This is a genomic window from Hymenobacter sp. DG25B (assembly GCF_000801315.1).
Classification (GTDB): Bacteria; Bacteroidota; Bacteroidia; order Cytophagales; family Hymenobacteraceae; genus Hymenobacter.
The window spans coordinates 1,895,890-2,011,232 of the sequence record NZ_CP010054.1 but is presented as its reverse complement, the minus strand read 5'-3'; the positions used below and the strand labels follow the sequence as shown (position 1 = coordinate 2,011,232).

At 56.3% G+C, this 115,343-nt stretch carries 102 protein-coding genes, 1 other RNA gene, 2 pseudogenes and 2 riboswitches (1 of these 107 running past the window's edge); of the genes and pseudogenes, 52 read left to right on the top strand and 53 right to left on the bottom strand.

All coding sequences use genetic code 11. The features are described from left to right. The first annotated feature begins 845 nt into the window (after positions 1-845). Positions 846-1,955 carry an exodeoxyribonuclease X C-terminal domain-containing protein gene (locus tag PK28_RS08560; RefSeq protein ID WP_044513375.1) on the top strand — a complete coding sequence of 370 codons (1,110 nt, stop codon included), beginning with the start codon at positions 846-848 and terminating at the stop codon, positions 1,953-1,955. 46 nt (positions 1,956-2,001) lie between these two features. On the opposite strand, the gene PK28_RS08555 is transcribed toward PK28_RS08560, so the two are convergent. Next, positions 2,002-3,336, bottom strand: a complete 1,335-nt coding sequence (locus PK28_RS08555) for a phage integrase SAM-like domain-containing protein (protein ID WP_156126312.1) — start codon at positions 3,334-3,336, stop codon at positions 2,002-2,004. Positions 3,337-3,466: 130 nt separating this feature from the next. Between PK28_RS08555 and PK28_RS08550 the strand changes: the two genes are divergently transcribed. Further along, positions 3,467-3,802, top strand: a complete 336-nt coding sequence (locus tag PK28_RS08550; RefSeq protein ID WP_044513373.1) for a YbaB/EbfC family nucleoid-associated protein — start codon at positions 3,467-3,469, stop codon at positions 3,800-3,802. Next, entirely contained in the window at positions 3,792-4,940 is a 1,149-nt protein-coding gene (locus tag PK28_RS08545; protein WP_065814135.1) for a glycosyltransferase family 2 protein, read from the top strand. Before PK28_RS08550 ends, PK28_RS08545 begins: the two co-directional genes overlap by 11 nt. Here PK28_RS08545 and PK28_RS21330 read toward each other — a convergent pair. Continuing rightward, positions 4,941-5,051, bottom strand: a pseudogene (locus tag PK28_RS21330) (PspC family transcriptional regulator); the annotation flags it as partial. Between the two features lie 244 nt (positions 5,052-5,295). Between PK28_RS21330 and PK28_RS08540 the strand changes: the two are divergent. From PK28_RS08540 to PK28_RS08530, 3 genes are all read left to right on the top strand, one after another. After that, entirely contained in the window at positions 5,296-7,023 is a 1,728-nt protein-coding gene (locus PK28_RS08540; RefSeq protein WP_044513372.1) for a tetratricopeptide repeat protein, read from the top strand. Positions 7,024-7,330: 307 nt separating this feature from the next. After that, a complete protein-coding gene (locus PK28_RS08535) occupies positions 7,331-8,314 on the top strand; it encodes a pyruvate dehydrogenase complex E1 component subunit beta (RefSeq protein ID WP_044513371.1) in 984 nt (327 codons plus the stop codon). Positions 8,315-8,489: 175 nt separating this feature from the next. Then, positions 8,490-9,041 (top strand): DinB family protein, encoded by a 552-nt coding sequence (locus PK28_RS08530; protein WP_044513370.1) that lies wholly within the window; start codon positions 8,490-8,492, stop codon positions 9,039-9,041. A 14-nt stretch (positions 9,042-9,055) separates the two neighbouring features. Here PK28_RS08530 and PK28_RS08525 read toward each other — a convergent pair whose 3' ends face one another. The 3 genes from PK28_RS08525 to PK28_RS20920 are packed head-to-tail and all read right to left on the bottom strand — an operon-like array spanning position 9,056 to position 10,255. Further along, positions 9,056-9,514, bottom strand: coding sequence for an acyl-CoA thioesterase (locus tag PK28_RS08525; protein ID WP_044513369.1), 459 nt, complete (start codon positions 9,512-9,514; stop codon positions 9,056-9,058). A gap of 19 nt (positions 9,515-9,533) precedes the next feature. Next, positions 9,534-10,025 (bottom strand): class I SAM-dependent methyltransferase, encoded by a 492-nt coding sequence (locus tag PK28_RS08520; RefSeq protein ID WP_231576118.1) that lies wholly within the window; start codon positions 10,023-10,025, stop codon positions 9,534-9,536. After that, positions 9,995-10,255 carry a hypothetical protein gene (locus PK28_RS20920; protein WP_231576117.1) on the bottom strand — a complete coding sequence of 87 codons (261 nt, stop codon included), beginning with the start codon at positions 10,253-10,255 and terminating at the stop codon, positions 9,995-9,997. Before PK28_RS20920 ends, PK28_RS08520 begins: the two co-directional genes overlap by 31 nt. Before the next feature lie 98 nt (positions 10,256-10,353). Here PK28_RS20920 and PK28_RS08515 point away from each other — a divergent pair, with 98 nt between their 5' ends. After that, the gene (locus tag PK28_RS08515; RefSeq protein WP_044513368.1) at positions 10,354-10,737 is read left to right on the top strand and encodes a hypothetical protein; all 384 of its coding nucleotides are present in this window, start codon (positions 10,354-10,356) and stop codon (positions 10,735-10,737) included. Positions 10,738-10,965: 228 nt separating this feature from the next. After that, on the top strand, positions 10,966-11,442 hold the full coding sequence (locus PK28_RS08510; protein ID WP_044516632.1) for a nucleoside deaminase: 477 nt from the start codon (positions 10,966-10,968) through the stop codon (positions 11,440-11,442). Between the two features lie 124 nt (positions 11,443-11,566). On the opposite strand, the gene ffh is transcribed toward PK28_RS08510, so the two are convergent. Continuing rightward, positions 11,567-12,916: a signal recognition particle protein gene (gene ffh / locus PK28_RS08505; protein ID WP_044513367.1), complete on the bottom strand. Its 1,350-nt coding sequence runs from the start codon at positions 12,914-12,916 to the stop codon at positions 11,567-11,569. Between the two features lie 147 nt (positions 12,917-13,063). Between ffh and PK28_RS08500 the strand changes: the two genes are divergently transcribed. Next, positions 13,064-14,380 carry a glycosyltransferase family 4 protein gene (locus PK28_RS08500; protein WP_231576116.1) on the top strand — a complete coding sequence of 439 codons (1,317 nt, stop codon included), beginning with the start codon at positions 13,064-13,066 and terminating at the stop codon, positions 14,378-14,380. A 182-nt stretch (positions 14,381-14,562) separates the two neighbouring features. Here PK28_RS08500 and PK28_RS18965 read toward each other — a convergent pair whose 3' ends face one another. Then, entirely contained in the window at positions 14,563-16,407 is a 1,845-nt protein-coding gene (locus PK28_RS18965) for a hypothetical protein (RefSeq protein WP_048825773.1), read from the bottom strand. 254 nt (positions 16,408-16,661) lie between these two features. Here PK28_RS18965 and pseB point away from each other — a divergent pair, with 254 nt between their 5' ends. The 13 genes from pseB (at position 16,662) to PK28_RS08430 (ending at position 32,838) form a co-directional block, all read left to right on the top strand. Further along, positions 16,662-17,687, top strand: a complete 1,026-nt coding sequence (pseB, locus tag PK28_RS08490) for a UDP-N-acetylglucosamine 4,6-dehydratase (inverting) (protein ID WP_044513366.1) — start codon at positions 16,662-16,664, stop codon at positions 17,685-17,687. 24 nt (positions 17,688-17,711) lie between these two features. Continuing rightward, a complete protein-coding gene (gene pseC / locus PK28_RS08485; RefSeq protein ID WP_044513365.1) occupies positions 17,712-18,902 on the top strand; it encodes a UDP-4-amino-4,6-dideoxy-N-acetyl-beta-L-altrosamine transaminase in 1,191 nt (396 codons plus the stop codon). Next, positions 18,903-19,559 (top strand): pseudaminic acid biosynthesis-associated methylase, encoded by a 657-nt coding sequence (locus PK28_RS08480; protein WP_044513364.1) that lies wholly within the window; start codon positions 18,903-18,905, stop codon positions 19,557-19,559. After that, on the top strand, positions 19,559-20,284 hold the full coding sequence (locus PK28_RS08475; protein ID WP_044513363.1) for a cytidylyltransferase domain-containing protein: 726 nt from the start codon (positions 19,559-19,561) through the stop codon (positions 20,282-20,284). The genes PK28_RS08480 and PK28_RS08475 overlap by 1 nt, the downstream gene beginning before the upstream one ends. Further along, complete coding sequence (gene pseG / locus PK28_RS08470; protein WP_044513362.1) at positions 20,284-21,771, top strand: UDP-2,4-diacetamido-2,4,6-trideoxy-beta-L-altropyranose hydrolase; 1,488 nt, start codon at positions 20,284-20,286, stop codon at positions 21,769-21,771. The genes PK28_RS08475 and pseG overlap by 1 nt, the downstream gene beginning before the upstream one ends. A gap of 69 nt (positions 21,772-21,840) precedes the next feature. Further along, positions 21,841-22,875 carry a pseudaminic acid synthase gene (pseI, locus tag PK28_RS08465; RefSeq protein ID WP_197070387.1) on the top strand — a complete coding sequence of 345 codons (1,035 nt, stop codon included), beginning with the start codon at positions 21,841-21,843 and terminating at the stop codon, positions 22,873-22,875. Then, positions 22,872-24,173, top strand: a complete 1,302-nt coding sequence (locus tag PK28_RS08460; RefSeq protein WP_231576115.1) for a glycosyltransferase family protein — start codon at positions 22,872-22,874, stop codon at positions 24,171-24,173. The genes pseI and PK28_RS08460 overlap by 4 nt, the downstream gene beginning before the upstream one ends. Positions 24,174-24,273: 100 nt before the next feature. Further along, positions 24,274-25,551: a DUF7033 domain-containing protein gene (locus tag PK28_RS08455; protein ID WP_044513359.1), complete on the top strand. Its 1,278-nt coding sequence runs from the start codon at positions 24,274-24,276 to the stop codon at positions 25,549-25,551. Positions 25,552-25,627: 76 nt separating this feature from the next. After that, positions 25,628-27,109, top strand: a complete 1,482-nt coding sequence (locus PK28_RS08450; protein ID WP_048825771.1) for a lipopolysaccharide biosynthesis protein — start codon at positions 25,628-25,630, stop codon at positions 27,107-27,109. Positions 27,110-27,426: 317 nt separating this feature from the next. Continuing rightward, a riboswitch (SAM riboswitch) is annotated at positions 27,427-27,518 on the top strand. 316 nt (positions 27,519-27,834) lie between these two features. Continuing rightward, a complete protein-coding gene (locus PK28_RS08445; RefSeq protein WP_044513356.1) occupies positions 27,835-28,614 on the top strand; it encodes a phosphoadenylyl-sulfate reductase in 780 nt (259 codons plus the stop codon). Positions 28,615-28,754: 140 nt separating this feature from the next. Beyond that, entirely contained in the window at positions 28,755-29,666 is a 912-nt protein-coding gene (gene cysD, locus PK28_RS08440; protein WP_044513354.1) for a sulfate adenylyltransferase subunit CysD, read from the top strand. Between the two features lie 180 nt (positions 29,667-29,846). Beyond that, positions 29,847-31,124, top strand: coding sequence for a sulfate adenylyltransferase subunit 1 (locus PK28_RS08435; RefSeq protein ID WP_044513350.1), 1,278 nt, complete (start codon positions 29,847-29,849; stop codon positions 31,122-31,124). A gap of 226 nt (positions 31,125-31,350) precedes the next feature. After that, the gene (locus PK28_RS08430; protein WP_044516618.1) at positions 31,351-32,838 is read left to right on the top strand and encodes a TSUP family transporter; all 1,488 of its coding nucleotides are present in this window, start codon (positions 31,351-31,353) and stop codon (positions 32,836-32,838) included. A gap of 80 nt (positions 32,839-32,918) precedes the next feature. Here the strand turns inward: PK28_RS08430 and PK28_RS08425 are convergent, their stop codons facing one another. The 5 genes from PK28_RS08425 to PK28_RS08400 form a co-directional block, all read right to left on the bottom strand. Further along, positions 32,919-34,376 (bottom strand): amino acid permease, encoded by a 1,458-nt coding sequence (locus PK28_RS08425; RefSeq protein WP_044516616.1) that lies wholly within the window; start codon positions 34,374-34,376, stop codon positions 32,919-32,921. Between the two features lie 333 nt (positions 34,377-34,709). Then, a riboswitch (SAM riboswitch) is annotated at positions 34,710-34,823 on the bottom strand. Between the two features lie 195 nt (positions 34,824-35,018). Beyond that, the gene (locus PK28_RS08420; protein WP_044513348.1) at positions 35,019-35,273 is read right to left on the bottom strand and encodes a hypothetical protein; all 255 of its coding nucleotides are present in this window, start codon (positions 35,271-35,273) and stop codon (positions 35,019-35,021) included. A 372-nt stretch (positions 35,274-35,645) separates the two neighbouring features. Continuing rightward, a complete protein-coding gene (locus tag PK28_RS08415) occupies positions 35,646-36,377 on the bottom strand; it encodes an EcsC family protein (protein ID WP_044513346.1) in 732 nt (243 codons plus the stop codon). Positions 36,378-36,989: 612 nt separating this feature from the next. Further along, positions 36,990-38,018 carry a Gfo/Idh/MocA family protein gene (locus PK28_RS08405; protein ID WP_044513341.1) on the bottom strand — a complete coding sequence of 343 codons (1,029 nt, stop codon included), beginning with the start codon at positions 38,016-38,018 and terminating at the stop codon, positions 36,990-36,992. Positions 38,019-38,091: 73 nt separating this feature from the next. Then, entirely contained in the window at positions 38,092-39,219 is a 1,128-nt protein-coding gene (locus tag PK28_RS08400; protein WP_231576114.1) for a DegT/DnrJ/EryC1/StrS family aminotransferase, read from the bottom strand. 175 nt (positions 39,220-39,394) lie between these two features. Here PK28_RS08400 and PK28_RS08395 point away from each other — a divergent pair, with 175 nt between their 5' ends. Then, the gene (locus tag PK28_RS08395; protein WP_044513336.1) at positions 39,395-40,243 is read left to right on the top strand and encodes a DUF6565 domain-containing protein; all 849 of its coding nucleotides are present in this window, start codon (positions 39,395-39,397) and stop codon (positions 40,241-40,243) included. Positions 40,244-40,303: 60 nt separating this feature from the next. Here PK28_RS08395 and PK28_RS08390 read toward each other — a convergent pair whose 3' ends face one another. The 6 genes from PK28_RS08390 to PK28_RS20730 form a co-directional block, all read right to left on the bottom strand. Continuing rightward, entirely contained in the window at positions 40,304-41,215 is a 912-nt protein-coding gene (locus PK28_RS08390) for a glycosyltransferase family 2 protein (protein WP_044513333.1), read from the bottom strand. A gap of 36 nt (positions 41,216-41,251) precedes the next feature. Next, positions 41,252-41,959: a cell division ATP-binding protein FtsE gene (locus PK28_RS08385; protein WP_044516613.1), complete on the bottom strand. Its 708-nt coding sequence runs from the start codon at positions 41,957-41,959 to the stop codon at positions 41,252-41,254. A gap of 86 nt (positions 41,960-42,045) precedes the next feature. Next, the gene (locus PK28_RS08380; protein ID WP_044513331.1) at positions 42,046-42,249 is read right to left on the bottom strand and encodes a hypothetical protein; all 204 of its coding nucleotides are present in this window, start codon (positions 42,247-42,249) and stop codon (positions 42,046-42,048) included. An 82-nt stretch (positions 42,250-42,331) separates the two neighbouring features. Then, positions 42,332-42,988 (bottom strand): fructose-6-phosphate aldolase, encoded by a 657-nt coding sequence (fsa, locus tag PK28_RS08375; RefSeq protein ID WP_044513328.1) that lies wholly within the window; start codon positions 42,986-42,988, stop codon positions 42,332-42,334. A gap of 83 nt (positions 42,989-43,071) precedes the next feature. Then, positions 43,072-43,168: signal recognition particle sRNA small type (gene ffs / locus PK28_RS19715), an RNA gene on the bottom strand. A gap of 237 nt (positions 43,169-43,405) precedes the next feature. Further along, complete coding sequence (locus tag PK28_RS20730) at positions 43,406-43,930, bottom strand: carboxypeptidase-like regulatory domain-containing protein (protein WP_044513326.1); 525 nt, start codon at positions 43,928-43,930, stop codon at positions 43,406-43,408. A 290-nt stretch (positions 43,931-44,220) separates the two neighbouring features. Here PK28_RS20730 and guaA point away from each other — a divergent pair, with 290 nt between their 5' ends. Next, positions 44,221-45,753, top strand: a complete 1,533-nt coding sequence (guaA, locus tag PK28_RS08365; RefSeq protein ID WP_044513324.1) for a glutamine-hydrolyzing GMP synthase — start codon at positions 44,221-44,223, stop codon at positions 45,751-45,753. A gap of 217 nt (positions 45,754-45,970) precedes the next feature. Further along, positions 45,971-46,684 carry a type 1 glutamine amidotransferase gene (locus tag PK28_RS08360; RefSeq protein ID WP_044513320.1) on the top strand — a complete coding sequence of 238 codons (714 nt, stop codon included), beginning with the start codon at positions 45,971-45,973 and terminating at the stop codon, positions 46,682-46,684. A gap of 8 nt (positions 46,685-46,692) precedes the next feature. On the opposite strand, the gene dgt is transcribed toward PK28_RS08360, so the two are convergent. Further along, entirely contained in the window at positions 46,693-48,099 is a 1,407-nt protein-coding gene (dgt, locus tag PK28_RS08355; protein ID WP_048825766.1) for a dGTP triphosphohydrolase, read from the bottom strand. A gap of 199 nt (positions 48,100-48,298) precedes the next feature. Here dgt and PK28_RS08350 point away from each other — a divergent pair, with 199 nt between their 5' ends. The 5 genes from PK28_RS08350 to PK28_RS19540 all read left to right on the top strand — a co-directional run bounded on the left by PK28_RS08350 (position 48,299) and on the right by PK28_RS19540 (position 53,783). Beyond that, positions 48,299-50,155 carry an ABC transporter substrate-binding protein gene (locus PK28_RS08350; RefSeq protein WP_048825764.1) on the top strand — a complete coding sequence of 619 codons (1,857 nt, stop codon included), beginning with the start codon at positions 48,299-48,301 and terminating at the stop codon, positions 50,153-50,155. Between the two features lie 50 nt (positions 50,156-50,205). After that, positions 50,206-51,531, top strand: a complete 1,326-nt coding sequence (hemL, locus tag PK28_RS08345; RefSeq protein WP_044513315.1) for a glutamate-1-semialdehyde 2,1-aminomutase — start codon at positions 50,206-50,208, stop codon at positions 51,529-51,531. Between the two features lie 120 nt (positions 51,532-51,651). Beyond that, entirely contained in the window at positions 51,652-52,506 is an 855-nt protein-coding gene (locus tag PK28_RS08340; protein WP_044513312.1) for a hypothetical protein, read from the top strand. A gap of 21 nt (positions 52,507-52,527) precedes the next feature. After that, complete coding sequence (dcd, locus tag PK28_RS08335; protein ID WP_044513310.1) at positions 52,528-53,064, top strand: dCTP deaminase; 537 nt, start codon at positions 52,528-52,530, stop codon at positions 53,062-53,064. Between the two features lie 179 nt (positions 53,065-53,243). Continuing rightward, on the top strand, positions 53,244-53,783 hold the full coding sequence (locus PK28_RS19540) for a DUF4890 domain-containing protein (protein WP_052430544.1): 540 nt from the start codon (positions 53,244-53,246) through the stop codon (positions 53,781-53,783). A 71-nt stretch (positions 53,784-53,854) separates the two neighbouring features. Here PK28_RS19540 and gldC read toward each other — a convergent pair whose 3' ends face one another. From gldC to PK28_RS08310, 4 genes are all read right to left on the bottom strand, one after another. After that, complete coding sequence (gene gldC, locus PK28_RS08325; RefSeq protein ID WP_044513307.1) at positions 53,855-54,193, bottom strand: gliding motility protein GldC; 339 nt, start codon at positions 54,191-54,193, stop codon at positions 53,855-53,857. 90 nt (positions 54,194-54,283) lie between these two features. After that, on the bottom strand, positions 54,284-55,408 hold the full coding sequence (dnaN, locus tag PK28_RS08320; protein ID WP_044513304.1) for a DNA polymerase III subunit beta: 1,125 nt from the start codon (positions 55,406-55,408) through the stop codon (positions 54,284-54,286). Positions 55,409-55,551: 143 nt separating this feature from the next. Further along, the gene (locus PK28_RS08315; protein WP_044513302.1) at positions 55,552-56,604 is read right to left on the bottom strand and encodes a response regulator; all 1,053 of its coding nucleotides are present in this window, start codon (positions 56,602-56,604) and stop codon (positions 55,552-55,554) included. Beyond that, positions 56,582-58,195: a sensor histidine kinase gene (locus tag PK28_RS08310; protein ID WP_044513299.1), complete on the bottom strand. Its 1,614-nt coding sequence runs from the start codon at positions 58,193-58,195 to the stop codon at positions 56,582-56,584. Before PK28_RS08310 ends, PK28_RS08315 begins: the two co-directional genes overlap by 23 nt. Positions 58,196-58,367: 172 nt before the next feature. Between PK28_RS08310 and PK28_RS08305 the strand changes: the two genes are divergently transcribed. Further along, positions 58,368-58,694, top strand: coding sequence for a thioredoxin domain-containing protein (locus PK28_RS08305; protein ID WP_065814134.1), 327 nt, complete (start codon positions 58,368-58,370; stop codon positions 58,692-58,694). Between the two features lie 45 nt (positions 58,695-58,739). Here PK28_RS08305 and PK28_RS08300 read toward each other — a convergent pair whose 3' ends face one another. The 5 genes from PK28_RS08300 to PK28_RS08280 form a co-directional block, all read right to left on the bottom strand. Then, positions 58,740-59,183: a hypothetical protein gene (locus PK28_RS08300; RefSeq protein ID WP_156126310.1), complete on the bottom strand. Its 444-nt coding sequence runs from the start codon at positions 59,181-59,183 to the stop codon at positions 58,740-58,742. Positions 59,184-59,230: 47 nt separating this feature from the next. Continuing rightward, positions 59,231-60,952 (bottom strand): gliding motility-associated ABC transporter substrate-binding protein GldG, encoded by a 1,722-nt coding sequence (gene gldG / locus PK28_RS08295; protein WP_044513294.1) that lies wholly within the window; start codon positions 60,950-60,952, stop codon positions 59,231-59,233. Positions 60,953-60,968: 16 nt separating this feature from the next. Further along, positions 60,969-61,694, bottom strand: a complete 726-nt coding sequence (gene gldF / locus PK28_RS08290; protein ID WP_044513292.1) for a gliding motility-associated ABC transporter permease subunit GldF — start codon at positions 61,692-61,694, stop codon at positions 60,969-60,971. A 168-nt stretch (positions 61,695-61,862) separates the two neighbouring features. Further along, positions 61,863-62,771: a gliding motility-associated ABC transporter ATP-binding subunit GldA gene (gene gldA, locus PK28_RS08285; protein ID WP_044513288.1), complete on the bottom strand. Its 909-nt coding sequence runs from the start codon at positions 62,769-62,771 to the stop codon at positions 61,863-61,865. A 102-nt stretch (positions 62,772-62,873) separates the two neighbouring features. Beyond that, positions 62,874-63,569, bottom strand: coding sequence for an SDR family oxidoreductase (locus tag PK28_RS08280; RefSeq protein ID WP_044513286.1), 696 nt, complete (start codon positions 63,567-63,569; stop codon positions 62,874-62,876). A gap of 123 nt (positions 63,570-63,692) precedes the next feature. On the opposite strand from PK28_RS08280, the gene PK28_RS08275 reads away from it, so the two are divergent. Continuing rightward, positions 63,693-64,361 (top strand): GIN domain-containing protein, encoded by a 669-nt coding sequence (locus PK28_RS08275; RefSeq protein ID WP_044513284.1) that lies wholly within the window; start codon positions 63,693-63,695, stop codon positions 64,359-64,361. 47 nt (positions 64,362-64,408) lie between these two features. Here PK28_RS08275 and PK28_RS08270 read toward each other — a convergent pair. Next, positions 64,409-65,121, bottom strand: a pseudogene (locus tag PK28_RS08270) (SDR family oxidoreductase). Positions 65,122-65,235: 114 nt separating this feature from the next. On the opposite strand from PK28_RS08270, the gene PK28_RS08265 reads away from it, so the two are divergent. Together PK28_RS08265 and PK28_RS08260 are read left to right on the top strand one after the other, a co-directional pair. After that, positions 65,236-65,967 (top strand): MlaE family ABC transporter permease, encoded by a 732-nt coding sequence (locus tag PK28_RS08265; RefSeq protein ID WP_044513281.1) that lies wholly within the window; start codon positions 65,236-65,238, stop codon positions 65,965-65,967. Positions 65,968-66,069: 102 nt separating this feature from the next. Then, positions 66,070-66,879, top strand: a complete 810-nt coding sequence (locus tag PK28_RS08260) for an ABC transporter ATP-binding protein (RefSeq protein ID WP_044513279.1) — start codon at positions 66,070-66,072, stop codon at positions 66,877-66,879. Positions 66,880-66,991: 112 nt separating this feature from the next. Here the strand turns inward: PK28_RS08260 and PK28_RS21325 are convergent, their stop codons facing one another. The 5 genes from PK28_RS21325 to PK28_RS08240 all read right to left on the bottom strand — a co-directional run bounded on the left by PK28_RS21325 (position 66,992) and on the right by PK28_RS08240 (position 71,131). Then, positions 66,992-67,135: a hypothetical protein gene (locus PK28_RS21325; protein WP_410471234.1), complete on the bottom strand. Its 144-nt coding sequence runs from the start codon at positions 67,133-67,135 to the stop codon at positions 66,992-66,994. Between the two features lie 697 nt (positions 67,136-67,832). Further along, a complete protein-coding gene (locus PK28_RS08255; RefSeq protein ID WP_044513277.1) occupies positions 67,833-68,372 on the bottom strand; it encodes a YfiT family bacillithiol transferase in 540 nt (179 codons plus the stop codon). A gap of 116 nt (positions 68,373-68,488) precedes the next feature. After that, positions 68,489-69,106 (bottom strand): bifunctional nuclease family protein, encoded by a 618-nt coding sequence (locus tag PK28_RS08250; RefSeq protein ID WP_044513275.1) that lies wholly within the window; start codon positions 69,104-69,106, stop codon positions 68,489-68,491. A gap of 183 nt (positions 69,107-69,289) precedes the next feature. Continuing rightward, a complete protein-coding gene (locus PK28_RS08245; protein ID WP_044513272.1) occupies positions 69,290-70,267 on the bottom strand; it encodes an electron transfer flavoprotein subunit alpha/FixB family protein in 978 nt (325 codons plus the stop codon). 123 nt (positions 70,268-70,390) lie between these two features. Then, a complete protein-coding gene (locus tag PK28_RS08240; RefSeq protein WP_044513269.1) occupies positions 70,391-71,131 on the bottom strand; it encodes an electron transfer flavoprotein subunit beta/FixA family protein in 741 nt (246 codons plus the stop codon). Between the two features lie 76 nt (positions 71,132-71,207). On the opposite strand from PK28_RS08240, the gene PK28_RS08235 reads away from it, so the two are divergent. Further along, entirely contained in the window at positions 71,208-71,546 is a 339-nt protein-coding gene (locus PK28_RS08235) for a tetratricopeptide repeat protein (RefSeq protein ID WP_044513267.1), read from the top strand. Here PK28_RS08235 and PK28_RS08230 read toward each other — a convergent pair. Then, positions 71,543-72,607 carry a cobalamin B12-binding domain-containing protein gene (locus PK28_RS08230; RefSeq protein ID WP_044513264.1) on the bottom strand — a complete coding sequence of 355 codons (1,065 nt, stop codon included), beginning with the start codon at positions 72,605-72,607 and terminating at the stop codon, positions 71,543-71,545. The genes PK28_RS08235 and PK28_RS08230 overlap by 4 nt on opposite strands. A 427-nt stretch (positions 72,608-73,034) precedes the next feature. Between PK28_RS08230 and PK28_RS08225 the strand changes: the two genes are divergently transcribed. From PK28_RS08225 to PK28_RS08215, 3 genes are all read left to right on the top strand, one after another. Continuing rightward, entirely contained in the window at positions 73,035-73,343 is a 309-nt protein-coding gene (locus tag PK28_RS08225; RefSeq protein WP_044513261.1) for a hypothetical protein, read from the top strand. Between the two features lie 219 nt (positions 73,344-73,562). Further along, complete coding sequence (locus tag PK28_RS08220) at positions 73,563-74,381, top strand: transporter (protein ID WP_044513259.1); 819 nt, start codon at positions 73,563-73,565, stop codon at positions 74,379-74,381. Positions 74,382-74,560: 179 nt separating this feature from the next. Next, a complete protein-coding gene (locus PK28_RS08215) occupies positions 74,561-74,863 on the top strand; it encodes a hypothetical protein (RefSeq protein WP_044513256.1) in 303 nt (100 codons plus the stop codon). A gap of 13 nt (positions 74,864-74,876) precedes the next feature. On the opposite strand, the gene PK28_RS08210 is transcribed toward PK28_RS08215, so the two are convergent. From PK28_RS08210 to PK28_RS08200, 3 genes are all read right to left on the bottom strand, one after another. Beyond that, positions 74,877-76,211 carry a M20/M25/M40 family metallo-hydrolase gene (locus PK28_RS08210; RefSeq protein WP_048825762.1) on the bottom strand — a complete coding sequence of 445 codons (1,335 nt, stop codon included), beginning with the start codon at positions 76,209-76,211 and terminating at the stop codon, positions 74,877-74,879. A 289-nt stretch (positions 76,212-76,500) separates the two neighbouring features. Then, positions 76,501-77,274, bottom strand: coding sequence for a hypothetical protein (locus PK28_RS08205; protein ID WP_156126308.1), 774 nt, complete (start codon positions 77,272-77,274; stop codon positions 76,501-76,503). Positions 77,275-77,416: 142 nt separating this feature from the next. Further along, positions 77,417-80,941, bottom strand: a complete 3,525-nt coding sequence (locus PK28_RS08200) for a pyruvate carboxylase (protein ID WP_044513252.1) — start codon at positions 80,939-80,941, stop codon at positions 77,417-77,419. 201 nt (positions 80,942-81,142) lie between these two features. On the opposite strand from PK28_RS08200, the gene PK28_RS08195 reads away from it, so the two are divergent. From PK28_RS08195 to PK28_RS08165, 7 genes are all read left to right on the top strand, one after another. Continuing rightward, on the top strand, positions 81,143-81,856 hold the full coding sequence (locus PK28_RS08195) for an SDR family NAD(P)-dependent oxidoreductase (RefSeq protein WP_044513249.1): 714 nt from the start codon (positions 81,143-81,145) through the stop codon (positions 81,854-81,856). A gap of 36 nt (positions 81,857-81,892) precedes the next feature. After that, entirely contained in the window at positions 81,893-83,215 is a 1,323-nt protein-coding gene (locus PK28_RS08190) for a cryptochrome/photolyase family protein (protein ID WP_044513246.1), read from the top strand. 47 nt (positions 83,216-83,262) lie between these two features. Further along, positions 83,263-83,892, top strand: coding sequence for a TetR/AcrR family transcriptional regulator (locus tag PK28_RS08185; RefSeq protein ID WP_044513244.1), 630 nt, complete (start codon positions 83,263-83,265; stop codon positions 83,890-83,892). Between the two features lie 32 nt (positions 83,893-83,924). Continuing rightward, complete coding sequence (locus tag PK28_RS08180) at positions 83,925-85,232, top strand: ABC1 kinase family protein (protein WP_044513241.1); 1,308 nt, start codon at positions 83,925-83,927, stop codon at positions 85,230-85,232. Between the two features lie 93 nt (positions 85,233-85,325). Continuing rightward, positions 85,326-86,213, top strand: a complete 888-nt coding sequence (locus tag PK28_RS08175; protein ID WP_044513239.1) for a dienelactone hydrolase family protein — start codon at positions 85,326-85,328, stop codon at positions 86,211-86,213. A gap of 123 nt (positions 86,214-86,336) precedes the next feature. Beyond that, entirely contained in the window at positions 86,337-86,810 is a 474-nt protein-coding gene (locus tag PK28_RS08170; protein WP_044513237.1) for an Mpo1 family 2-hydroxy fatty acid dioxygenase, read from the top strand. Between the two features lie 120 nt (positions 86,811-86,930). Next, a complete protein-coding gene (locus PK28_RS08165; protein WP_197070496.1) occupies positions 86,931-89,039 on the top strand; it encodes a tetratricopeptide repeat-containing sensor histidine kinase in 2,109 nt (702 codons plus the stop codon). Positions 89,040-89,047: 8 nt separating this feature from the next. Here PK28_RS08165 and PK28_RS08160 read toward each other — a convergent pair whose 3' ends face one another. After that, positions 89,048-89,839, bottom strand: a complete 792-nt coding sequence (locus PK28_RS08160; protein WP_048825758.1) for a LytR/AlgR family response regulator transcription factor — start codon at positions 89,837-89,839, stop codon at positions 89,048-89,050. Between the two features lie 188 nt (positions 89,840-90,027). Here PK28_RS08160 and PK28_RS08155 point away from each other — a divergent pair, with 188 nt between their 5' ends. After that, positions 90,028-90,576, top strand: coding sequence for a hypothetical protein (locus PK28_RS08155; protein ID WP_156126307.1), 549 nt, complete (start codon positions 90,028-90,030; stop codon positions 90,574-90,576). A gap of 82 nt (positions 90,577-90,658) precedes the next feature. Here PK28_RS08155 and PK28_RS08150 read toward each other — a convergent pair whose 3' ends face one another. The 12 genes from PK28_RS08150 to PK28_RS08095 all read right to left on the bottom strand — a co-directional run bounded on the left by PK28_RS08150 (position 90,659) and on the right by PK28_RS08095 (position 103,063). Further along, complete coding sequence (locus PK28_RS08150; protein WP_316931977.1) at positions 90,659-91,432, bottom strand: phenylalanine 4-monooxygenase; 774 nt, start codon at positions 91,430-91,432, stop codon at positions 90,659-90,661. 215 nt (positions 91,433-91,647) lie between these two features. After that, positions 91,648-92,391, bottom strand: a complete 744-nt coding sequence (locus tag PK28_RS08145; protein WP_044513228.1) for a phenylalanine 4-monooxygenase — start codon at positions 92,389-92,391, stop codon at positions 91,648-91,650. Between the two features lie 264 nt (positions 92,392-92,655). Next, positions 92,656-93,669, bottom strand: coding sequence for a 3-deoxy-7-phosphoheptulonate synthase (gene aroF, locus PK28_RS08140; protein ID WP_044513227.1), 1,014 nt, complete (start codon positions 93,667-93,669; stop codon positions 92,656-92,658). A 156-nt stretch (positions 93,670-93,825) separates the two neighbouring features. Next, positions 93,826-94,605, bottom strand: coding sequence for a tryptophan synthase subunit alpha (trpA, locus tag PK28_RS08135; protein ID WP_044513225.1), 780 nt, complete (start codon positions 94,603-94,605; stop codon positions 93,826-93,828). 122 nt (positions 94,606-94,727) lie between these two features. Further along, complete coding sequence (gene trpB, locus PK28_RS08130) at positions 94,728-95,924, bottom strand: tryptophan synthase subunit beta (RefSeq protein ID WP_044513222.1); 1,197 nt, start codon at positions 95,922-95,924, stop codon at positions 94,728-94,730. Between the two features lie 2 nt (positions 95,925-95,926). Beyond that, complete coding sequence (locus tag PK28_RS08125) at positions 95,927-96,622, bottom strand: phosphoribosylanthranilate isomerase (protein WP_044513220.1); 696 nt, start codon at positions 96,620-96,622, stop codon at positions 95,927-95,929. Further along, entirely contained in the window at positions 96,622-97,434 is an 813-nt protein-coding gene (gene trpC, locus PK28_RS08120) for an indole-3-glycerol phosphate synthase TrpC (protein WP_044513217.1), read from the bottom strand. The genes PK28_RS08125 and trpC overlap by 1 nt, the downstream gene beginning before the upstream one ends. 108 nt (positions 97,435-97,542) lie before the next feature. Next, positions 97,543-98,535, bottom strand: coding sequence for an anthranilate phosphoribosyltransferase (gene trpD, locus PK28_RS08115; protein ID WP_044513214.1), 993 nt, complete (start codon positions 98,533-98,535; stop codon positions 97,543-97,545). A gap of 151 nt (positions 98,536-98,686) precedes the next feature. Continuing rightward, positions 98,687-99,256, bottom strand: coding sequence for an anthranilate synthase component II (locus PK28_RS08110; RefSeq protein WP_044513211.1), 570 nt, complete (start codon positions 99,254-99,256; stop codon positions 98,687-98,689). Positions 99,257-99,304: 48 nt separating this feature from the next. Continuing rightward, entirely contained in the window at positions 99,305-100,720 is a 1,416-nt protein-coding gene (locus PK28_RS08105; protein WP_044513208.1) for an anthranilate synthase component I family protein, read from the bottom strand. Positions 100,721-101,007: 287 nt separating this feature from the next. Beyond that, positions 101,008-102,432 (bottom strand): alpha/beta hydrolase-fold protein, encoded by a 1,425-nt coding sequence (locus PK28_RS08100; RefSeq protein ID WP_082017021.1) that lies wholly within the window; start codon positions 102,430-102,432, stop codon positions 101,008-101,010. A gap of 40 nt (positions 102,433-102,472) precedes the next feature. Further along, positions 102,473-103,063 carry a hypothetical protein gene (locus tag PK28_RS08095; RefSeq protein ID WP_156126306.1) on the bottom strand — a complete coding sequence of 197 codons (591 nt, stop codon included), beginning with the start codon at positions 103,061-103,063 and terminating at the stop codon, positions 102,473-102,475. Between the two features lie 106 nt (positions 103,064-103,169). Here PK28_RS08095 and PK28_RS21135 point away from each other — a divergent pair, with 106 nt between their 5' ends. The 4 genes from PK28_RS21135 to PK28_RS08080 all read left to right on the top strand — a co-directional run bounded on the left by PK28_RS21135 (position 103,170) and on the right by PK28_RS08080 (position 109,583). Beyond that, positions 103,170-103,301 carry a hypothetical protein gene (locus PK28_RS21135; RefSeq protein WP_262489745.1) on the top strand — a complete coding sequence of 44 codons (132 nt, stop codon included), beginning with the start codon at positions 103,170-103,172 and terminating at the stop codon, positions 103,299-103,301. 500 nt (positions 103,302-103,801) lie between these two features. Beyond that, positions 103,802-106,813 (top strand): SusC/RagA family TonB-linked outer membrane protein, encoded by a 3,012-nt coding sequence (locus PK28_RS08090; protein ID WP_044513203.1) that lies wholly within the window; start codon positions 103,802-103,804, stop codon positions 106,811-106,813. Positions 106,814-106,824: 11 nt separating this feature from the next. Beyond that, positions 106,825-108,420 (top strand): RagB/SusD family nutrient uptake outer membrane protein, encoded by a 1,596-nt coding sequence (locus tag PK28_RS08085; RefSeq protein ID WP_044513201.1) that lies wholly within the window; start codon positions 106,825-106,827, stop codon positions 108,418-108,420. 110 nt (positions 108,421-108,530) lie between these two features. Continuing rightward, positions 108,531-109,583, top strand: coding sequence for a SusE domain-containing protein (locus tag PK28_RS08080; RefSeq protein ID WP_044513198.1), 1,053 nt, complete (start codon positions 108,531-108,533; stop codon positions 109,581-109,583). A 77-nt stretch (positions 109,584-109,660) separates the two neighbouring features. Here PK28_RS08080 and PK28_RS08075 read toward each other — a convergent pair whose 3' ends face one another. Continuing rightward, entirely contained in the window at positions 109,661-110,764 is a 1,104-nt protein-coding gene (locus tag PK28_RS08075; RefSeq protein WP_082017020.1) for a T9SS type A sorting domain-containing protein, read from the bottom strand. 371 nt (positions 110,765-111,135) lie between these two features. Here PK28_RS08075 and PK28_RS08070 point away from each other — a divergent pair, with 371 nt between their 5' ends. After that, a complete protein-coding gene (locus tag PK28_RS08070; protein WP_044513194.1) occupies positions 111,136-111,978 on the top strand; it encodes an N-acetylglucosamine kinase in 843 nt (280 codons plus the stop codon). A 133-nt stretch (positions 111,979-112,111) separates the two neighbouring features. On the opposite strand, the gene PK28_RS08065 is transcribed toward PK28_RS08070, so the two are convergent. After that, the gene (locus PK28_RS08065) at positions 112,112-114,991 is read right to left on the bottom strand and encodes an alpha-amylase family glycosyl hydrolase (RefSeq protein WP_044513192.1); all 2,880 of its coding nucleotides are present in this window, start codon (positions 114,989-114,991) and stop codon (positions 112,112-112,114) included. Between the two features lie 191 nt (positions 114,992-115,182). Here PK28_RS08065 and PK28_RS08060 point away from each other — a divergent pair, with 191 nt between their 5' ends. Continuing rightward, positions 115,183-115,343: the start of a DUF2279 domain-containing protein gene (locus PK28_RS08060; RefSeq protein WP_082017019.1), read on the top strand. 748 nt of this gene lie beyond the right edge of the window; the window shows 161 of its 909 coding nt (coding positions 1-161); the start codon lies at positions 115,183-115,185; its stop codon lies beyond the right edge, outside the window.

Here is a 115,343-nt window from a genome sequence, read left to right as displayed (position 1 = left end):
AGGAATTATGATGTCCCTTTTTCTACTCTAGGATATTTTGCCTTAAGAAAGTGGAGTTGTTCGAGATGCCAGTTAAATCGAAGAATCCCGGTCACATATAGTTGTTTTAAATAGTACGCTACCTATCAGCTCATCAGATGTGCACCCCAGCCCGCCAGATAGTCAAGATTGTTTTGAGCATTGCTTGCGCTATGGGTGCCTCCTTCCTTACGATACTCGCTTCCCCACTGGGTCGGGACATTGACCAAGTTATTACGGACCACTTTCGTCATATGAATGAGAGGCGCGTAGCACACCGGCTCACCAGAATGGACGTCTTGGAATGCAAGGTACTTTTTCATGCTATTGCCTTTGCCGGTCGGCTGGTCTCGCAAGAGGGCGGAACAGTCGTATGGCATTACCTGCATGGTGGAGGAAAAGATTTATGGTTGGACAGCACCTACCTCAGCCAGTCCCCAGTTATTCTCCAAAGTTTGAATTCATTGCGGGATGGGGAGAGCAAAAGGTTTGCGTTCCAACAAAATGCTGACTGGAGATTATCCTATGCGCTCAATCCGTTTTTTCTGCGGCGGGAACGAAACAGGGCAGTACTATGGCAGCGAATCGAATTCAAAGACGACCTGACCACCTTTACCACTTTGAATTACGGGCTAGGCAACGTGAGGCTAGCGGACGGGCTCATCCTCGCACTGCATCCGGTCCCGTTCACGGTACGAGCAGCATGGTCACATTGATTTTTTGGGAAAGTCTACTTCTTGAGACTAGTAAACAGTAATTAGGCTTTCAAGCTTTGTCTATATTTAACACACATCAAATTTGCACAATAATAAAATCCTTTAGAATCCATGAAAAGAAATGTGCTAACGCTATACCAAAATGATTCAGTGTTTGACTTTGGCAAATACAAGCACAAAACACTTTTAGAGGTGCACGATATTGACAAAAAATATATACAATGGTGTATTATTAATATAGACTATTTTATTATTGAGCCAAGCAGCTTTATTATATTAAATAAAGATTTAGCTAATCCGATATATAAATCCAACCCGCCAACTACAGCATATATAGTTATATGGAAATATCAAAATTTTCTTAATAAAATGTTGATTTCAGAATTTGGCAACATTAAAAATGAAGATGAAATAAAATCTCACAAAAATGACTATATAAAAGGAAGTATTCTCAATGTAAAAAACGACATAATCGATAAGCTAAACACTTTTAAAAAGGATAACTCAATCGAAAATATAAAAGAGGGAGTCAAAGTACAATTAATGTTTGATGATGATTTAACCTTCTACAATTGGGCATATTGGCTCCAAAATACTGACTTTGAATTAAATAGCAAGTTCGAGTCAGATATAGAAAGTTTTAAGACTACAGGGGAAGTAGAATTTTACGAGAATTACGGTTTTAAAGATTGCTTCTCATCCGAAGATGTATTGCATTCATTTTCAAATGTAATTTTAGACAACAAAAAACGTTCATGTTATTCAATTATAGACTATTCTAATACAATATATTCAATTAAATCCTCAATTTATAATGAGGCGGCTCAAATTAGATATAACGCCGGCACAAGATTTTTAAGGCCTGATTTCGGTTTCACAATGTTTATAACGATGCTCTATAGTGATTTATTTATAAAAGCATTATCAAACAAAAATATTAATGAGATTAAAAAGGAGGCATCGTATTTTTTTAATGCATTTAACATTTCTTTTAAAGGGGATAAAACCCTAATTATATCATTTTCGATATCTATATCAAGCTTTGATTCATATGTAAATAATTACTATGAAACTATTAACAAACAAATGATATTCACTAACAAAAAATTAAACCAAGTTAACTTTCAAAGTAATGAGTTGGCTAATTCTTTGAAAGCAAGAGAGTATAAATATGCTGATGAAAATACATTTGAATATCCTCCCAAACATGGCTTTGCATAGTATAATAGGAAAGCTTGCATAATAGAAGATGCGAATTCATTAGGGGTCACCAAATCGACGCAATAGCATCGCGTCCGGCTCGACTACTGCCGTAGGTGTTCATAATGAGGTGTGTTCCTTCGTGGCCAACGATATCGGCAATGGCGACTGGGTTCACCCCTTTCGCTAAGGCTAAATTGATGAAATTTTTTCGTCCTGTATGGCAGGAAATTAATTGGTCCTTCGTGATATACCGCTTCGTAATCTTACCCCCCCTATATGTCTTCACCAGTTCCTTCCTATCTGCTATCGAGGGGATACGGCTGCATATCGATTTGATATACTTGTTAAAATTTGACGCTGGCACATACTTAAAATTGTAATCATGGGCCTCCAAGATTTCCCTGACCTTGGGAGCCATAGGGATGAACACATCGGTGTCGGTCTTTTCTGTACTGACCCTAATCTGACCGTTTACGATGTTGTCTTTAGTCAACCGACTGTCAGAAAACCGGACCCCAGTTAAAGACATCACTACGAACTGGTCCCTGACTACCCGCTCCGTAGGCTTTTCAATAGGCAGCGCCATTAAATCAGCCAGTTCTTCCTTCGTCAGATAGACGACATTCCCCGTTTTCTTCTTTTTGAAGTCGAGTCTAAAGTCTTTGAGTTCGGAGATGTCCAGCCTTAACGTACGGGCGTAGTAGTAGACGACGCTTTTCGTCTTCGTGATAAGGTCAGCTACCGTTTGTGATTGCTTCCCTTGTGCTAAGAGGAAGTTCTGAAATTCACGCAAGGTTTTCACGTTTACCTCGTCAATACGCCACTGAGAGCGGAATTTCGTCACCCATTCTGCTACATTGGTGAACAAGCGCAGGGAGTTGGGTTTGAGCGTTGACTCCCGGGCTTTACGATAATCAAAAATAAATTTCGACAGTAACCTCCCTTCGTAGATACCCAACCGAAGCTCATAGCTCTCTACCTCCTTCTTCTTGGCTTCTACCAATAGCTCCAGTTCCCGCAGCTCTCGGTGAAGCTTTTCAAGTTCAGACTCGCTGGCGATACACTTACTTTCCTGTGAGGGCTGAGCCGCTGCTTGGTTAGCTAATAACTTGCCGTATTCATCGGCCATGTTCTCCTTAAGGGGTTCCAACCCTTTGCCCAGTAAGTTGCGGGCTGCTATTTCCATCATGGCCCGAACAGCTTCTATAGCGGCATTCAACTCGGGCGCTTGGGGGAGCTTGCTAATAACTCGCCCGGTTTCAGCGTTGAAGTAGTCAGGATGCACTACTGCGCCAGTTGACTTCACAAAAGGACTGCCCCTATGCGTATGCTTTACGTAAATTGCAGCCTCAGTTGATGACTTTCCGGTTAGCCGTAGGAGATAGCTGATTTTGGACATTCTATATGAATGTAGTCGTTGTGAAATTTTGACACAGAAGCGATATGGGCACTACTTTTCTGTATCAATCCTGTATCAATTGAAATTGAAAAGCCCTCTTTTTTAGCCACTACGTAAAGATTTTGAGCATATGTTTGACATGATGGGCATGATGGGGAAGGTAAAAGAGCTCCAGGATAAAATGAAGCAGGCGCAGGACGAGCTGCAGCACCTCACCGTCACGGCCGAATCGGGCGGTGGTCTGGTGAAGGCTACCGTGAACGGGCAGCGCCGCGTGCTGAAGCTCGATATTGACGAAAGCCTGCTCTCCGGCCCCGACCGTGACATGATGGCGGACTTGGTAGTGGCCGCCGTGAATAAGGCCCTGGAAGAAGTTGGCGAAAAAGCCAAGGAAGAACTCAAAAACAAAACTTCGGGCCTGCTGCCCAACATTCCCGGCCTCGATTTCGGTAACCTTGGTCTCTAGTCAGCCCACAGAAATTGGAGGGCCCTGTACAGATGTAGCCGTCGTTATTCTGAACTGGAATGGCCTGCACTGGCTGCAGCAGTTTTTGCCGGAGGTAGTGGCGCAAGCCGATGGGGCCACCATTGTAGTAGCGGATAATGCCTCCACCGATGCGTCAGTGGCTTGGCTGCGGGCGCAGTTTCCGGTCGTGCGGGTGCTCCTTCATGCTACTAATCTGGGCTTCTGCGAAGGCTATAACCAGGCGCTGCGCCAGCTGGATTTCCAGTACTATGTGCTGCTGAACTCGGATGTAGCCGTAACGCCAGGCTGGCTACGCCCTTTGCGCCAGCTGCTGGAAGAGCGCGCGACTGTAGCGGCCTGTCAGCCCAAAATTCTGAGCCAGCAGCAGCCCAAGCACTTCGAATATGCCGGCGCCGGCGGGGGCTACCTCGACCGGCTGGGCTACCCCTTCTGCCGGGGGCGCCTGTTTGACAGCCTGGAAGAAGACCACGGCCAGTATAACGATGCCCGACCCGTGGCCTGGGCTACCGGCGCCTGCATGATGGTGCGCGCCAGTGCCTGGCACGCGCTGGGCGGCCTGGAACCGGAGTTTTTTGCCCACATGGAGGAAATTGATCTGTGCTGGCGCCTGCAGAATGCGAGCCATGAAATCTGGTACCAGGGCGCTAGCACCGTCTACCACGTGGGCGGGGGCACGCTGCACAAAAGCAACCCGCGCAAAACCTACCTCAACTTTCGTAATGGGCTGGCGCTGGTATACAAAAACTCGGCCCCGGCGGAGCTAACCAGCACGCTGGCGCAGCGTCTGCTGCTAGACTGGGTAGCCGCGGCGCGGTTCCTCACCCAGGGGGCTTTTGGCGATTTTAGGGCGGTCCTGCGCGCCCACCGAGACGTACTGCGGAAGCGCTCCTACTGGAAGACCCAAAGGCGGGCGGCGCGGCCGCACCTTATCGTGGCCCAACGGGCTGGCACCTACTCGGGCAGCCTGGTTTGGGCATATTTTGTCCAGGGAAAGCGGACGTTTGCGGAGCTACAAATCCCAGACGGTGCTGCGCTGCCGGCGCAAAGCCCGGCGCACGTTCATCCAGAACGCCAGCGCGAAGTACAGCACCACCGGGGAGCCAAACGTGAAGAATGAGGCGTACACAAACGAGAGGCGCACGCTGCTGGTAGAAAATCCCAGCCGCTCGCCCAGCGCATTGCAAACGCCGAAGCTTTGCTTTTCAATAAAGTCGGTTAGTCGTCTCATAGCCCTTACTATCAACAGCTGCCTTTAGTGGCTAACCTGGTCTAAGGTAACACGATACGCCGAAAGGCACAACTTCTACCCGGCATTTTGCCCCAAGTTACGCCTCTTATCAGGAGTTTTTCGTTTGTTGTCTGAAATTAGCCTACCACGTTTTCAATACATGATCAGCCTATCTGTGCGCGTTGTACCACTTATTCTAGCAGCCACCCTTGGCGTCACCTTGTCGGGTTGTACGCTTACCCGGATGATGAAGGTTGCCGGTGAGGGCCAACAAATTACCGTTCAGCCCTCGGTGCTGGATACCAACGGCGAAAATGTGCTGTTTGAGGTGAAGGCGAAAGTTCCGGCGGCCCACCTGCGCAAAGGCAAAGCCTATAACCTGAACCTGAGCTACCACTACGATAATGGACTGCGGGAAGACACCGTGGGCCGCCTCAGCTTTGTATCCGGCGAGTACGTGTATGATGAGGACCGCAAAGACCAGCTAGTAGTAACCAGGCAATTTTCGTTTCCTTTCACGCCACGTAAAAACCCGGGCCAGCTGCTAGCCACGCCCGAAGCCCGCCAGCGGCGGGCGGGCGGCAAAGTACGCACCGGCAAGCCATTCCCCATAGCCCGCGGCATTGTAACCACCAGCCGCCTGGTAGTGCGCCAGGATACGCTGATTCCTTACCTGCCGGAAACGGCCAGTCTGGAAGGCGGCGGCACCCGCGTTTTGCCGTTCTTTTTTGACACCGGCGAAAGCAAAATTCGCAACTATCTGGGCACCAACGTAGCCGCCCTGGAAGAATTCATCGAAGCCAACCAGAAAACCGAGCTGGTGATGGTGGTGGCCGGCAACTCGCCCGAGCCAGCCGAAACCCGGAACCCGCACCTGGCCGACCAGCGCGTGCAGGCCCTGGTAAAGTACTACAAAAACCGTGTTGATGTCAGCTCTTACCTGAATTCGGTGAAGGAAATCCGCTTTGATACCCGGGCTTACCGCAACCGCTGGGACTTGTTCGTGAACAAGGTGCAGGAGTCAGCGCTGCAGCCCGCTCAGGTAGATTCGGTGCTGACTATTCTGAATGAGTCAGAAGGCACGTTTGCTGAGCGGGAGCTACAGCTGCACCAGCTTTCCTTCTTCGATTATCTGGAGCAATATATTTACCCGGTGATGCGCTTTGGCACGGTGGCCGTGAAATACAGCGCCCCTAAACGCTACGAATCGGAAATCTACCTGCTCTCCAAAAAGATTGTGGAAAAGCAGATGGAGGCCGATGCCCTAACGCCCGAAGAGTTGCGGTACTCCGCCACGCTCACACCGCTGCTAGCCGAAAAGCAGCGCATCTATGAAACCGCCATTGCTACCACTGGCCGCTGGGAAGCCTATCATAACTTAGGTGTAGTGCTGGCAGCCCGCGCCGAGAAAGAAGTAAACCTGCGGGTGAAAAAAGCCTATCAGCGCCGGGCCGCTACCAACTTTACCCTGGCCGCGCACCGCAACCCTACAGCCCTCACCTTCTACCGCACCGCCACCGCCTACCACCGCGCCGGCGACAAGCTGGAGGCTCTGCAGAACTACGACTACGCCATTAAGCTGGGCGGCCCCCGCCCCATTCTGAACAAGGTATTTGCCGATAAAGCCGCGCTGGAAATTGAAGTAGGCCAGCCTGATGATGCCCTGCGCAGCCTCAGCTTCAGCGACAAATCCTATCAGAACACCATGAACCGCGCCCTGATTTACCTGCTAAAGGAAAACTACGAAGGCGCGGCCCAGATTTATCAGGAAGCCCTCACCCTGAAGCCCAACGATGCCATGGCGTACTACTGCCTGGCCCTGGTGGCGGCCCGCCAAAAAGACGAAGCCCAAATGGGCCAGTACCTGCGCCGGGCCGTGCAGCTGGACCGCCAGTTTGCCCAGCGGGCGGTAGAGGACCTGGAGTTCCGGGATTTTGCGGCCAGCAAAACGTTTATGGAAGCCTTGAAGTAGGAAGGTGTTATAGCCAGCCCGTGTCCTTGCGAGGACGATGGACGAAGCAATCCATCCTTTTACCAGAAAGCCCTTTCCCGTCAGCAACGGAAAAGGGCTTTTCACATCTCATGGTTTTCTACGTCTGAGAGGACGGATTGCTTCGTCGTGCCTCCTCGCAAGGACAGGCCCCCACATCATCTTCTCTCCTCACCACTTCATTACAAAATCCTCATTTGCCCGTCCCGTCTGAGCGTCGTAGCTTTACGGGCCGGAAATCCTCCGGCTTTTTCTTTCTGATTTTTCGACTTTCTGTCAACTGACGACTATGCGGACCATCCAATTCCGGGAAGCCCTGCGTGAAGCCATGTCTGAAGAAATGCGCCGCGACCCGCGCGTGTTTCTCATGGGCGAAGAAGTAGCTGAGTATAACGGCGCTTATAAAGTAAGCCAGGGCATGCTCGACGAATTCGGTCCGGAGCGCGTAATTGATACGCCTATTGCCGAGCTGGGCTTTGCCGGCATTGGCGTAGGCGCGGCCATCAACGGCCTGCTGCCCATCATCGAGTTCATGACCTTTAACTTTTCCCTGGTCGCTATTGATCAGGTGATTAACTCGGCGGCCAAAATCTATTCCATGTCGGGTGGTCAGTACTCCTGCCCTATCGTATTCCGCGGCCCAACCGGCAACGCCGGTATGCTTTCCTCGCAGCACTCGCAGAACTTCGAGAACTGGTACGCTAACTGCCCCGGTCTGAAAGTGGTGGTACCTTCCACTCCCTACGATGCCAAAGGCCTGTTGAAATCCGCCATCCGCGACGCTGACCCGGTGATTTTCATGGAGTCGGAGCTGATGTACGGCGACAAAGGCGAGGTGCCCGAAGAAGAGTACCTGATTCCGATTGGCAAAGCCAACGTAGTCCGTCAGGGCGACAGTGTAACGCTGGTGAGCTTCGGTAAAATGATGAAAGTGGCCCTGGCCGCCGCCGATGAGCTGGCTAAGGAAGGCATCAACGCCGAGGTTATTGACCTGCGCTCCGTGCGCCCCATCGACTACGATACCCTGATTGAATCGGTAAAGAAAACCAACCGCATGGTGGTGGTAGAAGAAGCCTGGCCCCTGGCCAGCATCAGCTCGGAGCTGGCCTACATGGTGCAGCGCCGCGCCTTCGACTACCTTGATGCCCCCGTAGTGCGCATTACCTGCCAGGACGTGCCCCTACCCTACGCACCTACCCTCATTGAGGCCTCGCTGCCCAATGTGGCCCGCACAGTAGCCGCGGTAAAGGAAGTAACCTATCAGAAAGCTTAGCTTTCGGCATTCACCTACTAAAAAGCCTCGCTGGTATTCTCCGGCGGGGCTTTTTATTTGATTTTGTGACGGAACGAGTTAGCTGCCGGATAGCAGCCTGCGTTATAGCTGCAGGCTGGCGTTTGGGCCCAAATTTGTAGTTTACGCCTCCCTACCTCCTTACGCCCGCCCTTTTATGAATCACCGCTTACACATACGCTTTGAGCAGTTGGAACATGCCACTAACCGTCTGCTGGCTTCGGCCGCCGTGCTGGGAGAGCAGGCGTACCAGGCGCCAGGCCCGGGCCAGTGGTCGGCGGCGCAGGTAGTCCAGCACCTGGTGGTAGCCGAAACGGGCATTGGGCTGTATGTGGAAAAAAAAGTGCTGCAGGCGGAGGGGTTGCAGGCAGGCGGCATAGGTTCTTTTCTGAAGTCGCGGCTGCTGCGGGTCCTTTTGCGGCTGCCTTTTACGCGTTTTAAAGCGCCGGCTTCGCTTACTAAGCTAACGCCGGAAGCGGTTCCGCCGCTGGCGGAGCTACGCGCTGAGTGGGAGGCCTCGCGCCGCCGCCTGGAGCGCACCTTAAACGAGTATCCAGGCAAACTGCTGAACCGCACCATTTTCAAGCATCCCCGCTCGGGCATGCTCACCATCACGCAAACCCTGGATTTTATGCTGGATCATATCCTGCATCATCAAAAGCAGCTGGAGCGCATTACTAAGCAAGTAGCCCAGCCGGCCGCAAGGTAGCACAGGCGTTTGGCTCAGGCCTTTTCCTCGCTTTTCCGCACGATGTCGGCGTAGGAGGCGTGGGGGGCGAGTTGCCGCATAATGGCAGTCATTTCTACCGGGGGCACCGTTAGCTTGCGGGCGCGCAAATCCAGCCAGGCACCGTCTACGGTCACGGTGGCGGCCAGCCGTTCATCGGCTTTATAGATGCTGTGCACAATGCGCCAGCGGGAGCCATCTTCATTGATGCCCGCCAGCTCGGCCGTTACGCGAATGACCTCGCTCAGGCCCACTTCCTTGAAAAAGCGAGTGTCTTCCCGAAACAGAATGGGACCAATGGCCAGCTTGGCAAGGTGCGCCATAGTGAAGCCATTTTCGGCCAGATATTCCAGGCGTACCTGCGCGGCGTAGTCGGTGTAGGCCGAGTGGCGCATGTGGATGTTAGGGTCGAGGTCGGCCCAACGCACGGTATATATTTTTTCGAACTCTGTCATAAACGGAAATAGAATACGGCTAGCGCACAGTTAGACGCACTAAGTACTGTTCTTGTTCGTCCTCGGCCACAAACTCTACTTCATAACCGGCGGCCTCCGCGTAGTCCTGCACAATACCGGCGCCGGCAAAAAGCCAATGAAAAGGGGCGCCGGTTTCGCCGTTATACGTCATGCGGTATTCCACCTCGCCGTGGTACGGGCCATTCAGGTTAAACACCAGGGCGCCGTCCTCATCCTCAAACAGATAAGCTATATCGGAGGAAGTTGCCAGAATCTGGCCGCCGGGAAGTAGCAGGGTACGGGCATATTCCAGAAACTGCTCCAGCCCTTCCAGCGTGCCTACCAGGCCCAGGCCGTTCATCAGCATCAAAATGGTATCGTAGTGCGCAGCGGGCACCGAAAACAAGTCGTGACAGGCTACTTCACGCACGCCGCGCTCCTCCATTACCTGTACAGCACCCGGCGAAACATCCACGGCTTTTACCTGAAAACCGCGGTTTTGCAACTCCAAAGCATGACAGCCCGCCCCGCGCCTATATCCAGAACACGGCCGCGGCACTCTTCCAGCGCGGTACGCTCCAGTTCCGGCATTTCCCAGAGGCTGCGGAAGAAGTATTGCGCCGGTAGCTCTTCATCATCGGCTACGTTGGAGTGCACCACCAGCGACGCCTTGGGGTCGGTGTTGTGGAGGCAGGCAAGCAGGGCGTGGCCCAGGGGGTCGGGAGTAGCAGAGGCAGACATGGGGCGAAGATAGAAAGGATGCCGGCCAAAGTGGGCACCGTATCCTTTCGCGCCGGCTCTTCGTTGACATCAGCATTCCTCCCTTTTGCCTTTTCGCCATGTCCGTTAACCTTGATTACCTCGACCCTGCCCTGCTTCCGCTGGAAGAGAAAGTGGAAGCTTACCTCAGCGCCAAAGAAGACTTGCAGAAAGCCATTGTAGCCGCCCATTCCCGGGAAGGCCAGCCCGTACCGGAGGATTTTGAACAGCGCTCCGCCACCGGCTCTTTTGATCAGCAGGCCGATGAAGTGGGAAATGCGGTAGAAAATCTGCAGGCTGATCTGGCCATCCTGCGCCGGGAAATTATGGAAATGCTGCCCGTGCGCGATGAATGGGTGAAAGTAAACCTGGGCTACGGCCCCAGCCGCGTGGGGGCTTTCCGCAACGAGAAAAATCCGCTGCCCGAGGGCGAGGACGAATACATCCTGCGGGTAGTGCAATAACCTGTTTTTCAGGCAAATAAAAAAGGAGCAGCTAGTAGCTACTCCCTTTTCCACAACCAAAACACCTAAAAAACTATTCTTTCGAGGAACACATCTGCAATTGCTATGCCATGTTATTGGCATTTACCTGAATTCTCGGAATAATCTTTGGCTTCTTTCCTGAACATGCCAGTCGCAGTTCATCCTTAAACCTGCCGTGGCTACCTTGCACCCTTAATTACAGACATGATGCAAGACCCCAATCCTGAGTTTATGCGGGAGGCCATTCGCCTCTCAGTTGAGAAGATGCAAGCCGGTTTTGGTGGCCCGTTTGGAGCCGTTATTGTGAAAGACGGTCAGATTATCGCCCGTGGCTTCAACCAGGTAACCAGCACTAACGACCCTACCTGCCACGCCGAGGTCGACGCCATCCGGAAAGCCTGCACCACGCTGGGCACCTTCCAGCTCGACGACTGCGACCTGTATACTTCCTGTGAACCCTGCCCCATGTGCCTGGGCGCCATTTACTGGGCCCGCCCGCGCCGTGTGTTCTACGGCAACACCAAGCAGGATGCCGCCGCCATTGGCTTCGATGACCAGTTCATCTACGACGAAATAGAGAAGCCTCTCTCCTCCCGCCAAATTCCCATGCAGCAGCTGCTGCATGAAGAGGCTCTGGCCGGCTTTCAGGCCTGGCAGCAACACGAAAGCAAGACGGAATACTAATTCTGTCATTCCGACCGCAGGGAGGAATCTGCTTTTAAGGTAATGCGCAACAATAAAAAAGCCCCGAACGACTATGGTTCGGGGCTTTTTTATTCAGATTCCTCCCTGCGGTCGGAATATCATTTTACCGCATTCCGCCACGCATACCCATCATGCGGGCCATTTGCAGCATACCGCCCTTGCTCTGACTCATCTTGTTCATGGTGCGCATCACTTTGCGCATGTCCTCAAACTGCTTCATCAGGTTGTTTACCTGCTGAATATCGGTGCCTGAGCCTTTAGCCAGGCGACGGCGGCGCGAGCCGTTCAGCAGATCGGGGTTAGCCCGCTCCTGCGCAGTCATGCTTTTAATAATGGCCTCAATGGGCTTGAAGGCATCATCATCAATATCCACTTCCTTGATGGCCTTGCTCATACCGGGAATCATGCCCACCAGATCCTTCAGGTTGCCCATCTTCTTGATCTGCTCCAGCTGGGAGAGGAAGTCATCGAAGTTGAACTGGTTTTTGCGGATTTTCTGGTTGATGCGCTTGGCTTCTTCCTCGTCGAACTGCTGTTGGGCGCGCTCTACCAGCGAAATAACGTCGCCCATGCCCAGAATACGCTGGGCCATGCGGTCGGGGTAGAACATGTCCAGCGCTTCCATCTTTTCACCGGTGGAGATGAACTTGATGGGTTTCTCCACTACCGCCCGGATAGACAGCGCCGCACCACCACGCGAGTCACCGTCGAGCTTGGTGAGGACGACGCCGTCGAAGTTCAGCCGGTCATTAAAGGTCTTGGCCGTGTTCACGGCGTCCTGACCCGTCATGGAGTCTACTACAAACAGCGTTTCCGAGGGGTTGATGGCGCGCTTCACGGCCTCAATCTCGCGCATCATCTGCTCGTCTACGGCCAGGCGGCCGGCGGTGTCAATGATGACTACCTTCTTGTTATTCTTTTTCGCAAACTCAATGGCGTTCTGCGAGATAGAAACCGGATTTTTATTTTCCGGCTCCGAGTACACTTCCACGCCAATCTGCTCGCCCAGCACTTTCAGCTGGTCAATAGCGGCGGGGCGGTACACGTCGCAGGCCACCAGCAGCACGGTGCGGTTCTGCTTTTTGATGAAGCTGGCCAGCTTACCGGCGAAGGTGGTTTTACCTGAGCCCTGCAGACCCGACAGCAGCACTACGGCCGGGTCGCCTTTAATAACGATATCCTGTTTTTCGCCGCCCATCAGCTGGGTCAGCTCATCGTACACGATTTTGGTGAGCAGCTGGCCCGGCGACACGCTGATGAGCACGTCGCGGCCCATGGCCTCGTCCTTAATCTTGTCGGTGACGTCTTTGGCCACCTTGTAGTTCACGTCGGCATCCACCAGCGCCCGGCGGATTTCCTTTACCGTGGCGGCTACGTTGATTTCGGTGATGCTGCCCTGGCCTTTCAGCGTTTTGAAGGCCTTATCTAACTTGGTACTGAGGTTATCGAACATTGATTCGCAGATTTGCGCTGATTTCCGGAGGTGGTTGCGGGCGGTAAAACGAGTCGCAACGAACAAATTTTCCCCAAAAATAACCAGAAAACCCCGAAAGCCGACTACTGCTTACCTTCGCGGCTTCACCTTTGCTTTCCTTTGCCCGTGTCTAAGCTGCGCCTGCTTGTGATTACCTATTACTGGCCGCCCTCCGGCGGGGCCGGCGTGCAGCGCAGCCTGAAGTTTGTGAAGCACCTGCCCAGCTTCGAGGTGGAGCCCACAGTCATTACTGTAGACCCCGAAAAAGGCGCGTATCCGGTACTTGATTTGTCGTTGGCGGCGGATGTTCCGGCTTCGGTACGGGTACTGCGTACCGATACTTCGGAGCCATTTGGCAGCTATAAGAAGCTAACCGGACGCCAGCAGATTCCATATGGAGGCTTCGCCAACGAAAGCAAAACCAGCCTCGCGCAGCGGTTTTTCAAGTTTGTGCGGGGCAATGTTTTCATTCCCGATCCGCGCCGGGGCTGGAACCGCCACGTGCTGCGCGCCGTGGAGGAGCTGTATGCCAAAGGCGAGAAATTTGACGCCGTGTTCACCAGCAGCCCGCCACACTCCACCCAGCTCATCGGGTTGGAGCTAAAAAAACGCTACAAACTGCGTTGGCTAGCCGATTTGCGCGACCCGTGGACCGATATCTACTACCACCACGAGCTCAACCAAACGCCCCTGGCCCGCTGGCTGGATGCCCGCTACGAGCGCCAGGTGCTGGAGCAGGCCGATGCCGTGCTGGTCACCAGCCCCGACACCAAGCGGTTATTTTTGGGCAAGTCGCCACAACTTTCCAGCGAGAAATTTCACGTGCTGCCCAACGGCTACGATGAAAGTGACTTTCGGGAGCCCTCCACCCCACCCTCAGATGCTCTGCTCATCACGCACACCGGCACCATCACGGAAACCTACCACATTGAGCTGTTTCTGAGCGCCGTGGCCGAGTGCGCCCGCCAGAACCCCGATGTACCGCTGCGGCTGCGCTTCGTGGGAAAAGTATCGGACGGGGTGCGCCGGCAGTTAGCAGAAAATGACTTGCTGGAGCGTACGGAGTTGATTCCTTTCGTGCCCCACGATGAGTCGGTTAGCTACTTGCTGCGCAGTACGGTGCTACTGATGGCCATTCCGGATGTGCCGCATAACCTAGGCATTTTGCCGGGTAAGGTGTTTGAGTACCTGGCCGCCAACAAACCCATTATCTGCATCGGCCCTTGCGATTCTGATGCGGCCCACCTGCTGGATGAATGCGGGGCCGGCCGCGTGCTGCCCTATGATGCGTATGGTGCCATGCTGGAGCATCTGCATAACCTCTGCGAAATGTGGCGCGCCAACTCCAGTCTCGATTTGCCGAGGCTTACGCATGCCCGCTATTCCCGCCGGGCCCTTACGAAGCAGTTGGCGAAGCTGATTAAAGGACTACTGTCATCCTGAGCTTCGCGAAGGACCTTCCTCACCTTTGTGATGCCGTCAAATAAATGCACAAAGCCCTTTATCCGTTGCGTGGTAAAGGGCTTTGTATATTGAAAAGGCTGTTGTGGGTTAGGTGAGGCAGATCCTTCGCAAAGCTCAGGATGACAGATGGTTTTAGTTGAGCACCTAGACTATTTTTAGAACTACATGCCCAATACGGCGCGCAGCTTAGCGGGAAGCAGCCCGGCGGCCCGCGCTTTCAGATCTACCCAGACGGAGCGCTGCAGCTGGCGGCCCTGCCATTGGCCGATGGCAGTGGCCAGGCGCTGAGCCAGCGTGCGGTAGTGCTGGCGCTGGTAGTGGCGCAGGTTGTTGGTGACGTCGGCGGGCGTGCGCACAAAGTCGCGCACATCTACGATAAAGCAGTTTTCGGCTTCGCTTACAAAATCAAGCAATGCCTGGTTCATGCGGATATGGCGGTCTTTGGCACCGGTTTCGCCGGAGCCGGGTACTTCTATTTCAGCGCCATTGAGGAAGAATAGGGGCACCGACGCGGGTACCTGCGCCCGCAGCCAGCGCAGATTTTCGATGAAATCAGCCGGCCGAATCTGGCCTTCGTAGGCAAACTCCTGCTGAAAGCGCCGCATAAAGGCTTCATCAAGCCCCCGGAAACGGCGCTTGGCAAATCTAACGGCCTGGGCGGTGGCATCAACGGTTATCAGATTATTATAGCTGCTGAACGGAATCTGGTGGCCGGTGGCTTTTTCGCGGTACACCTCCTGGGTATAGTCCATCAGGGGGCTGTACACCAGCACATCATAGGATGGGTTCCAGAGCCTGGTCTGGAAGGCTTCTTCGCCCAGAAACGGCAGACTGGTGGCCAGGCGTTTTTTCTCCGGTTCTGGCCACTCCCGGCCGCCGCGTAGCAGGGCGGTATGCTCTACGTGCACCGGAATCTGGTGCTCGTTTACATAGTTGAACTCCTCCGTCACTACCAGATCAAAAGCCTGCAGAAAGGGCGTAAGCTGGCCTAAGTCGCAGCCGCCTTTGAGCAGCACGCGCAATTTGGGGGCACCAGCCACCGGAGCAACTTCCGGGGTTTGCAGGCCCGCCGCGCTGATGGTAATCCAGTCGGGTTGGTTGGTTTGGTTGAGTTCCGTGGCCACTTCGCCCTGCACCTCCAGGGCCGGAAACCCAAGGTGCGCGTAGGTGAACTGCTCTACGCCCAGGTGCAGAATGCGGCAGGAAAACACCAGCTGCTCCAGCTGGTTTTCGGCCAGATTCAGGCAATACACGCCCACCAGCCCATAATCCCCGAAACGGTCCTGCACGCGCACGGTACCCCAGCGGCGCGTAGCATCCTGAAAGCTGGCTTGCAGCTCCGCTTTTTGAACGCGCTGCTTGGTGAAGTTGAGCTGGTTGGAGCGGTTGATGAGTTCTTCTATCCGGTCGAGGTCGGGCAGCACGGCCGCGCCTTCCCGAAACTCAATCTGCACCTGCGAATCGCGCAGAAAGGCCAGGTTGTCCTGGTAAGTAGAGCGGGCCTGCTGCTGGCGCTCCAGCAGTTTGTACTGTTCCAGGCGCGAGAGACCGGGGTCGGGCTTGCCACTGGCACGCAGTAGCGGGCCCAGCGTGGGCAGGTCGGCGGGGTCGGCTACCTGCAGCTTGGGGTTGTAAAACAGGGCCTCGGCGCGGTTGATGGGGTTATCATCCAGAAACAACGCATTGGGGGCGCGCAACTGCATTTGCGCCAGCAGCTCCTTTATAATAGGACCTTTGGGCTGCCAGCTGATCTGCGGAAACACGAACAGGTCGCGGATACCCAGCTCCACCAGCTTTGCCTCGGCCGCAGCGAAGTCGTTTTTGGAAACGATGGTGTGCACGATGCCCCGGGCGGCGGTAGCGCGCACCAGCTCCAGGTTTTCTTCCAGGGCTTCAATGGCGCCTTCGGAAAGCGTACCGCGCCAGAACGTATCGTCCAGGTCCCAGATAACGACTTTGATGGGCGTATCCGTTGTCAGTTGTTGGTTGCCAGTTGCCAGTGCCATGCGTAGTCGGGGCCGCTTGCCAAACGGACACCACAATGCCCGCCACCACGGCGGCTGTTTCAGAAATAATTACTCCGGCAAAGTTACGCTGAACGAGCAACCTGCGCCCAACCAGCCGAATTTGATCAAAAACCGACAACTGGCAACTCACAACTGGCAACTGACTCTAGAATGCCTACTTTTGCCCTCCTCAGTCCCGGAGGTGGGGTGCAGGTCACGTTTCACCTCATCACCTCCCACTCCTCATCACCCCAATGGCTCTCGACCTCAATCATAAATCCATTCTGGTAACCGGCGGTACCGGTTCTTTCGGCAAGCAGTTCGTTCGCACGGTATTGGAGCAGTTTCCGCAGGTGAAGCGCCTGGTGATTTACTCGCGTGATGAGCTGAAGCAGTTTGAGATGTCGCAGACGTTCTCGCACGCCAAGTACCCCGCCATTCGCTATTTCATTGGTGATGTGCGCGACGCGGAGCGCATGAAGCGCGCCTGCGAGGGCATCGATATTATTGTGCACGCCGCCGCCCTCAAGCAGGTGCCCGCCGCCGAGTATAACCCGATGGAGTGCATTAAAACCAACATCTTCGGGGCCGAAAACGTCATCAATGCCGCGCTGGACTGCGGCGTGACGGAAGTAGTAGCTCTCAGTACCGATAAAGCCGCGGCTCCCATTAACCTGTACGGCGCTACCAAGCTGTGCTCGGATAAGCTATTTGTGGCGGCCAATAACATGAAAGGCGCGCGGGATTTACGCTTTTCGGTGGTGCGCTACGGCAACGTAATCGGCTCCCGGGGCTCCGTGGTGCCGTTTTTCCTGCAACGCCGCAAGGACGGGGTTTTGCCCATCACCCACCCCGACATGACGCGCTTTAACATCTCGCTGGAAGAAGGCGTGGACCTGGTGCTGTATGCGCTGGAGCATTCCTGGGGCGGCGAGATTTTCGTGCCTAAAATTCCGTCTTATAAAATCACTGACGTAGCGGAGGCCATTGGTCCGCAGTGCGAGCAGGAAATTGTGGGCATCCGCCCCGGCGAGAAGCTGCACGAGGAAATGATTACGGAAACCGATGCCCTGAGCACCGTGGAACTGGACCGCTACTACGTGATTCTGCCCGCTACGCCGCAATGGGATACCGATAAATTCATCCGACATTTCGGCGGCAAGCCCGTACCGCTGGGCTTTCACTACAACTCCGCCAACAACGACCACTGGCTGTCGGTGGAGGAAATCCGGGAGGAAATCCGCCTGCACGTGGACCCGGAGTTTACGCATGACTGCTAGGTTTCCCGCTTAGGCTTTTCCGCTATGTCGTTTCAACCAACCCGCCCCATTCCTTACGGCCGGCAGCACATTACCCCCGAGGATGTGCAGGCCGTAACTGAAACGCTGCTTTCCGACTTCCTGACGCAGGGGCCGAAAGTGGCCGAGTTTGAGGAGAAATTCGCGGCCTACATTAACGCGCGCTATGCGGTAGCGGTAAGCAACGGCACGGCGGCGCTGCACCTGTGCACCCTGGCGCTGGGCGTGCAACCGGGCCAGCGCGTTATTACCACGCCCATCACCTTTGCCGCTTCCGCCAACTGCGTGCTGTACTGTGGCGGCGAGGTATATTTTGCCGACATCGACCCCGCCACGGCCTTAATTGATTTGCAGGCCGTGCGCCGCCTGCTGGAAAGCCACCCTAAAGGCTATTTCCACGGCCTGATTCCGGTGGATTTTGCCGGTCTGCCCGTGAACCTGGAGGAAGCCCGCCAGCTCTGCAACGAGTATGGCCTTTGGATGATTGAGGACGCCTGCCACGCGCCGGGCGGCTTTTTCATCGATTCCAATGGCGAGCAGCAGCTTTGCGGCAACGGACAGTACGCCGACCTGGCCATTTTCAGCTTTCACCCGGTAAAGCACATTGCTACCGGCGAAGGCGGCATGATTACCACCAACCGCGAGGACTTATATCAGGAGCTCCTGAAGCTGCGCACCCACGGCATCACCAAAGACCCTGCTCAAATGAGCCGCAACGAAGGCGGCTGGTACATGGAGATGCAGGAACTGGGCTATAACTACCGCATGCCCGATATGCTCACGGCCCTGGGCATCTCGCAGCTGGAGCGGGCCGATGCCGGGTTAGCCCGCCGTCGCGCGCTGGCCGCCCGCTACGATGCCGCGTTTGCCGCCATGCCGGGCGTGCAGGTGCTGGCCCCCGGCCGGGAAGGCCACGCGTATCACCTGTATATTATTCAGGTAGCCGACCGCAAAGGCCTGTATGATTTCCTGCGTACCCGGCAGGTTTTTGCCCAGGTGCACTACATTCCGGTGCACACCATGCCCTACTACCAGAGCCTGGGCTGGCAACCCGGCAACTTCCCCCTGGCCGAGCACTACTACGCGCACTGCCTCAGCATTCCCATGTTCCCGAGTCTGACGGACGAGGAGCAGCAATATGTCATTGACTGCGTGCGGGAGTTCGTTACTACCCAATCAGAAGCAACAAGCAACTAAATGGCTGCTCATACTACCCAAGAGAATTTTTGGTCCGGCGAGTTCGGCCGCGAGTACACCGACCGCAACTCCCGTTCCCTGGCTGATTGGGACGAGTTTTACCGCACCACCTGGGGCCTCACCAAAACCGAGATGAATGCCAATTTCCTGGGCAGACTGGCGCCGGAAAGCCGCATTCTGGAAGTGGGCTGTAACACCGGCATGCAGCTGGCGGGCTTGCAGCACATGGGCTTTCAGCAGCTGTATGGCGTAGAGCTGCAGCCCTACGCCGTGGAGCGGGCCAAGGAATTCACCCGGCACGTAAACATTGTGCAGGGCAGCGGCTTCGATATTCCGTTTAAGGATGCGTTTTTTGATGTGGTGTGCACCAACGGCGTGCTCATCCACATTGCGCCCGATGACCTGCCTCGCATCATGGCCGAGATGGTGCGCTGCTCGCGGCGCTATATCTGGGGGTTTGAGTACTACAGCCCCGAGCTGACCACCATTCCCTACCGCGGCAACGAAGGCTTTTTGTGGAAGGCTGATTACGCCAAGCTCTTCCTGGAGCAGTTCCCGGAGCTGCGCCTGGTAAAGCAGGAGCTGTACCCTTATCAAACCCCTAATGAGCAGGGCAATGTGGATAGCATGTACCTGCTGGAAAAAGTAGCCCGCTAATGCAGAAGGTGGGTGTGATTTCGCAGGCGCGCATGACCAGCACCCGCCTGCCGGGCAAGGTGCTGCGCCCCGTGGGCGGGCACCCGCTGCTACACTACCACGTAGAGCGCCTGCGCCAAAGCGGCCTGCCCCTGTACCTGGCCACCACCACCAACGCCACTGACGAACTACTAGCGGCCTTTGCCGGGCAGTATGCCCTGCCCTGCACCCGCGGCGACGAAAACGACGTACTGGGCCGCTATTACCAGTGCGCCCAGGAACATGACCTCGACGTAATTGTGCGCGTCACCTCCGACTGCCCGCTATTGGACGGCGCGCTGGTAGCCCAGGGTGTGGCGGAATACCTGCGGCAAAACGACCCGCGCCTTTACCTCTCCAATGTGCTGGAGCGCACTTTTCCCCGAGGTTTTGATTTTGAAATATTCTCCCGCGAGCTGCTCACCGAAGCCTTCCAGCACGCCACCCTGCCCGGCGACCGGGAGCATGTAACGCCCTACATCAACCAGAACCGCTCGGGCCAAGTGCGCTTTGCGCATATTCGCCGCCCCGAAGTCCGGAAGGAATACCGACTTACGGTGGATACCGCGGAGGATTTCGAGCTGATTCGTATTTTGATTGAGGAGTATAACGCCGCTACTCTATCCGCTGATGCCTTGATTGCGCTGCTGGATGCCCACCCGGAGCTGGTAGCCCTCAACGCCCACGTAGAGCAAAAAAAGGTCTGATGTCCCCTGCCGCCCGCCCCCGCCTCATTCTTCGTGCCGATGGCAATCCGCGCATTGGGCTGGGCCACGTGATGCGGCTGCTGGCGTTGGGAGAAATACTTAGCGAACAGTTTACCTGTGTTTTTGCCATTCAGGAGCCGGCTGATGCCGTTTTAGAGCAGCTGCGAATGGTGTGTGAGGAAGTGGTGGAAGTGCCGCCCATGCCCTATGATGGCGAGCCGGCCTGGCTGACCCAACACCTGCTCCAGCCCACGGATGTACTGGTACTGGATGGCTATGGCTTCGGGCATAGCTTCCAGCAAGCGGTGCGCCCGGCGGTAGCGCGGTTGGTTTATATCGATGATTTGCTGGCTTTCCCGCAGCTGGCCGATGTAGTGCTCAATCCGGCCGGGGGCGTGCCGCCTGCTAATTACAAATTAGAGAACCCCGCTACCCGGCTGCTGCTGGGACCACACTACGCCCCGCTTCGCCAGGCTTTTCGGGAAGTAACGCTCCCGGAGCGCACCGCCGACACCGATACCGTACTGGTATGCCTGGGCGGCGCCGACCCTACCCACCAGACCCAGCGCGTGGCCGATGAGCTACTGGCCCTGAGCAGCGTGCAGCGGGTGCATGTGGTAGTAGGCAGTGCCTATGCGGGCTGGGAGGTGCTTACCCATTGGGCCCAAACCCATCCGCGCATCACGCTGCACCGCAACCTGCCCGCGGCCGAGCTGTGCCTGCTTATGCAGCAGTGCGGCGCGGCGGTGTGCTCCCCCAGCACTGTGAGCTATGAGTATTGCGCGGCGGGCGGAGGCGTGCTGTTTGTGCTGCCCGTAGCCGATAATCAGCAGAATATCGACCGGTTTCTGCGCAGTGAAGGCATGGCCCTGCCCTATCCCAGCATAAACAACGTCCTCACCTCCCCGGAAGCCGACCGGATTGCCGACCGCCTCCGCCAGCAGCAGGCGCATTGGTTTGATGGGCAGATTTCCCACCGCTTGCAGCAGGAATTCGCGGCCCTGCTCCTTCCCCAACCGGTTTTCCAGCTGCGGCCGGTAGTAACGGCCGATTCTGCCCGGCTGCTGGCCTGGACCAACGACCCCACCGTTCGGCAGTTCTCTTTCAACCCCAACCCGGTTGCTGCCCCCGAGCATGAACAGTGGCTAGCGGCCCGCCTGAATCACCCGCAGCATCTACTATTGCTTGCTGAGGAGCAGGAATCGAAACAACCCATCGGGCTTATCCGGTTTAGTATGGAAGGCGAAGAAGCCACGCTCAGCTACCTGCTGGATGCGGCCTACCGCGGCCAGGGCTTAGCCCCGCAGCTGTTGGTGCAGGGTACGCGGCGGGTGCTGCAGGAAAAGCCCGCGCTACGCCGGGTTGTGGGCCACGTGCAGCAGCGCAATGAGGCTTCCATCCGGGCATTCCGGCGGGCGGGCTTCCAGCCGCTTTCAGAAGCGAATAGTAGCCGGCCTGATTCAGTTACCTTTGTATGGGTGAATTAAGGACGGCTGATTATCGGCTGGCTTTCTTTTCGCTTTGCTTCCGCCCCACTCTCTTCGTAGTTCTTGATTATGCAGATTGGCTCCCGCCTGATTGGCCCCGACCAGCCGCCCTTTATCATTGCTGAGCTCAGCGGCAACCACAACCAAAGCCTGGAGCGCGGGCTCGCCATTGTGGATGCCGTAGCCGCCGCCGGAGCCCACGCCATTAAGCTGCAAACCTACACCGCCGATACCATGACGCTGCCCGGCGCGTATCGCATTGACGACCCCAATTCCCTGTGGTTCGGGCGCGAGCTGCACGAGTTGTACCAGGAAGCCTACACGCCCTGGGATTGGCACCAGCCCCTTTTTGAGCGGGCCAAACAACACGGCATGCTGGCCTTCAGCTCGCCGTTTGATGAATCAGCAGTTGATTTCTTGGAGACGCTGGGCGTACCGGCCTACAAAATTGCCTCCTTCGAGAATACCGACTGGCCCCTGCTGCGGAAAGTAGCCGCTACCGGCAAACCCGTGATTATGAGCACCGGCGCCAGCACCCTGGCCGAGGTAGCCGAAGGCGTGCAGGTGCTGCGCGACGCCGGCTGCCGGGAATTGATTTTGCTGAAGTGCACCAGCACCTACCCGGCCACGCCCCAGAACACCAACCTGCGCACTATCCCGCATTTGCAGCAACTATTCCCGGAGTGCCCCATCGGCCTCTCCGACCACACCATGGGCGTAGGCGCCGCCGTGGCCGCCGTGGCTCTGGGCGCCTGCGTAGTGGAAAAGCACGTAACCCTGCGCCGTGCCGATGGCGGCGTGGACTCGGCTTTTTCGCTGGAGCCGGAAGAAGTGGCCACCCTGGTGACGGAAACGGAGCGCGCCTGGCAGGCGCTGGGCCAGATTCAGTATGGCGTGCAGCGGGCCGAGGAAAAAAGTCGCCTTTACAAACGCTCCGTGTACGTGGCCCAGGACATCAAAGCGGGCGAGCTTTTCACCGCTGAAAATCTGCGGGTGGTGCGGCCCGGACTGGGCTTACCCCCGCGCTACTATGAGCACCTGCTGGGCAAGCCCGCCCGCCAGAGTCTGCCGGCCGGCACGCCCCTCACCTGGGATTTGCTATGAGCGTAAAGCCCGCCGCGCTTTCCCGCACGGAGCGGCTGCGCGACATTCTGCAGCTGCGGTTCACGCCGCTATTCGCGGGTATGTCGGAGGCGGCGCTGGCGGGTATTTCGCCGGCCAGTGTGGGGCGGCGGCTCCTGCGGGTGGCGGGCTATACGGTGCTGCGGCTCCTGGGGAATATAGTGCAGCCCATTCGCAACCCGGAGAAGCTGCGCGGGGCCGTGTGGCTGTATGTGGTCAGCGCCAACAACTATGATTCCTTGCGCTTTATCCGGGAGGCCCGGCCTGATAGTGTATTCGTGGCCGGGCAGCAGAAGCAGATTGGGCGCTACCAAAAGCAGGTAAACCGCCTTTCACTGCGCCGGAAGCTGTTGTACTACTGGCAATTTCCCGGCGTATTGCTGGGACTTTGGCGGCGCGAAGGCAAGCTGGCGTTGCGGTTTTTCGACCTGGTTTTTTATGCTGTAGGATATTACGAAGTGTATCGGCGGGCGCTACGCCACTACCGCCCGCGGGCCGTGGTTTTTGCCAACGACCACAACGACGATACCCGGGCCCTGCTGCTGGCCTGCCAAACCGAAGGAATACCCACGGCCTACGTGCAACACGCCAGCGTCAGCCCCTATTTCCCGCCGCTGGGCTTCGATTTAAGTTTGCTGGAAGGCCAGGATGCGCTGGACAAATACCGCCAGTGCGGCCCCGTAGCGGGCCAGGTAGAACTGGTAGGCATGCCCAAAGCCGATGGGTTTCTGCAGCAACGAAATACCAGCCCCCGCGTGCTACGCGTGGGCGTGGCCTGCAATATTCACGACCCGCTGGAGGCTATTGCCGGCCTTTTGCAGGCACTGCTGCCCACTTTCCCGGAACTCACCTTTACCCTGCGCGCCCACCCCAGCGACACGCGCAACTTTCAGGAACTGGGCCGGCAGCTGCCCGCGCTGCAATTTTCCAATTCCCGCGCCGAAGGCGTGTTTCATTTTTTGCAACGCCAGGATGCCCTGGTTGCCGCCGACACCTCCACCCATCTGGAAGCCGTGCTGCTGAACGTGGCCAGTATTTACTACCGCTTCGGTGACAAGCTTCCCGACGACTATTATGGCTACGTGGCGCACGGCCTCAGCGAGCGGACCGCCACCTCGCCGGAGCTGGAATCCTTGCTGCGCCGCCTGTATCAGCACAAACCCGCCGATTTGTACCTGCGGGCGAGCTACTACAACGCCACTTTGGGTACTTCCGATGAAGGCCATAGCCAGGCGCGGGCGCTGCGTTTGCTGGCGGGCTGGCTGGAAAATGTAGCTTAGCTGTATGTCGGTGGCCCTTCCTCCCCTAAAACCTGCGCGTATATCTGCTGAAACCCGGCTTGCGTATGTCCTGCACCATTTCCGGAAGGCTTACGAATCAATGGTTACAATTTCCATTGGGTACGAAGAAACCGACGCTATTCAACTGACGCGGGTCGACTCGAACTTCTTCGAAGGTCAAAACCCCTATCCCGCCCCGCCTTGCCAGCGGGAATGGCGGAATCAGCTGCTGCCTTTTTTCTTTGACAAACAGCCCGAGCAACCGCTGCTTATGCTAAAAGAAGGCAAAGCGCTTATTGGCGTAGACCTTGTTTCTGCCGCTTTTTATCTGCTCAGCGGCTGGCAGGAATACTTCTCGGAGGAGCGGGACCAGCACGGACGGTATCCCTATATAGCTAGCGTGCAGTACCGCTACGGGTTCGTAACGGTGCCCGTCGTCAATTACTATTTCGATATTCTGAAAACGGCCGTGGAGCACGTCACGGGCCAGCCTTTACGCCCGCTCCGCTGGGCCGGAGGCGCCGCCTGGGCCGCCTTCATCACCCATGATATAGATAATCTATACAGCGCCTGGAAAGCGCCGGCCAAAGCAGCATTACGCCAGGGAAAGCTGCTGCGCTTCGGGCGGCAGCTTTGGCAGCATTTCACGCACAAAGATGCCTGGAACAACCTGGCGCAGGTGCAGCAAACTGTAGCCGAATATGGCGCTAAAAGCACATTTTTCTTTTTGCCAAAAAATCGCCCCGATGCAAATGGCACGCCCAACTCGGACTACGCCTTGGCCTTAATACTCCCACAGATTAAGGCTCTGGCTGACGCGGGAGCCGAAATACAACTCCACGGCAGCATTGGCACTGCCACCGATACCGACCAACTGATGCGCGAGGCGGCAATGCGTATGCTGCCCTACCGAAACGAACAATCATCAATGCCGGGCATTCGGTTTCACTACCTGAGCTGGGAGCCGCGCGCCACGCCGGCATTGCTCGACGACTTGGCATTCGAGTATGATACCACTCTGGGCTTCCCTGAGCATTTCGGCTTCCGAAACTCATACTGCCTGCCCTTTTACCTGTTCGATTTCCAGCGGGGCCGGGCCCACGATTTCCTCGAAATCCCTCTAAACGTGATGGACGCCACGCTTTACCATCCCAACTACCTGCGCCTGAGGCCAGACGAAATCCTTCCAGCCCTGGTGCCTATGTTCAAGGAAATTGAGCGTTTTGGGGGGGTGTGTACCGTGCTCTGGCATAATGAGAACTTCGACCCGGCCAACGAACACAACGGCCCTCAACAGTTCCGAGCCATCATGGAGTACCTTCGTGCACATTCCGTCTACTTCGTCAATAGCTTGGATATTTGTGTTTCGGTGAGTTGATGGATTAGTAGGCTTACAAGTGGTGCCTTATGCACATTCATTACACTTTCACTTACCACATTTCTACTCATTAACCTTGGGCATCGTTCAGCGGCAGGGACTGCGCAATACCGTAATTTCCTACATTGGGCTGGCCCTGGGCTTCGTGAATACCACGTTGCTGCTGCCGCGTTTTCTAGCGCCCAGTCAGCTGGGACTCACGCAGGTTTTGGTGTCTATTGCCACCATTTTCGCGCAGCTTTCGGCGGTGGGGTTTGCCAGCATGGGCATTCGGTTCTTCCCGTATTTCCGCGACGCTGAAAACCGCCACCATGGCTTTTTACCGCTGCTGCTGGGCTTGCCGCTGGTGGGCTTTGCGGTGGTTACCGCCCTGTATGTGCTGGGCCAGCCGGTCTTTCTGAGTTTGTATTCGCACGATGCCGGCCTGCTGGGACCTTATTACCTCTGGGGCATTGTGCTGGCCTTGTTTACGCTGCTGTATTCCCTGCAGGATGCCTACCTGAAAGGGCTGTATCACACCGCGTTTTCTTCCTTTCTGCAGGAAATTCTCCTGCGGATACTCATTGCGGGCGCCGCCTTCTTATTCGGAACCGGCTACCTGACATTCCACCAGTTTGTGCTGGCTTATATTGGGGTCAACAGCCTGATTACGCTTTTGCTCACGGGCTATCTGGCATATATCGGGGAGCTGCATCTGCGGCCCACCAAGGCGGTATTTCGCGTGCGCCCTGTGCGCGAGCTGGTAAACTTTGGGGCTTTTGCGCTGCTTTCCAATATTTCGGGCACTGTGATAATGACGGTGGATTCACTGATGCTGGGCTCCAAAATAAACCTGGCCGCCGCCGGAGTCTATGCCATTGCCATCAACATCAGCACCGCCCTCACCATACCCTGGCGGGCGCTCAGCAAAATTGCCTTCCCCCTGCTGGCCGAGTATTGGAAGGAAAACGACCAGCCCCGCATGGCCGATTTTTACCGCAACACCACGCGCCTGCTCACTACTTTGGGCTGCTGGCTGGCGCTGGGCATCGGCCTCAATCTGGATTTCATCTACCACCTTATTCACCGCCCCGAGTACGCCATTGGCACCACGGCCGTGCTGCTGCTCCTCATGGGCCGGCTCTTCGACAGCATGACGGGCGTGAACGGGCTGATTGTGGTAACCTCCCCGCGCTACCGCTACGATTTGATTTTCAATATCTCCCTGGCGCTGGTTACGGTGGGCCTCAACCTGCTGCTGATTCCGGCGTGGGGCCTTACCGGAGCAGCGCTGGCAGCGCTGCTTTCTCTCACCAGTATTAATGTGGCCCGCACGTGGTTTGTGTGGTACAGCTACCGCATGCAGCCCTTCACCTGGCGCATTCCGCTCATTGTTGGTTTAGCGGCTGTTGCCGGAATTTGTGGCTGGCTGATGCCCACGCTCAACTCCCCTTTCCTGACCATGCTACTGCGCTCCGGCGTGCTGACGGTGGTGTATGTGGGTTTACTTTTAATGACGAATTCGGCGCCAGAAGCCCTTCCGTTTTTGCAAAAAATCAGTAGTCGCTTCAGACATTAATGATGTGAAGCATTTCCCGAATTTTTCTCTTCATAGGCTGATTTTTATTTACCGGATTACTGATTTAAAAAATAAAACATAGCACATGCTATTGCTTTTCAGTAGCTTATAAACTTGTTTTCAATTAATACAAGCTTTATATAATTGCTCTGATAATCTATTTTTAGAATAATTTATTTTTCACTTTAGCAGAATATTTAATTTCCGATTTTACAGCTGGGTGGCTCTACTTCAACGTCAGCAAGAAAAATAAATTTTGGAAGTGTAAAATTTCGGACCCTATCTTTGGGCACCAATTCTTTACCATCAAAGGATTGTTTTTATACAGAGGCGTGGAGAGACAGGCTCTACGAAGCGCCGGCAACCAGCGGACCATCCGAAACGGTGCCAAGTCCTGGGCATATAAAAACAACAGACTGTGAAACGCTTCCTCAACTCCGCTACCACATCCGCCACCTCCTCTGCTGTACAGCATGGGTGTTGTGCCATGATGGGTATGCCCTGTTGTTGCTAGCACCACACCCCTCCGCTGTTCTGGTTGTGTGCTTCTACTGATGGCCCGCTGATGCGCTTGTGCGCATAGCCGCTCCGTAGCTGCCCACCCCGCCTTCTGCCTCGCCGGGCACTACGCGTCGTTGTGCTGTAACGCCGCTGTCCGCTGCCGGGGCCATTGTTTGGCCGGAATCCGGGCTTACTGCTTGGTTCTCCTCTCCTACTTTCCTGTTATGTCTGCAGCAAATGCTGCGCTGGCCGTCCACGCCTTGCTGGACGACCTGCGCCCCCGGCTGATTCAGGCTTCGGCCCTGGAACGGCTGCGCCTCGTGGCCGAATACTTCCCCGAGCAGGCCGTGTTTTCCACCTCCTTTGGGCTGGAAGACCAGATTATCAGCCACCTGATTTTTGAGTTCGACCTGCCTATTCAGGTGTTTACGCTGGATACTGGCCGCAATTTTCAGGAAACCTACGCCACCTGGAACAAGACGCTGCTCAAGTATCAGAAGCCCATTGAGGTGTTCTTTCCGCAGCAGGCCGGGGTGCAAAACCTGCTCCTAGAGAAAGGCCCTAACTCCTTCTACGAGAGCGTGGACAACCGCAAGGAATGCTGCTTTATCCGCAAAGTAGAGCCCCTGAATCGAGCCTTGGCGGGCCGGCAGGCGTGGGTAACGGGCATTCGGGCCGAACAATCCCAGAACCGCCAGACCATGGAATCCATGGAGTGGGACGCCGCGCACAACCTGATGAAAGTCCACCCGCTGTTCGACTGGACCTGGGACGAGGCGGTGACCTTCACCCAGCAACACGGTATTCCGGTGAACACGCTGCACCAGCAGGGATTTGTCAGCATTGGCTGCGCGCCCTGCACCCGCGCCATTGGGCCCGGCGAGGATTTCCGCGCCGGCCGCTGGTGGTGGGAAGATCTATCGGCCAAAGAATGCGGCCTGCACACCACCGCTGCACACAACGGCCCCGACCCGGTGGTAGAACCGGTGCCGGCTACTACTTAAATTCTTTGTCATCCTGAGCTTGCGAAGGACCTTGTCACACCAGAACGAAACCGTTCGGTGGTAATTCAAACGGGAGAAGGTCCTTCGCAAAGCTCAGGATGACAGTTGAAAAAAATTGAACTGATAGCCCGACTACATACATGAGTACCCCCACTTTCGATTATCTCGACCGGCTGGAAGCCGAAGCCATCCATATTCTGCGGGAAGTGGCCGGCCAGTTTGAGCGGCCGGCCCTGCTGTTTTCCGGTGGCAAAGACTCCATTGTGCTCACGCGCCTGGCCGAAAAAGCCTTTCGGCCCGGTCGGTTTCCCTTCCCGCTGGTGCACGTGGATACCGGCCACAACTTTCCCGAGGTGCTGGCTTACCGCGATGCGCTGGCCGAGCAGTTGGGTGAGAAGCTGATTGTGCGCCGCGTGGAGGAAACCATTAAGCGGCAGCGCCTGCATGAGCCGGGCGGTAAGTATCCCAGCCGCAATCCGCTGCAGACTTACACCCTGCTGGAGACTATTGAGGAGTTTGCGTTTGATGCCTGCATTGGCGGCGCCCGCCGCGACGAAGAGAAGGCCCGCGCCAAGGAGCGCATCTTCTCTGTGCGCGACGAGTTTGGCCAGTGGGACCCCAAGCGCCAGCGCCCCGAGTTGTGGAACATCTACAACGGCCGCATTCAGAAGGGCGAAAACGTGCGCGTATTCCCCATTTCCAACTGGACGGAGCTGGATGTGTGGCGCTACATCCAGCGCGAAAACATTGCGCTGCCCGACATTTATTTCGGCCATGAGCGCACCTGTGTGGTGCTGCCCTCCGGCCAGCTACTGGGCCTCACGGAGCACATCCGGCTGGATCAGGACGATGAGATTGTGACCCGGCAGGTGCGCTTCCGCACCGTGGGCGACTCCACCTGCACCGCCGCGGTAGAAAGTGACGCCGCTACCGTGGAAGACATCATTGAAGAACTGCTGCTGGCCAAGGTTAGCGAGCGGGGGGCTACTCGTCTCGATGACAACATCTCTGAGGCCGGCATGGAAGACCGGAAACGCAACGGCTATTTCTAAGTGGTGAAATTCCATTCGAACAGCATGCTGAGCATTCTGCGCATCAAGCAGAGGATCGAAGCATCTCGCTAATGTGGTATACCGTGATTAGCACTGCAACATCAGCACGCGAGATGCTTCGACAGGCTCAGCATGACGGTTCGGAAAACTCACCATTTCACCAAATCACTAACTCACCCCATGGACCTTCTCCGATTTATCACCTGCGGCAGCGTCGACGACGGCAAAAGCACTTTGATTGGCCGCCTGCTCTACGATTCTGAATCTGTTTCCCTGGATGTACTGGCCGCGCTGGAAAAGCGTCAGGCTTCCAACGGCGTAGTGGATCTGGCCCTGCTGACGGACGGCCTGCGCGCCGAGCGGGAACAGGGTATCACCATTGATGTCGCCTACAAATACTTCACCACGCCCCGCCGCAAGTTCATCATTACCGATGCCCCCGGCCACGTGCAGTACACCCGCAATATGGTGACGGGCGCCAGCAACGCCGACCTGGCTATTGTGCTGGTGGATGCGCGCCAGGGCGTGATTGAGCAAACCCGCCGCCACACGCTTATTGCCGCGCTCCTAGGCATCCGGCACTTTGTGTTGGCCGTGAATAAGATGGATTTGGTGCAGTATGATGAGACAATTTTCAACCAGATTTCCGCCGACTACGCCGCCCTTACCGACCACTTCCAACTTCCCAAAGCCAGGGCCATTCCGCTGAGTGCTCTGCACGGCGACAATGTGGTAACCCGCTCCCGGCAGCTGCCGTGGTACACGGGCCCCAGCCTGCTGGAACACCTGGAAAGGGTGCCCGGCGCCGTAGAAGTGGCCGCCGCTCCCCGCTTCCAGGTGCAGTATGTTATTCGCCCGCAAACGCCCGAGCTGCCCGACTACCGCGGCTATACCGGTCAGGTGCTCAGCGGCCAGTACCGCCCCGGTGATAAAGTGCGCATTCTGCCCTCGGGCCAGGAATCAACGATTGAAGCCATTGAAGTCAGTCAGCAGGCAGTGGAAACGGCGGCAGCTCCGCAGTCCGTAGTCATTCGGCTGCGCGATGATGTGGACGTGAGCCGGGGCGACACCCTGGTGCCACTAAACGACGAGCCTACCCTCACGCGGGAGCTGGAAGCTACGCTGTGCTGGATGAGTGAGCAGCCCCTGCTGCCCGGCCGCAGGCTGCTGCTGCAGCACCACGCGGCGCTGGTGAAAGCCGCCATTCCGGCCATCCTGCACAAGGTAAACGTGCACACCTTCGCCCAAGCCCCCACCGACTCGGCCCAGCTAAACGACATCGTGCGGGTACGCCTGAAAACCGCCGTACCGCTGGCCGTGGACCACTACCGCCAGAACCGCGCCACCGGCTCATTTATTCTGGTAGATGAGCTGAGCGGTGATACGGTAGCCGCCGGGCTGATTGGCGCGGTGGAGGCCGTTTTTTCTCCCCTTGTGCCGGCCAGTGTAGTAGGCTGAAGCTCCGGAGCGCAGGAGTTACCCTAAAAATTAAATAATTTAGTTCAAGTAACTTCAAAACAACGCATTACCTCATTCTGCTTCTGAAGCCAGGAAGCTAACAGCTGGGGCGGTTGTGCGGAATATCTCCAGCAAAAAAACCGTGTCACACTTCAACAGATACGGCTGCATTTCTGCTTTCACTTCTCTGAATACAACCAAAATGCCGCTCTCCGCTAATAACCCTATGCCCCAGCCAGAACCGCCGCCGCTACCCGGTACCAACCGGCTGTTTCCGGTGTTTTTGAAGCTGGAGCAATTACATGTGCTGTTGGTGGGCGGGGGCGGGACTGGCTGCGAGAAGCTGTCGGCGATGCTGCTGAACAGTCCTGGCGCCGCGGTAACGGTAGTGGCTACCTGGTTTTCGCCGGAGCTGAAGCGGCTGGCGGCACAGCACCCTTCGGTACAACTGCGCGAGCAGCCCTACCAAGCCACCGATTTGGTGGGCCACGACCTGGTGATTGTGGCCACCCATGACCAGACGCTCAACCTGCGCATTAAGGCCGATGCTACGCTACAGCGCCTGCTCTGCAACGTGGCCAACATGCCCGAGGCCTGTGACTTTTACCTGGGTTCCATTGTGCAGAAGGGCGACCTGAAAATTGCCATCAGCACCAACGGAAAGTCGGCTACCATTGCCAAGCGCCTGCGCGAAATGCTAAGCCACACCCTGCCCCAGGAGCTGCACGACGTGCTCCAGCACATGACCGTGATTCGGGAGAAAGTGGGCGGCGACTTCGCCAAAAAAGTAAAGTCGCTGAATGAGGTAACGGCGGAGCTGGCCGGGGGGCCGGCCTATGAGTCGCCGGCGGCGGCGCGCTGGCGCCATATTGCTACCGGCTCGCTGCTGGCCTTCGCGGCCATGCTGGTGTTCAACATCCTCTCCTACTACTTCACATGGCAGCAGGTGTGGGAAGCAGCCACGTCTTCGGATACGTTCTTTCTTTTTGTGGCCATTGGGTTTGGTGCGCAGCTCATTGATGGCCTGCTGGGCATGGGCTACGGGGTGGTGACGGCCATCAGCCTGATGACGCTGAATATTTCGCCGGCGGCCGTGAGCTCCAGCATTCATACCGCCGAAATGTTTGCCAGCGGGGCCTCAGGCTATCATCATTACCGCTTCGGCAACGTGAACCGCAAGCTGTTTAAAGTGCTGTTGATTCCGGGGGTGCTGGGCGCCATTACCGGGGCTTATCTTTTGGCGAAGTTTGGGGAGGAATACGGGGCTTATGTGAAGCCTTTCCTTTCCCTGTACCTGCTGCTGCTGGGCCTGCGCATTATTTCCAAAGCCTTTTCTAAACCCGGTCCGCGCAAAAAGCACAAGAAGCTGGGAATACTGGCGGCGGCCGGCGGGTTCCTGGATTCCTTTGGCGGGGGCGGCTGGGGCCCCTTGGTGACCAGCACGCTCATTGCCGGCGGGCGCACGCCACAGTACGTTATCGGCTCGGTGAGTGTGACGGAGTTCTTCGTCACGTTTGCCAGCGCTGTTACCTTTTTCGCCACCATTGGCATTTCGCACTGGCAGATTATTCTGGGGCTGATTGTGGGCGGCGTGGCGGCGGCCCCGCTGGCAGCCCGCCTGGCCGGCCGCATTCCCGTGCGCTGGATGTTTGTGGGCGTGGGCCTGATGGTAATTGTGTGGAGTATGTGGTCGTTGCGCCGGCTGCTTATATAAGTCAGGAAGAGTATTGCACAAAAAAGCCCCACCGTAATATACGGCGGGGCTTTTTATTACATCCAGCAGGAAGCGGTTGCCTATACTATCTGTTTCTGTTGCGCTTTTTGCCCCAGCTTGCTGTGCTTCTTGCCATAGCCGAAGTAGATAGCCAAACCAATAGCCAGCCAAACGGCCAGGCGCAGCCACGTTTCCCAGGGCAACGACACCATCATAATCAGGCAGGTTACAATACCCAGAATAGGCACCAGCGGTACCCAGGGCGTGCGGAAACCACGGGGCGCATCGGGTTCTTTCTTGCGCATGATGAGAATGCCCAGGCACACCATCACAAAAGCCAGCAAAGTACCAATGGAAGTCATTTCGCCGACAACGGAAATGGGCACGAAGCCCGCAAACAGGGCTATAAACAACCCCAGCAGCAGATTGGATTGCAACGGTGTGCGGAACTGCTCGTGAATACGCGAGAAAACCGGCGGCAGCAGGCCGTCTTTCGCCATGGAGAAAAACACGCGGCTCTGCCCCAGCAAATCCACCAGAATAACGGACGTATACCCGATGATAATGGCCAGGATAACGGCCGATGAAAGCCAGGCATAGGGCGTTTTCTCAATGGCAATGGCTACCGGCGCGGCGCTGTTTTTAAACTCCGTGTAGTTGGCCAGTCCCGTCATCACGTGGCCAAACAGTACAAATAGCACCGTGCAGATCAGCAGGGAGCCGATGATGCCGATGGGCATATTCTTCTGCGGATTCTTGGTTTCCTGAGCCATGGTGGCCACAATATCAAACCCGATAAACACGAAGAAGACCACGCCGGCCCCGCGCAGAATCCCGCTCCAGCCAAACTCCCCAAACACGCCGGTATTCTGCGGAATGTAGGGTTGATAGTTAGCCGGATCAATGTACTGCCAGCCCAGGGCAATGAACACCAGTACTACGGCCACCTTCAGCGTAACTACCAGCGCATTAAACCACGCCGAGCCGGCCGTGCCCCGAATGATAATCATGGTAATAGCCAGCACGATGAGCATGGCCGGAATATTCACAAAGCCATGCACCGTGCTGCCATCCGCCAAAGCGGCCGTTTCAAACGGCGACATTACCAGCTGGGGTGGCAAATGAATACCGTACTTACCGAGAAACCTCAGGAGGTACTGCGACCAGCTAATGGCCACCGTAGCGGCGCCTACGGAATACTCCAGGACCAAATCCCAGCCAATAATCCAGGCAAAAAGCTCCCCCATGGTGGCATAGGCATAGGTATAGGCCGAGCCGGAAACCGGCACCATGGAGGCAAACTCAGCGTAGCATAAGGCAGAAAAAGCGCAGCCAACGGCCGCCACTACAAACGACAGAGTAACGGCCGGCCCGGCATTGTTGGCGGCCGCAATACCCGTCAGCGAGAACAGGCCGGCCCCAATAATTACCCCAATGCCAATGGTAATCAAATTAAAGCCATTCAGGCTTCGTTTTAAGGTATTAGCGCCGGTTTCGGCGGCTTCCTGCCGCAGCAGTTCCAGTGATTTTTTAAGCATATAGTGGGTAGTCGTGTCCGGCGAAGCAAAGCCGCCGGAGCACACGTTGGGTTAATTGATTCCTGGCGCCGGCTGTGACGAAAGCGGCTGCCGGAACCCAGGACACACAGGGGCGGCTACCTTACCTCTGAAACAGAGCAGGCCACAAATCCGAAAGAGAGAAAAACGAGAATTAGAGTTTCGGGCGCTTGCTCCCTGAAAGGGCGGCCCTGCTGCTGGTTAACAGCAACAACATCCGGCGCAACAACAGGCGGCACGCAAAGGGACGCGCTGGAAGGCGGGAGAACTAAAAAGCGGGGCAGTAAAGCGGGGGCAGAAGTCCACGGTGTGTTGTTTTTATATTGTCAGGAAGTAGCTTCTCTGACCTTCGGTTGGGCACCGTTCCGGCCATTAGCGGAGGTTGCCGACGCATCGTAGAGCCTTTCTCTCCGCGTCTCTGTATAAAAACAATCCTTTGGGCTAGAAAGAATTGATGCCCCAAAGGTAAAACCGGATTGATGGGTTTGCAAACAAACTTCGTGTAGGCAGCCACTCTAAGCCACTTTCTATTATTGGTAATGGATACCGGGCACACGTATACATAAAAAAGGGCGGCCCTAACCATTTGGTTAGGGCCGCCCTTTTTTAATTCAAGACCAGATATTAGCTGGCAGGCTGCGCGTTTTTAGGCTTGCGGCCACGCTTAGCGCCACCTACGCTGGCTACGCGGGGCTTACGCTCCTTGGCAGCAGGCTGGTAATCATCAGCCAGTACCGTTTCCATTTGAGAAACAGCTTCCTGGAGTGCATTAATAGCCGAAGAAACGCTGCGAACTGCTTTGCGCAGGTCTTTTTTCACGATTTCGCTATTCTTAGCGGCGTTGAGGGCGTTTTCGAGCTGACCGAAATCAAATGCCATGGGTAAAGAAAATAAGGTGGGGGATAAAAAACGAAGGAAAAATAATTTTTTCTCTTGTTATGTCTTACACAAACGTAGTATAAAAAAATCAACATTCCCTTCATTTATAATGATTTTTGATTAGATAAAAGTACCCTGTGCTCGAGTAGTTTGTAGTGATAACTCAATTCCCCCCTTAAAAAATAACGCAAACCCTATTTATCATCAAATAGCAAAATGACGCTAAGGCAGTTACATCTACTCAGAAACTGTATAAGCAGGCCCTCACATTGGTTTGCTGTAGAGCTTGGCTTTATCATCAGTAATTGTTCCTCTAATTTAGATTTCATTAACCATCCATTTGAATTTGGAGCAGGCACTACACGGCAATAGCTATTCAGGTTTATTGTGAGCAAACCAACGCATGCGGTAACAATGTATGGCCGTTTCGCCCAGCTGTACTAATAACCGATAATTAGCCACCGCGCCTACCGCCGCCCCGATAACGGGGATTAGCTGAGCCATTTTAGCCAGGTCAATGTAGTCGCGGTACTCCTGCTGGAAGGTGCGCCAGTCGAACTCATTTACATCCGTGGGCAGGGTAAGGCGGTAGGTTTCCCAATTGGCCACCCGCTGGTATACTTCATTACGCGTGTGCTGACTGCTGAAGGCCAGCTGAAAAATATGCAGCAGGTACAGTCGCTCGGTATAGTCGCGCACATCGTGGCCGTAGAGCGCGGCAATATCAAAGAGCAGCTTCAATTTCAGGCTGAGCAGCAACGGAAAATCAGCAAGGCCTAAAAGGAAACCACCCGCCCCCGTTACGGCACCTTCGGCGGCAGCCGTATTGCGGTAGTACCGGATGCGCGTACGAATCAGGGTTTCCCGCTCGCTCAAACTGCTTTCGACCAGCGGTTTTCTTGTGATTTGCATTGAGCCAAACAGTACTCCGCGCACCATTTGTTTAATAGCCGCAGTTAGCGCCAAGTGTACTTTTTCCGGTAATAAAGCATTCATTTTGGCCTGTACCCGCCGGGCAAAACGGTTGAGCAGCGAGGGTTTCTGCTGCATGCGCTTCTGCCAGGTTCTCAGCTCGGAATAAGCTTGCGCAGTATAAGTAGTCATGTAGATAAGCTCTTTTGAATCTTAGTTACTTAAATAGATTTACATAGCTCATTATCAGAATAAAGATACCGCCTATAACTAACACAAAATAGCTTTTGCTTTCCCTAAATGCACTAGGGCTATACAACCTGGCATTGATAGCTAGATGGCTCAATTTATTCCTGAAAGTCAGGTAATCACCCAGCCATATAGAGCGAACTACCACCTTGTGCTGCCTGGTAATGATTGTTAATTTCTCACCATGGTACAGCAGGTCAGAATCACGAAAGATTCGGGTGGAATATTCTAACTTCTCTTCCTTGGTTTCCAGACGAAGAATGGAGCTGTAAGGGATTCTTTGTTTTACAAACAGCCCCCCCTTTTTAGGACTAAACACCCATCCTTTAAAAGCAATTGGCGAAGAAGAAGTATTTCAGACGCCGACCACAGCGCAGTCAGAAGCCAGGCACCAAAAAACAAGGCAATAAATAAGTTGGCTGCAGAAATATTACTCTGCCCGATATCCAGTATTACGGCCTTAAAAAGAATTAGAATGTTCACGCAGAACAAGCAGCATTCTACCAGAAGTATCAGATAAAAAGTCTGAATTACGCTTCTATGATGAATGCGTGCTTATTTCAACTGATATATCTGCTCAATTATCTCAACTACTTTTAGCCCATCCAGCGCATTGGTGGTAGCCGCACAACCATTTTGCAAGGTATTCACCACATTCTCAATCACCTGCACATGGTTGGCAGCGCTACCCTGGTAGGGCCCGTAATCATTGGCGGGGTTAGTAGGTGGTAACTCAGGGCACTGATAATTCCGTAGGTGGCAGTACTCCAGCTTATCCATGTACTGGCCACCCAGGCGCAGGCTGCCATGCTCGGCTATTACCGTTAAGGAGCTTTCCAAGTTTTGGTCCCAAACGGCAGTGCTGTATTGCAGCGTGCCGCTGCCGCCGCGTACTAAATCAAAGGAAACCAGGCCGGAGTCTTCAAACTCGGTAAGCTGCTGGTGCGTGAAGTCACGGAAGCGGGCGGAGATATTGGTAACGTCGCCGAATACCCAGTAGAGCAAATCCACGAAGTGGCTGAACTGGGTGAAGAGTGTGCCGCCATCCTGTGCCTGGGTGCCGCGCCAGCCGCCCGGGCGGTAATAACGGGCGTCGCGGTTCCAGAAGCAGTTAAACTGCACCAGATATATCTGCCCCAGGCGGCCTTCTTCATAAACATTCTTGAGCCAGGCGGCGGGCGGCGAGTAGCGATTCTGCATCACCCCAAACACTAGGCGGCTAGAAGCCTGGGCCGCGCGCACAATGGCTTCGGCATCGTGGGTACGCAGCGCAATGGGTTTTTCCACCAGCACATGCAGGCCGGCGTGCAGCCCTTGCATAGCCTGGGGCGCGTGCAGATGATTGGGCGTAGCCACGGTCAGCACATCGGCAGCGGGCCCGGCCAGCAGGTACTGATCCAACGACGAAAAGAAGGGCACGCCGGGGAACTCGGCCGCCAACCCGGACCGCAGTTCCTCCCGCACATCAACCAGGGCCACCAGACGGGCGCCGGGCTGCCGGGCAACCAGTGCCGCGTGCCGCCGGCCAATATGGCCTATACCACAAATTACAAACCGGACGGCGGGAAGGGCAGAATCATTCACAATAGGCGAATGTAGCGGTAACGGCGTAAATCCGGACTATCAGCGCGGCTTTGCTTTCACTTAGCGGCAATTATCAGAAAAATGACTTCACCGCATCTGATACGCAGGCCACCTGCTCTGGCGCCAGGGTAGGATGAATGGGCAATGATAACACCGTATGGCACAGCCGTTCAGCCACCGGAAACTGCCCGGCCTGGTAACCTAAGTACTTATAAGCGGGCTGCTGATGCACCGGTACCGGGTAATATACCACGCTGGGCACCCTATTCGCCGCCAGGTGCTGTTGCAGTGCGTCGCGGCGGGCCGTGTCGGTTACCTGCACAGTGTACTGATGGTACACATGGGTGCTGCGCGGGTCGCGGGCGGGCGGCATCAGGCCTTCTACGCCAGCAAATGCGGCATCATACTGAGCCGCTATGCGCTGGCGGGCGGTGGTCCATTGCGCCAGATGGGGCAGCTTCACGCGCAGCAGGGCGGCCTGCAGGGTATCCAGCCGGGAATTGAGGCCGATGTGCTCGTGGTGGTATTTGCGCGTTTGGCCGTGGTTAGCCAGTTGGCGCAGCAGCTCGGCCCGGCTGCTATCCTGGGTGAATAGAGCGCCCCCATCCCCCATAGCGCCCAGGTTTTTACTGGGGAAAAACGAGGTAGTGCCCACCTCTCCTACTGTTCCGGCTACCCAGGTTGCCCCGGCGCTGGAAGTAAACGTGGCGCCCAGCGACTGGGCATTGTCTTCAATCAGCGCCAAGCCATGGTGGCTGGCAATGCGGCGCAGGCTTTCCAAATCGGCACACTGCCCAAATAAATGCACGGCCACTATGGCCGCGGTGCGCGGCGTAATGGCGGCCTCAACGGCCTGCGGATCCAGCCCAAAGGTGGTGGGCAGCACATCTACCGGTACCGGAGTAAGCCCCAGTACGGCGGCGGCTTCCAGGGTAGCTACGTACGTGAAAGCGGGCACCAGCACCTCACTGCCCTTGGGCAGGCGCAGGCTCATGAGAGCCAGCTGCAAGGCATCGGTACCATTGGCGCAGGGCACCACGTGGGGGCCGCCCAGATACTCACTTAGCTCCTGCGCCAGCTTTGCAACTGCCGGACCCTGAATAAAAGCGCTTTCATTCAGGCATTGCTGCAGCGCCGCGTCCAGCGCGGCGCGCAGGGGCGCGTGCTGGGCCGCCAGGTCCAGCATCAGTATAGGAGGCATAAAGGCAGGAATGGACAAGCAGGCCGAGTATCAGGAAGGCATCAAAGATAGAAGGAGCCGCGAAACCCGGGCCGCAAGCCCGGCGTAACCCGGGCCTGAATGCCTGCGTTAAGCAGGGAAAGGATACTCTCTCCCTAAGTACTCTTCTTTTCTCCCTTATCTTTTCCGAACTACCATGATAAAGAAAACCTTCACCATAAACGCCCTGGCGGCTATTCTATTGGCCGGTGGCGTGTCGTTCACGCAAAGCAGCTGCAGCCGCACGGATAGAACTGAGGTTTCGCAGGATGGCGAACAGGCCTACAACGATTTCAAAACGTTTGTGACCGATGCCGAAACCCGCTCTGAAAACGTAGCCAACGAATCGGAAGCCGACTACAACCAGGAAACCACCCAGCTGAAGTCTGACTTCGATACCAAAGTAGCCGCCGTAGATAAGTACGCGGATCAGTATGATGACGCGCGCCGGCAGGAAATTGAGCAGCTGCGCACCCGCTACACCACCGCTTACGACAAGCGCGACATGACCTGGAAAAACCGGGCCTCAGCTACCGGCACAACCACAACTATGAAAATGGGCAAGTACTACAAGCCCATGACCAGTGAGTATGCCGCAGTAACGCCTCAGAACGTGCGCGCCAAGTACGAGGCCTTCACCGCCATGGTGAAAGCCAACGAGAACCGCTACGATATTGACGACTGGCGCAACGTGAATGCCGACTGGAAAGCCCTGGACGACCGTTACGACGTGATTAAAGACCAGGTATCTACTGCCGACCGCGAGGAAATTGCCAAGGAAAAGGCCAAGTACGCGGCCTTCAAGTCCTTCGACAAAACCGAAGCCCGCGTGGCGGAAGGGGCTGATGCCGTTGGCGGGGCCGCGAAGGACGTAGCCGGCGGAGCCAAAGAAGTAGGCAAAGATGTAGGCCAGGGTGCCAAGAAAGTAGGCAGCAAAGTGGGCAACGCAGTGAAAGGCGCCTACAAAGAGGTCAAGAGCGAAGTTAAAAACACCGACAACGACTAACCCACCCCGGTTACAACACTATTGCAACAACAAGCGCCAGCCTTCCTCCAGGCTGGCGCTTTATTTTTTCCCGGTGCGGTAGTGTTGTAGATCCTGCAGCGCCCAGTACAGCTTAAGGCCATCCAGCTGCCGGAGGTTAGGAGTTCCAGAAAGCAGCGCCCGTTGCACGCTGTTGTATAGCAGCCTAAATCCCGCTTGGTATATCCCTGCCAGCCCCGCACGCCGTAGCCGCAGGGCAGTCCGCAACAGGCTGGTGTCGGTCCCCCACCCTTCAGTTTGGTACAGGTACACCAGATTGCGCACAGCCTGCTGCGTTTTTTCCAGAAAAACGGTGGCGGGTTCCAGGCCATCATGCAGCACGGGGTTATCAATATGCTGCACGGCAATGCCCGCTTTTTGCAGCTGCCAGCCCAGCTTGCTGTCCTCGTGGCCGTAGTGCGTTAGGGCTTCATCCAAACCAAACCGGCGAAATACGGCGGCTTCCATCAGCACATTTTTCAGGATAAACGAGGTGTGTGGCTGCAACTGCCGCACCCGGGCCGGGCGGGCTTCCCGCAGCCGGCCATAGTGCCAGCGCAGCCGCAGCTCCGGAGCGGCGGGGGCGGTTTCAGCGTACATCGTTCCACCTACTATTACCGGCGCCGAAGTTAAAGTGCCGGCATAGCGGGCGAGAAAGTTGGGCTCAGACAGGGAGATATTATTATCCAGCAGTAGCAACCAGGGGTGCAGGGCAGCCGCAGCCAGTTGATTACGAATAGCTGAGCGCCCCACATTGCGCGGTAGTTCCCGGTACACAACGCCCGGCCAGGCAGCCATAGAGCGGTTTAACCGGCGGGTATCCTCGTCGGAGGCATCATCAAAACACAGGATTTCTACCGGCCCGGGCCAGCTGGCGGCCTGTTGCACCAGTGCCAGCACCAGCCGCGTTACGTCCCGGCAGTAAATGGGCAGCAAAACTGACAGGCCGGGCATGGCTATGCGAAATGACGGAAAACGGAAAGCCGGAAACTAGTTGCCGCTCAGTTCCATGGGCAGGGCAGTGGAGTCCAGCAGCTGACCATCTTTGCACTGGAGCACGCGCTTGGGGTAGTTTTTGATGAGCTGGTAGTTGTGCGTGGCCATGAGCACGGCGGTGCCGGCGTTGTTGATTTCCATGAACAAACGCATGATACTGTCCGTCACGTCGGGGTCCAGGTTGCCGGTGGGCTCATCGGCCAGCAGCAGCAGGGGCTCATTCAGCAGGGCCCGGGCAATTACTACCCGCTGCTGCTCGCCGCCGGAAAGCTGGTGCGGCATTTTGCTGCCGGCATTGGACAAGCCTACACGCATCAGCACTTCCGAGATGCGCTGTTTTTTCAGGGACTTCCCTTTCCAGCCGGTAGCATTCAGCACAAACAGGAGGTTATCGGCCACGGTACGGTCGAAGAGCAGCTGGAAATCCTGAAAGATGATACCCAGCTTGCGGCGCAGCATGGGCACTTTACCACTGCTGAGGCGCGGCAAAGCAAAACCGGCTACGTTGCCGGCCCCGGCGCCCAAGGGTAAGTCGGCGTAAATGGTTTTCAGCAAAGAGCTTTTGCCCGAGCCGGTCCGGCCCACCAGGTACGCAAATTCGCCCTTGTCCAGGACAAAGGATACTTTCTGCAGCACGGTGTTCACGTCCTGCATAATGTAGGCATCGTGCAGCTCGATAACCGGGTTGGCAGCGGTGGGCATAAAAGCAAAATTGCGCGAAACAGGGCTCCGCTCGTTCAACAATTCAAATTAGGTTACCGGAATTTCCGGGCAGCCAGGGGCCGAAGCTATACGTCCAGCTTTTGCAATTTACCGAACTCCAGGCCCTCAATTACGCCGGCCAGCGCAGTTTCTTTGCCTTCCAGCCCGTAGCGATGCAAATCTTTCAGGGGGCGGTCGGCCCGGAAATAGGCAATGAGCACGAAGTTCTCATCGCGCAGCTGGATGTAGTCCGGAATCTTGGCCTTGCCTTTTACTTTGATGATGTACACGGCGAAAATGTTGACTGGTAAAAGGTTGCGTGTTGAATAAGCGGCATGCTTCAGCGGCTCATTCAACACGCAACATTCAACATTAAGAATTTACTTTTTTATGGTCGGCCAAGAAGGTGGCCAGGCCTTTGTCGGTAAGCGGGTGGTTCAGCAAACCGGTAATTACATTCAGCGGGCAGGTAGCCACATCGGCTCCCAGCTCAGCGCACTGAATGAGGTGCGGTACGTGGCGCACGGAGGCGGCCAGCACCTGCGTAGGATAGCCGTAGTTGGAGAAAATATCCACAATCTGCTGAATCAGCTGCATGCCATCGGCCCCGATGTCATCCAGACGACCCACGAAAGGCGACACGTAGGTGGCACCGGCTTTGGCGGCCAGCAGCGCCTGCCCGGCCGAGAAAATCAGAGTGCAGTTGGTTTTGATGCCTTTCTCCGAGAAATATTTGATGGCTTTCACACCATCCCGGATCATGGGCACCTTCACTACGATGTTGGGGTGCAGCTCGGCCAGGGCCTCGCCTTCCCGAATTATGCCTTCGTAGTCAGTGGCAATTACCTCGGCCGACACGTCGCCGTCTACCATTTCGCAGATCTGGCGGTAGTGCGACATCACGGCATCCGTGCCTTTAATGCCCTCTTTGGCCATCAGCGAGGGGTTGGTGGTTACACCGTCGAGCACACCTAGCTCCACGGCTTCCTGAATTTCCTTCAGGTTGGCGGTATCAATGAAGAATTTCATGCGGGTAGATTGGAAACAACAATGCCCCAAAGCTAACCGATTGCGGGCAAACGCACCGCGCGGTTTCGTTGGGGCATGGACAAAAAAAAGCGAACCAATATCGCACCGCTCAACCACCTACCCTTGCTACCTTCCGGTCCTGGGGGAGTTCAGCGGGAGCTGGTCGTACTGATTCGCCGTTGCAAATATACACAGGTTTTTGCGGGCCGCGCAATAATTCTGCATTCTTTGCCTGTGCAGGGGCTTGCTGACGCAGCAAACCGCCTAGCAATCAAGCGGCAACGCCCCGGAAAAAATCTACGGCTCACTCCTTTTACTTAGTCTACCAACAAAAAGAAGGAACGCCTGGGGCGTTCCTTCTTTTTGTTTTCATAGCGCAGAGAGAGAGGTCGGGGTGGAGCGGAGGGGTGGGTGGTGTTACTTTACTCTGGCTTTGCCACGGGCGGCCGCAGCTTCCAGATAAACATTCAGGGGAAGGTAATTACTGGCATTCAGCTCTTTATCAGCATAGCCGATGTAGCTAAACAATAAGGAGTTGATACCGGCCGGCACCTTAATAGTATACTCGCCATTGGCGTTGGTGCTGGCGGCTATGGCCGCGCCTTTCACATACACGGTGGCTCCTACCAGGGGTTGGCTTTCTTCATTTAAAACTTTACCTTTCAAAACCACCATTTCCGGCTGGCTGGCTGCAACCTCTGCCGTGGCGGCCGGGGTGGCTACTTCCTCGGCGGTGGCCGCCTGTGTGGCCGCTGTGGCCGGTGTGGTGAGGGGAGCCAGCTCTTCTGCCTGCACTTCGGTAGTTGGAGCAGGCTGGTGCGTCACCTGCACAGCTACTAAAGTGGTGGAAGGCGTTGCGGCGGCCTGAGGTTGTGCCTGAGCTAGCAGAACTGCTGGCGTTAACCAGGTTAGCAAGGCCAGCGAAGAGGAGAGGTAACGCATAGCAGCACGGGGTTTGAGTGAGCGGTACTGTGACAAAGGTGCAGGATAATCGAGAGCAGCAAAAGGCATATTGTGACGCAATTGTGACGTATATAGTGATTGTAATACGTTGTATTTTTCACCTTAATGTCAAGTATAATAACTATATACATGGTACTATTTTCATTTAAATGGCTGTTTTTTAAATCCATTTTGTGACATTACCCGTCCTTTCTTTTTCCTGCTCCGGTCCAGCATAGCTTTCTTAAAATGGGTTTTGTCGATGAGCCTGGGGGGGCTTACCTTTGCCCATGCCTCAACAGATTCTGATTCTCGATTTTGGGTCGCAGTACACGCAGCTCATTGCCCGGCGCATCCGGGAATTGAACGTTTACTGCGAAATTCATCCGTATAACCACGCCCCGGACCTCACTGAGGACATCCGGGGCGTTGTGCTTTCGGGCTCACCCTGCTCCGTGCGCGACCCGGAAGCCCCCAACCCCGACCTCAGCAAGTACCTGGGCCACGTGCCGGTGCTGGGCGTGTGCTACGGTGCGCAGTTGCTGGCGCAGCAAAACGGCGGCGAAGTGCTGCCGGCCACCATCCGGGAATATGGCCGCGCCCGCCTCAGCCACGTGCACCACGACTCGCCCCTGCTGCACGGCGTGCCCACTGAGTCGCAGGTCTGGATGTCGCACGGCGACACGATTAAGACGCTGCCGGCCGGTTTCGACATCATTGCCGGCACGCCGGAAGTAGCCGTGGCCGCCTTCCACATCCAGGGTCAGAACACGTATGGTATTCAGTTTCACCCCGAAGTAACGCACTCCACCGACGGCAAAACCCTGCTCCAGAACTTTGTAGTGAGCATTTGTGGGCTTGACCAGAGCTGGACGCCGGAGCATTTCGTGGATAGCATGGTGGAAACCCTGCAGCGCACCATTGGCGAGCAGGATCAGGTCATTCTGGGCCTGTCCGGCGGCGTAGACTCTTCCGTAGCAGCCTTATTACTGCATAAAGCCATTGGCAAGCGCCTGCACGGCATTTTCGTAAACAACGGCCTGCTGCGCAAAGACGAGTACGAACAGGTATTGCACTCCTACAAAGACCTGGGCCTGAACGTGCGCGGCGTAGATGCCTCCCCTGAGTTCTACGAGGCGCTGAAAGGCCTCACCGACCCCGAGCTGAAGCGCAAAGCCATTGGCCGCACCTTTATTGAGGTATTCGACCGCGAAGCGCAGAAAGTAGAAGGCGCCCGCTGGCTGGCCCAGGGCACTATTTACCCCGATGTCATTGAATCGGTATCGGTAAAAGGCCCGGCCGTGACCATCAAGAGCCACCACAATGTGGGCGGCCTGCCCGAGAAAATGAATCTGCGGATTGTGGAGCCGTTGCGGGCCTTGTTTAAGGACGAGGTGCGCGAAGTAGGCCACACCCTGGAGCTGCCCGTCAATATTCTGCACCGCCACCCCTTTCCCGGCCCCGGCCTGGGCATCCGCATCCTCGGGGATATTACCCCTGCCAAAGTAGACCTGCTGCAGCGCGCCGACGCCATCTTCATCAACGGCCTGAAAGAATACGGCCTCTATGATAAAGTATGGCAGGCCGGCGTGATGCTGCTGCCCATTCAGAGCGTAGGCGTAATGGGCGATGAGCGCACCTACGAGCAAGTAGTAGCCCTGCGCGCCGTAACCAGCGTAGATGGCATGACGGCCGACTGGGCCCACCTCCCCTACGAGTTCCTGGCCGACGTCAGCAACAAAATCATCAACCAGGTGCGCGGCATCAACCGCGTGGTGTACGACATCAGCTCCAAGCCACCCGCAACTATTGAGTGGGAATAAGCCTACGGGATTTCCTGATACAACAAGCCGTTTCAGCCAGCTGAAACGGCTTGTTGCATTACAAGGACCTGGTGCTGGCCGGTGGCGAGCCAACAGGTAGAGCAGCCTTTGTTCCACTTGGTTTTAAGCCGAAGTACTCCGGAAAAGCCGGCTGCTCCGGTCCCGTGCCACGATACCTTTGCGGTACTTTGCATCATTACAATTCGCCTTAGCTTCTATGCAGCTCCACATCTTTCAGCATGTATCCTTTGAAGGCCCGGGCTATATAGCCCAATGGGCCGCAGATAAAGGGCACCGGCTAACCTTCACGCATTTGCATGCTCCGGCTCCGGCTTTCCCTGATTTAACAGAGCTGGATGTGCTGGTAGTGCTGGGCGGTGAAATGAGCGTCCATGATGAGGCCTTGTTCCCTTGGCTTCGCGAGGAGAAGCAATTTATCCGGCGGGCAATAGACGGAGGCCTTCCCGTGCTGGGCATCTGCCTGGGGGCGCAGCTTGTTGCCGAAGCCTTAGGCGCCACAGTTTCCGATGGCCCGGCGCCGGAAATAGGCTTTTTCCCGATTCATTTTTCTCAGGAAGCCCACCGCTTTTTCTCGGGCGAGTTTCCTGCTTCTCTTACGCCGCTGCACTGGCACGGGGAAATATTCTCCCTGCCACCCGGCGCCCGGCTACTGGCCTCCTCCGCAGCCTGCACCAACCAGGCTTTTAGCTGGCAGCAGCGCGTGATTGGCCTGCAGTTTCACCCGGAAGTAACGGCTGAAATTCTGGCCGCCATGCTGGAGCATGAGGCGCACGACCTTGTGCCGGGCGAGTGGGTGCAATCAGCAAAAGAAATAGCTGCCGGGAGACATCTTTTAGCTGCCAGCCATCAATTTCTTGACAGCTTACTCACGGCGTGGGCCGCCTCACCGAGAAGCCCCCAGGCAAATTAAAGCAACGATTAGAAGCCCTTCGGCAAATCAATACCCTTAATAGTACGATACAATGCCAGTGCATTCTGGTCTGATAAGCCGCCAATAAAATCGGTCAGCAGAATAATCTGCTCGTAAGCCGGCAGCTCCGCCTGCGGACCCATGGCGCGGAATTGCATGGGCAGCAAATCCAGGAGCTTGCGGCTGCGGTGGCTGCGCTGGGCATCGAATGTGGCGTGCAGGAAAGCATCCAGCAGCCCACCGAGCACCTCGAAACCGGCGGCTTCAATCTCTAAAACCGGGCGGCTGCGGTAGAGCTTTTCTACGGATAGCATCTGTACTTCCTGCAGTTCGTGCCAGCACTCCAGCTCTTTCACCAGGGGCTGGTCGTACTGGCCCGTGAGCATAGCGGGCACATGCTCCGCAAAGCGCTGCGACACTTCATCCACCAGCTTGCCAATGAGGCGGGCGCGGATGTAGCCCAGCTCCTCGCGCCAGTCGTGCCACTGCACGCTGGCCTGGCGGGTGGGCGGGTCGTTGAGCATACGGCGCAGCAGCTTCAGGCCGTGGTGGTGGTCGATGAGGCCGAGCTTGAGGCCGTCTTCAAAATCGATGATGCGGTAGCAGAGGTCATCGGCGGCTTCTACCAGAAACGCCAGCGGGTGGCGGTGGTAAAAGCCGGCGCCCTCCTCCCCTTTCGGCAGCAGTCCCAGCTCCTCGGCCACGTGCCGGAAGCGACCTTTCTCGCACTGAAAGTAGCCGTACTTTTTCTCGCTGGTACCGCCCGTACGGGCTTTATCCTCTACCATAGAGGGACGCGGATACTTGGTAAAAGCACCCAGCACGGCATAGGTAAGTCCCAGCCCCGCCGTGCCGGTGCTGTGCGCCGGATAGGTATGCGTGAGCACCCGAAACCCGGCGGCGTTGCCCTCAAAATGCTGCAAATCGGCCTGCTGCGCCGCCGAAAGCCCGGTGATAAACCGCTCGGCTTCCCGGCTGGTGAAGTAGGCCGAAATAGCATCCTCACCCGAGTGGCCAAAGGGCGGGTTGCCGATATCGTGACTCAGGCAGGCAGCGGCTACAATGTCGCCGAAATCCTGGTCGAGAGTGGGCAGCGCGGCGGCCAGGTCGGCATCGGCTTCCATCAGTCTTCGCCCGCTAAGCCGGCCCAGGGAGCGGCCCACGCAGGCCGTTTCCAGGGAATGGGTGAGGCGGGTATGCACAAAATCGGTTTCCGGCAGGGGCATTACCTGGGTTTTGCGCTGCAGCCGCCGGAAGGCCGAACTGAACACGACCCGGTCGTAATCGGCCACAAAGGCGCCGCGCACCACGGGCATATCGGCCACCAGGTGCAGCTGAGGCTGGTCGGGGTAGCGGCGGCGCGCCAGCAGGCGCTGCCACGACATAGCAGGCAAAGTGGAGGAAGTAAGATGCATGTAGTGGGGAAGTTACCGCGCAAAATACAGGTATTCAGCTAAGGTGAAAAAATGGCGGACTCCGCCGGGTAGTTCGCAGCAACTCTCCACCCCCGCCATCTTCCTGCAGCATACTACGTACCTTTGTCCGGCACTTTTAATTGAATGGCTGTTTGCCTTCGATTCATCCTTTCATTCTGGTCCTCCCATGAGGCATTTTATGACGTTGCGGTTCGCGAGCTTTGGTATTGGATTAAGCCTAGCCTTCTCGGTGCAGGCTCAGCCATCTGCCATTCGAAAAGATACTCCGGTTTCTAAACCCAGCGCTTCTACTGCAACAACTAAGGCCCCTACTACGCCCGCTAAACCGGCGGCAACTAAAAAGGCAGCCTCGGCGCCAGCCAAACCGGCCATTGCCAAGGCGCAGCCACCCCTGCCAGGCAATCTGCGCTCCTCAGACCAAAATACCCGCTACCAAAACGGCAAGCTGCTCATTGAGCAGGGCCGCTACGAGCTGGCCATGCAGGAGCTGCAACCCCTTACCGTGCCCTCGGCTAAGTTTAAGCGTGCGCCGGAGGCGGCTTATCTGTATGCCGTAGCCGCCACGCGCGCCAAGAAATGGGCCGAGGCCGAGCAGATGCTGAACCTGCTGCGCAGTGAGTACCCCACCTGGCCGGCGCTGGCCGAGGCCTATTTTCTGCAGGGGCAGATTTCTTTTGAGCAGGGCGAAGTGGATAATGCCCTGCGCGTACTGGGGCAGATTCCGGCCGGCAAACTGGAAACCGAGCGCACCGCGCTGAAGGCCACCTATCTGCCGCGCATCAAAGACAAAGCCCTGTTTCAGAATATGGTGCGCCGCTACCCGCAGGATGCCACCCTGGCCACTGCCTACGCCGATAAGCTGGTGCTGGGCGGCTGGTACACCGAGGCCGATAAAGCCCAGCTGGAACAGCTGATTAACCAGTTTTCTCTGGACCGCACCCGGTATTCCCCGCGCGTGCGCCCGCAGAAAAAGAGCAGCTACAATGTGGCCGTGCTCCTCCCCTTCGAGCTGAACGACCCCAGCTGGGAAAAGCAGCGCAAGCTCCAGTTTGTAACCGATTTGTACGCCGGCATGCGCCTGGCCCAGGACTCTTTGCAGCGCGAAGGCCGCCCCCTGCAGCTCTTCGCCTACGATACTGGTGCTGATACCCTGCAGCTGAAGCGCCTGCTGGCTATGCCCGAGCTGGCCGCCATGGATATGATTGTGGGCCCGGTGTACAAGTCAGGCAGCAAACTGCTGGCCCGCTTTGCCCTCGAGCATCAGATTATCACCATAAATCCCTTGTCGCAGGATGCCGAGTTGGTGCTGGATAACCCTTGGCATTATCTCTACGAGCCCAGCTCGGTAACACAGGCCCGGCAGGCGGCCCAGTTTGCCTACAACAACTTCCCCGGTCGCACGGCGGTGGTTTTATACGAAGACAACAAGGACGAAAAGGCTTTTGGCGAAACGTACAAAACCACCTATGAAGCGCTGGGCGGCAAAGTGCAGGTACTGCGCCGCATCAATTCTGATGTAGATGAGTCCCTGGCCCAGGGCTTTGCGGGTATCGATCTGAAGACCGTTGGCCACCTGGTAATGGCCTCCGAAGGACGCAAAGCCGGCCCCTACACGCTGGGTTTGCTGCAAACGCAGGGCGCCCGCCTCCCACTGATTACGTTTGCTTCCTGGCTGGAAAATGCCAGGATTTCGATGGAGCAGCTGGATGCGCGCGACGTATACCTGGTGTATCCGCATTACCTGGACAAAACGGCGCCGGGCGTGCGGCGCTTCCGCCAGCTTTACCTGCAGCAGCAGCATTTGCCGCCCTCTGTGTTTTCCAGCATTGGGTTTGAGCTGTTATACTATTTTGGCTCCCGCCTGCACGAGTATGGCTCTACCTTCCAGAACCAGCTGGCCAATTCCGGTCCGGTTTCGGGCACGCTGTTTCAGGGTATCGGCTACCCCGCGGGTGGCCACGATAACCAGTATGTGCCCATCACCAAGCTGGAGCGCATGGAGGTAGAAGTTCTGAACCCGGTGGATGGCCGGTAACCCCAAAGGCCCCTGCCCGCTTTCTTTTGCAACCTGAATTCTCTTTCGATATGAATCCTTCTGTTTCTTCGGCTCCTGAGCTCACGCTTTCTACCAGCAACGCGTTATTCGAACGGGCTAAGCAGCATATTCCCGGCGGGGTAAACTCGCCGGTGCGGGCCTTCCGGGCCGTGGGCGGCCATCCGGTTTTCATGCAGTCGGCGAAGGGCGCCTGGCTGACGGATGTGGACGGTAACCAGTACCTGGACTTCATTAACTCTTGGGGACCCATGATTCTGGGCCACGCCCCGGAAATTGTGCTGGAGGCCGTGCAGCAGGCCATTCCCAATTCGCTTTCCTTCGGGGCGCCTACCCAGCGGGAAGTGGAAATGGCCGAGCTCATCAAGCAGATGGTGCCCAGCATTGAGAAGGTCCGGTTGGTGAACTCTGGCACCGAGGCTACCATGTCGGCCATTCGGGTGGCGCGGGGCTTTACCGGCCGCGACAAGATTCTCAAGTTTGAAGGCTGCTACCACGGCCACGGCGACTCCTTCCTGATTGCCGCCGGCTCCGGCGCCCTCACCCTGGGCGCGCCCGACTCCCCCGGCGTGACCGAAGGCGTAGCCAAAGACACGCTCACGGTGCCTTACAACGACCTGGAAGCCGTGGAGCGCGCCATTGCCGCCAACCCCAACCAGATTGCCGCCATTATTATTGAGCCCGTAGTGGGCAATATGGGCCTGGTAGAGCCCGCCGCGGGCTTTCTGCAAGGCCTGCGCGAGCTGTGCACCGAGCACGGCATTGTGTTCATTTTTGATGAGGTGATGACGGGCTTCCGCTTGGCCCCCGGTGGCGCGCAGGAGCTTTATGGCATCAAGCCGGACATGACCACGCTGGGCAAAATCATTGGCGGTGGTATGCCAGTGGGCGCGTACGGCGGCCGTCAGGATATTATGGATAATGTGGCCCCCGCGGGCAAAGTGTACCAGGCCGGTACGCTCTCCGGCAACCCCATTGCCACCGCCGCCGGCATTGCCCAGCTCACTTACCTGCAGCAGCACCCGGAGCTATATACGGAGCTCAACCGCATCAGCACCCGCATTGCGGACGGCACCCGTCAGATTGCCGCTGACCTGGGCCTGAACTACACCGTGAATCAGGTAGGCTCTATGTTCAGCCTGTTTTTCACGGCGCAGCCCGTAACGGACCTGGCCAGCGCCAAAACCTCCGACACCGAGGCCTTCGGCCGTTATTTCCGGGCCATGCTGCACCGCGGCATGTACCTGGCACCGGCGCAGTTTGAGGCCCTGTTTGTTTCTACCGCCATTACCGATGAGCTGGCCGACCGCTACCTCACGGCCTGCCGCGAGTCGCTGATAGAAGCCCACGGGCTGTAATTTTCCTGCGGCACTTCTGAAGCTGTCATCCTTGGCCACGCTGGGGATGACAGTTTTTTTGCTATGGCTCCCAACCACGACAGCAACCGGTTACCTTTGCGGGCAAATCTGCTTCGTCTTATGCCACGTTTCCGCTTTCTTTTTCCGGTTTTTTTGCTGATTCTGCTGCCTTCCCTGCTATGGGCGCAGCTGAACGGACCGGCCGCTGATAACAAGCGCCTCTTCGACCGCACCGTAGACGAGCTGAATTTTCGCACCATGGAAACTGTGTACGACAAGTCGTTTACGCGGCGAAAATTCCCGGTGAACCTGCGTACAGCCAAAGACCGGCGCGCTTTCGATGACTTCCCCGGCCGCGACGACCTGCACACGCTCTTTCAGAATTACAACGGCGTTGCCGAGCGCTACAAAGCCCGCTTTGGCAAAGGGCGCACGGATTTGGCCGAGTTTGAAAAGCAGCTGAACAGTATTCTGCTGGACCGAAACTTCGAGTTCTTTATTCACAACCTCCCCCGCGACGAGCGGGTGGCGCTGATTCGGGCCCTGCAACGGGAGATTAAGCAGGCCACGGCGCAGTTTAACGCCTCCGCAGACCCCGCCCCCGACGAAACCACCGCCGACGGCGCCGCCGTGCCGCCCGCCGATGTAGATGCCACTATTGCCGCTCCATTAGAGGATACTACGCCCCAGCCGGAGGAAACCACTACCACCACTACCGTAACCTCCCCGGCAGCCAGCACACCGGCAGCACCTTCCCAGTATGGCTGGCTCGACTACCTGACCCTGCTGCTGGCCGGCACCTCCCTTTTCCTGGTGGGGCGCCTTACCTTGGTAACCATTCCGGAGCTGCGCGGCCGCCTGGATACCTTGACGTCGTATGGAGAAGAGGAGCCGGAGGCAGAAGAAACCGTGGCGCCGCGCCGCAGCTCCGGCCTGCGCGAAGACCGCTACGAAGAGGAAGAAGAACAAGCGTAAGTATTACTTCAAAAGCCAGTCATGATTCTCACCGATCAGCAGATTCTCGCCGAAATGGAGCGGGGCAATATTGTTATCCAGCCGTATGATCGGGCCTGTCTCGGCACCAATTCCTACGACGTGCACCTGGGCCGCTATCTGGCTACCTACCGCGACGCCGTGCTGGACGCCCGCCAGCACAATGAGATTCAGACCTTTGAAATTCCGGCAGAAGGCTATGTGCTGGAGCCCGGCACCTTGTATCTGGGCGTAACAGAGGAGTATACCGAGAGCCACGCGCACGTGCCGTTCCTGGAAGGCAAAAGCAGCGTAGGCCGCCTGGGCATTGATATTCATGCTACCGCCGGCAAAGGCGACATTGGTTTCTGCAACACCTGGACGCTGGAAATCAGCGTTTCCATGCCGGTGCGCGTGTATGCCGGTATGCCCATTGGCCAGCTGATCTACTTTGTGGTGCAGGGTGATGTGGAAACCTTCTACAACCGCAAGGCCAACGCCAAGTACAACGACCGCACCGACAAGCCGGTGGAGTCTATGATGTGGAAGAACACCTGGTAGCAGCCAGGCCGGTTCGTCTACTTTCCGGTGGCGTTGGTAGAGGCCATAGCCGGGTCAAAGCTCATCTGGCCGAACTCCTTGGCACAGTTTTTCGTTAAGGGATAGTAATTTATCGGAAACTGTACCAGCCCAGGTGCAGCTTTCGGTAGGAAACCAACCACAGCTAACGAACCCTGACTATGCGTAATACACTTGCCATTGCCGCCTTGCTTCTGGCCACTAGCATTAGTGCTCAGGCCCAGCAGAAATCGTTTATCACCACTACGCAGGATAAAACCAGCTCTTCACCGCGCCTAAACATGGCAGCCGTAGAGCACCGGGCCGACCGCCTCTCCGACCAGATGGTGCGCCAGCTCCGCCTGAACGGTTACCAGGCTTCCCGCCTGCGTACTATAAACGAAGACAAAGTGGCTAAAATGGCTGCTATTGAGCAGAAGCACGCCGGCAACCAGAAGCTCATTGATGAGCAGTGCAAAGGCGTTTGCAAAGAGCGTGACAAGGAGCTGGCTTCGGTACTTTCTACCGATCAGTACACGAACTACTATGACTCCCGCTCGGTGTTCTACAAGTATGATAAAGACTATGCAGCTCGTTCCAGCAATATCATGCTCGTAAAATCGGTGCAGGAGCCGCTGCCCGCCAGCAGCAAAGGCGCTGTTATTGCGCCTGCCCGCCCAGAAGGGCGTAGCACCCCTGCCAGCAGCGTGCGTGGCCGGTAAGCTACCCTTGAATGCATAAAAAAAGCCCCGTCTGAAGATTCAGACGGGGCTTTTTTATGCATTTGCCAGTTCTACTTCTGCGTTTTCTGCTCCTGGTCGATGTGCTTGGAAAGCTCCGCGCACAGCTCGCGCATCTTGGTCGCCATTACGGTATCGTTGGTGGCCGTTAGAATGGTTTCGGCCATAGAGCCAATGGTATCCACTACGAAATACTTCATGGCATCTACGGGCATATCCTTGGTCCAGAGGTCAATTTTCATGGTGCCTTCTTGGTCCCGGTCCCAGATAGACACGTTAATGGCTTTGGCAAAGTGAATATCGGGGCCGGCGTCGGTGGCGGTCCAGCTGATGGCCTCGGGTACTTTCTGGTCGTCGAGGGCAATGCTGAAGCGGATTTCGGATTTTTTCATCGGAGGTAAGAGTAAAAAAGAACGTCATGCTGCGGCGGCGCTCAGCATGACGTTCCGACTTTATTTGTTGTTGAGCAGTTCAACCCGCTGCTACACGTAGTTGTTCAGCATTACCGGCATTACCAGCATCAGAATGCTTTCGTTGTCGTCGGCAATGGTGGGCATGAGCAGACCGGCGCGGTTGGGCGTGCTCAGCTCAAGAGTAATTTCCTCGGAGTCGATATTCGACAGCATTTCGATGAGGAACTTGGCGTTGAAGCCAATTTCCATATCCTCGCCGTCGTACTGGCAAGCCAGTTTTTCGTTGGCTTCGTTGCTGAAGTCCAGATCTTCGGCTGAAACCGTCAGCTCCGAGCCGGCCAGGCGCAGGCGCACCTGGTGGGTGGTTTTGTTGGAGTAGATGGCAATGCGCTTCACCGAGTTCAGCAGGGCGGCCCGGTCGATGATGAGCTTGTTGGGGTTGCTGACCGGAATGACGTTTTCGTAGTCGGGGTAGCGCTCATCAATCAGGCGACACACCAGGCGCATCTGGTTGAAGGAGAAGAAGGCGTTGGAGTGGTTAAACTCCACGCGCACCGGCGTAGCCTCGGAGGGCAGCGCGTTTTTGAGCAGGTTGAAGGCTTTGCGCGGAATGATGAGGTTAGCCGTTTGACCGGCCCCCACATCCTGGCGGCGGTAGCGCAGCAGGCGGTGGCCATCGGTGGCCACAAACGTTACCTGGTTATCGGCCAGCTGCACCAGAATGCCCGTCATAGCGGGGCGCAGTTCGTCGGTGCTCACCGCGAAGATGGTCTTGTTGATAGCGCGGGCCAGCGACGACGACGGAATTTCAATGGGCGCCGAGCCTTTTACCACCGGCACGCGGGGAAAATCGGTGGCATTTTCACCGGCCAGCTTATAGCGGCCGTTGGCCGAGCTGATTTCGATGGTGTAGGTTTCCTCGTCCAGCGTGAAGGTTACGGGCTGGTCGGGCAGGTTTTTGAGCGTATCCAGCAGAATGCGCGCGGGGGCGGCAATGCGGCCACTTTCGCGGGCTTCCACGGGCAGCTCGGTCATCATGCTGGTTTCCAGGTCGGAGGCCGTAATCGTCAGCTTGCCGTCCTCAATCTCAAAGAGAAAGTTCTCCAGAATGGGCACTACGGGGTTATTCGTGACCACGCCATTGATGCTCTGCAGTTGCTTGAGCAAGGCGGAAGACGAGACGATAAACTTCATAAAGAGGCGGGTTGTCGGGCGTTTTTGGAAGAGGACAAAGATAGGAAATGGCGGGGTATTTTCGGGACGAAATTCCAGGCATTTCCGCTACCTGATTTGCCGTGGTTTTAGGCCCCAGGCAGTGCCAGCAACGAGTTTAGCAGTTACCAGTTGGCCCGCCGCAGCTTCTCGGGCTGCAGCACCCGAATGCCTTTGCCGCTCATCTCAATCAGCCCATCGTGCTTAAACTCGCTTAGCGTCCGGATAAGGGACTCTGAGGCAGTGCCTACCACGGCGGCCATATCGTCGCGGGAGAGCTGAATGGGGGTTTCCTCCTCGCTGCCCAGCTGCTCGTGCATTTGCAGCAGCGTATCGGCCACGCGCCGCCGGATGGAGTTGTAGGCCATGCCCAAAAGCTGCTGTTCCCGCTCGCTCACGCGGCCGGCCAGCAGCCGGATAAAGTGCTTGCTAACCTCCGCATTGCGTAGCAGCAGCTGGGTAAAGTCTTCTTTGGGGATGTACACCAGCGCGGAGTCATCCACGGCTACCGCGGAGTCGGTGTGGCGGGTTTGTTCCAGCAGCGCCATGTAACCAAAAAAGTCGCCGGGGTTGTAGATGCCGGTTATCAGCTCCTTGCCGGCGGGCGTGGTCCGGATGGTTTTGATGCGGCCCGATTTTACGAAGTACAAGCGCGTGGGCTCGTCGCCTTCAGAATAAATATCCTGCTTTTTACGCACCTGGTACACTTTGCGGTCAGTAGTCAGGCTTTCCAGGTTGCCAACAGTGCGGGCATCCTGCAGGAACTCGTGCAGGCCCTCCCCTTGCAGGTCGTAGTCGGGTTTAAGGTGCTGGAAGCGTTTGAGGCGGCTGGTAATGGCGCTCAGCAGCTCGGTATCGTCAAAGGGCTTGGTGAGGTAGTCATCGGCGCCCAGCTCCATGCCGCGGCGCATGTCGGTGCGCTCGGTTTTGGCTGTGAGGAAGATGAACGGCACTCCGGAAAGCTGCGGGTTCTGGTTAAAAATCTGCAGCACGCCGTAGCCATCCAGCACGGGCATCATAATATCACAAATCACCAGATCGGGGCGGGCGGCCAGGGCCTGCTCCACGCCTACTTTTCCGTTTTCGGCGGTAACTACGGTGTAGCCGGCCAGCTCCAGAATCTCGGCGGTGTTTTCCCGGATGAAGTCGTTATCCTCAATCAGCAGAATGGTGGTCATAGGGAATGGTAATAGTGACGGTGGTACCTTCCTGCAGCTTACTTTCCAGGGAGATGGTACCCCGCATCAGCTCCAGATATTTCGCAATAATATACAATCCCAGGCCCGTACCGGGAATATTGGTGACGTTGCGGGCCCGGAAGAACCGCTCAAACAGGTGCTCCTTGTCCTCATCCGAAATGCCCACGCCCTGGTCCTGCACCGTGAGCGTGAGCTGACCCTGGCTGCACTGGGCGCGCACCGTTACCACGGAATTCTCGCCGGAATATTTAATGGCGTTGGACAGCAGGTTCACCAGAATCTTCCGCATCAGGGAGGGGTCCAGCCAGACATGCTCCTGGCAGCTTACCTGCTTATCAATGGACTGGCCGGCTTTCAGCATGCCCTGCACATCGGTAACGGTATCGGTGAGCAGCACGGCCATATCCAGCCGGGCCGGACGGGTTTCTATCTTGCCTTCCTCAATTTTGCCTACCGACAGGAACTCCTCCAGAATATCGTTCAGGTGGTTCACCGAGGACCGTATGCGCTGCAGATGTTTCAGGCGCTTGTCCTGCTGGTCGCCGCCGGGGTACTTTTCAATGAGCGTGGCCGAGGTGAGTACGGCCGTGAGCGGCGTGCGGAACTCGTGCGAGGCCATAGACACAAAGCGCGACTTCAGCTCGCCCAGCTCCTGCTCGGCGGCCAGCGCAATGGTCAGTTCTTCGGAGCGCTGCTCCAGCTGTTCCAGGGTGTTGAGCAGGGCGTGGGTACGGTCGGCTACTTTCTGCTCCAGCTCGGTATTGAGGCGCTCTACCCGTTGGCGCTCATTAATCAGGGCCTGCTCGGCATTTTTCTTGAAGGTGATATCCAGGATATAGGAAACCACATACAGGTCCTGCTCCTCATAAAAGTAGCTCAGACTAACTTCTACGGGGAAAACAGAACCGTCTTTGCGCTGGGCCTGCAGGTCGCCGCTGTGCTGGCCCATAGCCCGCACTGATGGTTGCGCATTGAAGGACTCCCGCAGCTTCTGGTGCTGGCGGCCAATGGCATTGGGTACCAGCACTTCTATCTTCTGGCCCAGCAACTCACTATCAGCATAGCCAAACAGCTGCTGGGAGTGGCGGTTGGCTGATATGATGCTGCCCTGCCGGTCGCAGACGATGATGCCGATGGTCGCATTGGAAAAAACGGCCTCAAAGCGCCGCTCGCTCTGGGCCAGATCCCGCTCGGCCTGGTGCAGTCGCTCCTGCTCGCTCAGGCGCACCAGAAAGCTGGCGCGGCCGTCAATCTCTAAAAAGCTAAGCTGCAGCTTGCCCCAGAACAATTCGCCGTTCTGCCGACTTACTTCGGTTTCTACCTCCTGCCGGCCGGCCCGGCGGGCTTCCGTACGCAAGGCTTCCCAATAGGTAGGTGGCAGGGCTGGCAACCGGGGGGTGGCGTCTAAATCAGCTAAAAAGGCTTCCTCTGATGGGTAACCCAACAGCTGTGCGCCCGCTTTATTGACCCGGGTAAAACGGCCGCTGGCATCATCATAAATGCCTATAAACTCTTCTGCCTGATTGATCAGAACGTCATTCAGGGCGATGTTGACAGGATTTGTGGGCATGTACTGGTAGCGGACGGTAGCGGGGAATGGAGGAAAATGACCGTGGGGGCTTTCCTCAAACTTCGGAATTAATCCGACGAATATGACAAATAGCGAGTAGCAAGCTGACAAATATCATGGTCATAGATACGCCAGAAAGGCAATTTTACGCCAACAATTTTTCTTACCGCTCATGACTGTCTCCCAATCCCAACCGCTGCCTTCGTCGCCTGATGCGCCAGTACTGCTGGTGCTGCTGCCGCCGGCATTGAACAGCGAAGGCAAGCAAACGGCGGCAACTATCACAACTTCCCTCGATCAGCTGCAGGGCCAGCTGGGCACGGCCATTCGGGTGCTTAAAATAGATGGGGCCAGTCATCCGGCGGTGGTCAGCAGTTTCCATGCCTCCCAGCTCCCCTCCTTTGTGCTGGTGCGCCGTGGCATTGAGCTGTGGCGGCAGCAGGGCCTGCCCGAAGGTGACACTATTGTGCCTATGTTGCTGAGTAAGTTAGAGGCTTAGAAATGCCGCCATTGTCGACTTCACATCCTTGAAGAGTTGAATCTATTACTTTTTCTTTTCAGGATATCGAATATTCATATTATTAATAACCATATCAAATTCAGCTCTTCTATCCTCAGAAACATTACTATATCCATAAATTACATTATTCTTTTTTATCTCTCTCCAATATTTATTTTTATATAGTCCATTTATATTAACAGTGTCCTCAGTTGCAACAAAGACATAAATACCGTCTCCGTATTTCAGGGACATAAAATCAGCTACATAACCATTTTTATCCGTAATAAATACACAGGAGGAGTCTGGATAGTTAAACTTAACAAGCTTTCTACCATGATAATCTGCAGACTCCAATCTTTTAAACCCACGTGGCAGTGGCAGAGAATAAACAATTTCATTCTTGCCACTAGAGTGAATCATTTTATTGTTGTAGCACCCGCTCAAAATAAACATTAAGAAAAAAGCAGTTATAACAATATTACTCATGTTTATAAAATATATTCTATTTAATAAAATACAATCACGTCAAAAATTTAAAACGAGGCATACTTCCGCTTGCGCAGCCATGCCCGCACCAGCCCAAACAAGGCTAACAACACCAGCGGGGCGCCGATATTCAGCAGCTGCCAGCGGCGTTTTTCTTCGTTGACTTTCACTTTATCCAGCGGGCGCAGCGTAATTTCTTTGCCGCGAACGGCAATCAGGCCGGTTTCATCCAGGAGGTAGTCGGTGGCGTTTTGCACCAGCTCGCGGTTGGCGAATTCGGTGGTGGCCATCCGGTCGTAGCCCAGACGCAGGGGGCGGCCGGTTTTGGTATCTACATCGTTGCGCACAAAGTCCCCGTCCGATATCAGCAGAATCTTTCCGGGGCGGGCATTGGCCGTTTGCGCGGGCTGAAACTCAGTGGTACCAGGCTTGGTACGATTGGCGAACAGGGAGCGAAACTGACCTTCCAGCAGGTAGCTTACGGGCTTGGGGCCGCTGGTGTATAGTTTGGGGTCGGGCGGCAGGCGGGCATCGTTCAGGTTTACGGGCACCGGCGCGGGCAGCACGCGGGTGTAGCGGGAGGTGAACATGAGCGGCGTTTTGCGAATGCCCGCGGCTTTGACCGTATCAATTGTGCCCACAAACTTGAAGTACACCGCATCCAGGTTGCGGGTGATGGGGTGCGGGCTGAAAGAGTTGACGATGGGGTAAAACTGCCACGGCATGGGCTCTACCTGCGGCTTATTGCCGGTAACGCCCGTTACCAAAGGGATTAGACCGGAGTTGATATCCAGGATCAGGTCGCCGTTGAAGCGGGCGCCGTACTTGAAAAGCAGGTCGGTGAGGTTCAGCTCGATGGGGAATGAGAGCATGCCGCCGCGGTTGGCGCTGTCCAGGTTCACGCGCATCATATCCACGAAAAACATGGCCCGGCCGCCCTGGGTGATGTACTCATCCAGCTTAAACTTCTCAGCCTCGGTATAGGGGCGCTGGGGCTTGGCGATGATAACGGCAGCCAGCGGCTTAAGGCTGGGCACCTTGCTCAGGTCTACGCGGTACACGTTGTAGTCGCGCTGCAGGGAGCCAATCATATCAGCCATTTGCAGGTTATCCAGCTCGCCGTGGCTTTCTACTATGCCAATAACTTTGCGGGTGCTGGGCTGCAGCCGCCGAATGGCGCTGGCCATTTCGTACTCTAAACCTTCAATGCTTTGGTTGAGGCGCACATCGGGCGCGGCGGCCTGGTTGCCGCGCAGCAGCAGCACGTTCTGCTCCTTACTGCCCACGGTAATGGTAGCCCAGGGGAAGATGATTTTCTCGACGCGCTTGCCGTTTTCATTGGCTCCCAGGTTGGTGGGGGTCAGCCCTTTCTGGATCAGGCGCTGGTATTCCTTGTTGCGGGCTTCCTCGGAAGAAGCGGCCGCAGGATCGACGAAAACATAGCGCAGCTTGGAGCCGGCGTGTATCTGCATTTCGTCCAGCGTTTCGCGGGTGGCCTGCTGCAGGCGGCGGAAGGCAGGCGGGAAGTCGCCGGCCAGGTATACCGTTACGGTTACGGGCTCGGGCATCTGCTCCAGCAGCTGCTTGGTGGCCGGGGCCATGCTGTAGCGCTTATCCTCGGTGAGGTCGAGGCGGAAGAAATAGAGCTGGGCAATGAAGTTGAGGACAAAAAGCGCCAGCACAAACAGACCGAACCGGAGCAGGTCCTGCTGTTTGCGGGATTTAACCGGGGCAACGGGCGCGGGCAGGGCGTTGGGAGTAGTTTCCATGCGTCAGAAAGTCCGGTTACCAGTTGCGGCTGCGCAGCACGAGGCGGGTAGAAACCAGCATCAGGGCCACGATGGAGAAGAAATAGAGCAGGTCGCGCGAGTCCACGAGGCCTTTGCTCATGTCGCGGTAGTGCGCGGCAATGCCGAACTGCCCGATGTAGTAGGCCAGTGCCCCATCAAACAGGGAAGCCAGCGAATCGAACCCGGAATACACCAGAAAGCAGCCCACCACCGCCACCAGAAAGGCAATAATCTGGTCGCGGGTAAGGGCGGAGGCCAACACGCCAATGGCCGCAAACACCGCCGCCAGCAGCGCCAGCCCGAGGAAAGAACCGGCAAACGCCGCCGAGTCAATGTTGCCAACGGGGTTGCCCAGCTGATACACGGAGAAGTAATACAGCAGCGTGGGCACCAGCGCCAGCAGCGCCAGCAGCAGGCAGGCCAGGTACTTCCCTCCTACCAGCTGCCCATCGGTGAGGGGGCGCGTGAGCAACAGCTCAATGGTGCCGGCCTTCTTCTCCTCCGCAAACGTGCGCATGGTAATGGCCGGAATCAGGAACAGAAAAATCCAGGGGGCCAGGTTGAAGAGCGTCTGCAGGTCGGCAAAGCCGTAGTCGAGTACGGAGCTTTCGGGGAATACCCACACGAACAGGCCGGTAGCCACCAGAAACACCCCAATGACCACATAGGCCACGGGCGAGTTGAGGAAGGCATTGAATTCTTTGCGAAGGATGGCGAGCATCTAAGGCTTTTGTAAACTGTTTTAGTACTAAGCTCCCCTCCTTTTTTCAAGGAGGGGCTGGGGGTGGTTAAGCTAGAGCTAAAAGACTTAAAGTCATTCAAGTAAACAACGATTTTACCACCCCGGCCTGTGGCCACCCCTCCTTAAAAAAGGAGGGGATTTTTCGTTCTATTTGGTCAATTCGCCAAACACCTGCTCCAGGGACTGTTCTTCCTGGCGCAGGCCCAGCAGAATCCAGCCTTGCTGGGCGGCGAGGCGGGAAATGGCACCGCGCTGGTCGGTGGTGCCGGCGGTGCGGATGCGCCAGGTGTTGCCGGGGCCGGGCTCTACTGCTTTTACTTCCGGCAGACGGCGCAGCACTTCCGCGTCAATCGGGCCTTCAAACTCGGCGCGGATAATGGTTTCGCCTTGGGCCAAAGCACCCAGGTCCCGCACCGGCGAGTCGGCTACCAGTTGGCCGCGGCTGATGATGACTACCCGGTCGCAGAGCGCCTGTACCTCGGGTAGAATGTGGGTGCTGAAGATGACGGTTTTGTCCTGGCCCAGCTCGCGGATAAGCTGGCGGATTTCGCCAATCTGGTTGGGGTCGAGGCCGGTGGTAGGTTCGTCCAGGATAAGTACTTGGGGGTCGTGCACCAGGGCTTGGGCCAGACCCACACGCTGGCGGTATCCCTTGCTTAAAGCCCCAATCAGCTTGTTCTGCTCGCGGCCCAGCCCTACCCGGTCCACCATTAGCTGCACACGGCGCCGGCGCTCCTGCCCTTTCAGTCCGTGCACCGAGCCTATGAAATCGAGGTACTCGTGCACGTACATATCCAGATAGAGCGGGTTGTGCTCGGGCAGGTAGCCCACGCGGCGGCGCACTTCCAGCGGGTGCTCCACCACGTCAAAATCAGCCACACGTACGGTGCCGCTGGTGGGCGGCAGGTAGCCGGTGGCAATTTTCATGGTGGTGCTTTTGCCGGCCCCGTTCGGCCCCAGAAAGCCCAGAATCTCGCCCTTGCCCACGCTGAACGAAATATCGTTGACGGCGGCCTGAGTCCCGAAAAGCTTGGTCAGGTGTTGAACTTCTACCATAGGGTGTAGCGCGAAGCTCCAGCTTCGCGCATCGTTGCTGAGGTTGGCCGGCTCGGGTGCGAATCGGCCAACGATACGCGAAGCTGGAGCTTCGCGCTACGGCTATTTCTTGGGTTGCAAAGGGCGCATTTCAATATCCACAATGTGGAAGTTGAAGGGCGTTTCAATGGCGTGCACAATGGTGGCGGCAATGTCCTCGGGCTGCATCATAGAGGCGTTGGCTTCGGTACCGGGTATCTCATCGAAGAAATTGGTCTGCACCGAGCCCGGATACAGGCACGTTACTTTAATGCCATCATTTCGCACCTCTTTAAACAAGGACTGCGAGAAGCCCTTTACCGCGAACTTGGTGGCACAGTAGCCGGCCATTTTCTCGATGCCCTGCTGGCCGGCAATGGAAGATATATTGATAATATGGCCCAGCTGCTGCTCGCGCATTTGCGGCAGCACGGCTTTGGTGCAGTAGAACATGCCGTGCACGTTGGTATCAAACATGAGGTGCCAGTCGTCGGAATCGAAGCCGTCTACGGGACCGGAAATGCCCAGGCCGGCGTTGTTTACCAGCACGTGTACTTCCTGGCCCAGCTTTTCGCGGGTTTCGGCGTAAGCTTTTATCACGGCCGCTTCCTTGCGCACATCACACTTAAAGAAGTGGAAACGCTCGTGCTTTAATTGTTTGGGTGCGGTGCGGCCCCAGCCTGCCACAATAGCACCATGCGCCAATAATGCCTCGGCCGTAGCCAGGCCAATTCCTTTGCTGACGCCCGTGAGAATAGCTACCTTGCCAATCAGGTCCATTGCGTGAAGATGTTTCGGGTTGCGTTTCGGCCGCAAGATAGAGCCTCTGCGGCGCTTTTCAGTAGTTGGCTAACGCTGACCTTTGCCTGGGTGTTGCTTGCCGGCTGCCAGCCAGACCATGAGTTGGACTGCTTTAAAAGCACGGGCAAGCTAACCACCATCCGCCGGGAGCTGGCGCCCCTCCACACGCTCACGGTTTTCGATAACGTGGATGTGACGCTGGTGCAGGATACGGCCACTTTTGCGGAGGTGCGCACCGGCCAGAACCTGCAGGAAGACCTGGAGCTGACCGAGCAGGACGGTGCCCTCACCATTCGGAATACCAGCCGCTGCAATTGGGTGCGCCGCTACGATGTGCCGCGCGAGGTAACCGTGCACACTCCTACTCTGCTCAACCTTTTTCAAAAAGGCCAGAATACCGTGCGCACCCAGGGCACTTTCCGCGCGGAAAAGCTTTTCTGTCACCTAGTAGGCGCCGGCGACTTCGACCTGCAAGTGGACAGTCGCTACCTCTGGCTGGATTTGTATGAGTTAGGCGATATTCGCGTAGCAGGCCGCACCGATTCCCTGCACCTGACGCTGGGTGGTCTGGGTTCCGTTTATGCCCAGGACCTCACCACGCGCCACAGCTTTGTACTAATAAACCGGGCCACCGCGGGCAATGCGCATCTGCTGGTAACGGGGGGATTATTCGGTTCCCATGCCGGTGCGGGCACGCTTTTTTACGCGGGCAACCCGCCGGGAGTAGCCGTATCCGTTACCGGCAAAGGCAAAGTGGTGAAGGCAGATTAGTGCCTGCATTGCTTAAACCCAGAAGTAAACCGGTCTAAGCTTCGGGCTTAAATATCCCCCAACTGCGGCCGGATCAGGATTTCTTCCACCACGGCGCGGGGCGACAAAGAGTAGGCGCTGAAAATAGCGTCGGCTACGTCCTCGGGGCACATAAAGCGCTCGGGGGGCAGGTCGGTGCCTTCCCAGCTGTTGGTGAGCGTGGCGCCGGGCAGCACAGCCGTTACCCGGATGTTGTGCTCCCTCAGCTCGGCGCGCAGCACTTTGGTCATGCCATACAGGGCAAACTTGGCAATGCAGTAGGAGCCGCCGTTGGTATAGGCGGTGATGCTGGCCGTGGAGCACATATTGAAGATATGGCCCGTGCGGCGCGCAATCATATCCGGCAGCAGGCCCTGCGTAATATCGTAGGCGCTGTACAGGTTCACGTCAATCATGCGGCGCAGCTGGGAGCCGTCGGTGGGCTCGTCCTGCAGGCGGCCGGGCTCAAAGCCGCCGGTGTTGTTTACCAGCACTTCCACCTCTCCTTTCAGGCTGCGCACAAAATCCAGAAAGCGGGCGGTGTCGCGGGGTGGCTCAGATCGGCGGCCAGCGTGTACACGCTCACGTCCGGATACTTCTGCGCCATGGTATCACTAAGCACGAGCAAATCGGCGGCCGAGCGGGCACAGGTAACCACGGCATGGCCTTCTTGCGCAAAGCGTTCCACAACGGCCCGCCCAATTCCTTTGGTGCCACCCGTTACTACGATTAATTTTTGCATTCCTTTACTTGTTGAATCGGTTTTACGTAAGGGGAGCGAACCGCTACGGGCCGCTGCTCAGCTGCTACCAGCTTCGGCGCAAGTTTCCGCTTTTCTGCTATAGTTTCACATTGTATGGTCAAAACCTTCGGCTCCTTTATTCTCTTCATGCAAAGTATGCTCACGCGCAAAGAGCGGCTGAGAGTACTTTGGTCCCGTACGCTGGATGAGGCCATTCTGATTGGGGTTGACTCCATCTTTATCGTAGCTATTGTCTCGGCCTTTATTGGGGCCGTAACCTGCGTGCAGATTGCCTACAACCTGACCAACCCGCTCATTCCGAAATCCACCATCGGGTTTATGGTGCGCGAAATGACCATTCTGGAGCTGGCCCCCACCATAACCAGCATTGTGCTGGCGGGCAAAGTAGGCTCCAGCATTGCGGGCGGCCTGGGCACCATGCGCATTACAGAGCAGGTAGATGCGCTGGAAGTAATGGGCATCAACTCTGCTTCTTATCTGGTTTTGCCGAAGGTAGTAGCCGCCATTTTGATGTTTCCGCTGCTGGTGATTATGGCCATGGGGCTTTCCATCTTTGGTGGTTATCTGGCCGGCACGCTGTCGGGCGCTATGTCGGCGCAGGAGTATATTGGTGGTATCCGCACCGATTTTATTCCTTACAACATCACCTTCGCCCTGATCAAGTCCGTGGTTTTTGCCTTCCTGGTATCCGCCATTTCCGCCTACAAAGGCTACTTCACCAAGGGTGGCGCACTGGAAGTAGGTGCCGCCAGTACCGGCGCCGTCACCAACTCCATCATTGCCATTCTCATTGCCGACTACGTTCTGGCGGCCTTGCTCCTATAACAGGCCGTTGGCTGATAGCTGATGGCTGTTAGCTTGTGTAGTCCCTCCTCTTGAAAGCCCAATAGCCATCAGCTATTAGCCACCAGCCATTAGCGTAACAAAATGATTGAAGTTCATAACGTCCAGAAATCCTTCGATGGCAACCAAGTGCTGAAGGGTATTACCTGCACGTTCGAAACGGGCAAATGCAATCTGGTACTGGGTGGCTCCGGCACCGGCAAAAGCGTGCTGCTGCAATGCATTGTAGGGCTCATGCAGCCCGATATTGGTAGCATTACCTTCGATGGCACCATCTTCACCAACAACAAGGTGCAGATCCGGCAGGAAATCCGCCGCAAGATTGGCATGTTGTTCCAGGGCGGCGCCCTCTTCGACTCCATGACCGTGTATGAAAACACGGAGTTTCCGCTGAAGATGCTCACCCCGGAAATGTCTAAAGAAGAGCGCCGGGACAGGGTGGAGTTTTGCCTGAAGCGCGTGGGTCTGGAAAACGCCGGCAACAAAATGCCCTCTGAAATTTCCGGGGGCATGAAAAAGCGCGTGGGCATTGCCCGCGCCATTGCTCCCAACTGTACTTACCTATTCTGCGACGAACCCAACTCCGGCCTCGACCCCGCCACCAGCATCAAGATTGATGAGCTGATTCATGAAATCACGCACGAGTATCAAATCACCACCGTCGTCATCACCCACGACATGAACTCCGTGGTTGAAATCGGTGACCATATTATCTTCTTACACAAAGGCTTAAAGCTCTGGGATGGTAATAAGGACGAAATCCTGAATGCTCAGGTACCCGAGCTCCGCGAATTCATTTTCAGCAGCAGCCTGGTGCGTGCCGCCAAGAAAGTAGAAGAGACCAGCGACGGTGGTATGGAAGCTTTGGCTAACGAACCCCTTTCGGAAGTATAGCTTAGCTAAATAGGCCGGTTTTCAGCCTGCTTCATCCAGATAAAAAGCCCTTGACACACCAGCTGGCGTCAGGGGCTTTTTTATGCGGCTACTTTATACGAATAGTTACTTTTTAGTCCCCATGGCTGATGCCTGTGACAACGCTGTCAGGGCCAATGGTGAGGCAGATATCATCCGAAGCGAAAGGGTGAGTCCGATAGGTATAACAGGTATACGTGGTGTCACCGCAAGTACTTTTATGGTCGGCAGGCCCCATAATAGCAAGGACTTGCCTATAAGTCATGCCGGGCTTTACCTGGTATGAATTCTGTTTGTTACGCCATCCAATCCAGGCGGGAGGACCCCAAGCGTAAAAGGCCAGCCACAACACTATTGCCCCTACACATACACCAATAAACAAAAGGAATACTCGCATAGACTATTTTTGGTGAGCTTAAACTGATATGTTCCTTACTACACTTCTATATCGCGCAGGCTTTCACAGAAGGTATTTGAGTCAATTCCGAAGTTGATTCACGGGCAATTAATAACCGGTTTTATCTCCTTATTAAACCATTCGATTAGGGCTTTTTGCCGCTTACTATCGAGGCCATGATTAAACTCAGTCCACTCACTGTTAGGGCTTGGTTCTTTAACGCCGATTAGTAGGATGGCTGAATCGTTATTAAAGCCGGACCTGACAACCGTGAATAAAATGCAGTTATACTGCCGGGAAAAGAAGTAAAAACGGTAATAAGAGGGATATGTCGCGGGACCATCCGGGAAGGAGTAGGGATGATTATACCGACCGGCGGCTTTCAGGCGGATGAGTCGATTAATAAGAGTATCACGTGGGCAAGTGGAGCTCACTTTTTCGGCATAGCCATAAGGCCCCGCGAAACCTCCACAGGCGCATACTAAGGCCAGCCCCAACAGGCAAAGCACATTAATTATTATTTTCACGGTGCTGGCTTTTACCACCACCCTTCCCTGTCGCGCAGGCTGGAAATATGGGCCAGGTGGTGCCGTCCGTGCCAGGCATACATAGCCAGGGCCTGATCCAGGGTGAATTCCTTTTGGGAGCCGGGATGGTAGAAGCGGCGGGCCCACTGCTCCTCGGTTAGCTGGCGCAGAAGCGTAGTCCAGCGCGAGTGCAGGGCATTCAGCAAAGACAGGGATACGCCTACCGAGGTGGCCGCTACATCCGGCAGCTCCGCCCAGGCGCCTTCATCATAAGGCTTAATGGTGGGTACATCTTCGGTGAGAGCCAGCCGGAAACGCATATAAGCATTCATGTGGGAATCGGGCAGGTGGTGTAGTACCTGGCGCACTGTCCAGCCTCCCGGGCGGTACGGGGTATTCAGCTGTTCCGGCGTCAGTCCAGCGGCGGCGGCCCGTACCTGGTCGGGCAGCATAGCCATCTGGGCCATCAGGGCCATACGGGCGCCGAAGGAAAGCGGGCCGGCAGGTAGTTCTGCCTGGCCAATAGGATAGCGAAGGTCGGTTTCAGACATAAGCGAAAGAACAGTTGCGGGCGGTAAGTTACAAGGTTGCCTCAAGATGGGAATCAACCTAAAACAGCAATGGCTTCCTGTGGAGGAAGCCATTGCCGGGAAATGCAGGAAGCCTATTAGTCTTTCCGCTTATTGAGTTCGTCGCGAATTTTAGCGGCTTTTTCGTAGTCTTCTTTCTCGAGGGCCTGGGCCAGCATTTTGGTCAGCTCGTCCAGAGAAACCTGCCCGGTGGGCTCACGCGGCTCCGTGGGAGTAGGCCGGGTGCCGGTGTCATCGTCCTCATCCTCGTCGTCCTCATCCGTATCCTCGCCGGTTTCGTCGAGGTCAGAAAGGATAATCCCGGCTTCGCTCAGCACGCTTTCTACGGTGTAAATCGGCACGCCGAAACGCAGACCAATGGCAATGGCATCGGAAGGGCGGGCGTCCAGCTCAAAGGTACTGGCCCCATCAGAGCACACAATCTTGGAGTAGAATACGCCTTCCTTCAGGTCAGATATCACTACTTCCAGAATAACCACGTGCACGTGCTCGGCAAACGACTTAAACAAATCGTGGGTGAGCGGGCGGTTGGGGCTGATTTTCTCTATCTGGATAGCAATACTCTGGGCTTCAAACATGCCGATGATAATCGGCAGCCGCCGGTTGCCGGTCTTCTCCCCCAGAATAAGGGCAAACGAGCCGGATTGCGACTGGCTGGAGGAAAGGCCCAGAATTTCGAGCTGTATTTTTTTCAAGGTTGTTGGGGTCTTGAGGACGTAGGGTCTTAAGGATGTGGGGGCAGGTCTGAGTAGATGATACGTGCAAAGAAAAGAAAGGCTCCGCCCCTGTACTAACAAAACCTGAAAAAGACTTAGGGTCTTGGAAAAAACCCGTTTACTTAGAAACAGGTTTTTCCCAAGACCCTAAACTCCTAAAACCTAGCCCAGCTCTTTAACAGCCTGGGTCAGTTTGGGCAGAACATCGAATACGTCGCCTACAATGCCGTAATCAGCGGCTTTGAAGAACGGGGCCTCGGGGTCTTTGTTGATAACCACAATTACCTTGCTGGAGTTTACCCCGGCCAGGTGCTGAATAGCGCCCGAAATACCGCAGGCAATGTACAGGTTGGGCGAAACGGTGATGCCCGTCTGGCCCACGTGCTCGTGGTGAGGGCGCCAGTCTACGTCGGAAACCGGCTTGGAGCAGGCCGTAGCCGCACCCAGAGCCTTGGCCAGGTCCTCAATGAGGTGCCAGTTTTCGGGGCCCTTCATGCCGCGGCCACCGGATACCACGCGGTCCGCTTCGGGCAGCAGAATGCCGCCGGCCTGGTCCTGCATGATTACCTGCTTGGGCGCATCGGCAAAGTCAGCATCGGAAAGCTGAGCCGAGAACGATACAACCGGAGCGGTTTTGCCGGCTTCGTGCAGCGGCTCAATGGAGTTTTTCTTTACGGCAATAATCTTACGCTCGCCCTGCAGCACCACATCGGCGAAGGCTTTGCCCGAGAAGGCGCCGCGCTTTACCAGGAACTGACCACCATTGATCTGGGGCAACTCTACCACGTTGGTAGCCAGGCTGGCCTGCAACCGCACCGACAGGCGCGAGCCAACGGCCGCGCCAATGTTGGAGTTGGCCAGGATAATTACTTTGGCGTCTTCCTGCTGCGCGGCGGCGGCAATGAGCTTGGTGTAAGCACCATTCACGAAATCCTTCAGGCGGGGCTCGGCGTCATACAGCACTTTGCTGATGCCTTGCTCTCCCAGCTTGGCCAGATTGGCTTCGGTAGCCTCACCTACGGCAATGGCCGTGGCGGAAGTACCGAGCATCTGGGCTACCTGGCTCCCGTAAGAAGCCACTTCCAGCGAAGATTTTTTTACTTCGCCGTTATCACATTCTACTACTACGAGTACGGACATATTTCCTGGAATTATGAATTCATCCTTCTGAAGCCATTGTTCAGTTTTACTGGTTAAACCAACTGACTTACAGCAAGTTTAACAACAGCAAGAACCTAAACTTCAAAATTTATAATTCGAAGTTTAGATGACTTTGGCTTCGTTGCGGAGGAGCTTAATCAGCTCGCCGGCATTTTCTGCGGGGATAAGCTTCACGCCCTGCTTTTTGGGAGGCAATGCATACTCGGCTACCTCGGTGCGGGCACCTTCACCTACGGGCTCAATGACCTTCAGGGGCTTGGTGCGGGCCGTCATAATGCCGCGCATGTTGGGAATGCGGGGCTCACACATAGGCTGCTGGCACGAGGCTACGAAAGGCGTATTTACCTCCACAATTTCTTTGCCGCCTTCAATTTCGCGTTCCAGCGTGGCGGTGTTGCCGTTCATATCCAGCTTCATGGCCGGGGCCACGGTGGGAATGCCCAGCATCTCGCCTACCATGCCGTGCACCTGGAAACCGTTGTAGTCGATGCTCTCTTTCCCCATCAGGATAACATCGTAGCCGCCTTCTTTGGCTACGCTGGCAATCTGCTGGGCCACGAAATAAGCATCCTTGGGATGAGCATTCACGCGGATGGCGTCGTCGGCGCCAATGGCCAGCGCCTTGCGGATATTGGGTTCGGTATCGGCCTCCCCTACGTTCAGCACCGTTACGGTGCCGCTGCCCTGGGCTTCTTTGAGCTCAATGGCACGGGTGAGGGCATATTCATCCCAAGGGTTAATCACGAATTGCACCCCTGCTTTATTGAATTCCTTGTTATCGGGGGTGAAGGTGATTTTGGTGGTCGTGTCGGGAACGTTGCTGATGCAAACGAGAAACTTCATCTACGGCTGCTTATATGGAGGGATAACTACGGGAAAGCCCCAAATTTGGGGCGAAGATACTGAAAACTCACTCCCTATGGAAACCGCGTCAAGCCGCCTGCAGCAACTCCTCGCCTTTTATCAGGACGACCCCAACGACCCCTTCACGATATACGCGCTGGCCACGGAGTATCGTCCCACTGATCCACAGAAAGCGCTGGGCTTCTACCAGAAACTACTGGATGAGCACCCGGATTATGTGGGTACGTATTATCACGCCGGTAAGCTGCTGGAGCAGCTGGAAAAGCCGGAAGAAGCTGAAAAGGTTTACCGCCTGGGCCTGCAGGTAAGCCGCCGCGCCGGCCAGTTGCACGCCGCCAGCGAGCTACAGGGCGCTTTGAACAAAGTACTGGGCCTGGATTATGAAGACGACTAACCAGCAGTAGAAAAAACCGCTTTTGCCCACTCTACGGCTTTTGCGGGCGTGGCAGCATAGGCATCGGCGCCCGTAGTCCGCCAGGCTTCGGGGTCGGTGCTGAACGCGGCGCCGCCTACCAGCACTTTTATCTGGCTTAATTCGGCAGCCAGCTCTTTGGCAGCCAGCAGCTCGCGGATTACCGCCAGGTGCTGCGGCATGGAGGCGGCCATAGCCAGTAAATCAGGTCGCAGGTCCTGCAGCAAATTCAGGAGACTGTCGGTAGGGGTATTTACGCCCAGGTAGTAAACTTTCCACCCCTCCATCTCCAGATAATCGGCTAAAACCCGGGCTCCCATTCCGTGCAGGTCGCCGGCCACGGTAGTTACAACGGCCATGCGTCCGTTGCGGGGCTGGCTGTGCCGGAAGGGATACAGCTGGGCAGCAGCCAGCTCGGTAGTAGCCGTGCAGAAGTGTTCCTGCGCCACCGTAATAGCCCTGCTGTGCCACCGCTCGCCCACTTCCCACTGCACGGGCATCAATACATGCTCGTAAATAGCGCGCACATCGGTGCCGCTTCGCGCCTCATCCACAATCAGTTGAATAGCAACCTGGCGGTCGGCAGCCAATAGCGTATCCAGGTACCGGTGCGCCAGATCAGCCAGCGGGTTATCCGGCATGGGAAAAGTTACCAGTGGTTGCTCCACCGTGGGCAGCGACTCACTCAGGTAGCCAATGGCGTCGTTCAGATATTTGGCGGCCAGAATATAGGCCGTGATGGGCAGGCGTTGGGAAAGCACTTGCTTCAGGGCCACCAGCTGGGCAATAAGCTCCTGGTCGCGGGCAGGGCTACTGTCCTGTTTGCGCAATTGCGCAATGTGGGTATCAAACAAGGGCGCACTGTCCATTTGGATAGCCATGGCCAGGGGGTAAATCTGGTTCTGGATTTCGGGCAGCTTCTCAGATTCATTCAGTGCAGCATGGCCGGCGACGGCCTGGTAAGCACGAAAGGCTGCATGCGCTACTTCATCGGTTGTTTCGATGAGGGTACGGGCGGTTTTTTGGGCAAGCTTGGCACTCATGCGGCGAAAATTACGAAATCATGGCGTTTTCCAAAGCCTGTACAAACCATATTAATATCCATTTAATCACAATTGCTTGCCTACTGCGCCTTGATTTGCTCACGAAATACCTTTCCACTTAAGCCTCGCAAAACAGGTACGGCTAAACTCCAGGAATGATCTTGGCTTTATATTCTTTTCAGATTAAGTGCCTGCTAACTGAAGACTTAAAAAACCTGAAGCCAGACCGCTAACCCTATTCCACGGACTACCAGACCCGAGTTACTCTGTAGCTTTTGACGAACATGAATAGGCCTGTAGTAAACAGATCAGCTCCCCTGAAAATAATTTGAGGAGCTATGCGCTCAGCTGCCCCTAAGGCTGAAGCTGAGTTCAATGGGACTGACCAGCTGAGGGGCTTCAAGTGTTGCTGCTATTTCGTTTTTGTTTGCTGAAACCCTGGCTACAAACCTTTGATTTTAAAACCATTAATCAGTATCTTATATACCCAGCCGGGCAGCTTACCTTCCTGCCGTGGCGGCCGCAAATGCAACCTTTCACCTATCAGCAGGCCCACAACTATGTGAATACGTGGCTGGCCATGCACCCCGAGCGGCTGCGCTACCAGCGCAACGACCCCTCCCTGTTGCGCAACTGGTGCGATGCCGCGGAGCGCCGCCTGCTCACGGGCATCCCTGACGATGCAGAGTTTATTCTGCAGCGCTTCGCCAACAAAGCTGAGTCTTCCAGTATGTAGCTGGTCACCTGTGGCCCGATTTCCCAGCCACTACCCTGAACGGAGCTTTCATTCAGGGTAGTAGCTTTATTGTTAAGAAGAATTGATTTTGGAAAAACCGAACCCATTGTCAGAAAAAAATAGACCCTTTTTTGAAACCTTAGCTTCTGCGCTGCCGTAAAGCCAGAGTTTTGCACGTACCCAACTGAACTTAAGGAGCCATTTAGGTGTCCGGTCTTCATGCGTAAGACCATTCTGCTGGGGCTGGCCGTGCTCATAGGCACCGCTACCCGCACCTTGGCCCAAACATCGGGCGACGAATTAACCGACTCGCCATTTGTGCGAAACATCCGCCCAGACCGGCCGGGTGTCACCATCACTACTAACATGCTTTACCCGGGCCAGGTGCAGCTGGATGCCGGCATTAATCAGCTTCCGGCGTCCGGGCGTTTTGGGGCCAGCCGGACTATGTCTTCGGCCACCCTGCGGGTAGGTTTCTTTAACCATATTGAGTTGCGGGCCACGCAGAACTATCTGCATGCCCAGCCCCGCTCTTCCAGCCTGGAAACCCCTACTACTCCCGCCGTGGCAGGCTTTGCTCCCCTTACCGTAGGTGCTAAGTTTTTGGCCTCCACAGTGCAGAATGCCCGCTCCCAAGTGGTAGTACTGGCCGAAATGACGCTCCGCAATGGCGACGCCTCCTTTCCTGCCAAAACCTATGAGCCCTCGGCCCGCCTATTAATTTCACAGATGATAGGCGACCGATATGGTTTAGAAGGCAACTTTGGTTTCACCCAGAAAGGTTTTCGGGCCGAGGACACCAAACGCGGACAGTATATTGGCTCGCTGGCTTTAAATGGCCCCCTGAGCAACCATTTCGGCTTCTTTTCCGAGGCCTATGTGCTGGGCCGCCAAACCTGGCAGCCGGGCGTAACTACCGGCGTTTACTGGCGCCCTGTGCCCGGTTTCCGGATAGATGCCAACGCCGGCCATCAGTTTAACGCCCCCAGCGGTGGCCTGCAGCTGGGTGCCGGTATGAGCCTGCGCCTGCCTTACTAAGCCTGCACAGGCATTGCATTTTTAGCGCTTTTTCCAGCTCCTATGGCTTTGCCATAGGAGCTTTTTGCTTTTATAAATTATATAAAAATAATTCTTCCTTTAGGACAAATTATTAGGATATACTCGACAGTATCCATAGTTTTGTTTTATCAATTCTATAATAGTTACCAAACTAAGTAATGAAAACTATTTACCGCCTCCTATTACTATTCTCCCTCCTATTAGCAGCGCATGCTACGCTGCGGGCGCAGTCTAAACCCGATAATCCTTCCCGCACCATTACCGGCCTCGGCGACCCGGAACCGGCTATGCCCCGGGTATTAGCCAATGCTATTGCCGGAGTTAAGCTGGAAACGCTGCTCGAAGGAGGCTTGTCGGACAGCAGTGAGAACCTGTCGACGCGGGAACAGATGCAGGCCACGGAAAGAAAAGACATGCCCCTTTCTGCCCCGGCCGGCAGTCAGCCCGGGATACCTCGTTAAGCTAATCAGGAAGCTACCGTACTATACTACCCGCGTTGGTAATGCGCGTGGGGGTATCCTGCCCGGCTACGATACTGGTAGCGCTTTCCGCAATGGCTGAAATTACCGCCGCCATATTTTTCAGGTCCAGGCTTTCTACTTCGTCATCTACCGTGTGGTAGAGTTTGTCGGTAGGAATCTGGTCGGTGCTGATGGTGTGGGCCGGTACGCCTAAGCGGGCCAGTGTGGCATTATCGGAGCGGTAGAACAGTTGCTGCTCTGGGTATGGGTCGGGCTCGAAGCGGAAGGGGCTGCCAGCCAGATTGCGCTGCAGTATTTTGCCAAAGTCCGACTTATCGTACCCGGTTATAAAGGCTGTTTTGGGCCCAAACTTGGCGGGCTTGCCTATCATTTCAATGTTAAACATGGCGGCTACCTTCTGAGGAGGAAGTTGCCGGGAAAAGTATTGGGAGCCAAAGCCGCCTATTTCCTCGGCGGTAAACGCCACAAACACCAGCGTACGGGCATTATCGTTTTTCTTCTTGAAATACTCAGCCAGCGCTACCACGGCAGAAGTGCCGCTGGCATCGTCATCGGCGCCATTGGCAATAGAGTCGCCGGCCACGGCCGGTAGAAAACCCAGGTGGTCGTAGTGGGCAGAGAATACTACCGTTTCTTCGGCCCGCTCCGGGTTTTGGCCCGGTAAAACGCCAACCACGTTGCGCATCTCCACGGGCCGCACCGTTGTGTTGGCCGCTATGCGGTAATGAATAGGATTATTGCCTACCGCTACTACCGCCAGTACCGTAGAGAAGGGGCCGGGCTTCTGGGACTGCAGCTGCCCGCCTTGCAAGTGGCGGCTGAGCCTGGTAAAGGCTTCCTGGTGGGCCGGGTCAATGAAGACAACGGTGTTTTCAGTGGGCTCCAGGAGGGGCCTAATTGCCTTGTTAAAGTTAGCTTCTGCCCCCAGCACAATTACGCGGGGCGCAGGGTCATCATCCTCGGCCCAGTTCAGGTGCGGCTGGCCCGTTACCAGAACAGTTTTCTCCTTGGCCACCGGCACATTGTTCAGCATTACATACAGCGCGGTGGTTCGGGTTTCGTAGGCCGTGAAGGTTTGCTCGAAGGAAGTGAGGCCGGGAAATTTATCCAGGCCAATCCGGTTGAATTCCGCCGCCAGAAATTTGGCCGCCAGTACGCCGCCCACTTGCCCGGCCCGACCCTGCATTGCATCGGCAGCCAGCGTTTTGGCCACCCGCTCTACCGTAGCCGCCGAAATAGCGGCCGCTTCACTGGCCTTGGCTTTTTTCTGTCCCAGCCCGGTGAAAGCAGAACACGCCAATACAACTATGAAAATAATGGATTTCATAACACAAGGTAGATATTTTGACGCAGGAAGTTGTTCTAAATAGCGGCATTGTCCTTTTTTATCAGCGCCCGCAATTCCTATTCCCGCGCCGGTGAAAATGGCAGTTGAATTCTATAGTCAAACTATTTCCAGCATAACCAGGCGTTTATCGGTCTGACTCCGCACTTTGACCGGGAAACATCTTCCTTTGATAATGCAACAGCAGGCCTATTCCTAACAATTGGCAAAAACAGACCCCGCCAGCACTTGCCAGCGGGGTCTGTTTGGAGGAGCTGACGGCCGGATTTTATTATTTTTTTGAGACCAGTAGATTTAGCTGTGACACGGCGTTGAATAAGTCGTCCTCGGTGCGGAGGCTGGCTTTTTTCAACTGGGCACGTAGTGGTTCTGCCCATTCGGCGGGCACTGCCGCTAGTAGCGCTTTTTGGGAGGGCTTTACCAGCGTCAGGGTTCCCTGGGGGTTCAGCAGATAATACTCCGGCGCATCAATAAACTCATCATAAGGGCGGTCAGCACTGTAGGCCTGCTGCGTGCTTGCTTTTTGCAGCGTCTTTACCGGACGTTTCAACAGCACATATGGCCCGGAGGGATGCAGCACTTCCAGGAACTCCGGCCGGTTGGGCTGGTTGGGTAAATTGGTGAAAAGGCGAAAAAGGTGCCTGGCCGGCTGGCCCGGCAAAGCCCGGTCATCATTCAGCGTAAACTCCACAATACGCCCCTGATCTACCCAAATAGAGTCACCTTTAGAGCGCCGCGCCATAATCTGGTGGCTGTACACATCATACTTCAGGGGCACGTTGACTACGCGCTGCTTAGTAGAAAGCAGAATATCACCTGTGCTCCAAGCCGGCAAAAAATAGGGGGTTCCTCGCACGCCCTCATATAGCGTGTTTTTCACCATCACGATATTGTTGAGGCCGTTTGCGCCCAGCACGCGCAGGTTTTCCTGCTCAGCCAGGGGGTTACTGGATGCCTGCTGGGCCCAGGCCGATGGAAGGGCCACCAGCAAAAGGGCTACACTACCCACCAGTTTCGGGAAACCAGCTCCAATAAACTTCTTCATAACACGGAGAAATGATGCTTTCAACTGCCTTGCGCTAAGATTTAAGCACAGTAAGTACGTAAAATTCCGGCAAAACAAGACCTCATCGGTCAACCTAACTTAGGTTGACCGATGAGGTCTGGCAGCAGTTTTCACTTCTTACTTAGCTCAGCGTCACTACCAGGTCATCGGCGTGCACCAAGGTACCTTCGGGCAGATTGACGGCCTGCACCGTGGTATCTTCTGAAGCAGTAATGGTGGTTTCCATTTTCATGGCTTCAATAATGAACAGCGGGGCGTTGCGCTTCACGGCTTCGCCATCCTTTACCAGCACTTTGGAAAGCAGCCCCTGCAAAGGCGCTCCTATCTGCCGGGGGTTGGCTTTATCGGCCTTGGGGTTCAGCACGCGCTTTACCTCCACGCTGGTATCTCTGATTTCCAGGTTGCGCGTCTGGCCGTTGAGGGAGAAGAAAATGGTGCGGCAGCCGTCCTCATTCACGGGGCCAATGCTTTGCAGGCCTACGATGATACTCTTGCCCCGGGCAATTTCAATAATGGTTTCCTCGCCGGGCTGCAGGCCGTAGAAAAACACCAGGGTGGGAATAACCGATACCTCGCCGTATTGCTGCAGGTGCGCCCAGTACTGCTCAAACACTTTGGGGTAAAGCAGCCAGGAAAGCAGATCCGTGAACTTGCCGCGCTGACCAAACTTCTCTTCAAACTTCTGCCACTCGGCGTCAAAGTCTATGGGGGCCAGGTGCTCGTTGGGGCGGTCGGTGAAGGGCTGCTCGTCTTTCAGAATAGCCTTTTGCACGTCTTTCGGCCAGCCGCCTTCCGGCTGCCCAATGTCCCCGCGGAACAGCTCCCGCACCGATTCCGGGAAGCTTAGGCTGGGGCCTTTCTCCAGCACATCGGCCGTGGTCAGGTTGTTGGAAACCAGGAACAAAGCCATATCCCCTACTACCTTGGAGGAGGGCGTTACTTTCACAATGTCGCCGAATAGCTGGTTGACATCGGCAAAGGTGGTTTTCACGGTTTCAAACTTATCCAGCAAGCCCAAAGATGCCGCTTGAGGCCGCAGGTTAGAGTACTGCCCACCCGGAATTTCGTGCTGAAACACTTCGGAGGTACCCGCTTTCAGCCCCGACTCAAACGGGTAGTAATGCTCCCGCACGGCTTCCCAGTAGTTGGAGAATTCGTTGAGGGAGCGTTGCTCGAACTCGCGGTGGCGGGGCTGCCCGCGCAGCATCTCCACTACGGAGTTGAAGTTGGGCTGCGAGGTGAGGCCCGACAGGCTTCCCAGCGCCACGTCAATCACATCCACGCCGGCCTCCACCGCTTTCAGGTAGGTGGCGGCCTGCAGGGAAGACGTATCGTGGGTGTGCAGGTGAATGGGCAGGCTGACGGTGTCCCGCAATGCCGTAACCAGCTCCTTGGCCGCGTAGGGTTTCAGCAGGCCGGCCATATCCTTAATGCACAGAATATGCGCGCCGGCTTCCTCAATCTGTTTGGCCAGGCGCAGGTAGTATTCCAGGGAATACTTGCGGTTGCGCTTGGGGTTCAGAATGTCGCCGGTGTAGCAGATGCTGGCCTCGGCCAAACGGTCCGTTTTGTTGCGCACAAACCCAATGCAGGCCTCCATACCCGGCATCCAGTTCAGGGAGTCGAAAATGCGAAACACGTCGATGCCGGTTTCGGCGGCCTGCTGCACAAAGCGCTCCGTGAGGTTATCAGGGTAGGCTTTGTAGCCCACGCCGTTGGCCCCGCGAATGAGCATTTGCAGCAGAATGTTGGGCACGGCCTGGCGCAGCTTGGCCAGCCGCTCCCACGGGTCTTCGTGCAAAAAGCGCAGGGCCACATCAAACGTAGCGCCGCCCCAGCATTCCAAGGAAAACGTCTGGGGGTGCATACGGGCGTAGCTTTCAGCCACCTTCAGCATATCGAAGGTGCGCATGCGCGTGGCCAGCAGGCTCTGGTGCGCATCGCGCAGGGTAGTATCGGTGTAGTGGATTTTGGGGTCTTCGCGCAGCCATTTTGAGAAGCCTTCGGGCCCCAGCTCCGTGAGCTTTTGCTTGGTGCCGGGCGGATAGGGGGCCGTGCGCGAAACTGCCTGCCCATTGCCGGCAGGTGCTCCGGGAGAATGGGCATCGAGGGCCATGCTCCAGCCGGTAGCCAGGTTCACCTCGGGCAGGCGCGGCTTGCGCAGCTCGCGCCTGGCATCTACCAGGCCGCGCACATCGGGGTGGCCGTTCACAATGACGTCGCCCAGGAAGCTGAGTACCTTGGTGGCCCGGTCCAGGCGCGGCTTGAATTTGAACAGTTCCTGATGATCCTTAATGAAGTCCACATTAGCCTCGCCGGCCATGAAAACCGGGTTGGCAATGATGTTCTGCAGAAACTGAATGTTGGTGCTTACCCCGCGTATCCGGAACTCATCCAAAGTACGCGCCATCTTGGTTGCGGCGCCCTGCAGCGTGGGCGCGTGGGTGGAAACCTTTACCAGCAGGGAGTCAAAAAACGGCGACACCTTCACGCCGGTGTACACCGAGCCCTGGTCCAGCCGGATGCCGAAGCCGCCCGCCGAGCGGTAGGCCGTAATGGTACCATAATCGGGCTTGAAGTCCTGCTCAGGGTCTTCGGTGGTGATGCGGCACTGAATGGCATAGCCAATTTTGAGCGGCGTTACGTCCGGGCCCAGGCCAATTTCCGGGTCGCTGAGGCGGCGGCCGTCGGCAATGTGCAGCTGGGTTTTAATCAGGTCGATGCCCGTAATCATCTCGGTTACGGTGTGCTCTACCTGAATGCGGGGGTTCACCTCGATAAAGTAAATCCGGTCGTGCTCGGGGTTCACCAGGAATTCCACGGTGCCCACATTGTTGTAGTTCACGGCCCGGCCCAGGCGCAGGGCATACTCATACAGGAGCTCCCGCATGTGGTCGGGGAGGTTGAGCGAGGGTGCTACTTCCACTACCTTCTGGTAGCGGCGCTGCACGGAGCAGTCCCGCTCGTAGAGGTGCGTGAGGCCACCGTGGTTATCGGCTACCAGCTGCACCTCAATGTGCTTGGGCTGCTCCACAAACTTCTCCAGGAACACGGTGTCGTCGCCGAAGGCTTTCAGGGCCTCATTACGAGCCTCGTAAAAGCCCCGCTCCATCTGCTCGTCGTCGCGGATGATGCGCATGCCCCGCCCGCCCCCACCGGAAGCCGCTTTCAGCATCACGGGGTAGCCGATGCGGTGGGCTTCTTCCTGCGCAATTTCAAAGGTGGTCAGGTCCTGAATGCTGCTTTCAATGATGGGCACCTGACACTGCACCGCCACTTTTTTCGCGGCCACCTTATCACCCAGGGCCTCCATCACCTCCGGGCGCGGGCCTACGAAAATGATGCCTTCCTCGCCGCAGCGGCGGGCCAGCGTGGCATTTTCACTTAGAAAGCCATAGCCCGGATGAATAGCATCCACCCCATTCTCCTTGGCCGTCCGGATGATTCCTTCAATGTCCAGATACGGCTTCAGGGGGTCGTCGTCGCGGCCCACCTGGTAGGCTTCATCGGCCTTGTAGCGGTGCAGGGAGTAGCGGTCCTCGTAAGTATAAATGGCTACCGTGGTAATGCCCAGCTCAGTTGCCGCACGCAGTACACGAATGGCAATTTCGCCCCGGTTGGCGACCAGCAGTTTGCGGATATTCATCTTGGCACGTAGGGTTTGGGTGGAACAGGGAAGGTGCTGCAAGCTACGGAATGGGGCGCGAAGTGTTAGCGAATTTTTGCTGAATTCATATTTTTCGCAATATAGATGCTCCTGTTAATTCTTGAATAAAGTAAAAAACCGGCAAAACCTTCTTTGCCTGGCACAGTTTGGAGAGCACCAATCCTAATTCACCCTCCACGCATGGAATTCGCGGATAAAAACATCCTGCTTGTTGGCGCATCTTCGGGTATCGGGCTGGCTACGGCCCGCCTGCTGCACCAGTTAAACGCCAATTTATTTACTGCCTCCCGCCACCTGTCTCCCGAGCTGGCCGAACTGAATACCACGTTCCTCGAGCTGGATGTCACGCAGCCCATCGGGGCTGCGCTGGATGGCTTGCCCGAAGTACTGCATGGCGTAGTCTACTGCCCCGGCAGCATCAAGCTCCGCCCGTTTGAGCGCATTCCGATGGATGATTTCCGGGCCGATTTTGAGCTGAATGTGCTGGGCGCGGTGCAGGTACTGCAGGCCACCATGAAGCGGCTGAAGAAGGCTTCCGGTGCTTCCATTGTACTGTTCAGCACGGTAGCTGCTGAAACCGGCATGGCTTTCCATGCCAGCATTGCCACCTCCAAAGCGGCGGTAGAAGGCCTGGCCCGCTCCCTGGCTTCCGAGTATGCGGGCAGCGGCATCCGGGTGAATGCCATTGCTCCTTCCCTGACGGATACGCCCCTGGCCGCGGCGCTGCTCAACACCCCGGAAAAGGCCGAAGCCAGCGCCAAGCGCCACCCGTTGCAGCGCGTGGGCCAGCCCCAGGACCTGGCCTATATGGCCGCCTTTCTCCTCTCTGAACACGGCTCCTTTATTACCGGCCAGGTGTTGCCGGTAGATGGTGGTATGGGCCGCTTAAAGTAATGCCGTACTTTCCGCCGAAATCTACGCTCGCAGCGCATGGCTAAAATCGTATTGTTCTGGCACCGGCGCGACCTGCGTCAGCATGATAATGCGGGCCTCACGGCGGCGCTGCAAAGCGGCTACCCGGTAGTGCCCCTGTTCATCTACGACCGGGATATTCTGGACAACCTGCCCAGCCGGCGGGATGCGCGCGTCACATTTATCTACCAGGAGGTAGAGCGCCTGGCCCGGCAAACGGAACAAGCCGGCGGCACCTTACTGGCCTACCATGGCCGGCCGGTGGAGGTATTCGGGCAGTTGCTCCAGCAGTTGGAGGTAGCAGCCGTGTACACCAATGAGGATTACGAGCCCTACGCCACTGCCCGGGATACCGACGTGGCGGAACTGCTGAAGGCGCGCGGGGTGGAGTTTCGTGCGTTTAAAGATCAGGTCATCTTTGCCAAGAATGAGATTCTCAGCAAGTCCGGCACGCCCTCCAAAGTGTTTGGGGCCTACAGCAAAGCCTGGCAGGCCGCCGTGCGCGATGAGCACTTAGCCCCCTACCCCACGGCCGAGCTTTTCCGGGCCGACAATCTGCAAGCGCTGCCCACCGCGCCGACCCGACCTACGTTGCCGGAAATGGGCTTTATCCATTTTGAGCAGTTTGTGCCCGCCGCCGAGCTGCCCGATGAGGCCCTGGTGCGCAACTACCATAACACCCGCGACAAGCCCGGCCTGGTGAATAGCAGTACGCGCCGCTCGGTGCACCTGCGGTTTGGCACCCTGAGCGTGCGGGAACTGATGCGGCAGGCCCGGGAGCTGAACCCCAAACTGCTGGGCGAGCTGATCTGGCGCGACTATTTTATGATGCTGCTCTGGCACTTTCCCTTTACCGCCACTGAAAGCTACGACCCGCGCCTGCGCCGCGTGCCCTACCGCAACAACGAAGCGGAGTTTACCGCCTGGTGCGAAGGCCGCACGGGCTACCCGCTGGTTGATGCCGGTATGCGGGAGCTCAACCAAACCGGCTATATGCCCAACCGGGCCCGCATTGCCGCCGCAGGCTTTCTGGTGAAGCATCTGCTTATTGACTGGCGCTGGGGCGAGCGGTACTTCGCCGATAAGCTGCTGGACTACGACCTGGCCCAGAACGTGGGCAACTGGCAGTGGATGGCCGGCACCGGCGCCGTGGCCGCGCCCTGGTTCCGGGTATACAGCCCCCAAAGCCAGCAGGAACAGTACGACCCCACCTTCGCCTACGTGTGGCAATGGATACCCGAGTTCGGCACCTGCGAATATCCCAAACCCATGGTAGACCACAAATTTGCCCGCGAACGGGCCATTACCACCCTGCGCACGGCCTATAAAGCCCTGGAGTAAACCCCGCAGCCGTAACCAAGCCGGCCTTACCCGGTTATAGACATACTATGGAAAAGGAGCGCATCAAACAAGCTTACCTCGATTACGTGCTGCGCAAAGGCAGCCCGCCGGCCTCAGTCTACCAGCTCACGCAAAAGCTGGGCCTGCCCGAGCAGGAATTCTACCGCTTCTATGCCAACTTCGACGCCATTGACCGGGAGCTGTGGGCCGATTTTGGCCGTCAGGCTCTTGCTACGGCCGAGAAAGAGCCGGTGTGGGCGCAGTACGGCAGCCGCGAAAAGCTGCTCAGCTTCTACTACACGCTGCTCGAGATTCTGAAGCGCAACCGTAGCTATGCCCTGCAGTCGTTGCGCCGCTCTTTGCACCGCATGCCCGGCCTCACGCCCCGCGTGCTCGACGATTTCTGGCAGGAGTTTGAGGCCTTTGTGACGGAGATTCTGCGCGAAGGTCGCCGCACGGAGGAAGTAGCCGCCCGCCCCATCATTCAGGATCAGTACCCGCGCGCTTTCTGGCAGCAGATGCTGTTTGTGCTGGGCTTCTTCGCCAAAGATGATACCGTGGATTTTGCGCGCACCGATGCCGCTGTGGAAAAAGCCGTAACGCTGAGCTTCGACCTGGTAGGCCGCAACACCCTGGATTCCGCCCTGGATTTCGTGCGTTTTCTGGTGCGGCGGTAGCCGTTCTTCCTGCTTATTCTCTTTTCAAGCTCATGGAAGAACCCTCCAAGTCCCTTGATTCCCTGCCGACCACTAAAGTAGCCCGGGCGGCGCGCTTCGCAAAAACCGGCTTCAATGTAGGAGCCAACTACGTGAAGCACTACGCCAGGCGGGCAGTAGGCGCCGAAAGCACCACGCAGGATTTGCATGAGGCAAATGCGGCAGAGCTCTACGGTACATTGAGCGAGATGAAAGGCTCGGTGCTGAAAGTGGCCCAGATGCTGGCCATGGAGAAAAATATTCTGCCCGCGGCCTATGCCGACCAGTTTGCCCAGGCCCAGTATCAAACCCCGCCACTGTCCGGCCCGCTGGTAGTAAAGGCGTTTCGGGATGCCTTTGGGAAGTCGCCCTTTGAGGTGTTTGAGGAATTCGACATAAATGCCCGGCAGGCGGCCAGCATCGGGCAGGTGCACTTTGCCCGCCAGGAAGGCCGGGAGCTGGCCGTGAAAGTGCAGTACCCCGGTGTGGCCGACAGCATCCGCTCCGATATCCGGCTGGTGAAGCCCATTGCCCTGCGTATTCTGGGGCTGGATGAGGCCACCGTGCGGCCTTACCTGCAGGAAGTGGAAACGCGCCTGCTGGAGGAAACCGATTACGCCCTGGAGCTGCGGCGGGGCCAGGAAATGGCGGCCGCCTGTGCCCACTTGCCCCACCTGGAGTTTGCGCGCTACTACCCGGAACTGTCCTCGGCCCGCATCCTGACTATGGACTGGCTGCCGGGCCAGCACCTGAAAGAGTTTCTGGCCACGGCCCCTACGCAGGAAGTGCGCAACCAGCTGGGCCAGGCGCTCTGGGACTTCTACATGTATCAGCTAAACGAATTGCGCCAGGTGCACGCCGACCCGCACCCCGGCAACTTCCTACTACAAACCAATGCTGGTGGCACGCTGGGCGTGCTGGACTTTGGCTGCGTAAAGGAAATTCCCGAGGACGTGCACCAACTCTTCACGGCGCTGCTGGCCCCGGAAACCCTCACCGATCCGGCAGTACTCACAGCCCTGCTCGAGCAGGCGGGCGTGGTGCGCCCGGAAGACGCCGCCCCCAAACGGGCGTTTTATGTCAGTACGATGCAGGCTTCGCTGGAACTGGTAGGGCGTCCTTTCCGGCAGAACACCTTTGATTTCGGCGACCCTTCCTATATGCAGGCCTTGTATGCCTTAGGTGATGACCTGATGCAGCAGCCGGAACTCCGCCAGCAGAGGGAACCGCGCGGCTCGGAGCATTTCATTTACCTCAACCGCACTTATGTGGGTCTGTATGCTTTCCTGACCGAGCTGCGGGCCCAGGTACACACCCGCTAAGCAGCACAAAATCAACCAGGAAACTTCGTTAACATTTTTGCCTTGTTTTAGCTTTCCTTTCACTCACTTACTCACAACCACTCTCCATTTTCCATGAAAAAAATCTGGACGCTTTGCCTGGCGCTGCTGGGCACAGCCACCCTGGCCTCCGCGCAGACTTCTACCACGGCCGCCAAACCGGCTATGAGCTGCTGCGCCAAGCCGGCTGCCAACCAGCAAGCCACCGAAGCCTTTGCCATGCTGGCCACCAACGAGGAATTCTCCGGCGGCCACGATGCCCCCCTGCCCTACGAGTACCAGGGCCCGGGCGAGATGATTGAATTCAAAACCACCGATGGCCACACTGCCCGCGGCTTCGAAATCAAAAGCAACGTGCGTTCCGACAAATACCTGTTCGTAATTCACGAGTGGTGGGGCCTCAACGATTACATTAAAAAGGAAGCCGCCCGCTTTGCTACGGAGCTGAAAGGCGTCAACGTCATTGCCCTCGACCTTTACGATGGTAAGGTGGCCACTACGGCTGATGAAGCCGGCAAGCTGATGCAGGCCGTGCAAACGGCCCGCGCCGAGGCCATCATTAAAGGAGCTATCCTGCATGCCGGCCCCAAAGCCCAGATTGCCAGCGTAGGCTGGTGCTTCGGCGGTGGCTGGTCATTGCAAACGGCGTTGCTGGCGGGCCCCAAAGCCGTAGGCTGCGTGATGTACTACGGCATGCCCGAGAAGGATGTGGCCCGCTTGAAAACGCTGAATACCGACGTACTGGGTATTTTTGCCGCGCAGGACCAGTGGATTTCCCCCACCGTGGTGGGCGAGTTTGTGCGCAACATGGAAACGGCCAAGAAGAAGGTGACCATTAAAAACTATAACGCCGACCACGCCTTCGCCAACCCCTCTAACCCCAAATACAGCCAGGAGTACGCCGAAGACGCCCACGCGCTGACGGTAGCCTACCTGAAGAAAAAATTCAAGCTGAAAGGCTAAGGCCCTACGGCTGCTGTTCAATTTTCAGTAAACACGCCTTCCCGGAATCCGGGAAGGCGTGTTGCTTTTATGGCAGATTCTAAACCCCTATTTTTAATCCAACTCATTACCTCCTACTCTGCCATGTCTGCTGCCCTGAATGCCTTGCTCGCCGAATACGGTGAAAGCCACCAAAACCCCACGAATAAGCTGGTGCACTGGGTGTGCGTCCCGCTGATTATGTTTTCCCTCCTGGGCTTGTTGTGGTCGGTGCCGATGCCGCATAGCTTACGCGCTACCAGCCCATGGCTCAACCTGGCCACGCTGGTGATGGTGCTGGCGGTAGGGTATTATTTCCGGCTCTCGGTGCGGCTGGCGCTGGGCATGGTGCTCATCACCGCGGCCATGGCCCTGGGAATTCGGGTGGTTGATGCCGGGGCGGGCTTACCGCTGTGGGCGGTGTGCCTTATTATTTTCGTGCTGGCCTGGATTGGGCAGTTCTGGGGGCATAAAGTAGAAGGCAAAAAGCCCAGCTTTCTGAAGGATCTGCAGTTTCTACTGATTGGCCCGCTCTGGCTGCTGCACTTTATCTACCGGCGTTTGGGGTGGCAGTATTAACGCCTCCCTTCGCACCGTTTTTGATTTACTGGCTATAGCTTTATGATGCTCTCCGCAACTGACCTCCGGTTTATCTGCCTTGTTGTCTGCCTTCACCTTAGCAATATCCTTTCGCCGGCCGTGGCAGCTGCTCAGCCCTCGGCGCGCGCCCAGCAGCTTTACAGGCGCCTTCAGCAGCCGCACCTCGCCGATACCAGTCGGGTGAATACGCTGAACGATTTAAGCTGGGAACTGCTCAACTCCGGTCAGTCGGACTCTGCCTGGGCATTGGCACAACGGGCTACCCTTTTGGCCCGGCAAAGTAGATACCCGACTGGTTTGTCGCTGGCTTATCGTAGCGCCTGTGAGTTTTTGATGCGGAAGGGCGAGTTGCAGGAAGCTAGCCGGTACGCCCGCCTACAGCTGACCGAGGCCCAAAAAACCAACCAAAACCCGCTCCTGCTGCGCGCCTACCGCAGCCTTACCTTAACGGGCAACATGCTGGGCAACTTTGACCAGGTGCGGCGGTATGCCCGCCAGGGGTTGCAGCTCAGCCAGCTTTTGGCCCTGCCCCGCTGGCAGATAGACTTCGCCGGCGACCTAGCCGATGCCTTTACGCGCCAGGGAAAATATCCGCAGGCGCTGGTATATTATCTGCGGGCCAGCAGCCTGGAAGAACAGTATAAATTAAATGATTTAAAGCCTTATACGGCGGCCAGCATCGGCAATATTTACTTGTTTGAGAAGGACTACCCCCGGGCCATTGAGTACACCCGAAAATCGGCCGAGTTGTTCCGCCAGGCGGGCAATCTGGCTTATGTCGCCCTCTGTTATAATAACCTGGGCGACGCCTACGCCGGGCAAAAGAATTTACAGGCGGCGCAGCAGGCTTACCTGCAGGCACAGCAGATATTCAGGGAACAGCAAAGTCCCTTCGAGGCAGTTTCGGCCAGCGCTTTAGGGCAGATTAGCTATGAGTTAGGACGCCATGAGGAGGCACTGGCTTATCATCAGAAAGCGTTGGCCGGGCTTCGCCAGTTGGGCGAGCAAAATCTGCTGATAACCGGGCTAAACCGGGCGGCCCAAACGTACGCCGCCCTGCACAACAACGCCCAGGCAGAGCTACTGGCCCGCGAGAGCCTGCAACTGGCCCATAAGCTCGGCATCCGGGCCGACGAGCTGGTGGCGGCCGATTTGCTGGCTCACCTGGCAAAAGAGCGCGGCAACTTTCAACAAGCATTAGGCTTTGCGGAACAAGCCGCCACCCTGCGCGACTCCGTGTTCAGCCACGAAAAATCAGAAGCCATTGGCCGTTTGCAGGGCGCCTTCGATTTAAGCCGGGAACGCCAGCGAGTGCAGTTGCTGCGTAAAAACCAGCAATTGCAACAGCAGCGCCTGCACCAGCAAAGGTTGCTGTTGGGGGCATTGGCGCTGGGTTTTGTAGTGGTGTTAGGCGCCGGGCTTATGCTTTGGCGCATCAATAAAATCCTCTCCCGCAAGAACCGGGAGATTGAGGAGCAACGAACTGCGCTGGCCCAGCTGAACGCTACCAAAGACCGGCTCTTTTCTATTATTGGTCATGACCTGCGCGGCCCGCTCAACTCGCTGCACGCCTTTGTTTCTCTGCTTAATATCCGGCAGCTACCCCAGGAAAAACTCATCCAATACGCCCAGCGCCTCAACCAAACCCTTGACCAGACCCTGGCGCTGATTGACAACCTCCTCAGCTGGGCAGCCGTGCAGATGCAGGCCTCCGAGCGGGTAAACCCCGAAGCCGTGCGCCTGCAGGAAGCTGTGGAGGAAAACTTCCGTCTGCTGCGCACTGCCGCTGAGCAAAAGAATATTGCCCTGCTACACACGCTGGAGGCCACCGAATGGGCCTGGGCCGACCCCGATATGGTACGGCTGGTGCTGCGTAACCTGCTCAGCAACGCTATTAAGTTTACTTCCGCTGGCGGCCAGGTGCAGGTAAGCAGCACCCAGGAAGGTGGGTCCTGGCAGCTAGCTGTGGCCGATACCGGAGTAGGCTTATCAGCGGAAGCGTTACAGGCATTGCTGAGTCCTGCCGAGCCCGCGCGTAGTACGGCTGGCACTGCTCAGGAAAGCGGTACCGGGCTGGGCTTAGTGCTGTGCCGGGATTTTGTGGCCCGCAACGGCGGCCGATTATGGGCAGAAAGTGCCGGCCCGGGCCGGGGCACTACCTTCTATTGCACTTTCCCGCAGGCGGCGGCACTTAGTATTGTAGCGTAGCTGATGGCCTAACCGGAGCGGCGCGTAATCAAACGGTTTTGCACTACCCGCTCCGTCACCTCGTCGCGGTAGGTCTGGCTGAGCGGCACGGCCACTTTCAACAGCTTCACATCCTGATTGGTAATCACTTCAATCTTGCTAGCATTGACCAGGAAGGACCGATGGGTGCGCACAAAAAGCGGCGCCGGCAACTGGCTTTCAATGTTTTTCAAATTCACCAGGGTGATGTGCACGGTACCATCTTCCAGGAAAACCTTGCTAAAGTCACGCATGGCCTCAATGTAAGCCACTTCATCATAACGCAGCTTCACAAACTGCATTTCTGTCCGGATGAAAAAGTAATCCTCTTGGGATGAGCTGCCGGGGGTTGACGGCGGCCAGGGTGCAGGAGATGGCTCGTTTATGAGCCGGGCCGCCCGCCGATGCTGCAATAGCTGGCGGGCTTTATCAATGGCCCGCAGAAACCGGTCGAAGGCCAGCGGCTTGAGCAAATAGTCGACGGCATCTACCTCATAACTCTGGGCCGCGTATTTCTGGTGTGAGGTCATAAATATGACCAGGGGCGGCTGCCGTAGCGCCCGCACCAGCTCCAGCCCGTTCAGGCCTGGCATTTCTATATCAGAGATAAGCAAATCGGCGGGTTGCCGGGCCAGCTGCTCAAATGCCGCCAACGGCTGCTCGTGCAGTCCTATCAGCTGCAAAGCAGGCACCTGCTCCACAAAGCTACCTACCAGGTCACGCATCAGCAGGTCATCTTCCAGCACCAGGCAGGTAATGGGAGGCTCGGTAGCAGGCATCATAAGCGAGAAAGGAATGAAATCCGGATCTGGTAGACAGGCCAACCAGCCCATCGACTTTTCCCCCGGTCTGGTAGACTTGCCTGTGCAGCCCTGGCGCCGGGCTTATAGTTTCAGACTTGCTTTCTGATTAGAAAGAAAGCCCCGTCGGCAAATTCTTATTCCTCTTCCCTAATTCCAAACTTTCACCCATGCAAACTCTTACCTCCCGTTCAGCCCGCGTGCTCGTTGCCCTTGTTTTTCTGTGTGTTAGCGCCTCACTAACCTCCTGCGACAAAATTAAGAATGCCGTTAAAGTGAACTTCAATTATAACGTGGCGAATCTGAATTTTACTCTCAATCCTACTACTCAAACCAATTTCTCCACCACCGTTTCACAGACCTCCGGCTTGCAGGCCGAGCTCGACAAAAATAAAGCAGCGGTAGAGAAAGTAACGCTTGAATCGGCGGTATTTACCCTGACGGGCACCTCCAATTCCAACGACAACTTCGGGCTGATTTCTGGTGGTGAAGTGTACATCAAGGCCAACGGTCAGTCGGCTAAGCTCGGAACCTTCACCAACGCTGAAACCAATACGCAAAGCATCAGCCTCACGGTGGATAACAGCCTGGACCTGAAGCAGTATCTGCAGGCCCCGGAGTTTACGGTGGAGCTGAAAGGCACCACCCGCCGGGCCATTGAGCAACAAATGTTTGTGAATGGCGCCCTCAAGTTTAATGTGACTGGCAAAGCCAAGTAACAGGTGTGAAGTAGTGTATGCATTATAAAAGCCCGGCTCCGCTGCAACGGACCCGGGCTTTTTCGTGCATTCCACTCAACAACTATTCTACCAGTCGCGCCTTAAGCTGGGTCAGGCTTTCGCCTAGCTGGTCCATGCTTTCCAGTATGAAGTACAGCTCCTGAAAATGGTCTTTCTCAAAGGGCGTAGTCAGCACGCCATCCAGGCTGAACTCCAGGCGGGTAGGCTTTTCGCTGAGGCTGAACTTTACTTCCCCGTGTGAGGAAAGCAGACCCGCCCCGTAAATGCGCAGGCCGTTGGGCTGACGGAGCAGGCCAAACTCGGCGGTGAACCAGTACAGGCGCGTGAACAGCTCCAGCGTGCCGGGCCAGCGCTGGAAATGCTGCACAGCGGCTTCGCCTAGTTCCTGCAAAAAGGCTCCAAACTCCGGGTTCATCAGCAGCGGCACATGGCCGAATACGTCATGAAACATATCGGGCTCTTCCAGGTAGTCCAGCTGCTCCAGCTTGCGCAGCCACGTGGTGGCAGGAAACTTCTTATCGGCCAGCAGGCCAAAGAATACGGCATCATCTACAATGCCGGGCACTACCACCAGTTCCCAGCCAGTAAGTGCTTTTAGCCGCGGATTAACTTCCGCAAAATCAGGAATGGCGTGGCGGTGAAACCCTATTTCCCGCAGGCCTTCCAGAAAAGGCTCGGCCGCGCGCCCCGGCAGCAACGCCGATTGGCGGTCGAACAGCAGCTGCCAAACGTGCTGGTCGGCGGCGGTGTAGTGGGCATATTGCTGCTCCATGAGTGGCAGCGTGGCTACGGTGGCGGTGGTGGCGGCGAGAACGGAAGCAGAGGAGGACATCATATGAAAAAGGAAATGTGAAGGCGTGAAAAAGAAAAAGCCTGCCTCCGCAGAGCGGAAGCAGGCTTAAGAAGTATGTCGGAGTTAAGTACTTATCCTCCCTGACACGCCATAGCCGCTCCGCTCCTGCAGGGAGCGTAATAAGCATAAGCGTAATAGCGGGAGACAAGCCGAATCATGGAAGTAAAGTTAGGAGGCAAACCGGAAGAAACAAGCCGCTAGACGGTTTTCAGCTGCCAGTTGGTTGAAAGCAACGCGGCCAGCTCAGCTACACTTTCCGTGAGCTGCTCCCAATTAGGCAAAACAAAATACTGTTCCTGGAAGCGCACTTCAGTGAAGGGCGTGTGCAATACGGAAGCGAGGTCGAAGTCACGGCGGATGGTTTCATCATCTACACAGTGGTGCGTTTCGCCGGCCGAGGAGAGCAGACCCGCCCCGTAGATGCGCGGCTTGCCCTCTTCCATTACCAACCCAAATTCTACCGTGAACCAGTAGAGTGCACGCAGGCGCTGCAACCCCTGCGCATCGTTTAGGTGCAGGCGGGCTACGTGACCCAGGAAGTGGAGGAAGTTGGCAAACGCCGCGTCCGACAGCAACGGCACGTGCCCGAAGATATCATGAAACAGGTCGGCTTCCTCAATGAAGTCGAACTGCCGCATGGGCCGGATCCAGGTGGTGGCGGGAAACTTCTTCTCCGCCAGCAAGGCAAAGAAAGTAGCATCATCTACCATACCGGGCACCGCCACCAGTTCCCAACCGGTATAGCTACCCAGCCGCTCGTTCACTTCCTCAAACTTAGGAATGGCGTTGCGGTGGAAACCAATGCGCTTGAGGCCCTGCGCAAAGGCGGAGCAGGCCCGCTTGTGCAGCAGCGCAGTCTGGCGGTCGAACAGAACTTTCCATACTAATTGGTCCTGAGCAGTGTACTGGTCGTAGTGTTGCGCGAACATCGTATTGGACATAAAAAAAGCCCGGCTCCTGGAAGGAGTCGGGCTTTTGTGGTTTTCAGCGAGTAAGTAGCATGTAGCGCTCTTAGCTTCTGTACCGGCAATGCAGCCCAACTCCGTTTCGCATATTGCGAATCGGGGTTAGATAAAAGCATTTCACGGATTGGTTCTGCATACTGATTGCAAATATATAGGCAACAGCTAATTAGTTGTATCCAAAAAGGGGAATTATTTTTTCAAAGGGTCTGAAAAAGCTCCTTTCTGAGCTTCGTTGGGGGTTTATTCCAGCTCCTGGCGCAGGGCATACACCCGGCGCAAATTGCGAATCAGGCGCTCCGACTCCGCAAAGTTCAGCGTCTGCTGCCCATCGGAGGCAGCTTCTTCCGGCTTTTCGTGCGCTTCGTAGATGATGCCATCGGCACCGGCCATAACGCCGGCCAGGGCCATGGGCGCCACATGCTCCCGAATGCCAATGCCGTGCGACGGGTCTACAATAACGGGCAGGTGGGTTTTCTCTTTCAGAATGGGCACAGCGTTCAAATCCAGCGTATTGCGCGAGGCTGTTTCGAACGTGCGGATGCCCCGCTCGCAGAGAATCAGCTTTTCATTGCCTCCGGAAAAAACGTATTCCGCCGAAGACAACAGCTCTTCAATGGTGCCGGAAATACCGCGCTTGATCATCACGGGCTTATCTACGCCACCCAGGGCATCCAGCAGGTTGAAGTTCTGGGTGTTGCGCGCGCCTACCTGGAACACATCCACGTAATCGTGCATCTCCTCTACCTGCGACACCTGCATTACCTCCGTCACAATCTTGATGCCGCGGGCGCGGGCCATCTGGTGAAACAGCTTCAGGCCATCCATGCCCAAACCGCGGAAAGAGTACGGCGAGGAACGGGGCTTAAACACGCCGCCGCGCATGATGCGCACGTCATTATCCACCAGGTGCTGCATAATCAGCTCCATCTGGGCTTCACTCTCAATGCTGCACGGGCCGGCGGCCAGCGTGAGGCTCCCCTCTCCGATCCGCACGCCGTTGCCGAGGTCCAGCACGGTGGGGCGCACGCGCCATTTGCGGCTCACCAGCTTGTAATCGTCCGATACCCGATGAATATCGAGGATGCCCGGCAGCTGCCCAATGGCGCGCAGGTCGATATCGGCTTTGCCGATAGCCACCAGGTAGTGGGCGCGCTGGGTTTTAACGTCAGTTACTTTGTATTTGAGCGCCTGAATGCGGGCTTCAATATCCGCCTGAGCAGCGGCTGAAATATTGGGTTCGAGTTGGATGATCATTTGGAGAAGAAGAAAGAAAAGTCATCTGTCATGTCGAGCGCAGCCGAGACATCTCGCGTGCTGATGTTATGGTGCTAACTATTTACCACACTAGCAAGATGTCTCGGCTACGCTCGACATGACGAGCTACTATTTATGACGTTCTGATTTTGCGGCTTACTGAAGCACAGACTGCACAAAGCGGCTAGCCGCAGCCGGGGCATCATCCGTGTCATCGAGGGCGCGGATCAGGGCGGAGCCGATGATGGCGCCTTCGGCGTACCGGCAGGCGTTTTGGAAAGAAGCTTTGTCACCGATACCGAAACCGATTAAGCGCGGGTTGCGCAGCTTCATGTCCTCGATGCGCTGGAAATAGGCGTCCTGCACCCCTTCGGCCTGGGTATTGGCCCCGCCCGTAGTGCCGGGGCCGGATACCAGGTAAAGGAAGGAATCCGTCAGGTCGTCGATGCGGCGGATGCGCTCCGGAGCGGTTTGCGGCGTGATCAGGAAGACAGGGCGCATGTTATAGCGCTGGAAGATTTCCTGGTATTCGGCCACATAGTCGTCCAGGGGCAGATCGGGCAGGATAATGCCGTCCACTCCCACCGCCGCCGCCTCGCGGCAGAAGTTTTCCACCCCAAATTGCATCACCGGGTTCAGGTAGCCCATGAGCAGAATTGGCGTGTCAGGCACGTGGCTCCGGATATCAGCCAGCTGGCGAAACAATACCCGCAGGTTCATGCCGTTTTTCAGCGCCACGGAGCTGCTCTGCTGAATGACGGGGCCATCGGCCAGGGGGTCAGAGAAGGGCATCCCGATTTCAATCAGGTCTGCGCCAGCCGTGGTCAGGGCCGTGAGCAGCGGCACCGTGGAATCCAGCGTGGGGTAGCCGGCCGTGAAATAGATATTGAGCAGGCCTTTCTGCTTTTTATCGAAGACGTTTTTTATTCGATTCATTGTAATTCTTTCTGTCATCCTGAGCTTGGCGAAGGACCTTACCCCGCGTGAACAATATCGTGCGGCCGTGACCTGACGTGATAAGGTCCTTCCTTCGTCAGGATGACAGATGTTGTGAGTGGTTACAGAATAGTATCGGCGTACTTCAGGTAAGTTTCCAGGTCTTTGTCGCCGCGGCCGGAGAGGTTTACCACCACCACATCATTGGGGCCGGCGCCCAGCTGGTCCAGCGCGGCCAGGGCGTGCGCCGTTTCCAGAGCCGGGATAATGCCTTCCAGGCGGCTCAGCTCCGAGACGGCACGCAGGGCATCCTCGTCTTCAATGCTGATAAACCGGGCCCGGCCGGCATCGGCCAGGAAAGCGTGCAGGGGGCCAATTCCCGGGTAATCAAGCCCCGCCGAAATGGAATACGGCTCGGTAATCTGGCCTTCCTCATCCTGCATCAGCAGCGTGCGGGCACCGTGAATAACACCCGGCGTACCCAGCACCGAGGTAGCCGCCGAGTGGCCGGAATAAATGCCATGACCAGCCGCTTCCACCGCTACCAGTTGCACCGAAGGCTCTTCCAGAAAATGATAGAAAGCACCCGCCGCGTTGGAGCCGCCGCCCACACAGGCCACCACGTACTGCGGCAGCTCGGAACCGGTTTTTTCCAGCAGCTGCTTGCGCATCTCCTCGCTGATGATTGCCTGCAGCCGCGCCACCAGATCAGGGTACGGGTGCGGGCCTACTACGGAGCCAATGATGTAGTGCGTATTTACGGGGTTGGAAATCCAGTCCCGGATGGCCTCGTTGGTGGCATCTTTCAGCGTGCGGCTGCCGCTCATGGCGGCGCGCACCTCGGCCCCCAGCAGGCGCATGCGGTACACGTTGGGCTTCTGCCGCTCCATGTCCACCTCGCCCATATACACGATGCACTGCATCCCCATGAGGGCACACACCGTGGCGGTGGCCACGCCGTGCTGGCCCGCGCCGGTTTCGGCAATAATGCGGGTTTTTCCCAGACGTTTGGCCAGCAGAATCTGGCCCACGGTATTATTGATTTTGTGGGCGCCGGTGTGGCACAGGTCCTCCCGCTTCAGGAAAACGCGGGTATTATATTTCTCCGATAAGCGCTTGGCCTCAAACAGCGGTGTAGGGCGGCCCACATAGTCCCGGAGCAGCATCTGGTATTCCTCCTGAAACTCCGGCTCGGCCAGAATATCGAGGTATTGCTGGCGCAGCTCCTCTACGTTGGGGTAGAGCATTTCAGGGATGAAAGCGCCGCCAAACTGGCCGTAGTAGCCGCGCTCCGTAGGTTGCTGGTAGGTTGGTTTCATGATTATTGAGCTGTTGGCTGATGGCTATTAGCCGAATGAGGTTTGGGCGGCTTTGGGGCGGAAGTTGAAACGATGCTTATCTGATCAAAAAACTGCCCTAGTTGCCCGGCATCTTTCACGCCTGGCTCGGTTTCAAACCGACTGTTCAGGTCCAGTGCAAACAAGCCGGGCAGGCAGAGGTTGCGTAATTCGGCGGCATGTTCCAGCGCCAGCCCCCCGGCCAGGAAATAAGGCACCTGCAGGTGGTATTGTTCCAGCAGCTGCCAGTTGAAGGGGGTGCCATTGCCGCCGGGCTGAGCCCCGGCCGTATCGAAAAGAAAGTAGGTAACGTGGCCCACGTAAGGCGCCAGCACTGAAAAGTCGAACGTTTCGCCTACCGCAAAAGCTTTGCTGACGGGGATGCCCGAATCTTGTAGCGTCGCGCAGGTTTCGGGCGTTTCGGAGCCGTGCAGCTGCACCAAGTCCAGGTGAAATTCCCGTACCCGGGCCTGCATTACTTCCAGCTTTTCATCTACAAACACCCCCACTTTCTGAATCCCGGCGGGCAAAGCCGCCGTGTCAGCCGGCTGCAGAGTAGCGCCCGCAAAGCGCCTGGACTTGGGGTAGAAGATGAACCCCAGAAAATCGGGGGCCAGCGCGGCCACCGTGCGCAGGTTATCGGGCCGCGCCATGCCGCAAACTTTCAGGCGAAGGCTCATTAGAGTAGTGTTACGGCCTCGGTGTGGCGCAATTGCTGCACCAGCGCGGCGCAGGCTTTCTCCGGCCGACTGTTGCGCATGAACGTTTCGCCGATGAGGAAACCGCGGTAACCTACGGCGCGCAGGGCTTCAATCTCGGCAGCCGAGGTCAGCCCGCTTTCCGTCACTTTCACAAACTCCTCAGGAATGCGCTGGGCCAGCTCGCCGGAAGTATCCAGGCTCACGGAGAAGTCGTGCAGGTTGCGGTTGTTCACGCCCACCAGGCTCACGGCATCGGGGTGCAGGGTGCGGACCAGCTCTTCGGCGTTGTGGATTTCGAGCAGCACTTCCAGCCCCAGGCTTTTGGCCAGGCGGCCCAGGCGCAGCACTTCTTCCGGTGAGAGCACGGCGGCAATGAGCAGCACGGCATCGGCCCCAATGCTTTTGGCTTCCAGAATCTGATACTCATCCACCACGAAATCCTTGCGCAGGATGGGGCAGAAATTGTAACGGCGGGCAGTGGTCAGGTCCTCATTTTTGCCGCCGAAAAACTCGGTATCCGTGAGAATAGACAAGGCGGAAGCGCCGGCCTGCATGTAGCCCAAGGTGGTGCGCTCTACCGGGGCATGCGCATTAATCACGCCTTTGCTCGGCGACTTCCGCTTGAATTCAGCAATGATGCCGCTCAGATCATCGCGCTGCAGGTACCGGCGCAGGCTCAGCGGCTGGGCATTCATATAGAGGCTTTGCTCCAGCAATTTGGCGGGTACTAGGCCCTGGCGGGTAGCTACTTCCTGCCGTTTGTGGGCAATGATTTTATCGAGAATAGTCATTTGGGTTTGCATGTAGCGCGAAGCTCCAGCTTCGCGTATTGTTGAACGAAATGATGGATAATTAACTGTGAGACTGGCGCGGACGAGGCACGAAGCTGGAGCTTCGCGCTACTGCGAGGCAACCAGCTTCTCTAATGCCTGGCGGGCGCGGCCGGAGTCCAAGGACTCCTGCGCCGCGGCTAAGGCAGCGGCGAGGCTGAAGTCAGGTTCCAGGCAGCCAATGGCGAGGGCGGCGTTGACCGTTACCACGTCGCGCTGGGCGCGGGTAGCCCGGCCTTCCAGCACATCCAGAAACAGCTGCGCCGATTCGGCGGCGGTGCGGCCGCCGGCCAGCTCTGCGGGCAGCGTGGTGGTCAACCCAAAATCTGCCGCGGTGAGCAGCCGCTCCCCTACCGGCGTGGCCAGTTTGGCGGTGGCCGTTAAGGAGAGTTCATCGTAGCCATCTAGGGCGTGCACTACGGCGTAGCGGGTATCAGTTTGCTGCAGCAGATAGTTATACAACCGCAACAGCTCCAGGCTGAAAGTGCCTGCCACCTGAAACTTAGGGCGGGCCGGATTTACGAGCGGCCCCAGAATATTGAAGAAGGTGCGCACGCCCAACTCGCGGCGCACCGGACCCGCATGGCGCATGGCCGGGTGGAAGGATGGCGCATGCAGAAAGCAGATATTAGCCCGCTCCAGCTGACGCTGCAGTACTTCATTACTGGCCCCAAACCCTACGCCCAGCTGTGCCAGCACATCCGAAGAGCCGCACACCGAGGATACCCCGATGTTGCCGTGCTTGGTTACTTTATAGCCCGCGCCGGCCACCACAAAGCAGGCCAGCGTGCTGATGTTCAGCGTGTCTTTGCCGTCGCCGCCGGTGCCTACAATGTCTACCGTGTCGCGGGTGCCCAGTTCCGGGTCGCGGCTCAGGCTGAGCAGCGCGTCGCGGAAACCAGCCAACTCCGGTACCGAAATGGGGCGCATGCGGTACACCGTCATGAAGGCCGCCATTTCCGACGCATTGGCTTCGCCCTGACCGATGCGCAGCATGGCTTCCCGCGCCTCACTATGCGAGAGCAGCTGCTGGTCAAATAATTGGTTGAGAATCTGTTTCAAAATCGAACAGCGGATAATGCGGATTAAAGGGGATTACGCTGATTTTAAACTGAACGTCATGCAGAGCGCAGCGAAGCATCTCGCTAGTGTGGTAATTACACTGGCAACGTCAGCACGCGGGATGCTTCGCTGCGCTCTGCATGACGGGCTTTTATGTAGACAGCCAGTTGCGCAGCATTTGGTGGCCGTGCTCCGTCAGGATAGACTCGGGGTGGAACTGCACGCCGCGCACGTCATACTCGCGGTGGCGGAAGGCCAGCACCTGCCCGTTTTCATCCAGTGCGGTAACCTCCAGCGTGTCGGGCACCGACTCGGGCCGTACGCTCCAGGAATGGTAGCGACCCACTTTGAAGCGCGCGGGCAGGCCGGCGAACATTCTGTCTTCGGCTACCACTTCTGCTTCGGTGGCCAGGCCGTGCAGCACCTGCGGCAGGTTGTACAGCTCGCCACCAAAGCTCTCAGCCAAACCTTGGTGCCCCAGACATACGCCTAAAATGCGTTTAGTGGGTGCATACTGACGGATAATTTCCGGCATCAGGCCAGCTTCGGAAGGCAGGCCGGGACCGGGGGAAAGCAGGATGGCATCGTATGCGGCCACGTCTTCCACCGTCAGCTTATCGTTGCGGATGATGGTGACATTATCGGTATGACCCAGCTCCCGCAGCACTTGCACGAGGTTGTAGGTGAAGGAGTCGTAATTATCGAGAACGAGAAGTTTCATCGTTGGGTGGGCTTATAATTTGGTCGTTCTGGGGGCGGGTAAGACTACCTAAACCAGTTCTGCTTCTTTCAAAGCTTTGCGCAGGGCGGCCAGCTTGTGGTGCACTTCCTGCAGTTCGGAGTTGATATCGGAGGCAGCTACTACCCCGGCCCCGGCCTGGAAGTAGAGCTGGTTGGCCGTGCTCAGGAAAGAGCGAATCATGATGGCGTGGTTGAAGTCGCCGTTGAAGCCCAGGTGGCCAATGGCGCCGCCGTAGTAGCCGCGGGCGGTGGGTTCCAGGCCATCAATAAGCTGCATGGCGCGGTGCTTGGGCGCGCCGGAAAGAGTACCGGCCGGGAAGGTATCGGCTACTACCTGCAGGGAACTGGCCTTGGGGGCCAGTTGGGCCGTTACTTCACTTACGAGGTGAATGACGTGGGAATAAAACTGAATTTCGCGGAACACCTTTACTTCTACTTTGTCGCCGTGGCGGGCCAGGTCGTTGCGGGCCAGGTCCACCAGCATCACGTGCTCGGCGTTTTCCTTGGGGTCATCAGCCAGCTTCTGGGCCAGGGCGGCGTCTTCGGCATCGTGGCCGGTGCGGCGGAAGGTGCCGGCAATGGGATACAGGCTGGCCTGGCGGCCTTTCACCAGTAGTTGGGTTTCGGGCGAGGAGCCAAAAATCTTGAAGGAGCCGTAGTCGAAGTAAAATAGGTACGGCGAGGGATTGATGGAGCGCAGGGCGCGGTACACGTTGAACTCATCCCCCGAAAAACCCTGCTGAAAGCGGCGCGACAATACTATCTGGAACACGTTGCCGCGGCGGCAGTGCTGCTGCCCCTGCGCTAGCACCTCCAGAAACTCCTCGTCGGTTTGGTTGGTCTGCTCCTCACCTACTGCCTGAAACTTGAAATCCGGTAGCGAAGGGTTGCGAATCAGGTTCACGAGCCGGGTAAGGCCGCTTTCGTCCGCGGGCTCGCCGGCCAGAGTGTGCTCAAACACAAACAGCTCATTGCGGAAGTGATTGACGGCAATAACGTAGCGATAGGTGCTATACAGAATATCCGGAATCTCTCCGGCCGGCTGCTTTGCGGTGTTTAGCTCCAGGTCCTCGAAGTACTGCACGGCCTCGTAGCCAATGTACCCGAACAGTCCGCCGGTGATGAAGTCGTGGCCGGTTTCTTCGGTCTGGAAGCTGTTGGAGAACTGCTGCAGCCGTGCCAGCGCCTGCCGGGGCTCCGCCAGCGTTTCGGTGTGGGTGGTATCGTCCGGGAAGCTCAGAGCCAGTTCGCCACCGCGCAGCTCAAACCGGGCCAGCGGGTCAAAAGCCAGGTAGCTAAAGGCGTTCTGCTGGCCGTGGTAATCGGAGCTTTCCAGCAGCAGGCAGTTGGGGTACCGGTCGCGGAGGCGCAGGTAGAGGCCTACGGGGGTTACGGTATCGGCCAGTACGCGCTGGAAACGGGTGGTGAGCTGGAAGGTTTGCATATGCGGGGCTGGTGGTTGAGAGAGGGTTCCAACGCCGGGCAGCAATAAAAAAGCCCGGCGGGTGGCCGGGCTTTCTGTTAAGTCGATGCGAAGTTGATTGATACAACTCTAACGCACGCACAGGTTGTCCCGTCCGGAGATTCCGAGGGGCCACCACCATGCCTGCAAAGTCAATTGAGTTGTCATCAGAGAAAAGACAGCCTGAGAGGCTGCGGGTGCAAAGGTAAGCCGGCCTTTTTACGAAGCAAGCAGAAAGTGCTGTTCAGGCCAAAATTTTAATCAGAACGCTACTGCTTCATAAAAGCCTGGGAGCCAACCTCCTTGCCCGCCGCTACGCGTAGCACGTACCAGCCTTTGGCCAGTCGGCTAACATCTACGGTTCCGCCATTCCGCACCTTGGCTTTGGCCACCTGCCGGCCGGTGCCATCCATAATTTCCACTTTGGCATCTTTCACGCCGGCTGGCAGCTGCACCGAAAGCTGCCCTTGCGCGGGGTTAGGATAAGCGCTAAAGGCCAGCGCCGGGCGGTTATTTTTGGTGCTGGTGGGCGTAGCGGCCGGAAACAGCCACTGGTAGGCCGCCGGAAACTCGCGCTTCCAGAACCACTCCGCATGCTTGCCATCTTCCACAGGCCGGAAGCTCATATCCGCAGCCGCGAAGCCCAGCTTCTGTAAAGAGTCGCGCATGGCGGCCATCAGCGGCACCATGGTTTCGTCTTCGGTAGTACCCGATACAAAGTAGAATTTAGTAGGCTGCTTGTACCCGGTTTTGCGCACGTACTCAAACAGGGGTTCTTTGGCAAACCAGAAAGCCGGCGAGAACACGCCCACTTTGCTGTATAAGTCCGGGTACTTGAGAGCGGCGTACACGGAAATCAAGCCGCCCATACTGCTGCCAGCCAGGCCGGTGTACTCCCGGCCCGTGAGGGTACGAAAATGGGCATCAATGTAAGGCTTCAGGGTCTGGGCCAGGAAATCGACGTACTTATCTCCTTCTCCGCCGGCTTTGTACTTCTCATTGCGCCAGGGCGAGTACTCATCCAGGCGGGAATTGCCCCCATTATCCACAGCTACCACAATGGCGCCCGTTGGGTCCTGCCCCGCCTGCTGCAATTGGCTTAAGGCTTCGTCTACGCCCCACTCCCCGGAAAAGCTGGTGCATTTATCAAACACATTCTGCCCATCGTGCATATATAATACCGGGTAGCGACGCGCGGTGGTGGCATAGTCGTTGGGCAGATAAATGAGCACGCGGCGGGTGCGGCCGTTTAGCTCCGGCATGGCAAAACTGGCGCTTACCACCTGCACATTGGGCTGCAGGGCGGTGCTGGCGCAGGCCGTGGTGCCCCCGCCCAGGTCTTTCCAGTTCTGCACCTGCAACTCTACGGTGGCGGGAGCCGCTCCAAAGGTGTAGGTGCGGTTGGCTACGTCGCTGTTTTTGGCATCGGTTTCGGCTTTCTCCCAGGTGCCCCGGGTAAATTTGAACTCAATGGAGCCAGTGCTTTTTGGCAGGGTTATCTGATAGGTGCCGTCCGGGTTCTTGGTCAGGGCGGTGCTGCCGGGGTTCCAGCCGTTGAAGGAGCCCGCTACATAAATAGCATCGGTGGCAGGGGTGCTGGCGGGAACGGCCGTCAGCTTAAACGTAACCTGCGCCTGCGCGGCGGCGGCCGTCAGGAATAAAGCCGAAAGGGTCAAAAGGTGTTTTATGCGCATAATCAGGCAGGCAATAGATTGGGTAAACTCCGGGACAAGGTCACCGAATGCTGGCGCCGCGTTGCGCGGGGTCCAGAAGGCGCAGCACGTATACAGCCCGCACAGAATCGATACCGGGCAGCACGTTGGCCTGAAAATCTACCCGGGAGCCGCCGTGCCCATCATTTACCAGGGAACGGTACTGGCTGGCATCATCCTGAAAAACATAAAATACCCCCTGCTTGGGTTTGCGCAGGTGCACATACTGGCTGCGGCCGTCGCCGGCTGGCTGGCGCTTGGAGTTGGATAAGCCATAGGAGCCTACCAGCCGCAGTTTATCCTTGTTTTTGGCGGAGCCCGGTATCTCCCGGTTGTCGATGCCATCAAAGTAGATATCGGGCCGGGCTATCAGCTCCTCAAAGGGAAGTTTGGCTAATTGGGGCAGCACCTTAGCATCCATTACCAGCTGCTGGGCCGCATTGCCGGGCGGTTTTTCGCGGTAAAATACCAGAATGGGGTCATCCAGCCGCACCGTCTGGATACGGGAGACTGAGGTAGCTTTGCCGCCCCGTGCCGCTGCCCGCCCCTGCGCCATAGCGCCGCCACCAGAAAGAAACGCCCCCAAGAGAAGAGCAAACAAAATACGTTTCATACTATGCGAAGCTACACAAACCAACCGCACCCTGTATATTATTTATGCTATAATTATATCCCGGCATAAGAGAACCGGCTTACCGGCACCCTACCCCCTGCTACTTTTGCTCGGCTTAGAAACTGGTATTGCACTGCTGCCTTCACCGGCGGTGGCGGCCGTTATTGCTAAAAAAAGCCAGTCATCTACCTTCACGCCGGCAGAGACAAATAAAAAAATCCTTCCGCCAACGATTTAAAAATCGAGCTTGCCCTGGATTTTGAACCCAATTTCGCTCCTGCAGCGGCCTCGCGTGCTTCCCGTCCTTCCCGGTAAAACTCCGGTTGTTTTGACTCTTTGCACCTTCCTGAAAACCTGCTTCCTTCATTAGAATCGAAGAAAAATCGGATATTATAGCCACCAGGGCCAAAGAAAAACATTTTGACTTAGAGCGGTTTTACTTTCGCTGGCAGAGAGAAGAGACTGGCTGAACAGCAAACGATTGAGGAATAGCGAAATTTCGCCAGCAAAATAGACTTATTACAATACTGGTTCCATGAAGGGCTCACATTGTTTTTGTCCCTTTCAAAACTTTATCTTGCGAAGATTCTTCATCAATCTGAACCCAGAGGCAAGACAATGTGCCTTCTAAAAACCGGTACTGCTCACAAAAAATTGTACTTATCTGCGATGCCCGATGGTACGTCCAACGGTAGAAATTCTGAACCTTTTTTTCCCTTACATCCAACCCCTTACTTAATGAAACACCATTATCTGCCGAAACTACTGTTTCTGCTGTTGTTCTTGTGCACTGGTTTTACCAGCGCATTCGCCCAAACCGGCTCCATTAGTGGGCGGGTAGTGGACGAAAAGGCCCAAGGGCTGCCAGGCGTAACAGTGCTTATTGAAGGCACCTCGCTGGGCACTTCCACCAACTCCGATGGTCAGTTCTCGATTCAGAACATTCCAGCCGGCCCGCATGTGGTTATTGCTTCCTTCGTAGGCTTTACCACCACGCGCCGTAACGTAACCGTTCAGGCCGGTCAGAACTCCGCCCTTGACGTGAACCTGGCCGAAAACACCACCCTACTGAATGAAGCCGTTGTTATCGGTTACGGTACCGCGCGCAAGCAGGACCTGACGGGTGCCGTAGAGCAGATTTCGGAGAAGCAGTTCGTAAAAGGCCAGGTGACCAACCCCGAGCAACTGGTGCAGGGTAAAGTAGCTGGTCTGCAGATTACCACCGGTGGTGGTGCTCCCGGCACGGCTTCTTCTATCCGCATCCGCGGGGGCTCTTCCCTTTCGGCCTCCAACGACCCGCTGATTATCATTGACGGTGTACCCGTTGACAATCAGAAGCTTGACGGTGCGCCCAACGCCCTGTCCATGATTAACCCGAACGACATCGAAAGCATCACGGTGCTGAAAGATGCTTCGGCTACGGCCATTTACGGTTCGCGGGCATCGAACGGCGTTATCCTGGTAACCACCAAGCGTGGGGTGCAGGGTGAGAAGCTTTCGGTAACCGTTAGCTCCCAGAACTCTATTTCGGAGGCTACCAAATTCGTGGACGTACTGAACGGTCCGGAGTTCCGCGCCCTGGTAAACGCCCGCGGCAACGCAGAGCAGAAAACGATTGTTGGCAACTCCAACACCAACTGGCAGAAGGAGATTTTCCGCACCGCCAACACCACCGACAATAACATCAGCATTGGTGGTTCGGCAGGCGCTATTCCTTTCCGCGTTTCGGGTGGCTACCTGGACCAGGAAGGCCTGCTGCTGAACAACGACCTGAAGCGCTACACGGGCGCCATCAGCCTGACGCCTATGCTGCTGGACAACAAGCTGCGTGTTACCCTGAACCTGAAAGGCTCCTGGATTGACAACAACTTCTCGGCCGGCAGCGCTGTGTCGTCAGCTGTATTCTTTGATCCTACCCAGCCGGTTTACTCCTCCGACCCCCGCTACGCTAAATACGGCGGCTACTTCCAGTTCCTGGATAAGGATGGCAACGTGAATACGCTGGCTCCCCGCAACCCGGTTGGCCTGATCAACCAGCGCCGCGACCGTAGCACGGTGAAGCGTAGCATCGGCAACGTACAGCTGGATTACCGCCTGCCCTTCGTGGATGGTCTGAGCGCTAACCTGAACCTGGGTTACGACATTCAGCGGGGCCGCGGCACCGTATATGTAGATCCTAACTCGGCTACCTTCGTAGGGGCTCGTCTGGGCAAAGGCCAGGCTAACCAGTATGCTGCTGACAACGACAACAAGCTGCTGGAAGCTTACCTGAAGTACGACAAAGAAGTGGGTGTTGGTCGTCTGGAACTGCTGGCCGGTCACTCCTACCAGGCTTTCGACTACAAGACCTTCGTGTTTGATGACCGCACCGTAACTGGCGAGGTTTTCACGCCTGCTACCATGCCTATCAGCGGTAAGGACTACTACGATCCGGGCTACCGCCTGCTGTCGTTCTACGGCCGTGCCAACTACAACATCAAAGACAAGTACCTGTTCACCGCTACTATGCGGGCCGACGGTTCTTCGCGCTTCCCTGAGAGCAACCGTTGGGGTTACTTCCCTTCCGGTGCCTTCGCCTGGCGCATCAAGGGTGAGGACTTCCTTGCCAGCTCTTCGGCTATTTCTGACCTGAAACTGCGTTTCGGCTACGGCCAGACCGGCCAGCAGGACCTGGGTCAGGGCAACAACTACTCTGGTCTGTATGGCTACCAGTCGTTGTACACGCCTAGCCGCAACACCGCCCAGTATCAGTTGGGCAACCAGTTCATTACTACCAGCCGTGCCGGTTTCTACAATGCAGGCCTGAAGTGGGAAACCACTACTACCTATAACGTAGGTCTGGACTATGGTTTCATGGACAACCGTTTCTCGGGTTCGGTAGACGTATATAAGCGCGACACCAAAGACCTGCTGAACTTTATTCAGGTAGCTGCTCTGGCCAACCTCTCGAACGAAGGCAACTTTAACGTAGGCAGCCTGACCAACAAAGGTGTGGAAGCTGTTCTGAATGTAGATGTTATTCGCGGCGACAAATTCAACTGGACGCTGAATGCTAACGGCAACTACAATGAGAACGAAATTACCCGTCTCAACACCGTGGAAGTACCCAACTCCGTTGGTAACCTCACCGGTGATGCTATTGGTGGTGGCACCGGCAACCAGGTTCAGGTAAACACGGTGGGCTTCCCAGCTCAGTCGTTCTATGTATACCAGCAGGTATACGGCACCGATGGCAAGCCTCTGGAAGGCGTATATGTAGACCGTAACAATGATGGTATCGTGAACAACCTGGACCGCTACCGTTATAAGTCTTCGCGCCCCAAAATGCTGTTGGGCTTCGGCTCTAACGTGAGCTATGGCAAGGCCAGCCTGGCCTTCACCATGCGCTCCAGCCTTGACAACTATGTGTACAACAACCTGCGCTCCGCTTCTACCTTCACGCAGGGTTCTACCGGCTTCCTGAACAACACCACGCCGGAGGTTCTGGACTCTAAGTTCAGCACCGCGCAGTACTTCTCCGATTACTACATCGAGAATGCTTCTTTCCTGCGCATGGAGAACATTACACTTGGTTATAATGTGGGCAAAATTGCCCAGGACAAGGCGAACGTAAACCTTTCGTTGTCTGTTCAGAATGCTTTCGTGGTAACGAACTATAAAGGTCTTGACCCGGAGGTATTTAACGGCATCGACAACACCATTTATCCTCGTCCCCGCACGTTCACGCTTGGTCTGAACATCGGCTTCTAAAAAATCCCAACATGAAAAATAAATTTGTACGCAGTATAGGGGTAGCCATGCTGCTTGCTGCTTCTCTTTCACCACTTTCGTCGTGCGTGAGTGAGCTGGACCAGTCGCCTGACTTTCTGACCAACACAGAGGTAGTTTACCGCGACCCCGCCCAGATTCAGCAGGTATTGGCGCGTCTGTATGCCACGCTGGCCGTGAGTGGTCAGGAAGGTCCTGCGGGCCTGCCCGATATTACCGGTATTGATGAAGGCTTCTCCAACTATCTGCGTCAGTACTGGGGTGCCCAGGAACTGACCACGGATGAGGCTATCATTGGCTGGAACGACGGCAACCTGCCCGACTACAACAAGCTGACCTGGAACGCTAACAACGAGTTTGTACGGGCTATTTACGACCGTATTTTCTACCAGATTTCCCTCTGCAACGAGTTCATCCGGCAGACCACGCCGGAGAAGCTGAACGAGCGGGGCATCTCGGAAACCGAGCAGGCCAAGATCAGAACCTACCGCGCCGAGGCCCGCTTCCTGCGTGCCCTCAGCTACTGGCATGGTATCGATATGTTCGGTAACATTCCTTTCGCCGATGAAACTTCGACCGTAGGCAGCACGCCTCCGCCGCAGCAGTCGCGCCAGTTTGTTTTCGATTATATCGAGAAAGAGCTGAAGGCTATTGATGCCGACCTGCTGGCCCCCAAAGCAGTGTATGCCCGTGCCGATAAGGCGGCGGCCTGGATGCTACTCTCGAAGCTGTATCTGAATGCCCAGGTATACACCGGCAAAGAGCGCAACAACGACGCGGCCATTTATGCGGCAAAAGTTCTGGACGCTAACACGTACAGCCTGGCCCCTAACTACGAGGAGCTTTTCCTGGCTGACAACGACAAAACCGCTGCCCGTGACGAAGTTATCTTCCCGGTAGCATTTGACGGCCTGCACACCAAAACCTACGGTGGCATGACCTTCCTGGTGCACGCGGCAGTAGGTGGCAGCATGAGCCCGGCTGAGTTCGGTATCAATGGCGGCTGGGGCGGTAACCGCACCAAGAAAAACCTGGTGGAGTTGTTCCCCGGCGAAGCTGAAAGCACCGATGAGCGTGCTCTGTTCTACACGCCCGGCCAGAAAAAGGAAATCAACGACATCTTCACCTTCACGGATGGCTATGCCATTACGAAGTTTAAGAACGTGACTTCCACCGGCGCTCAGGGTTCCGACACGGAAGGCAACTTCCCCGACACGGACTTCCCCATGTTCCGTCTGGCTGATGATTACCTGATGTACGCCGAAGCAGTTCTGCGTGGTGGTGCCCCCGTGGGTGGCCGCACGGCGCTGGATGCGGTTAACACGGTACGTGAGCGGGCTGGCGCTACGGCACTGGCCTCCGTTGATCTGGAAGATATTCTGGATGAGCGCGGCCGTGAGCTGTACTGGGAAGGTCACCGCCGCACGGACCTGATTCGCTTCGGCAAATACACCGGTGGCGAGTATGTATGGCCTTTCAAAGGTGGCGTGAAAGAGGGTGCTGCCGTGGATAACTTCCGCGTGCTGTTCCCCATTCCTACTACCGACCTGATTGCTAACCCGAACCTGAAGCAAAACCCAGGTTATTAATCGGATAAAGTTTTCTAACGGGCGTTGAACAAAGCGCCGGCAGGTTGCTGTTCAACACCCGTTAGAGAAGCTTTTCCCAATCCCACATTCGTTTTAACGATCTGTAAAACATGAAAAATTGGCTTACCCAACTAGTAGGGGTCTGTGCAGCCGTCTTTCTTTTTTCTTCTTGCGAGAAGGATGAAGTAAAAGTTGTAGCTCAGCCAGGTGACGCTCCTACGCTCACGGCTTCTGCTGCCAGCGTTTCGCTGGTACAGGAAAATGCCAGCTCGCCTGCTGTAAAGTATACCTGGAAGCCAGCCTCCTATGGCTATAGCGCTGCCCAAACGTACACTATCCAGTTTGACAAGAAGGACAACAAGTTTGCGAAACCGTATAACGTCAACGCGGGCAGCAGCTTGGAAAAGACCTTCACCGTAAGTGAAATTAACGCTGCTATGCTGGCGCTTGGTCTGACCCCGGGCACCGACTCGCAGGTAGAGGTACGGGTGGTTTCTAACCTGACCACGAATGCGCCTGCAAACCCAGTAAAAGCCATGATGTCGGCTTCTACTACCCTGTCAGGCTCTCCTTATCTTTCTTTCATTACCTATCCGGCCCTTTATGTACCGGGTAACCATCAGGGCTGGAGCCCGCAAACGGCTCCTCTGCTGGCCTCGCCCGCTGATGATAAGGTGTATGAAGGCTACGTGAACTTCACGGAAGCTGGTGGCTTCAAATTCACGCCTGCCCGCAACTGGGACAATGACTTTGGTAGCGATGGTACTGCCTTTGGTCTGAAGCCGAAAGGCAGCGACCTGATGATTCCAGGTGCCGGCTACTACAGAATCATTGTAAACCTGAATACTAACAGCTATTCCCTGCTCAAGACGTCCTGGGGCATCATTGGCTCCGCTACGGCCAATGATTGGAATTCTGATACGCCCATGACCTATGACGCTACCAAAGGCGTATGGACCATTACTACCGCTCTTAAAGCTGGTGAAATGAAGTTCCGTACCAACAGCTGGGATGCCGACAAGAACTTTGGCGACAACGAGCCTAATGGTATGCCTGACTACGATGGTAAAAACATCCAGATTACCGAGGCTGGCACCTATACGATTACCCTTGATTTAAGCAAAGGCAAGGGCAACTATAGCTATTCCTTAGCTAAGCAATAGGACTGCTCGTTGAGCTTTAAATAAAAAGCCCCGCTGCTGAGCAGCGGGGCTTTTTTGTTGCTAATACAGTTCTGCAATTAGTTAATCACCAGCTTCTGGCTGGTCAGCTGGTCGCCTACGCGCAGCTTTACCAGGTAAGTACCGGCCCGCAAATCAGAGAGCTTATACTCCTGCCGACCTGCCTGCTTAACAGCCGCCAGCGTGCGTACGCGCTGGCCCAGCAGGTTCACCACTTCTAGGGCTACATCCTGCCGGCCTTGCACCGTATACACGATTTTAGCTTCGCGGGCGGGATTAGGGTAAATACCAAAACCGAGGGTACGCGCTACTTCCGCACGGCTGGCCGTGATAGTGGCCGTATAATTAATAACCTGGGTTCCAGGAAGCGTAACAAAATTGGGGTTGGTTCCTAGGTTACCTTCATTATTAGTGCCGATGGGAGCAGTTTGCGGTGCCGTATTTCCCGTCACCTCCGGAATAACATCCGAAGAGAAGAAGCCACCGTCACCGTTATTCTGCGCTGCGAATAGCTGTATCACGGCATCATTGGCAATGCCTAAATCAGCTTTATCCAACTCAATTTCCAGTCCTTCCGTCCCGGTATGAGCCGTGAGTAAGTTGACATTAAGAAACGCCATTCTGGTTTTGTTCAGATTACCCGTGGTAGCGGCCGGTACAGTTACTGCTGTACCCAGATTAGCTAAGTCTCCAATTACTTGATCCGTAGCTTTAGCATCTGTACCTGTGCCTACCAGGCGGGTATAATCAATAATGCTTCCGGTAGAAGCCGTGGCACCACCTTTCACACCAAAGGCATAGTCAACTTCCATTTCCATTACAGGCTTTGCCGCCTGAAAGGAAGTGCCGGTAATATTGCTGGCGGGTAAGGCAGTACCAGAAGGCACTCCTGTTTTTCCAGGTATGTTCAGATATATCTGAAAAGAGTTACCATTAGTTTCCAGCGCACCAGTCAGGGCAATGTACAGTTTGGTATCGGTGGTTTTGGCATAAAGTGCTGCCAGGCCATGTGGGCCGAAGCCTCGCACGGTGCTGGTATACTCACCTATTTTCGTGTAGTTCTCCGTTGGCAGCACTTGGCCGTCTAATACCACTTGGGCCTGGGCAGTAAAGGCAGCGGACGCTAAGGCGCCTGCCGCAGCGAGAGTAAGTAATTTTCTCATTGGAATGGTAAAGGTTTAGGACATGAAAAATGGAAAGGTGGTAATGCAAAAAGTAACGTGAGAAACGGCTAAACCAAGCGAATTTACCCCTGGCCAGGTGCTGTCAGCGCCATAAAGAGGAAAGAATTGGAATTCCTTGATGCAAGCTCAGCAGCAGTGGGCGTAAGGTAGCAGACGTTGTTCTTATGCTTTAGCAACTTACCTAGAAAAAGGTTGCAATCGGCCATCATTTTGCACAAATGAAACCACTGGCTACCAGGTCGGAAAGCGCTGGTATTTGTTCAATCTTATTCCGCTGGCGCGGTTATTAATTTTCCGGTCCTGTTATCTTTACCCCTCCTCTAGTTCTGCAAACGTCCAACCCTTCTCATATGATCATTATTGCCGACGGCGGCTCTACCAAAACCAACTGGTGCCAGATTGACAATGCGGGCACCAAAATCTATTTCAACACCGAAGGCTACAACCCGTATTTTATTGATACGCCCGGTATAGTAGCCTCTTTGGAAAAGAGCCTGCCTGATACGCTGCCCCGCGCGGAAGTGACGGAAGTATATTACTATGGCGCCGGCTGCTCCGTCCCGGAGAAGGTAGAGATTGTAGAGCGCGCTATGCGGCAGGTTTTCACCAGCTCGAAAGTATATGTGGGCCACGATTTGCTGGCCGCTGCCCGGGCCCTGCTGGGCCGCAATATGGGCTTTGCCGCCATTCTGGGTACCGGCACCAACACCTGCCTGTATAATGGCAAAGACGTGGAGCTGAACATTGATTCGCTGGGGTATTTCCTGGGCGATGAAGGCAGCGGCTCGTTCATTGGCAAGCGCCTGCTGCGCGACTTCATGCGCGGCTACCTGCCCGATGGTTTACAGGATGCCTTTAAAGACCAGTATGGCCTGACCAATGAGGAAATCTTTGACCGTCTCTACAACCAGCCCCTGCCCAACCGCTTCCTGGCCTCGTTCAGCAAGTTTGCCTACGACCACAACAACATCAGCTACTGCCGCGAGATTGTACTGGATGGGTTTGAAACCTTCTTCCGCAACCTGGTAACGCATTATCCCAACTTCCAGAACTACTCCTTCAACTGCGTGGGCTCCGTGGGCTATAACTTCCGCGACGTGCTGGAGCAGGTGGCCAAAAGCCACGGCATGGAAGTGGGTAAAATCATCCGCTCCCCTATCGATGACCTGGTGCAATACCACATCAATGGCTAAAAGCCGTGTGGCTGTTAGCTAATAGCTGATGGCTTGCTAAACGGCATCACAGTAAATAAAAGAGCCGCCTCACAAATGTGAGGCGGCTCTTTTTATGGTGTAAGAAGCTAATAGCCATCAGCCATTAGCCAAATTAGTGCTGCACCTGCAGGCGGGTGGTTACCTGCTGCTCACCGGCCTGCATACGAATGAGGTAGATACCGTTGGCCAGGTTTTCCACCGGGATGCTGAGAGTATGCGCCCCGGCCGACTGCTTGCCCGTGCCGGGCAGCGTACGCACGGTGGCGCCCAGCAGGTTCAGTACCGTTACTTGCACGGCCGTAGCCTGGGGCAGCGTGTAGCGCAGCAGGGCGACCGAGCTGGTGGGGTTAGGAGCCACTGAGTAGCCCAGCGCCATAGCAGCCCGCTCGTTGCGCGTAGCCAGCACCGTACCCGCCGGCTTGGCTACTTTCTTCGATAGATACACGTAGTACTGCCCGGGAGCCAGCGTGAAGGTGCTGTCGGTATTCTTGATTTTGAGGCTGGTGCCGTCCAGGTAGTTGTACCAGGTGCCCGCTTTCTGGAACTTGGGGTTCACCGTAGCCGACTTCACATCGAAGTTGCCCAGCACCGTAACATTCTGGTCCGTGTTGTTCAGGTGAATGGATTTCACGGCGCCGCCAACATCCTGCGTGAAGGAGGTGTAGTTCTCAAATACCGGCTCATCCTTCTTCAACTGAATCAGGCTGCGGTATACATCGTAGAGGCGACGACGGTTGGCATTGTCGTAGTAGTCCCACAGGGCCGGCTTGTTGCTGAGCTTGCAGCTCTGGTCTTTGCCGTAGTTTTTAGGGTCGGTTTCATCATCACCGGGGTACTTGCCGTCAGGGCACATAAAGATGCCCTTGTCGTAGCCAACCTCGCCAAACTGCCAGATCATGCGCGGGCCGGGCACGGTAAAGAAGAAAGCGGCTGCCAATTCCTGACGGGCCAGGGCCGTATTCAGGTTCTTCACCGAGTAAGAGCCTGCGCTGTTGCCAAAACGCAGGTTCTTGTACATCAGGCGGTCCTCGTCGTGGCTTTCCATGTAGGTAACCAGGTTGGGCTCCGTGAAGCCGCGCTGCTTGAAGTAGCCATAGCTGAAGTCCGACTTGCTGCCATCGTTGTAGCCCATGGTGGCCTCATTGTAGTTGGTGGTCATTTTGCCCCACAGCATGAGGCCGGCGGCGGACAGTGCCTTGGCTTCTTCAGTAGCCACAAACGTTTCCAGAATGGCATAGGAGCCGGCGCTGGCCGCCTGCTGCGCGGCGTAGTAGTCTTTCCAGATATTCACCCGCGACTGGTCAAATACCGACTCATAAGTAGCCTCTGTTTTCTGCACCTGGCTGAAACCGCCCGCCAGGTCATAGCGGTAGCCATCGATGTGGTACTCCTGCAGCCAGAACTTGATTACTTCTTTCGAGAAATAGCGGGTATAGTCGCTTTCGTGGTTGAAGTCAGTACCTACGTTATAAGGGTGCGTAGGCGTAGCATTGAACCAGGGGCTGTTGCTGCTGTATAGCTGCACCATGGGGCTCTGGCCGAAGGAGTGGTTCAGAACCATATCCAGCACCACGGCAATACCGCGCTTGTGCGCTTCGTCGATGAGTTTCTTCAGGTCGTTCTTGGTGCCGTAGTACTTGTCAGGAGCAAAGTAGAACGAGGGATTGTAGCCCCAGCTTTCGTTGCCTTCAAACTCGTTTACGGGCAGCAGCTCCAGTACATTAATACCCAAGCGTTTAATATAATCCAGAGAATCGGTGACGGTTTTGTAATCGTGGCGCGCTACAAAGTCGCGCACCAGCAGCTCATATACCACCATATCCAACTTACTGGGACGCTGGAAGTTGGTTACCTGCCAGGTATACTCCGGGGCATTGGTTTGCAGTACGGATACAATGCCGGTGGTTTTGCCGGTGGGGTACGCCTTCAGGTTAGGGTAGGTAACAGCCGGAATGTACTGGTCATTATTGGGGTCCAGCACTTTCTCGGTGTAGGGGTCCGCTACGCGCACACCATCTACCAGATACTGATAAGCATACTCCTGACCGGCCGTGAGACCGTCAATCTTCACCCACCAGCGCGTGTTCACGTTGTCGGTGGCGCTGGTTTTGCTCATCTGGTACTTGGTGTCCGCCAGCCAGTTATTGAAGTCGCCGAGGACGTAAGCGGTGGTCTTGTTTGGGGCCGTCAAACTCAGAATAACGGACGTGCCGCCATTCAGATAAGTAACTCCATCTTTCTTGGCACCTGCTGGCAGAGCGGCAATGGTAGTAGCCGGGCTTACAAACACGGTTACTTCGTCTGTGGCCGTAACGCCGCCGTTGGTAGCCGTTAGTTTCAGCACATTGCTTCCCTCCTGGGTCAGGGTAACGTCCTTGGTCAGGGTGGTAGCGCTGGTTTTCTGATCTACCTGCGTGCCATTCAGCGTAAGGGTGAGAGTAGATGCCGCCGAGGCCGTGCCCGATACGCTTACGCTGGAATTTTTAGTAACGAACTGGCCCGTGGTGGGGCTGGTGAGTCGTACGGACAGCGCAGACGTTTGCGCCACATCCACCAGAATGTCTTTGCCGCCGGTGCCCTTGCCTTCAGGTGAGCCATTGGCACCCCGGAAAACCATTGCCAGCTTCAGGATCTTATCCGTAGCAGCAAGCTTATCGTAGTAGGTACGGGGAGTGAGGGTGATGGTATAGAGGTTAGCATTGGTGGTGCTACGCGTCATCTTCTCCTTAGCAATAGGAGCGCTAAAGCTCGTACCCACCACGGCTTTCCAATCACTATCATTGGTGCTCTTGTCCGTGATAACGCCAGTCCAGATGTATACGTCACCGGTGTAGCCTTTCAAACCACCAGTACCCTGAGTTGCGTCGAAGGTAAGCGTCACCTGATCGGTAGCCGTGAAGAAGGTTGGCTGGGCCGTAACCACCTGGGCCTGCACTACGGGCAGCGTGGCCAGGCTGACCAGCCATAGCATGAGAAGTCGAAGTGATTTCATTAAACAGAAGTTGTGTGGGAAAACAGAAGGAATTTCGCGAAGGAGACGAAAACAGCGAAAATTCGTCGTAAACGCAGGGTTCCGAATCTTAAAGATACCACCGCCGAGCTGGGCTACCAAAGGACAGCGGCGGTTTTATTGTAGTTTTGAGGGATGACCGCGCCCCTCTGTGCCGGCAAAAAAGAGGAAATATGGCGTGGTACGCGCGTACATTCGGATTTTGCCTGCTCCTGCTCACGGCCCTGCGCGGCGCGGCCCAGGTGCCGCTGGCTTCCCCCGATACCGCCCGCACTACTTCCGCCCACCGACTGCCCTTGTTGCTGGGCGCGGGCACGGCTGCCTACGCTGGCAC

Bases quoted from the DNA above. Each gene is read 5' to 3' on its own strand.
- PK28_RS08560 (WP_044513375.1), top strand. From the start codon at position 846: ATGAAAAGAAATGTGCTAACGCTATACCAAAATGATTCAGTGTTTGAC.
- PK28_RS08555 (WP_156126312.1), bottom strand. From the start codon at position 3,336: ATGTCCAAAATCAGCTATCTCCTACGGCTAACCGGAAAGTCATCAACT.
- PK28_RS08550 (WP_044513373.1), top strand. From the start codon at position 3,467: ATGTTTGACATGATGGGCATGATGGGGAAGGTAAAAGAGCTCCAGGAT.
- PK28_RS08540 (WP_044513372.1), top strand. From the start codon at position 5,296: ATGATGAAGGTTGCCGGTGAGGGCCAACAAATTACCGTTCAGCCCTCG.
- PK28_RS08535 (WP_044513371.1), top strand. From the start codon at position 7,331: ATGCGGACCATCCAATTCCGGGAAGCCCTGCGTGAAGCCATGTCTGAA.
- PK28_RS08530 (WP_044513370.1), top strand. From the start codon at position 8,490: ATGAATCACCGCTTACACATACGCTTTGAGCAGTTGGAACATGCCACT.
- PK28_RS08525 (WP_044513369.1), bottom strand. From the start codon at position 9,514: ATGACAGAGTTCGAAAAAATATATACCGTGCGTTGGGCCGACCTCGAC.
- PK28_RS20920 (WP_231576117.1), bottom strand. From the start codon at position 10,255: ATGTCTGCCTCTGCTACTCCCGACCCCCTGGGCCACGCCCTGCTTGCC.
- PK28_RS08515 (WP_044513368.1), top strand. From the start codon at position 10,354: ATGTCCGTTAACCTTGATTACCTCGACCCTGCCCTGCTTCCGCTGGAA.
- PK28_RS08510 (WP_044516632.1), top strand. From the start codon at position 10,966: ATGCAAGACCCCAATCCTGAGTTTATGCGGGAGGCCATTCGCCTCTCA.
- ffh (WP_044513367.1), bottom strand. From the start codon at position 12,916: ATGTTCGATAACCTCAGTACCAAGTTAGATAAGGCCTTCAAAACGCTG.
- PK28_RS18965 (WP_048825773.1), bottom strand. From the start codon at position 16,407: ATGGCACTGGCAACTGGCAACCAACAACTGACAACGGATACGCCCATC.
- pseB (WP_044513366.1), top strand. From the start codon at position 16,662: ATGGCTCTCGACCTCAATCATAAATCCATTCTGGTAACCGGCGGTACC.
- pseC (WP_044513365.1), top strand. From the start codon at position 17,712: ATGTCGTTTCAACCAACCCGCCCCATTCCTTACGGCCGGCAGCACATT.
- PK28_RS08480 (WP_044513364.1), top strand. From the start codon at position 18,903: ATGGCTGCTCATACTACCCAAGAGAATTTTTGGTCCGGCGAGTTCGGC.
- PK28_RS08475 (WP_044513363.1), top strand. From the start codon at position 19,559: ATGCAGAAGGTGGGTGTGATTTCGCAGGCGCGCATGACCAGCACCCGC.
- pseG (WP_044513362.1), top strand. From the start codon at position 20,284: ATGTCCCCTGCCGCCCGCCCCCGCCTCATTCTTCGTGCCGATGGCAAT.
- pseI (WP_197070387.1), top strand. From the start codon at position 21,841: ATGCAGATTGGCTCCCGCCTGATTGGCCCCGACCAGCCGCCCTTTATC.
- PK28_RS08460 (WP_231576115.1), top strand. From the start codon at position 22,872: ATGAGCGTAAAGCCCGCCGCGCTTTCCCGCACGGAGCGGCTGCGCGAC.
- PK28_RS08455 (WP_044513359.1), top strand. From the start codon at position 24,274: ATGGTTACAATTTCCATTGGGTACGAAGAAACCGACGCTATTCAACTG.
- PK28_RS08445 (WP_044513356.1), top strand. From the start codon at position 27,835: ATGTCTGCAGCAAATGCTGCGCTGGCCGTCCACGCCTTGCTGGACGAC.
- cysD (WP_044513354.1), top strand. From the start codon at position 28,755: ATGAGTACCCCCACTTTCGATTATCTCGACCGGCTGGAAGCCGAAGCC.
- PK28_RS08435 (WP_044513350.1), top strand. From the start codon at position 29,847: ATGGACCTTCTCCGATTTATCACCTGCGGCAGCGTCGACGACGGCAAA.
- PK28_RS08430 (WP_044516618.1), top strand. From the start codon at position 31,351: ATGCCCCAGCCAGAACCGCCGCCGCTACCCGGTACCAACCGGCTGTTT.
- PK28_RS08425 (WP_044516616.1), bottom strand. From the start codon at position 34,376: ATGCTTAAAAAATCACTGGAACTGCTGCGGCAGGAAGCCGCCGAAACC.
- PK28_RS08420 (WP_044513348.1), bottom strand. From the start codon at position 35,273: ATGGCATTTGATTTCGGTCAGCTCGAAAACGCCCTCAACGCCGCTAAG.
- PK28_RS08415 (WP_044513346.1), bottom strand. From the start codon at position 36,377: ATGACTACTTATACTGCGCAAGCTTATTCCGAGCTGAGAACCTGGCAG.
- PK28_RS08400 (WP_231576114.1), bottom strand. From the start codon at position 39,219: ATGCCTCCTATACTGATGCTGGACCTGGCGGCCCAGCACGCGCCCCTG.
- PK28_RS08395 (WP_044513336.1), top strand. From the start codon at position 39,395: ATGATAAAGAAAACCTTCACCATAAACGCCCTGGCGGCTATTCTATTG.
- PK28_RS08390 (WP_044513333.1), bottom strand. From the start codon at position 41,215: ATGCCCGGCCTGTCAGTTTTGCTGCCCATTTACTGCCGGGACGTAACG.
- PK28_RS08385 (WP_044516613.1), bottom strand. From the start codon at position 41,959: ATGCCCACCGCTGCCAACCCGGTTATCGAGCTGCACGATGCCTACATT.
- fsa (WP_044513328.1), bottom strand. From the start codon at position 42,988: ATGAAATTCTTCATTGATACCGCCAACCTGAAGGAAATTCAGGAAGCC.
- PK28_RS20730 (WP_044513326.1), bottom strand. From the start codon at position 43,930: ATGCGTTACCTCTCCTCTTCGCTGGCCTTGCTAACCTGGTTAACGCCA.
- guaA (WP_044513324.1), top strand. From the start codon at position 44,221: ATGCCTCAACAGATTCTGATTCTCGATTTTGGGTCGCAGTACACGCAG.
- PK28_RS08360 (WP_044513320.1), top strand. From the start codon at position 45,971: ATGCAGCTCCACATCTTTCAGCATGTATCCTTTGAAGGCCCGGGCTAT.
- dgt (WP_048825766.1), bottom strand. From the start codon at position 48,099: ATGCATCTTACTTCCTCCACTTTGCCTGCTATGTCGTGGCAGCGCCTG.
- PK28_RS08350 (WP_048825764.1), top strand. From the start codon at position 48,299: ATGACGTTGCGGTTCGCGAGCTTTGGTATTGGATTAAGCCTAGCCTTC.
- hemL (WP_044513315.1), top strand. From the start codon at position 50,206: ATGAATCCTTCTGTTTCTTCGGCTCCTGAGCTCACGCTTTCTACCAGC.
- PK28_RS08340 (WP_044513312.1), top strand. From the start codon at position 51,652: ATGCCACGTTTCCGCTTTCTTTTTCCGGTTTTTTTGCTGATTCTGCTG.
- dcd (WP_044513310.1), top strand. From the start codon at position 52,528: ATGATTCTCACCGATCAGCAGATTCTCGCCGAAATGGAGCGGGGCAAT.
- PK28_RS19540 (WP_052430544.1), top strand. From the start codon at position 53,244: ATGCGTAATACACTTGCCATTGCCGCCTTGCTTCTGGCCACTAGCATT.
- gldC (WP_044513307.1), bottom strand. From the start codon at position 54,193: ATGAAAAAATCCGAAATCCGCTTCAGCATTGCCCTCGACGACCAGAAA.
- dnaN (WP_044513304.1), bottom strand. From the start codon at position 55,408: ATGAAGTTTATCGTCTCGTCTTCCGCCTTGCTCAAGCAACTGCAGAGC.
- PK28_RS08315 (WP_044513302.1), bottom strand. From the start codon at position 56,604: ATGACCACCATTCTGCTGATTGAGGATAACGACTTCATCCGGGAAAAC.
- PK28_RS08310 (WP_044513299.1), bottom strand. From the start codon at position 58,195: ATGCCCACAAATCCTGTCAACATCGCCCTGAATGACGTTCTGATCAAT.
- PK28_RS08305 (WP_065814134.1), top strand. From the start codon at position 58,368: ATGACTGTCTCCCAATCCCAACCGCTGCCTTCGTCGCCTGATGCGCCA.
- PK28_RS08300 (WP_156126310.1), bottom strand. From the start codon at position 59,183: ATGAGTAATATTGTTATAACTGCTTTTTTCTTAATGTTTATTTTGAGC.
- gldG (WP_044513294.1), bottom strand. From the start codon at position 60,952: ATGGAAACTACTCCCAACGCCCTGCCCGCGCCCGTTGCCCCGGTTAAA.
- gldF (WP_044513292.1), bottom strand. From the start codon at position 61,694: ATGCTCGCCATCCTTCGCAAAGAATTCAATGCCTTCCTCAACTCGCCC.
- gldA (WP_044513288.1), bottom strand. From the start codon at position 62,771: ATGGTAGAAGTTCAACACCTGACCAAGCTTTTCGGGACTCAGGCCGCC.
- PK28_RS08280 (WP_044513286.1), bottom strand. From the start codon at position 63,569: ATGGACCTGATTGGCAAGGTAGCTATTCTCACGGGCGTCAGCAAAGGA.
- PK28_RS08265 (WP_044513281.1), top strand. From the start codon at position 65,236: ATGGTCAAAACCTTCGGCTCCTTTATTCTCTTCATGCAAAGTATGCTC.
- PK28_RS08260 (WP_044513279.1), top strand. From the start codon at position 66,070: ATGATTGAAGTTCATAACGTCCAGAAATCCTTCGATGGCAACCAAGTG.
- PK28_RS21325 (WP_410471234.1), bottom strand. From the start codon at position 67,135: ATGGGGCCTGCCGACCATAAAAGTACTTGCGGTGACACCACGTATACC.
- PK28_RS08255 (WP_044513277.1), bottom strand. From the start codon at position 68,372: ATGTCTGAAACCGACCTTCGCTATCCTATTGGCCAGGCAGAACTACCT.
- PK28_RS08245 (WP_044513272.1), bottom strand. From the start codon at position 70,267: ATGTCCGTACTCGTAGTAGTAGAATGTGATAACGGCGAAGTAAAAAAA.
- PK28_RS08240 (WP_044513269.1), bottom strand. From the start codon at position 71,131: ATGAAGTTTCTCGTTTGCATCAGCAACGTTCCCGACACGACCACCAAA.
- PK28_RS08235 (WP_044513267.1), top strand. From the start codon at position 71,208: ATGGAAACCGCGTCAAGCCGCCTGCAGCAACTCCTCGCCTTTTATCAG.
- PK28_RS08230 (WP_044513264.1), bottom strand. From the start codon at position 72,607: ATGAGTGCCAAGCTTGCCCAAAAAACCGCCCGTACCCTCATCGAAACA.
- PK28_RS08220 (WP_044513259.1), top strand. From the start codon at position 73,563: ATGCGTAAGACCATTCTGCTGGGGCTGGCCGTGCTCATAGGCACCGCT.
- PK28_RS08215 (WP_044513256.1), top strand. From the start codon at position 74,561: ATGAAAACTATTTACCGCCTCCTATTACTATTCTCCCTCCTATTAGCA.
- PK28_RS08210 (WP_048825762.1), bottom strand. From the start codon at position 76,211: ATGAAATCCATTATTTTCATAGTTGTATTGGCGTGTTCTGCTTTCACC.
- PK28_RS08205 (WP_156126308.1), bottom strand. From the start codon at position 77,274: ATGAAGAAGTTTATTGGAGCTGGTTTCCCGAAACTGGTGGGTAGTGTA.
- PK28_RS08200 (WP_044513252.1), bottom strand. From the start codon at position 80,941: ATGAATATCCGCAAACTGCTGGTCGCCAACCGGGGCGAAATTGCCATT.
- PK28_RS08195 (WP_044513249.1), top strand. From the start codon at position 81,143: ATGGAATTCGCGGATAAAAACATCCTGCTTGTTGGCGCATCTTCGGGT.
- PK28_RS08190 (WP_044513246.1), top strand. From the start codon at position 81,893: ATGGCTAAAATCGTATTGTTCTGGCACCGGCGCGACCTGCGTCAGCAT.
- PK28_RS08185 (WP_044513244.1), top strand. From the start codon at position 83,263: ATGGAAAAGGAGCGCATCAAACAAGCTTACCTCGATTACGTGCTGCGC.
- PK28_RS08180 (WP_044513241.1), top strand. From the start codon at position 83,925: ATGGAAGAACCCTCCAAGTCCCTTGATTCCCTGCCGACCACTAAAGTA.
- PK28_RS08175 (WP_044513239.1), top strand. From the start codon at position 85,326: ATGAAAAAAATCTGGACGCTTTGCCTGGCGCTGCTGGGCACAGCCACC.
- PK28_RS08170 (WP_044513237.1), top strand. From the start codon at position 86,337: ATGTCTGCTGCCCTGAATGCCTTGCTCGCCGAATACGGTGAAAGCCAC.
- PK28_RS08160 (WP_048825758.1), bottom strand. From the start codon at position 89,839: ATGATGCCTGCTACCGAGCCTCCCATTACCTGCCTGGTGCTGGAAGAT.
- PK28_RS08155 (WP_156126307.1), top strand. From the start codon at position 90,028: ATGCAAACTCTTACCTCCCGTTCAGCCCGCGTGCTCGTTGCCCTTGTT.
- PK28_RS08150 (WP_316931977.1), bottom strand. From the start codon at position 91,432: ATGATGTCCTCCTCTGCTTCCGTTCTCGCCGCCACCACCGCCACCGTA.
- PK28_RS08145 (WP_044513228.1), bottom strand. From the start codon at position 92,391: ATGTCCAATACGATGTTCGCGCAACACTACGACCAGTACACTGCTCAG.
- aroF (WP_044513227.1), bottom strand. From the start codon at position 93,669: ATGATCATCCAACTCGAACCCAATATTTCAGCCGCTGCTCAGGCGGAT.
- trpA (WP_044513225.1), bottom strand. From the start codon at position 94,605: ATGAATCGAATAAAAAACGTCTTCGATAAAAAGCAGAAAGGCCTGCTC.
- trpB (WP_044513222.1), bottom strand. From the start codon at position 95,924: ATGAAACCAACCTACCAGCAACCTACGGAGCGCGGCTACTACGGCCAG.
- PK28_RS08125 (WP_044513220.1), bottom strand. From the start codon at position 96,622: ATGAGCCTTCGCCTGAAAGTTTGCGGCATGGCGCGGCCCGATAACCTG.
- trpC (WP_044513217.1), bottom strand. From the start codon at position 97,434: ATGACTATTCTCGATAAAATCATTGCCCACAAACGGCAGGAAGTAGCT.
- PK28_RS08110 (WP_044513211.1), bottom strand. From the start codon at position 99,256: ATGAAACTTCTCGTTCTCGATAATTACGACTCCTTCACCTACAACCTC.
- PK28_RS08105 (WP_044513208.1), bottom strand. From the start codon at position 100,720: ATGCAAACCTTCCAGCTCACCACCCGTTTCCAGCGCGTACTGGCCGAT.
- PK28_RS08100 (WP_082017021.1), bottom strand. From the start codon at position 102,432: ATGCGCATAAAACACCTTTTGACCCTTTCGGCTTTATTCCTGACGGCC.
- PK28_RS08095 (WP_156126306.1), bottom strand. From the start codon at position 103,063: ATGAAACGTATTTTGTTTGCTCTTCTCTTGGGGGCGTTTCTTTCTGGT.
- PK28_RS08090 (WP_044513203.1), top strand. From the start codon at position 103,802: ATGAAACACCATTATCTGCCGAAACTACTGTTTCTGCTGTTGTTCTTG.
- PK28_RS08085 (WP_044513201.1), top strand. From the start codon at position 106,825: ATGAAAAATAAATTTGTACGCAGTATAGGGGTAGCCATGCTGCTTGCT.
- PK28_RS08080 (WP_044513198.1), top strand. From the start codon at position 108,531: ATGAAAAATTGGCTTACCCAACTAGTAGGGGTCTGTGCAGCCGTCTTT.
- PK28_RS08075 (WP_082017020.1), bottom strand. From the start codon at position 110,764: ATGAGAAAATTACTTACTCTCGCTGCGGCAGGCGCCTTAGCGTCCGCT.
- PK28_RS08070 (WP_044513194.1), top strand. From the start codon at position 111,136: ATGATCATTATTGCCGACGGCGGCTCTACCAAAACCAACTGGTGCCAG.
- PK28_RS08065 (WP_044513192.1), bottom strand. From the start codon at position 114,991: ATGAAATCACTTCGACTTCTCATGCTATGGCTGGTCAGCCTGGCCACG.